Source organism: Mycobacterium paraense (genome assembly GCF_002101815.1).
In the GTDB taxonomy this organism is placed as follows: domain Bacteria; phylum Actinomycetota; class Actinomycetes; order Mycobacteriales; family Mycobacteriaceae; genus Mycobacterium; species Mycobacterium paraense.
In genome coordinates, this window is sequence record NZ_LQPM01000012.1 from 1 (window position 1) to 115,343 (window position 115,343).

The window sequence follows — 115,343 nt, forward strand, 5'->3', positions numbered from 1 at the left end:
GTCGGCAGCCAGGTTGGGCAGCGTGATCGACGGCAGCCCCGGCAACGGCGGCAACGTGAAGCTCGGCAACCCCGGCAGCGACAAGTTGATCGGCGGCAGAGTCAACGCCCCGGACAACACCGCGTTCAGTGCGGCGTTGATGTCCGCCCCGATGTTGGGCAGCGTGATCGACGGCAGACCCGGCAACGGCGGCAACGTGAAGCTGGGCAGGCCCGGCAGCGACAAGTTGATCGGCGGCAGACCCGGCAACGTCAAGTTCAGCATCGCGTTGAGTGCGGCGTTGATGTCCGCCCCAATGTTGGGCAGCGTGATCGACGGCAGACCCGGCAACGGCGGCAACGTGAAGCTCGGCAGGCCCGGCAGCGACAAGTTGATCGGCGGCAGACCCGGCAACGTCAAGTTGAGCGCACCGCTCAGTGCGGCGTTGATGTCGGCGGCCAGGTTGGGCAGCGTGATCGACGGCAGCCCCGGCAACGGCGGCAACGTGAAGCTCGGCAGACCCGGCAGCGACAAGTTGATCGGCGGCAGCGTCAACGCCCCGGACAACACCGCGTTCAGTGCGGCATTGATGTCCGCCCCGATGTTGGGCAGCGTGATCGACGGCAGACCCGGCAACGGCGGCAACGTGAAGCTGGGCAGGCCCGGCAGCGACAAGTTGATCGGCGGCAGACCCGGCAACGTCAAATTCAGCGCCCCGCTCAGTGCGGCGTTGATGTCGGCAGCCAGGTTGGGCAGCGTGATCGACGGCAGACCCGGCAACGGCGGCAACGTAAAGCTCGGCAACCCCGGCAACGACAAGTTGATCGGCGGCAGACCCGGCAACGTCAAATTCAGCGCCCCGCTCAGTGCGGCGTTGATGTCGGCAGCCAGGTTGGGCAGCGTGATCGACGGCAGACCCGGCAACGGCGGCAACGTAAAGCTCGGCAACCCCGGCAACGACAAGTTGATCGGCGGCAGACCCGGCAACGTCAAATTCAGCGCCCCGCTCAGTGCGGCGTTGATGTCGGCAGCCAGGTTGGGCAGCGTGATCGACGGCAGACCCGGCAACGGCGGCAACGTAAAGCTCGGCAGCCCCGGCAGCGACAAGTTGATCGGCGGCAGAGTCAACGCCCCCGACAACAACCCGCTCAGCGACGCATTCAGGTTGGCGCCCAAGCCATTCAGCGCCGCCGAGAGCTGCACACCCAGGGGGCCCAGGTTCGGGAATGTCAGCGCCGGCAGACCCGGCAACGCGGCCAGGAAGTTACCCGCCAGCGTCGCACCCGTCTGCAACGCCCCATTCAGGCCGGCGCCGAGGTTGCCGGCCAAACTACCCAAGCCGTTCAGCCCGGCCGCGAGGTTGGCCGCCAACCCTGTCAGGCTGCCGCCCAGGCTCGCGGACAACGCGGCGCTGAGGTCGAGACCGAAGTTGGCATTCAACAAGGCATTCAGCGCGGCGTTGGCCTGGGCGAGCAGCGGACCGCCCATGGCGGACAGCGCGGCACCGCTGTTTTCGAGGGCGAGGCCGGCCTGGACGATGGCGTTACCCGTCTGGACCATCCCGTTGCCGATGCCGGACAGGATGAAACCGCCGGTCTGGAAGACCAGCCCGCCGAGCCCGGCGCCGAGGAGCGTCTCCAGCGTGCCGCCGAGAGCCGCTCCGAGGCTGCTGTTCAACCCGGCCGACAGCGACCCACTGAGCGCGGCGCCGAACCCGGAAATCGCGGCGCCGAGTTCGGCCGCCAGGTTTCCGCCGCCCGAGAGCATCGCGGCGCTGTTGGCGATTTCCGCACCCGTGTACGCGGCGGCGCCGCCACTCAACGTGCCGACGAAGGCGTTGTGGAACGCCGCGACTTCCGCGTTGAGTGCTTGGTACTCCTGGCCGAAATTGCCGAAGAGCGCGGCGATTGCGGTCGACACCTCATCGCTCGCGGCGGGCGCCAGGCTGGTCGTCGGCGCGAGGATGGCTTCAGTGACCTCGTCTAGCGCTGAGCGGATACTTGCGAGATCTTGGGCGGCCACCTCGACAAGATCCGGAACTGCGACCACAAAAGACATGTTCATCTCCCCACGCGAATGAACGACATATATACGTTTATGAGCCCGAATAATCGAGGCAAGCTGAGCGTAAGGGCGTGCCATCCGGCACATTCGAAAACCATTGTTTTCATGAGAGTTCGGCGCGTCTGCGTACGATCCCGGCTCCCGCGCAACTGGACGGTGGTACCGAAAAACGGTCAGTACGAACGTGTTTCCGCAGTTCGACGCGCACCTACATCGTTAGCGCGGGGTGCCCGGTTGGCGTCGCGACATACGGTGTGACGTACGTAATACTTCGACGTCGCGGCCGGCGCATTTCCAATACTCTAGACCGCAAACCGCCTGCAGCATAGGCGTTTTGGTCGGTTATATGAGGTCCGTCAGTTCTTTCGGTACAACGACCGCGCCCTCTACAGGCCGGGGTTTTGCCGCCGCCGGCCGACCGTCTCCAGTAGACACGCCGCCATCTGCGGGGTCAATGGAAAGCGGTGTCTCGCAAACGCTTTCTGTATACGTGTCGAATAAGCGCCCGGCGCGCTAGAAGGTGATCAGAGGTAGCGAAATCAGCGGCGGCGCAGAGGCGGGTGCGCCGATGGCCTGGGCCAGCTGCTGGGGCACGTAGTTCACCAGGAACGGCAGCAATCCGCTGAACGGCGTGCTGCCGACGCCCAGGTCGATCGCGATCGGAGGCAGGACGTCCCCGCCCAACGCGGTGACCGTCGCGGTCACCGGGTAGTACCCGGGCGGGTGCAGCAGCCCATCGAGCGGGAAGTTCGCCACCACCGTGACATTCAGCAGATCCGCTACCGCAGGCCCCGTAATGCTCGAAAGGTTCAAGGCGTAAGGGAAAGTGGCCTGTCCGTTGAGGAAACCGTCGACGATATAGGCCGGAGCGTCGACGAGGGCGGCGAACGCCGCGGCGCCGTCTCCGGCTTGGACGGCAGACGTGAACAGAGACCCGGCATACCCGGCCGCCTCCATCGCGGCGGCCGGCGGGCCCAGCAGACTGGCACCGAACACCAGCGGCAACCCGACGACGTTGTCGAGGGCCAAAATGGGGGTCGGCAGCACCTGCTGCACCACCAAGGACGACGTGACGCTGGTATTCGTCAGCGTGCCAACGACATTGGCGAAATTCTGGACGATCTCGCCGGGTATGGCGGAGACCGGCTGGAAATTCCCCGTTTGGATGGCCGTCGCGATGGTCTGCCCGTAGACCATCTGGTTGGCGACGAACTGCCGCAGGAACGGGAAGGGGTCGGCCAACCAGCCGCCCGCAAGGCTGTTCAGGTTGGTCCAGGTGTTGTAGACGAGCGCCTCGTATGGGCCGGCGATGCCGGTGAAGAAGGGGCCGGCGCCGGCTTGCACGTTGAGTAGCCCGGGCAGAAGCGGGTTCACCGCGCCGGTCAACGTATCCGTAAGGCCGCCAAGGGTTGTGGGCAACCCAGGCAGCGCGGTCGTCAACAGTGAGCCGAGGTTACTGCCCAGTGAGCCCAGATTGCCCAGCGAGCCGAGGCCGCCAAGGAGACCGGTCCCGCCGGTCAAGCCGCCGAGCAGCCCACCCAATCCGCTTGTCCCACCGGTCAATCCGCCCAACAGCCCGGTGGCACCGCTGGTACCACCGGTGAGACCGCCGAGCAGGCCGCTGGCGCTGACACCCTGTGCGGCGCCCGCCACCACCCCGCCTGACAGCAATGGGGAACCCAGCATCGCGTCGGCGGGTGCGTTGATCGCGTTGGCGACGGTCTGTTCCGCGTTGGCGAGCTCGGTGCCGACGTAGGCCGCAGCACCGGCGTTGATCAAGCTGACGAACTCGGCGTGAAACGCCTGGGCTTGGGCGCTGGCCCACTGAAATTCCTGGCCGAAATTGCCGAACATCTCCGAGATGGCCGCCGAAACCTCGTCCGCGGCGGCCGGCAACACCGCCGTCGTGGAGACCGCGACGCTCGACGCCGCCTGGGCCAGCGACGAGCGGATACCTGCCAAATCCTCGGCCGCCTCCTGAGCCAGTTCCGGCGCCACGCTTACAAACGACATAGCCACTCCCGTCGAACCACCGACGGGGACTACCCGAGATAAATCCGAGTAAACACAAGTTGAATAAATGTCCCGGCTCGCGGCGAGCTCAGAGCCAGGCGCTATCTGCCCCGGCGCACGCACCCCGGCTCTCCGGGCGAGGGCGCGGGAACCTGGCCCCGCCGGATAGCGGCTAGCGTCACCGCGGTAGCCCAGACCTTTGGGGCACGGCGCCCCTCGACGCCGCGCCCCGCGACAGCTAGCCCGCGGGCGTGGCCGCTCCGACGGCTGAACCCGCACCGCCACCCGGGAGCGGGAGCCCGGCATGGAGCAAGTTCTGTTCGGCATTGGCGACGTCGGCGCCGAGGTAGGCGCGCGCGCCCGCGCTCAGCAAGTTAACGAACTGCTCGTGGAAGTCCTGCGCCTGGGCGCTGATGCCCTGATAGTCCTGTCCGAAGGCACTCAAAAGCGCCGCGACAGCGGCCGAGACCTGATCGTCGGCCGGAGCCACCATCTCGGCCGTCGGCGCGGCGGCCGACGCGCTGGACTCGGCGAGCAGGGAGCGGATGCCCGCCAGGTGCCGGGCTGCGGCCTGCACTTCTTGGGGAGCCGCGGTGACGAACGACATGTCCAGCCCCATCGCTTCATACGACGGTCGCCCGATGGTTATCGAGACACTACGAGCCTAGTCATACGTCGTTGCTCCCGGCGCAAAATGGACGGTCTTCACGCGGGTATCACCCCAGAGGCGTGATCGCCGCCGCGAGTTGAGATCCGAAGCTCAGCAACCCGGGAATGATGCCGCCGATCGGCGTGCCCGGGACCGTGCCAAGTCCACCAGCGAGGACGACCGGACTCAGCGGGGTGAGCAGCCCACCCAGGGGAAGCTCGGCCGTCGTGGTGATGCCCAACGGGAAGCCCGCGTCCGTGAAGTTGACCGTCACCGATGGCAGAGCCAGCAGCGTTTGACCGTTGAGGAAGCCGTTGGCGACGGAGGCGGGAGCATCGATCAGTGCCGCTGCGGCGCCCAGCGGGTCTCCGGTTTGGACCGCGGTCACGAACGCCAAGGCGCTGGAGTTAAGTGCGCTCAGCGCGTTGGCCGGCGCACCTATCCCGTCGAAAACCAACTGCAGCGGCAATCCGAAATTGATTGCGAGCGTGCCCAGGTTCAGCGTCGACCCAAAGTTGGTGACTGTCTCGACCAGGTTGGTGAAGTTCTGCGCCATCTGAGCGGGGATGGAGCCCGCCGGCAGGAGGTTGGTGAAGTTCTGCGCCATCTGTCCGGGAATGGCAAAGATCGGCGCCAGGTCGCCTAGCGGGCCCAGCGGGGTTATAGGCACTACGATCGGCTGCCCCAAATCAGCGAACGGCACGTTGATGTCCTGGAAACCGGGCAGGACGACATTCTCCAGGCCCTGCGCGACGGCGTTCACGGCGCCCTGGACGTTGCCCGCCGCCAACGCCTGGCCGGCGGCCTGGAAGCTCGCGGGCAGCCCGCTCAAGTCGGTGACGAGGTCGGTGCCGGCGCTCTGCAGCCCGGTGACGACGGTCTGCGCGTAGCCAATCTGGTTGTTGACGAACTGCTGCAACAACGCCCCCGGGTTGAACGTCGCAAGGCCCTGAATGCCGGTTTGGATCGTGACCGGCAGGTTGGCCAACTCGGCGGGCAGGTTCTGGATCCCGGTCGCGATCGACGAGCCGATCGTCTGGGCGTAGCCGATCTGGTTGTTGAGCAGCTGGTGCGCGAACGGGAACGGGTTGGACGAGAAGGTGGCCCCGATGGCCTGCAGGTTGGTGACGGTGTTCGAGACGAGCGCCTGGTACGGCGCCGCGACGGTGGCACCGAACGAGTTGAGTCCGCTGACCAACGCGGATGCCCCGCCCGTCGGAAGTGAGCCCAGCGCGACGGGAGAGCTGGCGATCGCGTTCGACATGGCCTGCGCGCCGGCCTGGATCTCGCCCCCGAGCGCGGTCTGGGCCGCGTTGGCGGCCTCGGCGCTGGTGTAGGCGCCCGCGCCCGCGTTCATGAAGCTGACGAACTGCTGATGGAACGTCTGAGCCTGGGCGCTGAGGGCCTGAAATTCCTGGCCGACGTTGCCGAACAGGGAAGCGATCGCGACCGACACCTCGTCCTGAGCCGCCGTCGCGATTCCGGTCGTTGGGCCGGCCGCGGATGCCGCCGCTTCGGCCAGCGACGAACGGATTCCCGCCAGATCCTGGGCCGCGCTCTCGACCAGTTCCGGCGTTGCGAACACAAACGACATCTGCCTTCTCTCCTTGGCTCATTACGAGGTGACCGGTGGTCATCCAACGTTCGATAGCGAGCCCCCGGCTCGATATCTTCGCGGGCGGTTACCCCCCAGTAACCAAGACGAAAATGAGCCTAACCAGCACCGATGTCACTACCAAAAGACAACAGGTGATTTCACAGCTTTCGTTACGCTGCGAGGAGCGGACCGCGCCGACGACTGAGGGCCGGGACGCCGGCTTACGCCGACGGCCCGACCCTCAATGGTTAACTCGTGCCGGCTAGGCGGCGATGTCCGCCGCCAACTGCGCGGGGAAACTGAGCAGCCCGGGAATCAGGCCACCGATCGGGGTGCCACCCGAGAGTTCGAGCGGCAATGTCATCCCGAACAGGTCGACGAGGACCTGCGGGGTTGCGAGCGGGGTGAGCAGCCCGCCGAGCGGCAAATAGGTCGTCGACGGCAGCGTGAGCCCGAGCAGCGAGACCATTGCCGGCGGCAATGTGACGACGGTCGTGCCGTTGAGGAACGCGTCGGCGACGACGGCCGGGGCATCCAGGAGGGTGGCGGCGGCCGCCGACGCGTTCCCGGCCTGCAGTGCGCTGACCAGCGCCTGCCCGGTGGAGTTGAGCGCACTCAATGCGTTCGCCGGCGCACCGATCCCGTCCAAAAGGAGCTGCAGCGGGATCCCGAAGTCCAGATTGGCGACATTGCTGATCGAGATCGTGGTGCCGAAATTGGTGAATGCGCTGATCAGGTTGGTCGCGTGTTGCGCCATCATCGCCGGGATGCTGCCGGCGGGCAACATGTTGGTGAAGTTCTGCGCGATCTGTCCCGGGATGGCCAGGATGGGCGCCAGGTCGCCCAGCGGCCCTATCGGCACGATGCTGGTGACCAGCGTCGACCCTCCGTCTCCCCCGACCTGGACGCCGTTGAAGCCGGGGAGGAAGGCGTTGGTGAGGGTCTGGTTGATGGCGGTGTATGCCGCGGCGTTGTCGCCGGTCAACAGATCCTGGGCTGCCGTCAGGAAGCCGGCCGGCAGGGTCTGCACCCCGGTGACGAAGTCGTTGGCGGCGCTCTGCAGCGACGTGACGACCGTCTGGGCGTTGGCGACCTGGCTGGTGATCAGCTGCTGCAGCACGGCGCCCGGGTTGATCGTCGAAAGACCTTGCAGCCCCGCTTGAATGGTTGCCGGCAGGTTCGCCAACGTGGCGGGAAGGTTCTGGATGCCGGTGGCGATCGACGAGGCGATGGTCTGCCCGTAGAAGATCTGGTTGTTGACGAGCTGGTGCAGGAAGGGGAACGGGTTGCTCACCACGGTGTTCCCGATGGCCTGCAGGTTGGTGACGGTGTTCGAGACCAGCGCCTGATAGGGCGCGGCGACGGTGGCACCGAACGAGCTGATGCCGCTGGCCAGCGCGGACGCGCTGCCCGTCTGAAGCGTCCCGAGTCCGATGGGCGAGCCGGCGATCGCATTCGAAATCGCTTGCGCGCCAGTCTGAATCTGGCCGCCGACGAACCCGCCGAGGCTACCGCTGCCCAGCGCGGCCACCGCGCCGTTCAGCTCCGCGCCGACGTTGCCGGCGAGCTGGCCGACACCGCCGACGACGCCCCCGTCCAGGGCACCGCCCAGCAGGGTCTGCGCCGCGTTGGCGGTCTCGGCACTGGCGTAGGCGCCCGCGCCCGCATTCATCAACGAGACGAACTGCTGGTGGAACGCCTGGGCCTGGGCGCTCACCGCCTGAAAGTGCTCGCCGAAGTTGCCGAACATCGATGCGATCGCAACCGATACCTCGTCCTGCGCCGCGATTGCGATCCCGGTCGTGGGACCGGCCGCGGTTGCCGCGGCCTCGGCCAGCGACGAACGAATGCCCGCCAGGCTCGTGGCCGCGCTTTCGACCAGATCCGGCGTTGCGATCACAAATGACATGTCCACCCTCTCCTTGGGCCACCACACGGTGACCAACGGTCACTCACTTCGGCACAAAGTCGACTAAGGCCCCGCGCACGACCGTGCGCGAGGCCCCCCTCGACTCTCATAGCTGCCGGTTACCGACCGGTAAACTTACCCGGCGGTAACCAAGACAAACGTGAGTCTAATAAGCAGTCCGCTTTTGTCAAAATGACAATTAGCGTTTTCACAGGGTTCGTTACGCTTGCGAAGAGAATTTCGGCTCGGCGCACCGAGAAACCGGCAGGTCAAAGGGCCGCCGGTGCGCAACTCGGGAGCGGCTCGCGGACAAGACGCCGGCCGGCGATGGCGCCTACATGGCCGGCGGGGCGCCGATCGCCTGCGCGAGGGTCTCGGGCAGGAAGGTCAGCAGGCCGGGCAGGATCCCGCCGAAGCCGGTGCCGGACAACAGCAGTGATCCCGGCCCGAGGATCGGGATCTGCAGAGAGGCGAACTGCAGCGGAGTGAGGATCCCGCCGAGCGGGATGACGGTGATGGTGTCGATGCCCGACAGCGAGGCCGGCAAACCCAACATCGCCTGGCCATTGAGGAAGCCGTTCGCGGCCACGGCGGGAGCATCGATCAACGCGGCAAGCGCACCGAGCCCGTCACCCGTTTGCACCGCGCCGAAAAACGCGGTGGCGCTGGACCCGATGGCTTCGAGCGTGGTGACCGGCGGACCGATCGCGTCAAGCGCGAGCGCCAGCGGCAAACCGATGTGCAGGTTGCCCGTGTTGAGGTCCAGGGTCTGTGACACGTCGGTCACCGTCGACAGCAGGTTGGTCGCGTTCTGCGCCACCATCGCGGGAACGGAGCCGGGCGGGAGCAGGTTCGTGAAGCTCTGCGCCATCTGAGCAGGGATGCCGAAGAGCGGCAAGAGATCTCCCAGTGCGCCGCCCGGGATGATGTCGAGTAGCCCGGTCACGGGGTCGACGGTGACGTTGAGGTTGGTGAGCACCGGCGCCAGGAAGGCACCGCCGACCTGCAGGAGACCGCCGGTGACATCGCCGGACATGATGGTCTGCATCCCGGTCTGCAGGTTGGCTGGAAACGCGCTCAGTCCGGCCACGAAGTCGTTGCCGGCGTTTTGCAGCGAGCTCGCGATCAGGTGGGCGTAGCCGATCTGCTGGTTGGCGAACTGCTGCAGGACCGGCACCGGGCTGAAGGCCGACAACCCCGCTTGGAGCGTGCCGGGCAGGTTGGCCAACCCGGTGGGCAGGTTCTGGACGGCGGTTTGGAATCCCGTCGTGATGGCCTGCGCGTATGCCGCCTGGTTGGTGAGCAATTGGCGCAGGAACGGCGCCGGATTGGCCGTGATGCCGCCGCCAAGGCTTTGCAGGTTGCTCACCGTGTTGAAGACCAGCGCCTGGTACGGGGCGGCGACGGTGGCGCCGAAGCCGGTAACGGTGCTGGCGGCCGCCGGCGCCGGGAGCTCGCCCATCAGGGTTTGCTCGGCGTTGGCGGCCTCGGCGCCCAGATACGCGTTCGCGCCGGCGTTGAGCAAGCCGACGAACTCCTGGTGAAACGCCTGAGCCTGGACACTCAGCGCCTGAAACTCCGAGCCGAAATTGCCGAACAGGGACGCCAGCGCGATCGAGATTTCGTCTTCGGCCGCCGCCGCGACGCCCGTCGTGGGACCGGTCGCTGCCGCGGTGGCCTCGGCCAGCGACGAACGAATGCCCGCCAGATCCCGGGCCGCCCCCTGGATTAAGTCCGGCATCGCCACCACAAACGACATCTCGATCTCCTTCGACTGATTCGCCGATGACCAACGGCCACTCATCGGTTCTTACTCGGAAGTAAGATCCTGTCCCGGTCGGCCGCGAAGACCATCGGCCAAAGGACGTAGAAAGCCGCGCGGGGGGTCGTAGATCAGCCGCGGGAGGGTCTGGCGAGTTCCCGATCGATGACTAGAAGGGGAACGCAGGAAGGACAGGCGGGGGCAACGCGATCGCCTGGGCCAGTTCCGATTCGATGTTCAGCATGCCCGGGATGAGGCCGCCGAACCCGGTGCCACCCGAGAGGGTGAGCTGCTGAGACACCCCGTCGGCGACCAGGAACAGGGGCGGCAGGGAAAGCGGGGTGAGGATCCCGCCGAAGGGAATTTCGACGAGGGAGAACACACCCGGCGCCCCGAGGCTGGCCAGGCTGACCAGCGGGAGCGGCAAGACGGTCGTCCCGTTGAGGAAGCCGTTCGCGACGACGGCCGGGGCATCGAGGACCGCCGCGACGGCCGCCCCGACATTCCCGGTCTGTAGCGCCGCACCGAAGGCCGCCGCGCTGGAATTGAGCGCGCTGAGCGCGTTGATGGGCGCACCGATCCCATCGAAGATGACCTCGAGCGGCATGCCGAACGTGAGCGTGCCCGCGATGATATCGAGCGTGTTTGCCGTGCTGGTGACCGTCTTGATCACGTTGGTGAAGTTCTGCGCGACCATCCCCGGAATGGACGACGCGGGCAGCAGGTTGGCGAAGTTCTGCGCCATCTGGCCCGGGATCGAAAGGATCGGCAGCAGGTCGCCCAGGGGGCCCGCCGGCGTGATCGTGACGACGCCGGGGGCCGGATTGGCGACGTTGAATCCCGGCAGGAAGACGCTCTCCACACCCTGCCCCAGCGCATTTGCCGCGGCGACGGGATCGCCCGCGAGCAATGCCTGGCCGGCCGCCTGAAAGCTCGCCGGCAGGGCCGTCAACCCGGTCGCGAAGTCCTGTGGAGCCGCTGTCAGCCCGGTGAAAACCGTTTGGGCGTAGCCGATTTGATTGTTCACGAACTGCTGCAGCAGCCCGCCCGGATTGAATGACGCAAGGCCCTGCAGGCCGGCCTGGACGGTCACCGGCAAGTTGGCCAACTCGGCGGGAAGGTTCTGGGTGCCGGTGCCGATCGTTGCAGCGATGGTCTCGCCGTAGAAGATCTGGTTGTTGACGAGCTGGTGCACGAAGGGGAACGGGTTGCTCACCACCGTGTTCCCAATCGCCTGCAGATTGGTGGCTGTGTTCGCCACGAGTGCCTGATAAGGGGCCGCGACGCTGGCCCCGAACGCGTTGACGCTGTTGATCAAGCCGGGCGCCCCACCCGCCGCCAGGGCCGCCAGCTGGCTCTCGAAGCCGGTGACGGCTTGCGAAATGATCTGTCCGCCGGTCGGTATCGCCGCGGGTGCGGCGGCGGCTGCGTTGGCGGCCTCCGTACCGAGGTACGCGTCCGCGCCAGCAGTCAACAACCGGACGAACTCCGCGTGAAAGGCCTGCGCTTGCGCGCTGAGAGCTTGGAACCGCCCGCCGAGATCGCCGAACAATGACGCCACCGCCATCGACACCTCGTCTTGGGCCGCGGCGACGACCCCGGTTGTTGGTGCGGCCGCGGCGGCGGCGGCCTCGCCCAGCGACGAGCGGATGCCCACCAGCTCCTGGGCCGCGCCCTGCACCAGATCCGGCATCGCGACGAGATACGACATGGCAAACACTCCTCGGCTCACTGGGGGGACAATGACCGGCGGTCGTCTACAAGACGGGAAGCCTACAACTTATTTTTTTAACGCGTAAATAACTTCCAGAAAACTCACAGGCAACCGAGGTGTCATTTCCCAGCCCGACGCGCTCGTCGGATGTGGTCAGGCGCGCAGTTCAGCGCCGACGGCCTCGGCGGCACGGCGCACCGCGGCATCGCGGGCCGCGCTGGCATCGTCCTCGGTGAGCGTGCGATCGGGAGCGCGGAAGCGCAGCGCGAAGGTCAGCGATTTGCGGTCCGCGCCGAGCTGCGGGCCGGTGAACACGTCGAACAACTGCAGGTCTTCCAGCAGTTCACCCGCCCCCTCCCGGACGGCGTCGGCCACCGCCTGCGCCGGTACGTCGGCGGCCACCACGAGGCTGACGTCCTGGAACACTGCCGGGAACGGCGACACCCGTGGCGCCGGCAGTGCCTCGACGATCGGGATCGCGTCGAGGTTCAGCTCCATCGCGCAGGTGCCCTTGGGCAACCCCGAGCGCTCGATGACGGCCGGATGCAGCTGGCCGGCGTGACCGACGCAGGTCTGTCCCACCAGCACCTCGGCGCACCGGCCCGGATGCCAGGGCAACAGCTGGGCCGCGCGCAGGCGAACCTCAATCCCGCTGGCGCGCGCCACGATTCGCACCGCCTCGAACGCGTCAGCGGCTTCGGCCCGACGTCCGGGACCCCAGGGGCCGCGGGGCTCGCGGAGCCCGGTCAGCACCGCGGCGACGTGCTGCGGTTGCCGCGGCAGGGAGGCGTCCAGCGTGGCGATCTCGGCCTCGGTCGGCCGGCGGTGAACGGGAATGAGCGCGACGCCGCGGGTCTGCTCGGTGGGCCGAACCACCTGCCCCTGGGCGAACAACGCGATGTCCACGAGCCCTCGGGAAACGTTGCGGCCCAACGCTTCCAGCAGCGCGGGCAGCAGCGTGGTGGCCAGCGCCGGACGCTCGGCTTCCAGCGGGTTGAGCACGTACGTCGCCGCGCGCCGCGGGTCGTCGGCGGGCAGGCCCCAGAGGTCGAAGACGCCGGCCGGCAAGAACGGCGTCGGCAGGATCTCGACGTAGCCGGACTGGGCGAGCGACTTGCCGATGGCGCGCCGGCGCTTTTGCACCGCCGTGAGGCCCCGGCCCGCCGGGGCCGCCGGCAACACCGACGGAATGGCCTCCAGTCCCTCGAGCCGCATGACCTCCTCGACGAGGTCCGCGGGCTGCAGCAGATCGGGGCGCCAGCTCGGGGGCGTCACGGTCAGGGTGTCGCCCTCGTCCGCGACCACGGCGCCGATCTGGGCCAGCCGCCGAGCCGTCGTGCCCGCGGGGTAGGTCACCCCGGCGAACCGGTCAGGCAGGTCGACGGCGATCCGGATCGGCGGAAGGGACCAGTCGTCGCGCGGCGGATCGCCGCGCCAGTCGGTCAGGGTCGGCGAGACCTCTCCCCCGGCGATCTCGGCGAGCAGCGCGGCGCAGCGGTCCAGCGCGGCCACCGAAATGGCCGGGTCCACCGCGCGCTCGTAGCGGCGGGCGGCCTCGCTGGGCAGGTGCAGCCTCCGCTGGGTGCGCGACACCCCGGGCGGGTCCCACACCGCGGCCTCCAGCAGCACGTCGGTGGAATCGTCGCGCACTTCGGTGGTGGCCGCGCCCATCACGCCACCGATCGCCGCGGTCGCCGTGTCGTCGACGATGAGCACGTCGGCCGGGTCGAGCCGGCGCTCGATGTCGTCCAGCGTGACGACGGTTTCGCCGGGCCGCGCGAACCGCACGGCGAGACCCCCGGTGATGCGGTTGCGGTCGTGGGCGTGCATGGGATGGCCGAGCTCGAGCATCACGTAGTTGGTGACGTCCACCGCCGGCGACGTCGCGCGGATGCCGGCCAGCAGCAGCCGCCGCTGCAGCCACCACGGCGACACCGCGGTCGGGTCGATCCCGGTGACCGGGCGCAGTGCGAAACGGCGCACGCCGGTCTCCGCGTCAACGGTCAGGGGCCAGGCCTCCCCCTCGACCGGCAACGGCTTGACGTCCGCCGGGTCGACGAAATTCAGGTCGTAGGCGCAGGCGATCTCGCGGGCCAGCCCGCGCACCGACATGCAGTAGCCGCGGTCGGGCGTGATGGCCAGATGGAAAACCACGTCGTCCAGCCCCAGCACCCCGGCCGCCTCGGCGCCGGGGGCCGCGGTGTCGGGCGGCAGCACCAGGATTCCGGAATGGTCTGCGCCCAAACCGAGTTCGGCCGCCGAGCAGATCATTCCGTCCGAGGTGCGGCCGTAGGTCTTGCGGGTTGCGATGGCGAAGCCGCCGGGCAGCGTGGTGCCCGGCAGCGCCACCACAACCAGATCGCCGACGACGAAGTTGGTTGCCCCGCAGACGATTTCGCGCGGCTTGTCCTCGCCGACGTCCACCAGGCAGGCCCGGATCGGCTTCTTGAATTCGGTCAGCTCCTCGATCGAGCTGACGCGCCCCACCGTCAGCGGTCCGTCGACCGGGCCCAGGGGGGCGACCTCTTCGACCTCGTGGCCGATGCGCACCAGGGTCTGCTCGAGGTCGCCGGGGGACGCGTCCCAGCCCGGGGCGCCCGCCGTGACGACCTCGCGAAGCCAGCTGTAGGGAACGCGCATCAGGCACCCACCCCGAACGGCAGGGAGAACCGGACGTCGCCCTCGACCATGTCGCGCATGTCCGGGATTCCGTTGCGGAACTGCAGCGTGCGTTCCAGGCCCATGCCGAACGCGAACCCGGAGTAGACCTCGGGGTCGATTCCCGCCGCGCGCAACACGTTTGGATGCACCATGCCGCAGCCGCCCCACTCCACCCAGTCGGCGCCGCCCTTCTTGTTGGCGAACCACACGTCCACCTCGGCGGAGGGTTCGGTGAACGGGAAGAAGTGCGGTCGGATCCGCGTGCGCGCGGTCGGCCCGAACTCGGCGCGCGCGAACGCGTCGAGGGTCCCCCGCAGGTGCGCCATCGACAGGCCCCGATCCACCGCCAGGCCCTCGACCTGATGAAAGACGGGCGTGTGGGTGGCGTCGAGTTCGTCGGTGCGGAACGTGCGGCCGATCGAGATGATGTAGACCGGCAGCTCGCGCTCGAGCAGGGTCCGCACCTGCACCGGCGAGGTGTGGGTGCGGAGCAGCTGGCGGGAGTCCTCGGGCGCGATGTAAAAGGTGTCCTGCTCGCTCCGGGCAGGATGGTCGGCGGGGAAGTTGAGTGCGTCGAAGTTGAACTGTTCGGTTTCGACCTCGGGCCCCTCGGCCAACTCCCATCCCATCGCGATGAAGGTGTCGGCGATGTGCTCGGCCAGGATCGTGATCGGGTGCCGGGCGCCGGGCGGCTGCCGGGTCGACGGCAACGTGACGTCGATGCCCTCGGCCACCAGGACCGCCGCGTCGCGCTCGGCGCGCAGCGTCACCAGCCGTTCGTCGTAGCTGGCCTGGGCCTCGCCGCGCGCGACGTTGACGCGCTTGCCGGCGTCGGCGCGCTCGTCCTTGGGGACGCTGCCCAGCGCCTGCCGCGCCAACGCCAGCGGCGAGCGGTCACCGAGGTGCTCGGTCTTGACCCGTGCCAGCGCGTCCAGGTCGCCGGCGGCCGCGATGGCCCGCCGGGCGGCGGCGACCGCCGTGGCCAAGGCTTCCGGCGACAGGTCGACGGGTTGATCGCCCACGCGGCGGCACTCTCCTTGCTGACGAGGCTGTTACGAACGGCTGGATGCGCCCAGCGCAAGTGCTGATCATAGGCGATTCGGCGCACGGCGCCGGGCGCGTGCTGCGCGGGGCAGCCGGACGGGTGGCTAGCCGGCCGCGACCGGCTGCGGAGCGGCCAGCGCGTCATCCGCCACCGGCAAAACCGGCAGGGCGCCGCGTCCGGTGACGAACTGAAAGATCTTGTGGGCCGCCAGGGCGCCGAGCACACCGAACACCGGCGCGGCGGCCATGGTGCCCCAGTGGTGCGCCAGCATCAGGAAGCCGAAGCCCGCGGACGCCGCCAGCATCATGACGCGCAGCGGAGTCCAGTGGACCGGCTGCTGGAACCGGGCCGACACCAGCACGCCCAGGACCACGGCGACGGTGTGACCCGCGTCGGTGAAATCGCCGCCGATGATCGCCGAGGCGATGCCCGCCGCCACCCACCAGCCGACCCAGGCGGCCCGCCAGCGTTGCGGGATCACCGCCGTCATCGCGCCGAGCACGGCCAGGGCGCCGTAGCTCATGCCGACGTCGCTGGCCCGGGTGATCGACACCGGCAGCCACCCGAACTCGACGGCGGCGGCGAGCGCGGCGGCCACCACCAGCGTCGCGCCGATGTGGCCGACCAGGAACGCCACCACCAGCCGGATGGTGCGCAAGTGCAGTTCCGCGAGCGCCAGCAGGCACGTCAGGAACGGCAGCCAGAAGTACAGCGGCCCGGCGTCGACGACCAGCGCGCTGCCCAGCAGGGTGCCGATGTGGCCGTGCGCCAGGTTGTGCAGGTTGGTGCTGGCGCGCTGCACCAGCACGTCATGCGCGTGCGGACCGAGGGCCAGGATGGCGCAGCTGATGGCAAGCAGCGCCGCCACATACCCCACGGTGAACCGGACCCGGGCGAGCCGGGAGAAGATGCCCCCAATCATTGGCATCCATTATGCGGGCTAATTTGTTTCGTCAGTGTGATCAAAGGCTGTTAACTCCTTAAGAGTCTTCAGGCGATATATCCCCAGGTCGGAGGGGATGCCAGCGGGCTTGCCCGCGAAGACGGGCCTGCGTGCACGCTTGGCGACGATGCCCAACGCGTCCAGCTCGGTTTGCGGTATGAGGTCCAACGTCGAGCTCGACACCATGATTCCACCTTTGGCGGCGCGTTCCATAACCCGCGCGGCGATGTTGACGTCCACACCGAGCCAGTCCGCGGCCATGCGCTGCGGCCGACCTGTGTGGATGCCGACCCGCATCCGCGGTGTGTAACCCGCCACCTCGACCGATTTCAGCGCCTCGTTGGCGGCCAGCACCGCCCGCAGGGCGACCGTCGGATCGCGGAACACGGCCATCAGGCCGTCGCCCATGCGTTTGACGATGTGCCCGCCGGCGTCCAGCAGCGGCGGCTCGATGGCGCGCGCCACCTGTCGCAACAGCACCAGGGCCGCGTCGTCGCCCGCGTGCAGCGACCAGGTCGAAAAGCCCACCAGGTCGGTGAACACGAGCGTCACCTCGGGGTTCGCCGGGCGCCGGGACACGGCCTCGGTCAGCGCCTGCCACACCTGCAGGACGCCGAGGCTGACTTCGCGCGACACCGCGTCGCGGTCCCCCAGCAGCCGGTCGGCGGCGCGTGCCGCGGCGCGCGGACCGCCCTCGCCCGCGGTCGACAGCGGGTCGCCGAACTCGGGATCGCCGGGCAGCAGCCGGCGCGCGCGCCGGACGAACGACACCACGCCCGGGCTGTGATTCGTGGTGCGCAGCCACCGCCCCGGCGAGCGCCTCCCCTCGTCGGACGCCAGCGTCGTGAGTGCCTCTTCGGACTCGCCGGACTCTGAATCCCGCTGTCCAACGTCCACGTGGCAAGGGTAGGCGGTGCGGGCGGGAGCGGGCAGCCCCGGTCGGGCTGTCCTGCGCAACTAGGGGTTGGGGTTCCAGGTCACATTCGGGACAAACGGGCCCAGCAGACCGGTCCCCGGAACGGAAAACTCCAACCCGTCGAAGTTATACGCCAGGCTGGTGAATCCGAGCGGGAAGAAGGTCCCGGTTCCGTCGACGGTTACCCACGCACCGAGCGGCCAGGTTTCGAGGATGTGCCCAAACCAGCCGCCCCCGGCCGTGAATCCCTCGCTGACGCTCGCGGACGCCAATACCCCGGAGGCCCATGGGAGGTTGTAGGTCACGGCGCCGGTTCCGGTCAGACCGCTGAGGACCAATCCGCCCATGCCGTCGCTGACGAAGACGGGGGTGGCGTTGAGCGATATCCCAAGGGGGCCGAAGGGATAGTTGAGGCTCATGGCGCCGAAAGCGTTGTCGACGGTGTCCGCCGCATTGGCGGCAGCGCCCGCAACCCCACCGGCGGGCGCGCTCACCGCGTTGGCCAGTGTTTGCTGAACATTGGCCGCCTCGGCGTTGAGGTACTGCGCGGCACCGCCGCTCAACAGGTTCACGAACTCGTCGTGGAAGGTCGCGGCCTGCGCGCTGATGGCTTGAAATTCCTGGCCGTGCGCGCCCAGGGCCGCCGAAATCGCCGACGAGACCTCGTCGGCGGCAGGCGCCGCGATGGCCGTCGTTTGGCTCGCCGCCGCCGCATTTGCGCTCCGCAACGCGGAGCCCAGATTCTGCAGATTCCCGCTCGCCGCGGACACCATTTCCGGCATCACATTCAACGACGACATTGACGTGCCTCCTTGGTCGAGACCGATGACGCAGAGCGCCGAGCCAGCGCGAGAGAGAAAGCCTAACAACGAAGGACCGATCTGAGAATGCATATTTTCTAAAGTGGATCGAGTCCGAATGGAACGGCGGTTTCACGCGACGTCGAATCGTTTCGGGAAATGCACCCGCGCCGATCACGCCGTCACGCATTGGCACACGTTCGGTAGCGCTTGAGGCACGCGGTGGCGAAATCGTAGACAACGCGTGTTGTCAGAGCTTATCGTGAGCGCAGTTAGGCTGCAGGAGGCCGAGATGACTGCCATGGCAAGGACATCCGCCGATCCGCTGGGACCCGACTCGCTCACCTGGAAGTACTTCGGTGACCTCCGCACCGGAATGATGGGCGTCTGGATCGGCGCGATTCAGAACATGTATCCGGAACTCGGCGCCGGTGTCGAGGAACACTCCATCCTGCTGCGCGAGCCCCTGCAGCGCGTGGCCCGCTCGGTGTACCCGATCATGGGCGTGGTCTACGACGGCGACCGGGCGGCCGAGACCGGCCAGCAGATCAAGGGCTACCACCGGACCATCAAGGGCGTCGACGGCGCGGGGCGTCGCTATCACGCGCTGAACCCGGAGACGTTCTACTGGGCGCACGCCACCTTCTTCATGCTCATCATCAAGGTCGCCGATTACTTCTGCGGGGGCCTGACCGAGGCCGAGAAGCGGCAGCTGTTCGACGAGCACGTGCAGTGGTACCGGATGTACGGCATGAGCATGCGGCCGGTGCCCGGGTCCTGGGAGGAATTCCAGGAGTACTGGGATCGGGTGTGCCGCGACGAGCTGGAGATCAACCAGGCGACGCTGGACATCTTCAAGATCCGGATTCCCAAACCGAAGTTCGTGCTGATGCCCACCCCGATCTGGGACCAGTTGTTCAAACCGCTGGTGGCCGGTCAACGCTGGATCGCGGCGGGATTGTTCGAGCCCGCGGTTCGCGAAAAGGCGGGAATGCACTGGACCGCGGGCGACGAGGTGCTGCTGCGCCTGTTCGGCAAGGCCGTCGAGCTGGCGTTCCTGGCGGTCCCCGACGAGATCCGGCTGCACCCCCGCGCGCTGGCGGCCTACCGCCGCGCCGAGGGGCGGCTGCCCAGCGACGCCCCCCTGGTCCAGGCTCCGGCGTTCATGGGGCCGCCGCGTGATCGCCGCGGGATGCCGATGCACTACTTCCCCCCGCGGCCGAAGTCCCCCCTCGACCCGGCCAAGGCGCTCATGGAGCGGGCCGGCTCGCTGGTGCACGGCACGCTTTCACTGGCGGGTCTGCGGCCGGCCCGGGGGCGCGTCAGGGCCGCTTGAGCAGACCGAGAGCCTGCGCGCTCTGGTAGAGGCAGATCGCCGCGGCGGCCGCGATGTTCAGGCTCTCGGCGCCGCCCGCCATCGGGATGCAGACGCGGTCGTCCGCCGCCGCCCCGAGCTCCGCCGGCAACCCGTGCGCCTCGGCGCCGAACAACCAGGCCGTCGGCGCGGTCAGATCCGCCTCGTCGAGCCGTGTCGCCCCGTCGATCGTGGTGGCCAGCACCCGCAGCCCGGCGGCGCGCAGGGCGGCGACCGCGGCGGTGGCATCGGGGGCGGCGACGACCGGGATGGAGAAGATGCTGCCCGCCGAGGCGCGCAGGCATTTGCCGTTGTACGGGTCGACGCTGTGCCCGCCGAGGATTACCGCCCCCGCGCCCATGGCATCGGCGATGCGGATCAGCGTCCCCGCATTGCCCGGCTCACCGATCGCGACCGGAACCGCGACCAACCGCGGCGGGGCGGCCAGCACGTCCTCGAGCCGGGTCGCCGGCACGTCGCACACCGCGACCAGGCCCGCGGGGGTGACGGTGTCCGACAGCGCCTTTGCGGCCCGCTCGGTGACGAGATGGACCGTGCAGCGCTGGACGTCCAGCAGCGCGGCGTGCCGCTGTGCGGCGGGTTCGGTGACGAAGACCTCGCGGATCAACCCGCGACGGGACGCGGCCTCGACCAGGTTGGGGCCTTCGGCCAGGAATCGTGCCGCCCGCCGGCGGCCGACGTGCCGGTGCAGTTTGACCGCCGCGGCCACCCGGGCCGAGCGTTCCGTGAGGGCCGCGGGCATCGTCGCGGGTTAAGCGGCTTCTCCCGAATCCGAGGGGGCGTTGACGTCGTCGGGCAGGGCCGTGCGGGCGACCTCGACCAGCGCGGTGAACGCGGCCGGATCGGTGATCGCGATGTCGGCCAGGTTTTTCCGGTCCACTTCGACGCCGGCGGCCTTGAGGCCCTGGATCAGCCGGTTGTAGGTGATGTCGTTGGCGCGGGCCGCCGCGTTGATCCGCGAGATCCACAGTTTGCGGAACTCGCCCTTGCGCGCGCGGCGGTCGCGGTAGGCGTAGTTCAGCGAATGCAGCTGCTGCTCTTTGGCTTTGCGGTAGAGCCGGGATCGCTGGCCGCGATAGCCTTTCGAGGCCTTCAGGACGCTGCGCCTCTTCTTGTGGGCGTTGACTGCCCGCTTCACGCGTGCCATTGGATGTTCCTACTCTCGTTCAGGCAGTAATGGGTTCGTCTGGGTTAGGTCGGCTGTCAGCCGTTGAGCAGCTTGTTGACGCGCTTGGTGTCGTTGGCTGCCACCACGGTGCGGCCGTCGAGCCGCCGGGTTCGCTTGGTGGGCTTGTGCTCGAGCAGGTGGCGCCGATTCGCCTTCTGGCGCACGATCTTTCCGCTACCGGTGCGCCGGAACCGCTTCGAAGCCCCGCTGTGGGTCTTTGCCTTGGGCATGTTTCCTCTACTTACTTTCTCGTACTGCTCGTACTTGCTCGAGCTGTCAGGTCAGTTGGCCGACGGGTTCGTTTCCGCCGCGTCGGCGTCCGTCGCCGCACTGCTCCCCGGTCCCTCGGGATGCCGCGCCCTGGCGCGGGTCTTCGCACCGCGGTGCGGCGCCAGCACCATCGTCATGTTGCGGCCGTCCTGCTTGGCGGACGTTTCGACGAATCCGTATTCGGCGACATCCGCGCCCAGCCGCTGCAGCAATCGGTAGCCCAACTCGGGCCTCGACTGCTCGCGTCCACGAAACATGATGGTGACCTTGACCTTCGATCCCGCCTCCAGGAAGCGGATTACGTGGCCCTTCTTGGTCTCGTAATCGTGATCGTCGATCTTGGGTCGCAGCTTTTGTTCTTTGACGACGGTCTGCTGCTGGTTCCGGCGGGATTCGCGCGCCTTTTGCGCCGCCTCGTATTTGAACTTGCCGTAATCCATGATCTTGCAGACCGGCGGCCTGGCGTTCGGGGCAACTTCAACGAGATCGAGATCGGCGTCCGCGGCGACGCGCAGTGCGTCTTCGATGCGCACTATGCCTACCTGCTCCCCTCCTGGGCCGATCAATCGGACTTCAGGTACGCGGATGCGCTCGTTGACGCGGGTCTCAGTGCTGATGGGGCCTCCCTTGTTGGGCTTCTGGTTCTCCGGTGGCGGCCAGTCCAAACGCCCGTCGGAGATTCAGCGGTGAAAACCCGCACCACCAGCAAAAAAGCCCTGCACAAGCAGGGCCCAATGCCGACCGATCGCGGCTCGTACGAGCCGCCCGCGCTACGCGGAACAGGCATCCACGATGCCTGTGACCGGACCGTGTCGCCTGGAACGAGGCTGGAAGCCTGTGTCGCGGCTAGCGGTGGGAGTGGGACTCCACTTACTGTTCCCCGGCGTGCACCGGGATGGTCGCAGCCCACAGTTTAGCAGCCGTGGGGCGTCTTCCAGCACGTCGGCGGCCGGGCGGGGGTGGCGCCCGGGTGCCGCCGCGCCGACGCCGCCCGCGACTGCCCGTCGCGGCTCTTGGCGCTTCGTCAGGATTTTCATGGGTTGAGGGCATATCCTCGCGGTCTGTGACTGTAGCTACGTCCCGCTTCGGCCCGCGTTCGGGCAGCCAGCCGAACTCCCGGTATCGGTGGGTACCGGCGGCGGCGGGCTGGACGGTCGGCGTCATCGCGACCCTGTCACTGGTCGCCAGCGTGTCGCCGCTGATCCGGTGGCTGATCAAGGTCCCGCGCGAATTCATCAACGACTACCTGTTCAACTTCCCGGACACCAGCATCGCGTGGTCGTTCGTGCTGGCCCTGCTGGCCGCCGCGCTCACGGCGCGCAAACGCATCGCCTGGGTGCTGCTGCTCGGCAACATGATCCTGGCCGCCGCGCTGAACGCCGCCGACATCGCCGCCGGGGACAACACCCCGGCCGAATCCTTCGGCGAGAACCTCGGTTTCGCGCTGCACATCGTCGCGATCGTGCTGCTGGTGCTGTCCTATCGCCAGTTCTGGGCCAAGGTCCGCAAGGCCGCCCTGTTCAAGGCGGCCGCGGTGCTGTTCACCGGGTGGGTGATCGGCATCCTGGCCTCCTGGGGCCTGGTCGAGATGTTCCCGGGCACCCTCGCGCCCGACTCCCGCTTCTGGTACGTGGTCAACCGGGTCGTCGGGTTCTCCCTGGTCGATCCCGACGCGTTCACCGGCCGCCCGCACGTCCTGCTCAACGCCGTCTTCGGGCTGTTCGGCGCGCTCGCGCTGATCGCGGCGACGATCGTGCTGTTCCAGTCCCAGCGCGCCGACAACGCGCTCACCGGCGAGGACGAGTCGGCCATCCGCGGGCTGCTGGAGCTGTACGGCAAGAACGACTCCCTCGGTTACTTCGCCACCCGCCGCGACAAGTCGGTGGTGTTCGCCCACAGCGGCCGGGCCGCCATCACCTACCGCGTCGAGGTCGGCGTCTGCCTGGCCAGCGGCGACCCGGTGGGCGATCCGCGGGCGTGGCCGCAGGCCATCGATGCGTGGTTGGGCCTGTGCCAGACCTACGGCTGGGCGCCCGGGGTGATGGGGGCCAGTTCGCAGGGCGCCCAGGCGTATCGGGAGGCCGGCCTCAACGCGCTGGAGCTCGGCGACGAGGCCATTTTGCGGGCGTCCGATTTCAAGCTGTCCGGCCCCGACATGCGCGGGGTGCGCCAGGCGGTGACGCGGGCCCGCCGGGCCGGGCTGACGGTGCGCATCCGCCGGCACCGCGACATCTCCGCCGACGAGATGGCCGACACGATTTCGCGCGCCGACGCCTGGCGCGACACCCAGACCGAACGCGGTTTCTCCATGGCACTGGGCCGGCTCGGCGATCCCGCCGACGGGGACTGCCTGCTGGTCGAGGCCCTGGACCGCGACGGCCGGGTGGTCGCGATGCTCTCGCTGGTCCCGTGGGGAAGCACGGGGGTGTCGCTGGACCTGATGCGCCGTTCCCCGCAATCCCCCAACGGCACGATCGAGCTCATGGTCAGCGAGCTGACGCTGAACGCGGAAACCCTTGGCATCATTCGCATTTCGCTGAACTTCGCCATGTTCCGTTCCGCGTTCGAGCAAGGCGCCCAGTTGGGCGCCGGCCCGGTTGCGCGGTTGTGGCGCGGCTTTTTGCTGTTCTTCTCCCGGTGGTGGCAGCTGGAAACGTTGTACCGCTCCAACATGAAGTACCAACCGGATTGGGTTCCCCGCTACGCCTGCTACGAGGACGCCCGCCTGATTCCCCGCGTCGGCGTGGCCTCCGCCCTGGCCGAGGGGTTCCTGGTGTTCCCGTTCAGCCGGCGCAAGACGCACACCGGGCATCACCCCGCCGTCCCGGCCAGGCTGGCCGAGTCGGGGTTGTTGCATCACGACGGGTCGGCGCCGGATGTGAGCGGGCTGCAGCGCGGCGCGAGCGCCGCCGAAGCGGAGGAGTCCCGGGCCCGCCTGCCCGAGCAGGTGCGGGTGCGCCTGGCGAAGCTGAAGATCTTGCAGCGCAACGGCGTTGACGCGTACCCGGTGGGAACCCCGCCCAGCCACACCATCGTCCGCGCGCTGGACGCCGACGACGCGGAAAGCGTGTCGGTGGCCGGCCGCATCCTGCGGATCCGCGACTACGGCGGCGTGCTGTTCGCCCAGGTGCGTGACTGGTCGGGCGAACTTCAGGTGCTGCTGGACAATTCGCACCTCGAGCGCAGCCGCACCGCCGATTTCACCGCGGCCATCGATCTCGGTGACCTGGTCGAGATGACCGGGCACATGGGCTACAGCAAGAACGGGACCCGCTCGTTGATCGTGCGCGACTGGCGGATGATCGGTAAGTGCCTGCGGCCGTTGCCGAACAAGTGGAAGGGGCTGACCGACCCCGAGGCGCGGGTGCGCACCCGCTACGTCGACCTGGCGGTCAATCCCGAATCGCGCGACCTGATCAAGGCCCGCAGCAGCGTGCTGCGGTCGGTGCGGGAAACGCTGTTCGCCAAAGGCTTCATCGAGGTTGAGACGCCCATCCTCCAGCAGATCCACGGTGGCGCCACCGCCCGGCCGTTCGTCACCCACATCAACACCTACGACATGGACCTGTTCTTGCGCATCGCGCCGGAGCTGTACCTGAAGCGGTTGTGCGTCGGCGGCGTGGAGCGGGTGTTCGAGCTGGGCCGGGCCTTCCGCAACGAGGGCGTCGACTTCAGCCACAATCCGGAATTCACCCTGCTCGAGGCCTACCAGGCGCACGCCGACTACAAGGTGTGGATCGATGGCTGCCGCGAGCTCATCCAGAACGCTGCGCAGGCCGCCAACGGCGAGCAGACGGTGCTGCGGCCCCGCGGCGGCGGCGACGGCACCGAGGGACGGCTAGAGCCGGTCGACATCTCCGGCATCTGGCCGGTGAAGACCGTGTACGACGCGGTGTCGGAAGCCCTCGGCGAGCGCGTCGACACCGAGACGTCGCTGGCGGCCCTGCGCAAGCTGTCCGACGCCGTGCACATTCCCTATCGCGCGCATTGGGACTCGGGCGCCGTCGTGCTCGAGTTGTACGAGCACCTGGTGGAGGACAAGACCGAGCAGCCCACGTTCTACATCGACTTCCCCACCTCGGTGTCGCCGTTGACCCGGCCGCACCGCAGCCAGCCCGGCGTCGCCGAGCGGTGGGACCTGGTGGCGTGGGGCGTCGAGCTGGGAACCGCGTACAGCGAGTTGACCGATCCGGTGGAGCAGCGGCGCCGGCTGCAGGAGCAGTCGCTGTTGGCCGCCGGCGGGGATCCCGAAGCGATGGAGCTCGACGAAGACTTCCTGCAAGCCATGGAATACGCGATGCCGCCCACGGGCGGGATGGGCATGGGCATCGATCGGCTCGTCATGCTCATAACCGGCCGCAGCATCCGCGAGACCCTGCCATTTCCGCTGGCCAAGCCGCACTGAACGAGCCCTGAACTCCTCCGGGCGTCGGGGCGGACATTCGGCGATTATGTTCCGGGCAGGTTAACGATCCATCACAATGAGTCCCGTGACCGCCCCGACGCCCCTGCCCACCGCGCAGTTGCTGGCGAGTAGTCACACCTCCCTGATGCACGGCTGGGTGCCCGCGACGGTCCAAGTCGGTGCCGCCGTCGTGCTGACGCTGGCCGTCGGCTGGAGGTCACGGCGGTGGCGGACGATCTGGCTGCCGCTGGCGGGCCTGCTCGGCGGCGCCGCGGCCTATGTGACGCACTGGTACATCGTCGATCGCGGCCTGTCCGACGAGCCGGCGCCGGCGGGACTGTGGGTGTGGATCGCGTTGACCGGGCTCGCCGCTGCCATACTCGTGCTGGGCTGGCGCAGCGCGCCGCCGTGGCGCCGCGGCGCGACCGCCCTCGCGGTTCCGCTGTGTTTGCTCTGCGCGGCGCTGACGCTCAACCTGTGGGTGGGCTACTTCCCGACCGTGCAGGCGGCGTGGAGCCAGCTCACCTCCGGGCCCCTGCCCGACCAGACGGACCCGGCCACCGTTACGGCGATGGTCGCAAAGCGGGCCCGCCCTTCGCACGGCAGCGTGGTGCCGGTGGTGATCCCTTCGGAGGCATCGCATTTCAAGCACCGCGGTGAACTGGTGTACCTGCCGCCCGAATGGTTCACCAGCAGCCCGCCACCGGCGCTGCCGACGGTGATGATGATCGGCGGGCAGTTCAACACGCCCGCGGATTGGACGCGGGCGGGCAACGCCGTCAAGACCATCGACGACTTCGCGGCCGCGCACGCCGGCAAGGCGCCGGTGTTGGTGTTCGTCGACTCTGGGGGCGCCTTCAACAACGACACCGAATGTGTCAACGGCGTTCGCGGCAACGCGGCCGACCACCTCACCAAGGACGTTGTCCCCTACATGATCTCGAAGTTCGGCGTCAGCCCCGACCGGTCCAACTGGGGCGTCGCCGGCTGGTCGATGGGCGGGACCTGCGCCGTCGACCTGACCGTCATGCACCCGGAGATGTTCAGCGCGTTCGTCGACGTCGCCGGCGACTTCTACCCCAACGCGGGCACCAAGGCCCAGACCATCGCCCGGCTGTTCGGCGGCAACGCCGAGGCCTGGGCGGCATTCGACCCGACCACGGTGATCAACCGGCACGGCCCGTACCGCGACGTGGCCGGCTGGTTCGCCATCTCCTCGGACGGCCCGCCCGCACCGCGGCGCGACCCGTCGGTAACCGACGCCGGCGCGCTGCGTCTCGTCAGTCGCGACGCCGCGGCCAACCCGAGCAACCAGACGGCGGCCGCCTATTCGCTGTGCGCGCTCGGCCGCGCCAACGGCATCGACTGCGCGGTACTCCCCCAGCCCGGCAAACACGACTGGCCCTTTGCGGACAGGGCTTTCGCGGCCGCGCTGCCGTGGCTGGCCGGCCGGCTCGGCACCCCCGGGGTCGCGCGGACCCCGCTGCCCACGGTGTCCGCCCCGTCCGCGCCGCCTAACCAGGTGGTGGTCCCGGCCGAGCGGTCGAGCACCGCCGGCAAGTAGCCGCCACCGTCGTTACTTCAGGTGCTCATCGAAGAAAGTGACCATCCGCCGCCAGGCGTCTTCCGCCTCGGGTTCGGAATAAGCCATCCCGGTCAGACCCGCGATGATCCGGATCGGCGCGGGCACGGCGTGGTCGTTCATGAAGCTGTGGCCGACGCCGGGGTATTCCTTGATGTCGCGCGGTACGTCGCCTTCCGCCAAAATTGCTTCCAGTCGGGCTGCCGTGCCCCGCCGGACGATGGGGTCTTTCCCGCCGAAACTTCCCACTAGAGGGCACGATTCGCGCAGCGCTTCGACGTCCTTGGGGAGCAGGCCGTAGTTCGGCGCCGTCGCATTGAAGAGGCCCCGGGCAGCGAGCTGCAAGACGAACCCAGCGCCCATGCAAAAGCCGGCCAGCCCAACCTTGCCGGTGCACCGCTCGTCGGCGATGAGGTGATCGCGGGCTGCGACGAGATCGTCGTGGGCGCGGCCGTGGCCGGCGAGATGCGCGCGGATCGTGCTGATCACGCACCCGATCTTGGGATCGCGGCCGTCGTAGAGCGCCGGGGCCAGCGTCAGGTAACCGTTGTGGGCGAATCGATCCGAGATTTGTCGCAGGTTCGCGGTCATGCCGAGAACGTCCTGGACCACCACCACGCCCGGCCACGGGCCCTGCCCGTCGGGGACGGCCAGATAGCCGGGCAGGTTGCCGTTGGCGCCCACATAGATGACTTCAACCACTGCGCGGATCCCCCCAGATATTGTCTCGGATGCCGCGGGCTCTGACAGAACGCAAGTGCGGGAACGATACGGGAATATGGTAATCCGATACCCCCATATCGTAACGCGATGTGGGTGTATTGTCCGGCCGTGGGACCAACCCGCCTTTTTCCTTACGACCCGCCCGAGCCGCGCGAGCCGTCGGCCAAGGAGCGGATTCGTGACGCCGCGCTGAGCTGCTTTGGTCTTCGCGGTATCGCTGCCACGTCGCTGCGCACGGTCGCCGAGACCGCCGAGGTTTCGATTGGGCTGGTGCAGCACCACTTCCGCACCAAGGCCGCGCTAAGCGCTGCCGTCGACCAGCACGTGTTGCAGGTGGTCGGTGAGGCACTGGAACCCAGCGCCCCGCCCGAGCCGCCCGCCGACGGGCTCAACGAAGCCGGGCGCCGGCTGACCGCGCTGATGCTGGAACGTCCGGACGTCATGACCTATCTCGGGCGCGCGCTCGCCGAGGGCGGCGCATTGGGTTCGGTCATCTTCAACGGGCTGGTTGGCATCAGCGCCGGCCAGGGCGACCAGTTCATGGAGCAGGGCACGCTCCGACCTGACCTGGATCCCGATTGGGGAGTACTCAACCCGCTCATCTTGCGCGTCGGCGCCATCATTCTGCATCCGTACATCGAGCTCTACCTAGGCGAGTCTTTCTTCACGGAGCAACAGCTGCGACGCTGGGACGCCGCCGTCACCAGCCTGATACGGCGAGGCCAGTTCCTCGAGCCGACCGACCCCCCTGATGACAACGTGATCGCTTGGTGAGCGGCCAAGCCCAGCCCGCGTCGTCGGTCAGGTGCTATACACGAAACACCATGGACGAGCCCGAGGTAACCGCGTACGGCGCACAAATTCTCGACCCCGGCGAGCCCGACGACGGTCTGGTGCTGCAGCGGCTACGAGACGATCCCGTCGTCGAGTTCATCGACCGGATCGACGCGCAGTTGGCCGATCTGCGCGGCCTTCGGCCGGCGCCGGATTCGGAGCTCCTCGGCGAACGGACCCGGTGGGCGTACTATCCGTGGCGCCGGGCCGCCGTTGCGGTGCTGGGCCCGAGGGGGTTTCGGGCGCTGCGACTTGATCGCAACAGAAACAACATCACCGCGCGCGAGCAGGCCCGGCTCGGCTCGCTGAGCATCGGCGTGGCGGGTCTCAGCGTCGGCCATGTCATCGCTCACACCCTGGCGGTGCAGGGATTGTGCGGCAGGATCCGGCTTGCGGATTTCGATCACTTGGAACTGTCGAATCTGAATCGGGTGCCCGCCACGGTCTTCGACCTTGGGCTGAACAAGGCGCATGTGGCGGCACGCAGGATCGCTGAGCTCGACCCCTACCTGGCGGTTGATGTGTTCGACGCCGGAGTCACCGCGGACAACGTTGACGCGTTCCTTGATGGCCTCGATATCGTCGTCGAGGAGTGTGATTCGCTCGACATGAAGGTCGCCCTGCGTATGGCGGCTCGTGACCGGCGGATCCCGGTGGTGATGGCGACGAGCGACCGCGGCAGGGTCGATGTCGAGCGCTTCGATCACGAACCGGAACGCCCTATCCTGCACGGGTTGCTGGGCGAGCTCAACGTCGACCTTCTCTCGGCGATGAGCACCCGGGAAAAGATCCCTTACATGCTGCGCTACGACGAAGCCGAACGCGTGTCCCCCCGCACAGCCGCATCACTGATCGAGATCGACCGATCGCTGTCGACCTGGCCTCAGTTGGCATCCGATGTCATCGTGGGCGCCTCAGCGATGGCCGAAGCCGTGCGCAGAATCGGGCTGGGCGAAGAGCTGAAATCCGGTCGGTGCCGCATCGACATGGGTTGGGCACTCGATCAACTCGACGAAGTCGAGACGGCCGAGCATCGCCCAGCGCCTGATATAGGGCAGGGCGGCCCGTCGGCCCCGGCCACGGTGGACGACACGATCGTCGCTGCCGCGCTGCGGGCCCCGTCGGGGGGAAACAGCCAGCCGTGGTACATCGACGCGGAGCCAACCAAAATCACCATAAGCGTTGCCACAGAACATTCTTCAACGATGGACGTCGGCTTCCGCGGCAGCGCCGTCTCAATGGGCGCCGCCCTGTATAACGTCAGAATCGCTGCCGCCGCCCGGGGAATGCTCGGACCTGTCAGCGTCTCCGAAGACATAGACGGGGTTCCACTGCGAGCGACGATGCACTTCGAAAACGGCGACGACCGCGCCCTCGCCGATCTCTATGAGCCGATGCTCGCACGCGAGACCAACCGCCACCGCGGAACGCCTCAACCGCTCGACGACCAGACGATCAAGCTACTCGCCGCCGCAGCCGAGCGTGAAGGCGCGCGTCTGCGCCTACTCACCGATCACGATGACCTTTCGCGGGCGGCAACGATTTTCGGTGCCGCCGACCGTATCCGGTACCTGACACCGCAGCTGCATAAGGAGATGGTTTCGGAACTGCGCTGGCCTCGAGACCCCGACCCCGACACCGGCATTGACGTGAAGAGCCTCGAACTCGATGCCAGCGACTTGGCATTGCTGGATGTCGTTCGCCGGCCCGACGTCATGGCTTACCTTGCCGAATGGAACGCCGGCAGCGCGCTGGGCGACGGCATGCGTGACGAGGTCAACGCCAGCTCCGCGCTGGCAGTCATCACGGTGACCGGAGAGCGTCTTACCGACTACGCGCGTGGCGGGTCAGCCGTTGAGGCGGTATGGATCCTTGCCCAGCGCGAAGGACTCGCCGTCCGGCCGTTATCACCGGTCTTCTTGCATGCCCGCAACGCTGCCGATCTCAACGAGTTGTCGCCTGGCTTTGCCGCCGAATTAGAGCGATTGCAAAGCGATTTCGTGCGCGTGGTGGGGACCGACCCCGAGGAATCTATCGTGCTGACCTTCAGGTTTACCACCGCACCGCCGACGTCGGTACCGAGTCGCCGCAGCCTGAGCCGGGTCCGTTCGCAGCGTCGGTGATGCGGAGTTGTCGGGCGACCGCCGGATCAAAACGGTTTCGCGGTGAATCCCCAGCGCAACAAAGCCGATTCGCGGCGGGCCGGCCCGCGCAACCGAGCGTCATCCGCACCGCTCAATGCGTTTGGTTTACCCCGGGCACCGAACATCCAGTACGCCTGCAGGTAGGGCAAGGGAGTCGAATGACCGCGGTGCATTCCGTGCAGTCCAGCGGCGGCGAGCTCTGTCGATAGCTCAGCGATGGTGAAAGCCGCCGCCTCGCTGGCAATTGCATCCTGGCGCAGGACGGCCGGTGACGCGGGATCGGCGATCTGCAGCATCCTAGGGGCGGCCGTCGAGTCGCGCAGCCGCTGAAAGTCCGAGATCCATACTGCGGCTCCGCTGCGGCGTTGAAGGTCGGCGATCTGGCTGAGGGCGCCGCGCAACGTGTCGAAATCAGGTAGCTGATGCAGTGTCCACATGCAGGAGATGGCGTCCCAACGACGCATTGCAATCGCCTCCGGCAGCGCTGTGATGTCAGCCCGCAGCAGTTCGACGCGCTCGCTTAGGCCTTCGGCGTCGAACAGCTCCTGCGCCGTGGACAGCATGTTGGGGGCCAGATCGACAGCGGTCGCCCGAACATCGGGCCGTCGGCGCAGGACTGCGCTCAACGCGCGTCCTGACCCGACCCCGAGATCCAGCAGATGACCGTCGGGTGGCAGGAGCGCATCAAGCGCGCGAGCGCACAAATCGTAGACCGCACGGATCCCCGGGTTGGCTGCGCCGCCGGTGTGAAACTGCGCCACCGACTCCGGATCATCCACCACCATCGGCTCAGGAATACGCTGGCGCCCCACTGGATGTGACAGCTCACGCAAAACGATCCCAGGCATCCTCCATAGCGGCCGAATTCTCTTCACCCTCAACCTCTCGTGGGATGGTCGGTACCAAGCCGAACTGACCTAAATGATTATTAACCCGACTCCAGCTTTCCCGTGGGTGCGCGCTGGTTTTCGAGGTTCCCAAAACGGATGCCGCGAAGTACTTGCCGGGTCAGCGGGCACCGGTAAGCTTTCGCCTGCGCGGTTCTTTAATCCGCATCGGCACCGGTATCCGCGGGAGGTAGGCGTGGTTCAGACGCTTGCGAGTGACCGAGTCAAGTCGTTGCCCCTCCCGCCGGTGAACCCGATGCCTTTTCGTCAGCGCCTCGCGGCGGTGCGGGAATTCAGCACGGGGACGGAGAGGCTGCGCGATGCCGGGGGGCGGGTGAGCTATTTCACGCTGGGGCCACGGTGGCTCATGCCCCCGATGGTGTTGGCAACGTCTCCGGAAGCGATTCGCGACATCCTCAGTACCAAGGACGATTCTGTAGACAAGACCACCCCGGTCTTCGAACAGGTGCGCCACATCATCGGCGCCAGCCTCACCGATCTTCCCTGGGAGCCGTGGAAGTCGCGTCGGCGCACCCTGCAGCCGGTGTTTACCAAGCAGCGCGTGAGTGAGTTCGGCGGTCACATGGAGCAGGCGGCTCAGGCGGTGAGCGAAGAGTGGCCCGAGGATGCCGTGATCGATTTGGACGCCGAATGCCGCACCATCACGTTGCGCGCGCTTGGCCGATCAGTGCTCGGGCTCGATCTGGAAGAGCGGGCCGACGAGGTTGTCGAGCCGTTGCGGATCGCGTTGGCCTACGCGGTCAGGCGCGCGACGAGCCCGCTGCGCGCCCCTCGCTGGTTGCCCACGCCCGCGCGTCGGCGGGCGCGGGCGGCAAGCGCCAAACTTCATGCCCTGACGCAGGAGATTTTGCGAGACTGTCGCGCCGATCCGACACGAGTCGCCCCACTGGTGCACGCGCTCCTCGCAGCCGAGGATCCAGAGACCGGAAAACGCCTAACCGACGATGAGATTTGCGACGAACTGGTCATGTTCCTCTTCGCCGGCCACGACACCACGACGACGGCGTTGACGTATGCACTGTGGGCCCTCGGGCACCACGCCGACTGCCAGGACCGCGTCGCCGCCGAAGTGGCGGCCCTGCCGGATCGGCCGCTGACGTCCGACGACATTCCACAACTGGGCTATACGGTCCAGGTGATACGGGAATCGCTTCGCCTGTGCCCCCCGGCGCCCACGGGGACGCGGATGGCCTGCCGGGATGTTGAGGTGGGCGGCTACCGGGTGCAGAAGGGCACCATGCTCATCGTGGGGCGAATGGCCGTACAACGCGACCCGCAGCTGTGGGACGACCCACTTCGATTCGACCCCGAGCGGTTCAGCCCGGCGAACTTCAAAGCTCTCGATCGCTGGCAATACGTGCCATTCGGCGGCGGGCCGCGGTCGTGCATCGGCGACCATTTCGCCATGCTTGAGGTCACACTCGCCTTGGCGACGCTTATCCGTAGAGTCGAAGTCCAATCTCTCGAGGACGAATTTCCGCTTGCATTGCACTTCACCATGATCGCCGGGGGTCCGATCCCTGCTCGCGTTCGACCTCGTCGCTAGCCGCCTGAAACGAGCGCTCGCTCGGCGGACTCGAGACCTGGCCGGCCGGATGTGACGTTGGCCTAATTTGCTAGAACCGCTATGCAATGCCGACGCGGCGGTGAAGTTACCGCTACGGTAATGGGGCAATGTCGGGCACACTGGACCACCTGGTCACCGCTGCCGCCGCCGAATTGATGGCGGCCACCGCGGCTGACTCGGCCGCGATCAGCCAACGCGTGCTGGGCAATCTGGTTCGCGACCTGGGCGTGGACTTCAGCTTCCTGCGCCATAACGATCACACCATCCGCGCGACGATACTCATCGCCGAATTCCCGCCGCGCAACGTCGACCCCGACCCGATCGGTTTGGTGTATTTCGCCGACGCCGACTCCATCTTCGCTCAGACGGAGCACCTCAAGGTGCCCGAAGTGGTGCGTCCCCAGCCGGAGAACGCTGACTATCAGCACCGCATCGAAGAGGGCACCGGGGCTCCGGCCGTCTCGCTGGCCGCCGTTCCGCTGTTGTCCGGCGACGTCACCACAGGCACGCTCGCCTTCGGCAAGCTCGGAGACCGTGAATGGCTACCAGAAGAGCTCAACGCGCTGCAGGCGATCGCCGCGCTGTTCGCTCAGCTGCAGGGCCGCACCGTCGCCGAACAGCAACTCCACTATCTCGCCGAACACGATGACCTGACCGGCCTGCTCAACCGCAGGGCGCTGATCGCGTACCTGGACCAGCGGCTCGCCCACGGGCAGCCCGGCCCGGTGTCGGTCGTGTTTCTCGCCCTGGACCGCTTCAAAGTCATCAACGATCACCTTGGTCAAAGCGCTGGCGACCGGTTCATCGAGGCCTTCGCGAGGCTACTGCGCGAGGCCACAGACATTCCCGCGGCCATTGGCCGCTTCGGCGGTGATGAGTTCGTTGTCGTTCCCGGGCAGTCATTGGATGTCGAGGCCGCCGAAGCTTTCGCCCAGTCGCTGCATGATCGCGTCCACAAGCAGGTGGTGATCGACGGCGAGATGCTCACCCGCACGGTCAGTATCGGGGTGACATCCGGTGAACCCGGAGAGGACAGCACCTCGGATCTACTGCGCCGGGTCGACCAGGCCCTCCGGTCGGCGAAAAGCTCAGGCGGCGACGCAGTCGCAACTTTCAGCCCGGAGATGTTGAGAACCAACATGATCCGCAATGACATCGAACTGTACCTGGAAGGGATGATCGACGGTAATGGCGGGGCCATGGTGCTCCATTACCTTCCTGAGTTCGACATGCGCACTGGTGAAATCCTCGGCACGGAAGCGCTAATCCGTTGGCAACATCCCACTCTCGGACTGTTGATGCCCGATTCGTTCATCCAAGTGGTCGAATCGATCAACCTCGGGGCCAAACTGGGTCGTCTCGTGATGCGGGCGGCATGTGCGCAATTCGGACTTTGGCGATCACGCAATATCGGACGCGGGGCCGTGTTGCGTATCAACGTGTCGCCTGTGCAGCTCGTCACCGATGGCATCATCGACACGGTCGCGACCACCATTGAAGAGTTCGGCCTCGACCCCAACACGGTGTGCCTGGAGATCACCGAAAGCGTGGTGGTGCAGGACATCGACGCCACACGCAAGACGCTGTTCGGATTGAAAGACATCGGAGTGCAGATCGCCATCGATGACTTCGGCACCGGTTACAGTGTTCTGACTTATCTGAAGTCTCTACCGGTCGACATACTCAAGATCGACAAGGGGTTCGTCCACCATCTGGACAGCAACGCCGGTGACCTGGCGATCGTGCGGTCGACACTGGCGCTGGCCGACGCCTTCGGGCTCGACGTTGTCGCCGAAGGCGTCGAAACGGTGGCGGCGGCCAAGACGCTGCTCGCCCTGGGTTGCTTTCGGGCGCAAGGCTTTCTGCTGTCACGGCCGCTCGACAGCGCGGCGATGGAGTCGCTGCTCGCCAAGCGCGTCATACCGATGGACTTCTCCGACGCGAGCGATGCGCTGCAGCCCGAAGGACCCAGAAAGGACGTTGTCTAGAACCGGGGGATGCGGGGCCTTTGGCGACCAATTCCTACCGCACCCATAAGGGATGGACGTTTAAGGGCGGCGTTGAAACAGGTAGTAGTACGTTGGCGTCTTGTCGTCGAGCTCCCGCTCGTCACCCTTGGCCAGCAGCGTCCAGCCGGCGGCCAATCGCCGTTCCATTTCGGTGCGGTCGACCCCCGGCACCCCGAACCTCCCGCCGGGAGGAAACGCGACGATGTACAGCCGCGCGTCGGGCGCCGCCACGGCGCTGACTTCCCGGGCGTACGCATCACGATCTGCGCTACTCATGTTGTGGATGCAGCCGTTGTCGACGATCAGCTGAAAACCAGTGCCGATCCCCTCGTGGCTCAACTGGGTGACATCGGCACGGGCGAAGTTGACCGAAGCACCGGCGGCGCGGGCCTTGGCACGCGCCTTCTCGAGCGGCTTCGCGACGTAGTCAACCCCGGTGACTTTCCACCCGTGTTGGGCAAGGTAGACGGCGCAATCCCCGGTTCCGCATCCGAGGTCAAGCGCCGAGCCCGTGGGCAGCGCAGGCGTATCGGCAGTTCCCTCGACCAGATCGCGCAAAGTCTGCCCGATCGCATGACCTTCCCAGGGCGTGAAGCCGATGCGGTAAAACAACCGAAATCGCGTGTGTCGAGAAGCCATAGCCGCAATCATGGCATTCCCACTCGCGTGCGCGCGCCGCGGCCGCTGGTGCGAGTTCGCAGAAAGGCTCGCTGAATGATGTCGCGGCTGAAGGCGTGGTGGAACGAGCGGGACCTGTACGACTGGACGACGAGGTATCTGCGCCAGCACGGGATGCTGCTCTCGGTCGAACCATCAAGGCTGTCATCGCCGGTTCGTCGGCCCTGGTGCCACTCACCGTGCTGCCCGGCCAACATCACCCCAGCGCCGCCGAGGTGATCACCGGCGGATTCGCCGGCACGTTCACCGCCGCCGTGACGTTGTGGTGCCTGACGCGCCGGCCCACCCGCCGGCAGCCCCTTTGGATTTGGGGCATCTCTCGGACCATGGAACGTATGCTCTTCGCTCCCAGGAGGATTCCCTCACCGGCCTGCTGAACCCGGGCGTTCACCGAGGCGGTCAGCAGCCGCTCGACGGATCCGCCGCGGGGCGACAGCCACCTGGCGGTGGTAATGATGGACCTCTACAACTTCAAACGCAGCAACGACACACTCGGTCATTCGGCTGGTGATCGCGCCAGCGCACCTTGTTCTAAGCCGAAGCACGACCAAGGATGACCGCGTCCTCGGCGCACATCAGCTTGAATTGATCGGGCTCGGCGTGCGTGGCAAGGGTGCGGCGATCCCACCACATCACTTTGGTTCGGTAGTTGTCGTTGGGGTAGGCGGCCGCCGGTATCCGCGAGGCCACCACGCCCCCGGACGATCGCCACTGCTCCAAGACATGGGCCGCCGCGGTGGCCATGACGAACTGGACACCCATCAGCGTCATCATCGGTAGCGCGGTGCGGGCCAACACCCTGGACAGCGCCCGGCTGCCGTACTCCTGGGAATTGGCCCAAGCGCTTTTTACCTCGACGACACCGAACGGGATGCGGTTGGCAATCATGTAGCGCAGCACGGCAGCGCCGGGGTTGCCGTCCCACTCATCGAGCGCGTGCGAATCCTCGGGCGTCTGCAGCGGCCCCACGACGCGGGTTCCTCCGACGACCCGCCCGCCCGGGTCGATCGCCGCGAAGAACAGCGCCGTGTCGGTGCCGTCCCGGACCGCGTCGACATCGAGCACCCATTCCAGTCCGTGCCGACGATAGCTCTGGAACGCGCCGTCCAGATATTGCTCCCACAGCTCGGGATCCGCTTCCGGGGTGGACGCGGCGACCCAACACCCTGTCGCCTGATCGCGCCAGCCCGCTCCCCCTTCCAACCACGAGCCCTTAATCGCCGCACTCGTGAGCTGTGCCGCTGCCATAGGTATCCCTTCAACTGTTAAGCGTGACTGCCGGACTATTTAGTCGGACGCGTCTTGAATTATTTCCCAAAATGTCCGCGCCACAAATAACCCGCGGTATTTATTTTCTTGATCGCTTTCCATCGCCAAACCGTTAGCGCTACCGATGAGTAATCGGCAACGCGCGGAAAGTTTGCGGCCGTGGATGCAGTATGGGCTGCTTGGTCGGCGACCGCTAGTCACTTCGCCGGCCGCGTCCGGGTCGGCCATCGCGTCACGCGCCGGCCTTGTTGCTCCGCGGGCGGCGATGACCATCGCATAAGGCAGCCCGGCCCCTTCTCACGCTGATGATTCAACAGCACGGCGATGATGGGTTCTACCTGTGGATTCCCTAAGTTGCGGCGTCGGGACGCCGCAGGTTTGCTGCCGCCGACCGACGGAATGGAGCGGGTTCTGCGCCGATTTTCGTGGGTCCCACGATTTTGGAACGCGCCGGTAGGTCGTCGGCCAAGACGCAGAATTGCGGAGCCGAGCGATTTTGCGGGTCGATGTTTGGCAACTGTTCCCTTTTGGTCGAGCGGCCGCCGGCGCTTCGCGAAAACCCGGCCCGCGAGGGCAGAATCGACGTTGTGACCAGGTGGCCAACCGTGGCGCGTGTCCGGCGGGCGATCTTCGCGCGGCACTGCAATCCGTGGAGCGCCTGGACGCGCTGGGCGAGCACGCCGCTGACCCTGGTGCCAGTGTGGACACGACGCTGGAGCCACGCGGCGTTGGTCGCGTTGTGGTTCGCCGCCAACCCGTTCGTCTTCGGCAAGCCGGCGCACGAACGCGCCTGGTCAACCAGGGCGATGCTGGGCGAGGAACTGTGGATCAGCCGTCGGCCCCGGGACGCGGCCGTGCTCGTCAGCGCGGTGACCTCCGTTGCCGCGCTGAGCGCCCTCGTCGCCGCCCTGCGTCACCGCCGGCTCCCGGCGGCGATCGCGGTCGCGGTGCAGATGGCGCTCACCCTGGTGTATTGGCAGCAGATGGTGCGCTATTTCGATCGCCACGCGCAGTAGCGTGACGGCATGCCCGACGAACCAACGACTCCCGACCCCGGGTACGACGCGGCCGGCGTGCCGACGTTCGAATCCGTCCGGGAGAAGATCGAGTCCCGCTATGCGACCGCCCAGGGCGCGGCCGAGCTCGACGCCGACACGGCGGAGGGCCGTTCGGTCGAAGAGCAGTACGAGGAGCGCGAGCGCGCGGCGGCGGAGCGGTTGAAGCAGATCCGGGAGTCGATGCGCCCCGACGAGCGTTGAGGTGCGCGCATTTTCCATCGACGAGCGGCGTAACCGCCTGGCGCGCAGGCATTTCCTTTCCACGGACGACCCAGCGCCGCTGACGCGGATGATCGGCGGGCTGGTGGGCCTGCACGCGACCGACCCCGCGACCCCGTACCTGTCGCTGTGGGCGCGCTCCCCCGGTTTCGTGACCGCCGACCTCGAGGCGCAGCTGTACCGGAAACGCTCCGCGCTCCGGCATCTGGCGATGCGCCGAACGCTGTGGCTGGTCAGCAGCGACGACCTGCCCATGATCCAGTCGGCCTCCAGCGCACGGGTCGCCGAGAACGAACGGCGCCGGCTGGCCGCCGACGTGCGCAAGGCGGGTGTGGCCGCCGACGGCGAGCGCTGGCTCGAGCGCGCCTGCGCGGCGGTGCTGCGCCATCTCGGCGACAGCGGGCCGGCGAGCAGCACCGAATTGCGGGCGGCGCTGCCCGAGCTGGCCGGGAGCTACGACCCGGCACCAGGAAAACCCTGGGGCGGCCGGGTTCCGCTCGCCCCGCGGGTGCTCACGGTGCTCTCCGCGCGCGGCGAGATCGTGCGGGGGCCGAACGACGGGCCGTGGACCACGTCGCGGCCGCGCTGGGCCAGGACCGGGGACTGGCTCGGCACGCCCGTGCAGGCCCCGCCCCCACACGCCGCGCAGGCCGACCTGACCCGCCGGTGGCTGGCAGCGTTCGGGCCCGCCACCACCGCCGACATCAAGTGGTGGCTCGGCACCACGCTGACCGCCGCCCGGCAGGCCCTGAGCGAGATCGGAGCGGTGGAAGTGGAGCTGCAGGGCGGCACCGGCTGGGCGTTGCCGGACGACCTCGATCCCGAGCCCGCGGCGCCCCCGTGGTGCGCCTTGCTGCCCGGGCTGGACGTCACCACCATGGGCTGGTTTCAGCGGGAGTGGTATCTCGGGGACCATCGCGACCGGGTGTTCGATCGCAACGGCAACGCCGGGCCGACGGCGTGGTGGAACGGACGCGTGGTGGGCGGCTGGTACCAGGACGACGGCGCCCGCGTGCGGGTGCAGCTCCTCGAGGATCCCGGTCGCGACGGACGGCGCGCCCTGCAGCGCCGCGCCGACGAGCTGACCTCGTGGCTGGACGGCGTGCGGATCAGCCCCCGCTTCCCGTCGCCGCTGTCGAAAGCCGGGCCGGTGTCCGGCTGATCGAGCCTGCGCACAGAGCGCGGAAATCGTCGAAAGTGAAGCGCTGGGCGCAGTCTCGACGCCCCGCGCGTTAGGCCGTCACTTTGCGGCGGCGGGTCGCGCGCCGCGGTGGCGCGGGTGTCCCGACGACGTCGGCCAGGAACTTGCCCGTGTAGCTTTCGGGCACCGCCGCGACGTCCTCGGGAGTGCCCTGGGCCACAACGGTTCCGCCCTCGGCGCCACCCTCCGGCCCCATGTCGACGATCCAGTCCGACGTCTTGATGACGTCCAGGTTGTGTTCGATGACGATGACCGTATTGCCTTTGTCGACAAGGCCGTTGATGACCTTGAGCAGCTTGCGGATATCGTCGAAATGCAGCCCGGTGGTGGGCTCGTCGAGGATGTAGATCGTGCGCCCGGTGGAGCGCTTCTGCAGTTCGGCGGCCAGCTTGACGCGCTGCGCCTCACCGCCGGACAGCGTCGGGGCGGGCTGGCCGAGGCGGACGTAGCCCAGCCCCACGTCGACGAGCGTGCGCAGGTAGCGGTGGATGCCGGTGATCGGCTCGAAGAACTCCGCCGCCTCCTCGATAGACATGTCCAGCACCTCGGAGATGGTCTTGCCCTTGTAGTGCACTTCCAAGGTTTCCCGGTTGTAGCGGGCGCCGTGGCAGACCTCGCACGGGACGTACACGTCGGGCAGGAAGTTCATCTCGATCTTGATGGTGCCGTCGCCCGTGCACGCCTCGCAGCGACCGCCCTTGACGTTGAACGAGAATCGGCCCGGCTGGTACCCGCGGACCTTGGCCTCGGTGGTGGCCGCGAACAGCGTGCGGATCTTGTCGAACACCCCGGTGTAGGTGGCCGGGTTGGACCGCGGCGTGCGGCCGATCGGCGACTGGTCGACCCGCACCAGCTTGTCCAAGTGGTCCAACCCGGTGACCCGGGTGTGCCGGCCGGGAACCTGCCGGGCGCCGTTGAGCCGGTTGGCCAGCACCGTGGCGAGGATGTCGTTGACCAGCGTCGACTTGCCGGAGCCCGACACCCCGGTCACCGAGGTGAGGACCCCGAGCGGGAACGACACGTCGATGCCGCGCAGGTTGTGCTCGCGCGCCCCGACGACGGTGAGCTGGCGGCGCCGGTCGACGGGCCGGCGGATCGCGGGGATCTCGATGCTCTCCTTGCCCGACAGGTAGGCGCCGGTGATCGAGTCCTTGTTCGCCAGCAGGTCGGCGTAGGTTCCGCTGTGCACGATCTCGCCGCCGTGCTCGCCGGCCCGGGGGCCGATGTCGACGATCCAGTCGGCGTGGGCGATGGTGTCCTCGTCGTGCTCGACGACGATCAGCGTGTTGCCCAAATCCCTTAAGCGGGTGAGGGTTTCGATGAGCCGACGGTTGTCGCGCTGATGCAGGCCGATGGACGGCTCGTCGAGCACGTAGAGCACGCCCACCAGGCCGGAGCCGATCTGCGTGGCCAGCCGGATGCGTTGGGCCTCGCCGCCGGACAGCGTGGCCGCCGCCCGCGACAGCGACAGGTAATCCAGCCCGACGTCGAGCAAAAAGCCCAGCCGCGACTGGATTTCCTTGAGCACCTGCCCCGCGATGGCCTGCTCACGCGTCCCCAGGGTGAGCGCGTTGAGGAAGTCCGAACAGTCCGAGATGGACAGCTCGCACACCTCGGCGATGGACTTCTTGCCGCGCCCGCCGGCGGACAGCGACACCGCCAGGATCTCCGGCTTGAGCCGGGTGCCCTCGCACACCGGGCAGGGCACGTCGCGCATGAAGCCCTCGTAGCGCTCCTTCATCTGCTCGGATTCGGTCTGCGCCATCTTGCGCTGCAGGAACGCCAGCACGCCCTCGAAATCGGCGTAGTACGACCGGGTGCGGCCGTACCGGTTGCGGTACCGCACGTGCACCTGGTGGTCGGAGCCCTCGAGAATCGCCTTGCGGGCCTTGGCCGGCAGCTTGCGCCACGGCGTGTCGACGTCGAAGCCCAGCTCGTCGCCGAGCCCGGCCATCATGCGGGTGAAGTACTCCGCGGTGTGGCCCGTCGACCACGGCGCCACCGCGCCCTCGGCCAGCGTGCGTTCGGGGTCGGGCACCACCAGGTCGGGGTCGACCTCCTTGCGGATGCCCAGGCCGGTGCACTCCGGGCAGGCGCCGTAGGGCGAGTTGAACGAAAAGGACCGCGGTTCCAGGTCGTCGACGGCCAGCGCGTGCCCGTTGGGGCAGGCCAGCTTCTCGGAGAACCGCTGCTCGCGGTTGTGGGCGTCGTGCTCGTGGTCGACGAACTCCAGCACCACGATGCCGTCGGCCAGGTTCAGCGCGGTCTCCACCGAGTCGGTGAGCCGCTGCTTGGCGCTGGCCTTGACGGTGAGCCGGTCGACCACCACCTCGATGTCGTGCTTCTCCTGCTTCTTCAGCTTCGGCGGATCGGTCAGCGAATGCACCACGCCGTCGACCCGCACCCGGCTGTAGCCCTGGGCGTTGAGCTTCTCGAACAGGTCCGCGAACTCGCCCTTGCGGGTGCGCACCACCGGGGCGAGCACCTGGAAGCGGGTGCCCTCCGGCATCGCCAGCACCTGGTCGACGATTTGCTGGGGCGTCTGGCGGGCGATCCGCTCGCCGCAGACCGGGCAGTGCGGGGTGCCCGCGCGGGCGTACAGCAGCCGCAGGTAGTCGTAGACCTCGGTGATGGTCCCGACGGTCGACCGCGGGTTGCGGTTGGTCGACTTCTGGTCGATGGACACCGCCGGGGACAGCCCCTCGATGAAGTCGACGTCCGGCTTGTCCATCTGCCCCAGGAACTGGCGGGCGTACGCCGACAGCGACTCGACGTAGCGGCGCTGGCCCTCGGCGAAGATCGTGTCGAACGCCAGCGACGACTTGCCCGACCCGGACAGCCCGGTGAACACGATCAACGCGTCGCGCGGCAGGTCGAGATCGACGCCCCGCAGGTTGTGCTCGCGGGCGCCCTTGATGATGAGGCGGTCAGCCACCGGTGCCTCTTTCAGTGAATGCTTTCGGTAGTGCAGCGGTTAATGCGCACGGCGCATTCCATGCTATGTGCCCGTACCGACAAGCAACGTTCGACCAGTAACGTGGCCGCTATGACGGCCGAGGATATGCCCGCTGGTGAGTTGGCCAACTACACCGGACACGTCGACCCCGGTACCGCGGCCCGCCGGACCCTACCCGGCGCCACGATTCTAAAGGCGTCGGTGGGCCCGATGGACAACAATGCCTATCTGGTCACGTGCGCCGAGACCGGCGAAACGCTGCTGATCGACGCGGCCAACGACGCCGACCTCCTGATCGACCTGATCCGGCGCTACGCGCCGAGGCTGTCGCTGATCGTGACCAGCCACCAGCACTTCGATCATTGGCAGGCGCTGGAGGCCGTCGCCGCCGCCACCGGTGCGCCGACCGCCGCCAACGCGATCGACGCCGAGCCGCTGCCGGTCAAACCCGAGCGTTTGCTCGCGGGCGGCGACACCCTGCACATCGGCAAGCTGAGGTTTGACGTCATCCACCTGCGCGGGCACACGCCGGGGTCGATCGCGCTGGCCCTCGATGGGCCGGCGACCGGCGGCGTCACGCAGCTGTTCACCGGCGACTGCCTGTTCCCCGGCGGGGTCGGCAAGACCTGGCAGCCCGGGGATTTCGCCCAGCTGCTCGACGACGTCACCACCCGGGTGTTCGACGTGTACGACGACTCCACCGTCATCTACCCCGGCCACGGCGACGACACCGTCTTGGGCGAAGAACGCCCCCACCTGGGCGAATGGCGCGAGCGGGGCTGGTAAGCGATCTAGTGGCGATCGCGAGCGCGGCCTGGCCGGGCGACGCGGATCGCCACATCGATCTAGTTCGTGGTGTGCACGATCAAGACGTCGACCTTGGCGCGACGCGAGACGTTGGCGGGCACCGACCCGAGAAGCCGGCCGGCGATCGTGCTCAGGCCGACGTTGCCGACGACCAGCAGGTCGGCCTTCTCGTCCTCGGCCAGCTTGACCAGCGCGTCGACCGGGGCGCCGACGACCGAGCGCTCCTCGACGTTCTTGGCTCCGGCTTTGTGCGCGCGCTCCTTGGCGTCCTGCAGGATCGCGTAGATCGGGGCCGTGCCCGACACCTTGTAGCTCTCGTCCCTCAGAGCGTCGGCGGCCCGGGTGTCCTCGTGCTGCGGCAGGTAGGCCGACGCAATGATCAGCTTGGCGTCGTCTCCGGCAATCTGCGCTGCCTTGTCCACCGCACGAAACGATGAATCCGAGCCGTCCGTCCCGACCACCACGGTCCGATAGGCACTCATTTACCCTCCCAGTTTCGGTTGGTCCGCCAACCCAAGACAGTATCGTGTTTGCCGGACAAAGAGGGATCAGATTCGTGGGTCAGCGCGGCGTGGCGCGACCGTCAATTGCGGGGCCACGCTGGGGCAACGAAAAGTTTGCCCGGCTGCGAAATGGCCGCCTGACCACCGCAAAACGGAAAGCCTTGCATTCCCGACGTTTTCGCGAAATGCGGCGCCGGAGTCCGAATACGCCGCCCCCGCACGGCGGACTAATGGTGAGACGGTTCATCCGGTGCGCCCTACAGTGACAAGCATCATGGCCATGTCCACCGCTGAGCAGCGGGCCTTCGACGCCCCCGGGGTCGCTGACCAGGCCGGGCCCGCGCGCGGGCGCGGCAGGTTGCTCGATCCGTGGGCGATCGCGGTGTTCGCCGCGGTCGTGAGCGCCGCATGGGCCTGCCGGCCGTCGTTGTGGTTCGACGAGGGCGCCACGATTTCGGCCGCGGCCAGCCGGACCCTGCCCGAGCTGTGGAAGCTGCTCGGCTACATCGACGCCGTTCACGGGCTGTATTACCTGCTCATGCACGGTTGGTTCGCGATCTTTCCGCCGACCGAATTCTGGTCGCGGGCGCCCAGCGCCCTGGCGGTCGGGGCCGCCGCCGCCGGCGTCACCGTGTTCACCAAGCAGTTCGTCCCCGGGCGCGCCACGGCGGTGTGCGCGGGTGTCGTGTTCGCGATCCTGCCGCGCACCACCTGGGCGGGCATGGAAGCGCGCTCCTATGCCTTCGCGGCCGCCGCGACCATCTGGCTGACGGTGCTGCTGGTCACCGCCGTCCGGCGCAACCGGGCGCGCCTGTGGGTGTCCTACGCGGCGGCGCTGGCGGTCTCGATCGTGCTGAGCCTCAACCTGATCCTGTTGGTGCCGGTGTACGCCGCGGCGCTGCCGGCGCTGGCGCCCAAGGGATCCCGCAAGTCCCCGGTCATCCGGTGGGCCATCAGCTCGGCCGTCGCCGTCGGCGCGGTGACGCCGTTCATCGTCTTCGCCCACGGCCAGGTGTACCAGGTCAACTGGCTCTTCCCGGTCAGCTGGCACTACGCGTTCGACATCATCCTGCGGCAGTACTTCGACCACAGCGTTCCGTTCGCCATCCTCACGGGCGTCCTCATCCTCGCCGCGGTGGCCGCCCGGCTCCGGGGCGCCCGGGGTCCGGCCGGCGACACCCGCGCCCTGTTGACCGTGTGCGTGGTCTGGATCGTCCTGCCCACCGCCCTGGTCGTCGTCTACTCGGCGGCCATCGAACCGATCTACTTTCCGCGTTACCTGATCCTCACCGCGCCCGCGGCGGCCGTCGTCATGGCCCTCTGCATCGTGACGATCGCGCGCAAACCGTGGCCGATCGCGGCCGCGGTGCTGGTGTTCGCCGGGGCCGCGCTGCCCAACTACCTGTTCATTCAGCGCTGGCCCTACGCCAAGGAGGGCTGGGATTACAGCCAGGTGGCCGACCTGATCAGCTCCCACGCGTCGCCCGGGGACTGCCTGATGGTGGACAACACCGTGCCCTGGCGGCCGGGCCCGATCCGCGCCCTGTTGGCCACCCGACCGGCCGCCTTCAAGTCGCTGATCGACGTCGAGCGCGGCGCCTACGGACCCAAGGTCGGCTGGCTGTGGGACGGGCACGTCGCGGTGTGGCTGACCACGGCCAAGATCAACAAGTGCACGACCATCTGGACCATCACCAACCGGGACACGTCGCTGCCCGATCACCAAGCCGGACCGGCACTGCCGCCCGGGACGGCCTTCGGGCGCGCCCCGGCGTATCGATTCCCCAGCTACCTCGGGTTCCGCATCGTGGAGCGCTGGCAATTCCATTACTCGCAGGTGCTCAAGTCGACGCGATGACGGGGGCATAGAAGCGCCGGCTCTGGGTAGTTGACGGTCATGCAGATTTGGCTGGCCGGCCCGCTGCTGGGTGGCGACGTGCAGGACGTGCGGCACTTCGTCGAACTGTTGGCCGCGTTCGGTTTGACGGCGCTGATCGGCATGGAGCGGACGGTGCAGGGTAAGAGCGCCGGGCTGCGGACCCAGACCATCGTCGGCACGTCGGCGGCGTTGATCATGCTGGTCAGCAAGTGCGGCTTCGGCGATGTGCTGCACCCCGGGTCGATCGTGCTCGACCCGTCCCGCGTCGCGGCCCAAATCGTCTCGGGCGTGGGCTTTTTGGGCGCCGGCATCATCATCACCCGGCGCGGCGCCGTGCACGGGCTCACCACGGCCGCGGCGGTGTGGGAATCGGCCGCGGTGGGCATGGCGGCCGGCGCGGGCCTGCTGCTGCTCGCCATCGCCGTGGTGGTGCTGCACTTCGTCAGCGCCCTGGCCTTCAGCGCGGTGGAGCGCCAGCTCGCGGCCAGGCTGCGCGGGACCACCCGGCTGCACATCATCTACGAGAACGGCCGCGGCGTGCTGCGCGAGGTGCTACGCATAGCCGGGCAGCACGATTGGCAGCTCACCGAACTCGACGCCGACGCCCATGACATCGACGACGGCGAGGTCAGGGTGACCATGACCCTGTCGGGCGCCAGGATGGGGAACGCGCGCGACGTGTTCGCCGAACTCGACGGGGTCGTCGCGGTCATACGCGCCGACGAGGAACCGGACTGAGCTCAGCGGCCGCCGCGGGTGGCGCGATAGGAAGCGACCACGCCCGCCGCGGTCAACGCCGTGAACACGGCGAACAGCCAGCGGGCCGCCATCGCGTCGCCGCCCTGGGTCGTGTTGACCACCACGCCGGCCACTCCCGCGCCGAACGCGCCGGAGACCAGCTGCACCGTGTTGATGGCCGCGGCCGCCGCGACGCCCTCGGTCGGGTCGTCGACGGAATCCATTGCGCGCACGGACAAATGGGGCCAGGCCATCCCGATCCCGATCCCGGCCACGAGCAACGCGAGCGTCCAGGCCGCGACCACCCCGGCCGACGCGTTGTCGCGCTGCGTGAGGGCGCCCAGCGCCAGGCCCGACGCCACCACCACCGGTGCGACCGCGATGACCCGGCCGATGGCCCGCGGGCTCACCAGGGACGCGCTGACGATCTCCGAGACGGTCCAGCCGACGGCCAGCGCCGCACCCAGAAACCCGGCGGCCACCGGCGTCAGGTGTGCCAAGCGCTGACCGAACAGCGGCACGTACGTGTCGACCATCGCGCCGACCATCAGCAGGCCCATGGTCAGGTAGATCCACTTCAAGGGTCCCGGCCCGAAGACGCTGGGCGGCAGCACCGCGGCGCGCGTCCGCCGGTCGACGACCGCGAACAGCCCGGCCAGCGCGACACCGGCCGCGAGCAGCCCGGCCGTCGCGACGATGTTGTGCGGGATCTGGGCGACGCTGACCGCCAGCGCCGCGGCGCCGATCAGCGCCAGCGACCACACCGGCACCCTCAGCACCGGCGTCTCGGCGCCCGCGCCGACGCGGCCGGCGGGCAGCGCGACCGGGACCAGCGCCGCCATCAGCGCCGTCAGGATCGCCATCGCGACGAACGCCCACCGCCACAGCCCGAACTGGGCGAACAGGCCGCCCATCGCGGGCCCGACCACCGTCGCGACGCCCCACATCGCCGACACCAGCGCGGAGGCCCGGGTCCACAGCGACCGCGGCAGCGCCGCGTTGATCACCGCGTAGCCGAGGCCGGCCAGCAGCCCGCCGGCCACGCCCTGCAGGGCGCGCGCGGCGATCAGCACCTCCATGTTGGGGGCGGCCCCGCACGCCAGGCTGGAGACACCGAACACGGCCAGCCCCATCAGGTACGACGGCCGCGCCCCGACGCGCACCAGCATCGGGTTGACCATGGTCGCCGCCACCACCGACCCGACCAGGTACAGCGTGGTCACCCACGCGTAGAGGCGGCTGCCGCCGATCTCGGCGACGGTGTTGGGCAGCAGGCTGATGGTCAGGAACTCGTTGGTGGCGTACAGCCCGACGCCGCCGGCCAGCACGACGGACGTGCCCAGGTACCGGGCGCCCAGCAGCTCACGCCAGCTGCCGGTGACATTCGCGGTGCGGGTCACTTCAGGCCGGCGGCGTCCATCCCGCGCAGTTCCTTCTTGAGGTCGGCGATCTCGTCGCGGAACCGCGCCGCGAGCTCGAACTGCAGGTCACGGGCGGCGGCCATCATCTGTGCGGTGAGGTCCTTGATCAGGTCGGCCAGTTCGGCGCGGGGCATGTTCGACGTGTCGCGGCCCTCGAACACGCCGGCGCTGACCGCGCGGCCCGGCTCGCCCTGGGCGCGGCGGCCGCGGGACATGCTGCGCCCGGACCCAATTTCGACGGTCTCGGTGTCGTCGGCCTCGCGGTAGACCTGGTCGAGGATGTCGGCGATCTTCTTGCGCAGCGGCTGCGGGTCGATGCCGTTGGCCTCGTTGTAGGCGATCTGCTTGGCCCGGCGCCGTTCGGTCTCGTCGATGGCCTCCTTCATCGAGTCGGTCATCGAGTCGGCGTACATGTGCACCTCGCCGGACACGTTGCGGGCGGCGCGGCCGATGGTCTGGATCAGGCTGCGCGTCGACCGCAGGAAGCCCTCCTTGTCGGCGTCGAGGATCGCCACCAGCGACACCTCCGGCAGGTCCAGGCCCTCGCGCAGCAGATTGATGCCGACCAGCACGTCGTATTCGCCCAGCCGCAGCTGGCGCAGCAGCTCCACCCGGCGCAGCGTGTCGACCTCGGAATGCAGGTAGCGCACCCGGATGCCCATCTCGAGCAGGTAGTCGGTGAGGTCCTCGGCCATCTTCTTGGTCAGCGTCGTCACCAGGACCCGCTGGTCGGCGTCGGCGCGCTTGCGGATCTCGCCGATGAGGTCGTCGATCTGGCCCTTGGTGGGCTTGACCACCACCTTCGGATCCACCAGCCCGGTCGGCCGGATCACCTGCTCGACGAACTCGCCGCCGGACTGGCTGAGCTCGTACGGGCCCGGCGTCGCCGACAGGTACACCGTCTGGCCGATCCGGTCGGCGAACTCCTCCCACGTCAGCGGGCGGTTGTCGCACGCGGACGGCAACCGGAAACCGTATTCGACCAGGTTGCGCTTGCGCGACATGTCGCCCTCGTACATCCCGCCGATCTGCGGCACCGTGACGTGCGACTCGTCGATGACCATCAGGAAGTCTTCCGGGAAGTAGTCCAGCAGCGTGGCCGGCGGCGAGCCGGGCCCCCGGCCGTCGATGTGGCGCGAATAGTTCTCGATGCCCGAGCAGAATCCGACCTGGCGCATCATCTCGATGTCGTAGTTGGTGCGCATCCGCAGCCGCTGGGCCTCCAAAAGCTTGCCCTGGCTTTCGAATTCGGCGAGCCGCTCGGCGAGCTCCTCCTCGATGGTCGAGATCGCGTGGGCCATCCGCTCCGGGCCGGCCACGTAGTGGGTGGCCGGGAAGATCCGCAGCGAGTCGACCTGGCGGATCACCTCGCCGGTCAGCGGGTGCAGGTAGTACAGCGCCTCGACCTCGTCGCCGAAGAACTCGATGCGGACCGCCAGCTCCTCGTAGGACGGGATGATCTCCACGGTGTCGCCGCGCACCCGGAACGAGCCGCGGGTGAAGGACAGGTCGTTGCGGGTGTACTGCACGTCGACCAGCAGCCGCAGCAACCCGTCCCGCGGCACCTCGCTGCCGACCCGCACCTCGACGGAGCGGTCCAGGTAGGACTGCGGGGTGCCCAGGCCGTAGATGCACGACACCGAGGCCACCACCACCACATCGCGGCGCGACAGCAGCGACGACGTCGCGGAGTGCCGCAGCCGCTCCACGTCGTCGTTGATCGAGCTGTCCTTCTCGATGTAGGTGTCGGTCTGCGCGATGTACGCCTCCGGCTGGTAGTAGTCGTAGTACGACACGAAGTACTCAACGGCGTTGTGCGGCAACATCTCCCGCAGCTCGTTGGCCAGCTGGGCGGCCAGCGTCTTGTTCGGCGCCATCACCAGGGTGGGGCGCTGCAGCCGCTCGATGAGCCACGCCGTGGTGGCCGACTTCCCGGTGCCGGTGGCACCGAGCAGCACCACGTCGCGCTCCCCCGCCCGGATCCGCCGCTCCAGCTCGTCGATGGCCGCGGGCTGGTCGCCGGCCGGTGCGTGCGGGCTGACGACCTCGAAGCGGCCGCCGGCGCGCACCAGCCCCGCCACCTCTTCTGCGGCGGGGCGGTATTCCGAATGCGCGACTACGGGATGTTCAGTGGCAAAGGCCATGCCACCAGGGTAGAGGCGGGCACCGACAAGTGTCCGGCCGTCGACCCCGCGAGCGGGAGGTGTGACCCCAACTCCGGGGAGCCCGGCCTACGCCGACGGGCGCGTCCAGGTTCGCGTCACCGGATCGCACTGCAGCAGGTGGCCGTCGTTGGACGTGGTCATGGCGAACACCGACGTGCTCGGCCGGTCGCAGGAGCTGCCGGAGGCGTGCACGCCCATCGTGATGGGCGCCTTGGACCACGTGTTGCCCTCGCAGACGACCTGCTCGTTGTTGGTGGGGTCGTAGGCGAGCTTGTCGACGTCGCTGCACGCCCCGCCGAGCACAGGCGCCGCGGGGTGCGAGGGTGCGGTCGAGGAGCTGATCACCTGGGTGGGATCGGCCAACGGCACGGTCGGCGGCGCGTCACCGACGCGGGTGGCGATGACGGGGACGCGCACCACGGCGCCCTGCGCGCCGCACTCGTTGGACAGGGCCGTTTGGGTCACCGTGCCGCGCAGCGTGCCGTCGGACTGCGGCGCCAGCGACCCCGCGACGGTTTCCTGCTGGGTGGCCCGCACTTGCCCGTTGGGCTGGGTGCAGCCCGCGCGCTCCTGCTGAAACCCGCCCTGCCAATAGCCGCCGACGAAGCGCAGCGCGTACGTGTGACCGCCGTCGACGGTGCTGGCGACCTGGTGGTTGGTGTCGTCGAGCTGGGTCCCGGTCGCCGCGCATCCGTTGGTGGTGCACACCGAGCGGAACGCCCACCAGCTGGTGGTCGGGCCGTCGTGGCGGATCGGGATGCCGTTGGTGGTCTGCTTGCTGCGGTCGTAGGTCAGCTGGTAGGTGCCGTTGAGCGTCGGCCCTCCGGCCCGGGCGGGCGCGGCGCTCGGCGCCGGCACGGACGGTTTCGACGCGAGGGCCGGGACGTTGGCCGGGGGGCTGTCCGGCTGAAACGAGTACAGGGTGGACCAGGTGGCGGCGATCGCGATCAGCACCGCGCAGAGCAGCGCGGTCGCCCACCGCGCCCGCGACGAAAACCGCTGGGTCAGCGCCGCCACCGACCCGCGGCGGCGCGGCGGCTCGACCGAGGTGCTGTCGTCGGCCGGCTCGACCGCGTCGTCGGAGAGCGACTCGCTGAGGGCGGCGGCGAACGCGCGGCACCGGTCGAACCGGTCGGCGGGCTGCTTGGCGAGGGCCTTGAAGAAGACGTCGTCGAGGTGCGCCAGCTCGGGGCGGTAATCGCTGAGCCGGGGCGGATCCTCGTGCAAATGCTGGCTGATCACCGCGACCGGGTTGGAGTGCTGGAAGGGCGGCGCGCCGGTCAGCAGGTGAAAAGCCGTGGCGGCCAACGCGTACTGGTCGGCCCGGCCGTCGATGTTGGAGCCCGTCAGCTGTTCGGGGGCGGCGTAGGCCACGGTCCCCACCGCGACGTTCGTCTCGGTGATACCGCTGATGTTGGCCAGGTGGCGCGCGACGCCGAAGTCCGCCAACAGGATTCGGCGTTCCCCGTACTCGGGGTGGGTGAGCAGGATGTTGGCGGGTTTGACGTCGCGGTGCAGCAGGCCGCGATCGTGCGCGTAGTCCAGCGCGCCCGCCACGGCGTGCACGATCGCGCAGACCTCGTCGATCGGCATCCCGTCCTGGTAGCGCTCCTTGACCAGCCGAGCGGCGTCGGTGCCCTCGACGTAGTCCATGGAAATCCAGAGCTGGCCGTCGAATTCGCCGCGGTCGTGGACGCCGACGATGTGCGGGTGCCACAGCGTCGCCGCCAGGTCGGCCTCCCGGTTGAACCGTTCCCGGAATTCCTGGTCCGCGGTGACCGCCTCGGCGAGGACCTTGATCACGTCGCGGCGCGGCAACCGCGGGTGCAGCGCCAGATAGACCTCGGCCATCCCGCCGGCGCCCAGCTGGCGCAGGATCGTGTAGCCGGCGAACGGCGCGCCGCTGCTCAGCGCCAGGCGCGACCCGCTGACCTCGGCGGGGGGCACCGACGCCGGCTCGGCGTTGGGCGTGGAGCTGACGGGCGGGATGCGGCGGAACAGGTGCGCGACGGTCGCCGAGGGTATCGACTCGAAGCCCGCGCGCAGGGCCTCGCGGGCCATGCGCGGATTGCTCAGCAGCCGCCGCCCGACGTCGATGCGCCGGGTCGTCCCCTTATGTCCGTCCGTCAAAGCTTGTCCCCTCCTTTAACTCCCCTCACGCTGGAATCATGCCGGATGCCGGTGGGCGACGGGTCTCAGCAGGCTATGAATGAGCTATGAGTGGCCGAACCGAAATAAAGACAAATCACAGGCGAGTCCCATGGAGACCACTCGAACCGCGGACCGATACTTGAGTATGTGACCCGACCCGCCCCGCCTGTCCTGACAATTCGGCACGACGGGTCCCAACGCTCGTTCGCGGCCGGCCACGAGGTCGTCGTCGGGCGTGACGCCAACGCCGACATGCGCATCCCGGATCCGCGGATCTCCCGCGCGCACCTCATCGTGCGGTTCGACCAGGGCCGGTGGCTGGCGATCGACAACGGCTCGCTCAACGGCACGTATGTCAACGGCTACCGGATGCCGGTGATCGACATCCACGACGGCCAGAGCATCAACGTCGGCAACCCGCAGGGACCGCGGCTGACCTTCGCGGTCGGGCCGCAGCAGGGCCAGACCAACCGGCCGCCCCAGCCCAGGCCGGCGCGGGACTCCGGGCCGCCCACGCTGGCGTGGTCCGCGCTGCCCGAGACGACCAATCCGACCGCCCCGCCGCGCGGCCAGACCGGAAGCCAGCCGCGCAGCCGGCCCGTGCCCCCCGTCCGCGGCGGTCCCCCACCGGCGCCGCCGCGCCCGATGCCGCCCAGGCAGCCGGCCAGGCCGCCGGGTCCGCCGCCGCCGCCGCGACCGCCCGGGGCGCCGCCCCGCCAGGCGCCGCCGGCCGCCCGGATCCAGACGTCGGGGATGGCGCCGGCGCAGGGGCCGCTGCGCGCCGCGGCGCCGGACCCGCTGACCGTGGTCAACGCCGAGGCGGCGGAACGGCCCGACGCGGCGCCGCCCGCGGAGTCCACCGTGATCGACGCCAAGACGGCCGACGTGTCGAACCTGGCCACCCGCTTCGTCAAGCTGCTCTCGCCGCGCATGTCGGCCGCCGCCGGCACGGCCGGCGCGATGACGATCGGCCGCGCCGCCGAAAGCGACATCGTCGTCTACGACGTCCTGGCGTCGCGGCACCATGCGACGCTGCTGCAGACGCCGCTGGGGACCGAGATCCGGGACAACAGCATCAACGGGACGTTCGTCAACGGCACGCGGGTCGGGTCGGCGATCCTGACCGACGACGACATCGTCACCATCGGCAATGTCGACCTGGTGTTCCGGGACGGCACCCTGGTCCAGCGCAGCGAGGCCGCGACGCGCACCGGCGGGCTCGAGGTGCGCAACGTCAAGTACGTCGTCGACAACGGCAAGCAGCTGCTCGACGACATCTCGCTGACCGCCCGCCCCGGGACGCTGACCGCCGTGATCGGCGGCTCCGGCGCCGGCAAGAGCACGCTGGCCAGGCTGATCGCCGGCTACACCACCCCGACGTCGGGCTCGGTGACCTTCGAGGGCCACAACATCCACACCGAGTACGCGTCGTTGCGCAGCCGGATCGGCATGGTGCCCCAGGACGACGTGGTACACCGCCAGCTCACGGTCAACCAGGCGCTGGGCTACGCCGCCGAGCTGCGGCTGCCGCCGGACACCAGCAAGGCCGACCGCGCCAAGGTGGTCGCCCAGGTCCTGGAAGAGCTCGACCTGACCAAGCACGCCGACACCCGCGTCGACAAGCTGTCCGGCGGCCAGCGCAAGCGGGCCTCGGTGGCGCTCGAGCTGCTCACCGGGCCGTCGCTGCTGATCCTCGACGAGCCCACCTCCGGCCTGGACCCGGCGCTGGACCACCAGGTCATGACGATGCTGCGCCAGCTCGCCGACGCCGGCCGCGTGGTGATCGTGGTGACGCACATGCTGTCCTACCTCGACGTGTGCGACCAGCTGCTCCTGGTGGCGCCCGGCGGCAAGACCGCCTACTTCGGGCCGCCGGACCAGATCGGCGACGCGATGGGCACCACCAACTGGGCCAAGATCTTCACCAAGGTGGGAGCCGACCCCGAGGAGGCCAACCGGCGGTTCCTGGAGCAGCGCGACGCGCAAAAGCGGCAGCAGAAGCTGGTGCCGGACAAGACCGACGAGCCGGGCGCCCTGGGCGAACCGGTGCACACGAGCGTGCGGCGCCAGATCTCGACCGTCGCCCGCCGGCAGGTCCGCCTGGTCGTCGCCGACCGCGCCTATTTCGTCTTCCTGGCGCTGCTGCCGTTCATCCTGGGCTCACTGTCGCTGACCGTTCCCGGCGGCAACGGGTTCCACGCGCCCGGCCCCAACGCCGGGACGCCCGATGAAGCCGCCCAGATCCTGGCCCTGCTGCTGCCCGCCGCCGCGTTCATGGGGACCGCGCTGACGATCCGCGACCTGGTCGGCGAGCGCGCCATCTTCCAGCGCGAGCAGGCGGTCGGGCTGTCGACCACCGCCTACCTGCTCGCCAAGACCGCGGTGTTCTGCGGGTTCGCGGTCCTGCAGTCGGCGATCATCACCGCGATCGTGGTGATCGGGAAGAGCGCCCCGACCCGCGGCGGCGTCCTGTTCGGCCATTCGACCTTCGGCGCCACCGCCGAACTTTTCGTCACCGTCGCGGCGACGTGCGTCGCCTCGGCCATTCTCGGGTTGGCCATCTCGTCGCTGGTCCGCTCCAGCGAGCAGATCATGCCGCTGTTCGTGGTGACGGTGATGGCGCAGCTGGTGCTGTGCGGCGGAATGGTCCCGGTGACCGGCCGGCTCGGGCTCGACCAGCTGTCCTTCGCGATGCCCGCGCGCTGGGGCTACGCCGCGGCCGCGTCGACGGTCGACCTGCGCAACCTGGTGCCGGGTTCGCTGGTGTCCCAGGACCGGTTCTGGGAGCACACGTCGAGGATCTGGCTCTTCGACATCGGCATGCTGGCCGCGCTGTCGCTGTTCTACGCCGGCTTCGTGCGGTGGAAGATCCGACTGAGGCGCTGAGCGCCGTTAGGGTGGGACCATCCATCCGCCGAAGCACGAGACGTTCCACCTGGTCGACCGCACCAACACCGATCCGAAGGGCATTGTGCGGGCCGTCGACGAGTACGTCGTGCGGCCGTGGGGCCTCTACCTGGCCCGCCCCACCCCCGGCCGCGCCCAATTCCACTACCTCGAGTCGTGGCTGTTGCCGCGGCTGGGCTTGCGCGCCACCGTCTTTCACTTCAATCCCGGCCATGAACGCGACCACGACTACTACCTCGATGTGGGCGAATACACACCGGGCCCCGAGGTGTGGCGTTCGGAGGACCACTACCTGGACATTGAGGTCCGCACCGGCGCCGGGGCGACGCTGGCCGATGTCGACGAACTGCTGGACGCGCTGCGCCACGGCCTGCTGACGGCGCAGGTCGCGGAGCGGGCGGTGCGGCGCGCCGTGACGGCCGTCGAGGGCTTGGCCTGCAACGACTATGACCTCTGCCGGTGGCTCGCCACCCAGGGCATGGAGCTGACCTGGCATGGGAGATAGCCGTTTCCACACCGTTTCCGGATCGTTTCCGCAAATTACCGACGGGTATCCCCATGGCATGCGCTTGAGCTTGACCGACTACCGGCGCAGACGCCGGTCCGGCGGCCGGCCGTGTTTCGTTCTCGAGCACGACGCGGCCGGCGGCGACCACTACGACCTTCGCCTCGAGATCGACGGCGTGCTGGTGTCGTGGACGATCCCCAAGGACGGGCGGATGGCCCGCCGCACCGACGACCAGCCGCTGGACGACGCCGCGGATGACGTCGCCGTCGCCGACAGCGGCACCTACGCCAATGTGACGCAGTACGAGATGGCCGAATGCCTTGAGTGTGGACATCTTTCGTTTCGGCTGAGCGGCGAGCGGCTGCACTGCTGCTACTCGCTGACCCGGGTCCGCGAGGGCGAGGAAGAGACGTGGCTGCTGATCAAGCGCAAGGAAGAGGAGGACGCCTGGTCATGACCGACCTCGCCGCGCTGCCCGCGTCCGTGCGCGCGGTGCTGCGCGACGAGCCGGTGCCCGACTGGCGGGCCCCGACGCTGGCCACCCTGACCGAGAAGCGGTTCTCCGATCGGGACTGGATCTTCGAGCGCAAATTCGACGGGATGCGCTGCCTGGCGTTCCGCGACGGCGACCGGGTGCGGCTGCTGTCGCGAAACCGCCAGCCGCTCAACGGCACCTACCCGGAACTGGTCGACGCGCTGGGCGCCCAGCACACGACACGGTTCGTCGTGGACGGCGAGGTGGTGGCGTTCGAGGGGCGGCGCACCAGCTTCGCCCGGTTGCAGGGCCGCCTGGGCATCACCGACCCCGAGGTGGCCCGTGCGTCCCCGGTCCGCGTCTTTTACTACCTGTTCGACCTGATGCACCTCGACGGCAAGTCGACCACTGACGTGCCGCTGCTGTGGCGAAAACGGCTGCTGCGCAAGGCCATTGACTTCGATGATCCGCTGCGCTGCACGGCCCACCGCGTCGGCGACGGCATCACCGCCTACCGGCAAGCCTGCGAGCGCGGTGACGAGGGGGTCATCGCGAAGCTGGCCGACTCCACGTATGACGGGCGGCGATCCCCGAACTGGTTGAAGTTCAAGTGCGTTCGCGATCAGGAGTTCGTGGTAGGCGGCTACACCGCCCCGAAGGGCAGCCGCATCGAGTTGGGAGCGCTGCTGCTCGGCTACCACGACGGCCGCGACCTGGTGTACGCCGGCAAGGTGGGAACCGGTTTCGACGAAGCCACGCTGCGCCGCCTGCACGGGCGGCTGTCGCCGATCGAGCAGGACGCCGCCCCCTTCACCCGGGGGCTGGTGCGGGAAAACGGGGCCCGCTGGGTGCGTCCGGAGCTGGTGGTCCAGATCGGCTTCAGCGAGTGGACGCGCGACGGCAAGCTGCGCCACCCGCGCTACCTCGGCCTGCGCACCGACAAGGAGCCCGCCGACGTGGTGCGGGAAACACGCTGATGGCCCGCATCGCCGTCGAGGTCACCCACCCGGAGCGGGTGGTGTTTCCCGATCCCGGGATCACCAAGCGCGAACTGGTCGACTATTACGGCGAGGTGGCCGGCGCGATGCTGCCGCACCTCAAGGGCAGGGCGCTCACCGTGCAGCGGTTCCCGCGCGGCATCCGCGAGCAGGGCTGGGTGCAGCAGGATTTCGCCGATTCGCTGCCCGACTGGATGGGCCGGGTCGAGGTCGCCAAGGAGGGCGGCACGGTGGTGCATCCCGTGGCCGAACGCCCGGAAGCGTTGCGCTGGCTGGCCAACCAGAACTGCGTCACGCTGCACGTGTGGCAGTCGCGGCGGCAGCGGCTGGACAACCCCGATCGCCTGGTCTTCGACCTCGACCCGTCCGACGGCGACTTCGGCGTGGTGCGCGCGACGGCACACGCGGTGTCCGGGGTCCTGGCCGACCTCGGGCTGGCGTGCTACGTGCAGACCACCGGGTCACGGGGTTTGCACGTCGTGACGCCCCTGCGCCCCGACGCCGACTTCGACACCGCCCGGGAATTCGCCCGCGGGGTGGCCGAGGTGGTGGCCGCCGACGACCCCGCGCACCGTACCGTGGAAGCGCGCAAGAACAAGCGCGGCGACCGAGTGTACCTCGACATCATGCGAAACGCTTACGCGCAGACCGCGGTTGCGCCGTATTCGGTCCGGGCCCGGCGGGGCGCTCCGGTGGCGACGCCGCTGGAGTGGGACGAGCTCGACGCCCGCGACCTGCGGGCGGACCGGTTCACGATCCGCGATATTCCCAAGCGGCTTGCGGGGCAACCGGATCCGTGGGCCGGCATGTACCGGCGGGCCCGCGCGTTGACGGGTCCCGCGCGGCGCCTGGCGAAGCTTCGTGCCTGAGCTGCCCGACGTGGAGGGGTTTCGCCGCCAGCTGTCCGACACGCTGCCGGGGCGGCGGATCCGGCGCGTGCAGGTCCACGATCCCGGCGTGCTGCGCAACATCGGCGCCGCGGCGCTGGGCCGGCGCCTGGACGGCCGGCGTTTCGATTCCCCACGGCGGCACGGCAAGTGGCTGATGCTGCCGACGGATGGCCCCACCCTGCTGGTGCACAGCGGGATGACGGGGCACCCGTACTACGCCGCCGGCGGTGCCGCCCGCGAGCCCTACGAACGGCTGGTGATCACGCTGAATCGAGGGGAACTGCGCTACGCCGACCTGCGCAAGCTGCGCGGGGTATGGCTGGCCGACACCGACCGGGACGTCGCGCTGGTGACGGGCCCGCAGGGCCCCGACGGCCTGGGCATCGGCCTGCCGGCGTTTCGCGATCTGCTGTCGGGCCGGCGCGGTCGCGTGAAGCCCACGCTGATGGACCAGTCGGTGATCGCCGGGCTGGGCAACCTGCTGACCGACGAGATCTGCTGGCGGGCCCGGATCGCGCCGAACCGCCCGGTCGCCGGTTTGGACGACGAGGACGTCAAGCGGCTGCACGCCGCCATGGCGTCGGTCCTGCGTACCTCGGTGCGGCACGGCCGGGTCCCGGGGTTGCCGCGGTGGCTCACCGGGGTGCGTGACGAGCCGGATCCGTCCTGTCCGCGCTGTGGCGCGCGGCTCGCGCACGGCCGGCTGGGCGGCCGGACGTCGGTGTGGTGTCCGCGGTGCCAGTCGGCGTAATGTCGGCTGTTATGGGCCCCAGCAAGCGCAGATGGATGACGATCGCCGCCCTGACCGTGGCCGCGGCCGGCTCCCAGCTAAGCCCGGCAACCGCGCGGGCGGACCTGCACAACATCACGTACCGCGCCCGTATCGACGCGTTGACTACTGGTAGTCAGGCCGCCTTCATCATCAACGGCGGTCAGACGAACACCACGAACCTTCCGTCCATGCCCGGCAACGCATTCGAGGCCAATACCGTGCTGCCGGACCCGGCGCAGGCCGGCATGCGGATTGTGCTGCATTTCCCGTACTCGGCGAACGTGCACTGCGAGATCGACGTGGACGACAACGTTTTCGCGCAGGTCGACCAGCTCGTCAAAACCTCGCCCGGAAATCCGGGCCCCAACAACGGCGTGCTGCAATGCGGAGCGCCATTGCCCGGCTAGGGCCGCCATCCGGTTGAGTCGGCCCACTCCCACGCCCGCCGGTAGGCCTCGGGGTACCACGGCTCCTTGGCGGCGACATAGGGCGAGATGTCACCGCCCCCCGCCTGTTCGGCCTTGAGCTTGACGGCCAGGTAGTCGGCGCGCGCGCCGACGTCGGCCCGCAGCCAGGAGACGAACAGCAGGGCGAATTGCTGGTTGGGCCAGCCGTCGACCCGAAGGTGCACGTTGGTCGGCCGGCCGGGGTCGGCGGAGGCGTGAATCCGCTTGTGCCACAGGGCCGGATCGTCGCTGTGATCGTAGCGCTCCACGGTGCTGCGCGCATCGTCCTTCGCGACGTCCTCGGTCAGATGCTCGATGCGTGGGTAACCGGCGGCCAGCAGCGGTTCTACGAGTTCGTCGGCGACCGCGAGCGATTCGACGGTGATCTGCATGTCGATGACGTCCTTGGCGTCCAACGCGGGCAACGCGGTGGAGCCGATGTGATCGACGCGAATCGCCCGGTGGCCGCACGCCGTTTGCAGCCGGTTGGCGATCCGCCGCGCCTGCTCGGGCCAACTCGGGTCGGCCGGCACCAGCCGCGCCGGCGCCCTGGCGATCTGGCGCGCACTCAGGTTGTGGGCGAACGGCACGATCCGGTTGTCCCACACCTCGTGCGCCCGCTGCACCAGGTCCTCGGGGCTGCCCGAGTTGTCCAGCCAGATGTCGGCGACGGCGCGGCGCTGCTCGTCGCTGGCCTGGGCGGCGATCCTCGCGCGGGCGTCCTCCTCGGGCATCCCGCGCTGGTCGACCAGCCGCCGCACCCGCACCTCGACGTCGGCGTGCACCACCACCACGAGCGGAAACAGCGGCGCCATCCCGGATTCCACCAGCAGCGGAATGTCTTCGACGACCACCGAATCGTCGGGCACCGACGCGATGATCTCCGATCGCCGCTTGCCGACCAGCGGGTGCACGATGCCGTTGAGCCGCTGGCGCGCCTCGTCGTCGCGAAAAGCCTCGGCGGCCAAGGCCGGGCGATCCAGCGACCCGTCGGGCAGCAGGATGTCGTCACCGAACGCCTCGACGAGCGCCTTGAGGCCCTCGGTGCCCGGCTGGACCACCTCGCGCGCGATGACGTCGCCGTCGACGATGACCGCGCCGCGCTTCGCGAAGGTGGACGACAGCGCCGACTTGCCGGCGCCGATGCCACCGGTCAACCCGATGCGCAGCATCAGTGAACTGGATTAGGCGTTGCCGGCGAGCTTTTCCCGCAGAGCCGCCAACTGGGCGTCGCTGGCCAGCGACCCACCGGCCGCCTTCTCCGGCGGAGCGCCGTTGCCGGGCGACTGCTCGCCACCGCCGTGGCCGGCCGCCTCGGCCGCCGCGAACTTCTCCATCTGCGCGGTGTGCATCTTGTGCCGGCGCTCGGCCTCGGCGTAGCGGGCCTCCCATTCGGCGCGCTGCTTGTCGAAGCCTTCCATCCACTCGTTGGTTTCGGCGTCGAAGCCCTCGGGGAAGATGTAGTTGCCCTGCTCGTCGTAGCTGTCGGCCATGCCGTACTTCGCCGGGTCGAATTCCTCGGTGTAGTCCTCGTTGGCCTGCTTGAGCGACAACGAGATTCGGCGGCGCTCCAGGTCGATGTCGATGACCTTGACCATCGCGTCGTCGCCGACGGCGACCACCTGGTCGGGCACCTCGACGTGGCGCTCGGCCAGCTCGGAGATGTGCACCAGGCCTTCGATGCCCTCCTCGACGCGCACGAACGCGCCGAAGGGAACCAGCTTGGTGACCTTGCCCGGCACGATCTGGCCGATGGCGTGCGTGCGGGCGAAGTGCCGCCACGGGTCTTCCTGGGTCGCCTTGAGCGACAACGAAACCCGCTCGCGGTCCATGTCGACGTCGAGCACCTCGACGGTGACCTCGTCGCCCACCTGCACCACCTCGGACGGGTGGTCGATGTGCTTCCAGGACAGCTCGGAGACGTGCACCAGACCGTCGACACCGCCGAGGTCGACGAACGCCCCGAAGTTGACGATGGAGGAGACCACACCCTTGCGGATGCTGCCCTTCTGCAGCTGGTTGAGGAACTCGCTGCGCACCTCGGACTGGGTCTGCTCCAGCCAGGCCCGGCGCGACAGCACCACGTTGTTGCGGTTCTTGTCCAGCTCGATGATCTTGGCCTCGATCTCCTTGCCGATGTACGGCTGCAGATCGCGGACGCGGCGCATCTCGACCAGCGAGGCGGGCAGGAAGCCGCGCAACCCGATGTCGAGGATCAGGCCACCCTTGACCACCTCGATGACCGTGCCCTTGACGGCCTCGTCCTTCTCCTTGAGCGCCTCGATGGTGCCCCAGGCGCGCTCGTACTGCGCGCGCTTCTTGGAGAGGATCAGCCGGCCCTCTTTGTCCTCCTTGGTGAGGACCAGGGCCTCGACCTCATCGCCGACGGAAACGACCTCGTTGGGGTCGACGTCGTGCTTGATGGAGAGCTCGCGGGCGGGGATGACCCCTTCGGTCTTGTAGCCGATGTCGAGGAGCACCTCGTCCCGGTCCACTTTGACGATCGTGCCCTCGACGATGTCGCCATCGTTGAAGTACTTGATCGTTTTGTCTATTGCGGCGAGAAAATCCTCGCTCGAGCCAATGTCGTTGACGGCTACTTGCGGCGAGGTGACGGTGGGACTCGGCATGTTGTTGGGTTGCTCCGGACAGGTTAGGTCGTAGGGATAAAACGGGATTTACCTGTCGAGGCTACTCGACAGGGCACTAGCTGGACAAACTCGGCCGCTACATGCTGACGGGAATGTAACGCCACGGCGAATTTCCGGCCGATTTTTCGCCCTCACGTTACACCGGCGGCGTTAATGCGCCGCGGCGTCCCAGGAGCGCCCGTAACCCACCGACACCTCGAGGGGCACGTCGAGCGGGTACGCCCCGCCCATCTTCTCCCGCACCAGCGCCTCGAGGGGTTCGCGCTCGCCGGGCGCGATTTCGAACAACAGTTCGTCGTGCACCTGCAACAGCATGCGCGACGCCAGCCCGGCCTCCTTGATCGCCTTGTCCACCTCGATCATCGCCACCTTGATGATGTCGGCCGCGCTGCCCTGGATGGGCGCGTTCAGCGCCGCCCGCTCGGCGGCCTCGCGCACGTTGCGGTTGCTGCTGTCCAGTTCGGGCAGGTAGCGGCGGCGGCCGAACACCGTCGAGGTGTAGCCGTCCTTGCGGGCCTGCTCGACCACGTCGTGCAGGTAGTCGCGGATGCCGCCGAATCGGGCGAAGTAGGCGTCCATCTGCTCTTTGGCCTCTTCGGTGGAGATCTTCAGCTGCGCGGCCAGCCCGTAGGCGCTCAACCCGTAGGCCAGCCCGTACGACATCGCCTTGACCCGGCGGCGCAGCTCGGCGGTGACCTCCTCGATGGGCACCCCGAACGCCCGCGAGGCGACGAACGAGTGCAGGTCCTCCCCCGTGTTGAACGCCTCGATGAGGCCCTCGTCGCGGGACAGGTGCGCCATGATCCGCATCTCGATCTGGCTGTAGTCGGCCGTCATCAGCTCTTCGTAGCCCTTGCCGACGACGAACGCGTCCCGGATCTGGCGGCCTTCCTCCGTGCGGATCGGGATGTTTTGCAGGTTGGGTTCGGTCGACGACAGCCGGCCGGTGGCCGCGATCGTCTGGTTGAACGTGGTGTGGATCCGGCCGTCGGCGGCCACCGAGTTCAGCAGCCCGTCGACGGTGATCTTGAGCCGGGTGACGTCGCGGTGGGCCAGCAGGTGTTGCAGGAACGGGTGCCCGGTCTTGTCGAACAGCGACTGCAGGGCGTCCGCGTCGGTGGTGTAGCCGGTCTTGGTGCGCTTGGTCTTGGGCATCCCGAGCTCGTCGAACAGCACCACCTGCAGCTGCTTGGGCGAGCCCAGGTTGATCTGCTTGCCGATCACGGCGTAGGCCGCCTCGGCGGCGTCGCGGATCTGGTCGCCGAACTGGCTTTGCAGCTCGCCCAGCAGCTGCAGATCGACGGCGATGCCGGCGCCTTCCATGCCGGCCAGCACCTGCTGGACCGGCAGCTCCATCTCGCCCAGCAGCGCGGTGGAGTCGATGCGCTCCAGCTCGGCGTCCAGCGCGTCGGCCAGGTCCACCACGGCACGCGCCCGCAGGATCAGGGTTTGCACGGCCTGTTCGTCGGTGCCCTCGATGTCGTCGAGCAGCGAAAGCTGTTGCTGCTCAGGGGATTCCGCGCGCAGCTCGCGGCGCAGGTAGCGCAACGACAGGTCGTCGAGGGTGAAACTGCGCTGGCCCGGCCGCACCACGTAGGCGGCGAGCGCCGTGTCGGAGGTGACGCCGTTCAGCGTCCACCCGCGGCCGGCCAGGTCGTGGATGGCCAGCTTGGCCTCGTGCAGCGCCTTGGGTTTGGCGGGATCGGCCAGCCAGGCCGCCAGCGCGGCGTCGTCCTCGGGGGTCAGCGTCGCGGTTTCGACGTAGCCACCCTCGCCGTCGGCCGCCGCGATGCCCAGGCCCGTGGCGTCGCCGCCGTGCGGCAGGTGGGTCCCTGCCACGGCCAGCCCGGCGCGGCGCCCGTTGCCGGCGTGCGCGGCCAGCCACTGCCCGACCGTGCCGGGCTCCAGCGCGCCGCCGCGCACGTCGAAGCCCTCGTCGACCTCGGGCTCGACGGCGACCAGGGTCTCGAACAGCCGGTCGCGCAGCACCCGGAACTCCAGGTCGTCGAACAACCGGTGGATCTGGTCGCGGTCCCAGGGCTGCAGCCGCAGCGTGTCCGGGGTTTGGGCCAGCGGCACGTCCTTGACCAGGTCGGTGAGCTCGCGGTTGCGGATGACGCTGGCCAGGTTCGCCCGCAGCGCGTCGCCGACCTTGCCGCGCACCGAGTCGACGTTGTCGACCAGCGCCTGCAGCGAGCCGTATTCGGCGATCCACTTGGAGGCGGTCTTCTCCCCCACCCCGGGGATGCCGGGCAGGTTGTCGCTGGGGTCGCCGCGCAGCGCGGCGAAGTCGGGGTACTGGCGGGGGGTCAGCCCGTATTTTTCGACGACCGCCTCGGGGGTGAAGCGGGTCAGCTCGCTGACGCCCTTGCGGGGATACAGCACGGTCACGTCGTCGCTGACCAGCTGCAGGGAGTCGCGGTCACCGCTGACCACCAGCACCCGGTAGCCCTCGTTTTCGGCCTGGGTGGCCAGCGTGGCGATCAGGTCGTCCGCCTCGAAGCCCTGCTCGGAGAGGACCGTGATGCCCAGCGCGTTGAGCACTTCCTTGGTGATGTCGATCTGCCCGTGGAACTCGTCGGGGGTCGACGACCGGTTGGCCTTGTATTCGGGGTACCGCTCGGAGCGGAAGGTCTGCCGCGACACGTCGAACGCCGCCGCGATGTGCGTCGGGGCCTCGTCGCGCAGCAGGTTGATCAGCATGGCGGTGAAGCCGTACACCGCGTTGGTGGTCAGGCCGCCGCGGGTCTTGAAGTTCTCGGCGGGCAGCGCGTAGAACGCCCGGAACGCCAGCGAATTGCCGTCCAGCAGCATGAGTGTCGGTTTGGTCTGTTCCTCGGTCTTTTGCGGGGTGGCGGCGGGCACGGCATTCACTCTAGGCACTTGGTGTGACGAGACCTGGCGTGCCCAAACAAGCGCTTGGTAGTGTTGTCCGGTGCCCGAGGTCACCAGCCAACAACCCGCCATCGAAGGATGGTTCGCCACCGACGAGGCCGGCAGCCCCCATCTGATCGGCAGCAAATGCCCCGAGTGCGGCACCTACGTCTTCCCGCCGCGGGAGAACAACTGCCCCAACCCGGGCTGCGCCAACGACGCACTCGAGTCGGTCGCGCTGTCGACCCGCGGAACGCTGTGGAGCTACACCGAAAACCGTTACGCCCCACCGCCGCCGTACCCGTCGCCGGATCCCTTCGAACCGTTCGCGGTCGCCGCGGTGCAGCTGGCCGACGAGGGGCTGATCGTGCTGGGCAAGGTCGTCGAGGGCACGCTGGCGGCCGACCTGAAGGTCGGCATGGAGATGGAGCTGACCACCATGCCGCTGTTCACCGACGACGACGGCGTGCAGCGCCTCGTGCACGCGTGGAGGATCGCCTCATGAGCACGCCTGAGCCCGTCTACATCCTCGGCGCCGGGATGCACCCCTGGGGCAAATGGGGCCGGGACTTCACCGAGTACGGGGTCGTCGCCGCGCGCGCCGCGCTGACCGAGGCCGGCCTGGACTGGAACCAGATCCAGTTGGTCGCCGGGGCGGACACCATCCGCAACGGCTACCCGGGGTTCGTCGCGGGCGCGACGTTCGCGCAGAAGCTGGGCTGGAACGGCATTCCCGTCAGCTCGAGCTACGCGGCGTGCGCCAGCGGCTCGCAGGCGCTGCAGAGCGCCCGGGCCCAGATCCTCGCCGGGTTCTGCGACGTCGCGCTGGTGATCGGCGCCGACACCACGCCGAAGGGCTTCTTCGCGCCCGTCGGCGGCGAGCGCAAGAACGACCCCGACTGGCAGCGTTTCCACCTCATCGGCGCCACCAACACGGTGTACTTCGCGCTGCTGGCGCGGCGGCGGATGGACCTCTACGGCGCCACGCTCGAGGACTTCGCCCAGGTGAAGGTCAAGAACTCCAGGCATGGGCTCAACAACCCGAATGCCCGCTACCGCAAGGAGAACTCGATCGAGGACGTGCTGGCCAGCCCGGTGGTCTCCGACCCGCTGCGGCTGCTGGACATCTGTGCCACCTCCGACGGCGCGGCGGCGCTGATCGTGGCGAGCAAGTCGTTCGCCGAGAAGCACCTCGGCTCGGTCGCGGGCGTGCCGTCGGTGCGCGCGGTCAGCACCGTGACGCCGCGCTACCCCCAGCACCTACCCGAATTGCCGGACATCGCAACGGATTCCACCGCGGCGGTGCCCGCACCCGAGCGGGTGTTCAAGGATCAGATCCTCGATGCGGCCTACGCCGAGGCGGGCATCGGGCCCGAGGACCTGAGCCTGGCCGAGGTCTACGACCTGTCCACCGCGCTGGAGCTCGACTGGTACGAGCACCTGGGGTTGTGCGCCAAGGGCGAGGCCGAGGCGCTGCTGCGCAGCGGTGCCACCGCGATCGGCGGCAAGGTCCCGGTCAACCCGTCGGGCGGGCTGGCCTGCTTCGGCGAGGCCATCCCGGCCCAGGCCATCGCGCAGGTCTGCGAGCTGACCTGGCAGCTGCGCGGACAGGCCACCGGTCGGCAGGTGGAAAACGCCACGGTGGGCGTCACCGCGAACCAGGGCCTGTTCGGGCACGGCTCGTCGGTGATCGTCGCGCGCTAGTCGGTCCCCCCGGTTCCAGTCAGTGTGAAGCCACGGCGGACCCGCTCGGCGTGTCGTGTGCCTGGGCGCACACTCAAAAGCCGTCAGCGCACAGCCCATCGAGACTGAAACCAGCGCGTCGATTCGCCCGGATTCGCGATCTGAGCGCAGTTTCGGCGCTACTCGGAAGCGGCGTCCTTCGGCGCGTCGCCGAGGGTTTCCAGGACGACCTCGGCCACCCGCTTCATGGTGGTCCGCCGGTCCATGGCCGCGCGCTGAATCCACTTGAAGGCCTCGGGCTCGGTCATGCCCTGCTTGGTCTGCAGCAGGCCCTTGGCGCGTTCGACGACCTTGCGGGTCTCCAGCCGGTCGGACAGCGTCGCCACTTCCCGTTCCAGCTCGGTGATCTCGGCGAACCGGCTGACGGCCAGCTCGATGGCCGGGATCAGGTCGCTGATGGTGAACGGCTTCACCAGGTAGGCCATGGCGCCGGCGTCCCGGGCGCGTTCGACCAGGTCGCGCTGGCTGAACGCGGTCAGCACCACGATCGGCGCGATGCGCTTGCTGGCGATCTCCGAGGCCGCGTCGATGCCGTCGCGGCGGGGCATCTTCACGTCCATGATCACCAGGTCGGGCTTGTGACGCTCGGCCAGCTCGACGGCTTCCTGGCCGTCGCCGGCCTCGCCGACGATCTCGTACCCCTCCTCTCGGAGCATCTCCGCCAGGTCCAGCCGGATGAGCGCTTCGTCTTCCGCGATCAGGACCCGGCGCGGCGCAGCGGCGTCGGTGTCGGTCGTGGGGCCTGTCATGACGGACATTGTGTCGTGCACGCCCGCGACCAGCGAACTCGGGGGCGGTGAGAATCGATCGCGGCGGCAATCCTCTATGGTGGGAGGCTGCCCAGCCCTCGTATCCCAACTGGCAGAGGAAACGGACTCAAAACCCGTCCAGTGTGGGTTCGAATCCCACCGAGGGCACTCCCCATCCATGCTGTACACCATCGGACACGGCGCTAAGACCGCCGACGAACTCACCGCCGCGCTGCGCCAACACGGCATCACGCTGCTGGTGGACGTGCGCAGTTTCCCGGGCTCGCGGCGCAATCCCGACGTGTCGAAGGAGGCCATGCCGGAGTGGCTGAACGCCGCCGGGATCGCCTACCGGCACGAACCGGACCTCGGTGGGCGACGGAAACCGCCGACCGATCCGATCCCGTGGGACCAGTGGTGGGAGAACCCGGCGTTCGCCAACTACGCGGCGCACACCCGCACACAAGGCTTCCAGGCGGCCTACCGGCGCCTGCTGCGCGACGCCGAGGCGCACGACGTCGCGGTGATGTGCGGGGAACCAGTCTGGTGGCGTTGCCACCGGCGGATGATCGCCGACCTGGCCGCCCGGGACGGCCACCCGGTGCAGCACATCATGCCCAACGGCTCGCTCGCGCCGCACCGCCCGTCGGAGTGGCTCACCAGCGATCTCGATTAGTTGCGATCGCAAGCGCGGCTCAGCCGGGCGCCGCGGGTCGCAACCATTTGATTTGGCAGCCGACAAACAGCGAGGTCAACGGTTACGCTTTGAACGTGGTGGCCAAGAAGTGCGGGGCCCCACCCCGGAAAGACGGCTCGTCGAATCGCCCGGACTGCGTGGCCGCGGTGCGGGAGCAGACGCGCGACCGCAATCAGCACTACGCCGCCAGCGCCGCGCGTCGGGGCCGGATCCTCATGATCACCTCGTGGCTGGCCGTGATGGTCAGCGTGAGTTTCGTGGTCGTGCAGATCGCCACCGATTCCTGGACGTGGCAGGTCAGCTCGATCAACGTCATCGGCGCCATGGTCTTCGCGATGGTGCCGTGGCTGCAGCGATTCGGGGAATTGGTTGCGCCGCTTTCCTTTATCGGTGCGGCCTACGTCTCGGTATTCGCCAGCTGTCTGGACGTGGGCACCGGTTCGGGGGGTGAATTCTTCTTCCTGGTCGGCGCCTGCATCGTCGTGCTGCTGCTGGGGATCGAACACATCGTGTTGGCGTCGGCGCTGGCGGCCGTCGCCGCCGGCCTGATGATCGCCGTGGAGTTCTCCGTCCCGCGCAACACCGGGCTGCAGCCGGCCTGGGTGCAGTCGACGGGCTTTGTGGTCACCGCGGTCTCGAGCGTGGTGATGGTCGTCGTGACGGTGTGGTTCGCCCTGCGTGACACCGCGCGGGCGGAGGCCGTGATGGAGGCCCAGTACGACCGCTCGGAGACGCTGCTGGAAAACATGTTGCCCGCCAGCATCGCCGAGCGGCTCAAGGAGCCGGGCCGCGGCGTCATCGCCGACAAGTACGACGACGCAACGGTCTTGTTCGCCGACATCGTCGGGTTCACCGAACGCGCCAGCGGCACACCGCCGGCCGATCTGGTGCGTTTCCTCGACCGCCTCTACGGCGCCTTCGACGCGCTCGTGGACAAGCACCAACTGGAAAAGATCAAGGTGAGCGGCGATTCGTACATGGTGGTCAGCGGCGTCCCGCGCCCACGGCCCGATCATTCCCAGGCGCTGGCGGATTTCGCGCTCGACATGGCCAACGTCGCTGCGGGACTGAAGGATCCGCACGGCGAACCGGTGCCGTTGCGGGTGGGCATGGCATGTGGCCCCGTGGTCGCGGGTGTGGTGGGTTCTCGCCGGTTCTTCTACGACGTGTGGGGCGACGCGGTCAATGTCGCCTCCCGGATGGAGGCCACCGACTCGGTGGGCCGGATCCAGGTGCCCGACGCCATGTATGAGCGCCTCAAGGACGACTTCGTGCTGCAAGAGCGCGGCAGCATCGACATCAAGGGCAAGGGTCCGATGCGCACTTGGTATCTGATCGGACGCAAGGCAACCGAGCAGTCCACGGACGTGGATTCGGAGGAACCGCGCACCGCGCGCGTCTGAGCCGAAAGTCCCTATCCCCCGCACCGACGGTTGTGTCAGACTGCGGCCATGCAAACCACTCCGGTTCCAAGCTTGTTGCCGCACTTATGGAAATCGACGCTGGTATCGGGAATCCTGTCGCTGATCGTCGGCGCCGTGATCCTCGCGTGGCCGGGAATCACCATTCTCGCGGCCGCCGTCGCGTTCGGCGTCTACCTGCTGATCACCGGCGTCGCGCAGGTGGTGTTCGCGTTCAGCCTGCACGTCTCGGCGGGCAGCCGGGTCCTGCTGTTCATCAGCGGGGCGGCGTCACTCATCCTGGCGGTCTTGGCGTTTCGCCATTTCGGCCAGGGCTACGCCGTCTTGCTGCTGGCCATCTGGATCGGCATCGGGTTCATCTTTCGCGGGGTCGGTACGACGGTCTCGGCCATCAGCGATCCGGCGCTGCCCGGGCGCGGCTGGTCGATCTTCGTCGGCGTGATCAGCCTGCTCGCCGGGATCGTCGTTTTGGCGTCGCCGTTCGCGTCGATCGTCACCCTGGCGCTCGTGGTCGGTGTGTGGTTCGTGGTGATCGGCGTCTTCGAGGTCGTGTCGTCGTTCGGTATCCGCAAGGCGTCCAAACAACTCGGCGGGCAGGGCGTAGCGCCGGCCTGAGTGAACTACTACACTGTGTCGTAGCTGGCTCGTCGTCAGGAGAGATGACAATGAATGTCGTCGACATTTCGCGGTGGCAGTTCGGTATTACGACCGTCTACCACTTCATCTTCGTGCCGCTCACCATCGGGCTGGCTCCCCTGCTCGCCATCATGCAGACGGTGTGGGTGGCCACGGGGAACGCGGCGTGGTACCGCCTCACCAAGTTCTTCGGCAAGCTGTTCCTGATCAACTTCGCCATCGGCGTGGCGACGGGGATCGTTCAGGAATTCCAGTTCGGGATGAATTGGTCGGAGTACTCCCGGTTCGTCGGCGACATCTTCGGCGCCCCGCTGGCGATGGAGGGCCTGTTCGCCTTTTTCTTTGAGTCCACCTTCATCGGCCTGTGGATCTTCGGCTGGAGCCGGCTGCCTCGGCTGGTGCACCTGGCGTGCATCTGGATCGTCGCGATCGGCGTGAACGTGTCGGCTTTCTTCATCATCGTGGCGAACTCGTTCATGCAGCACCCGGTCGGCGCCCACTACAACCCGGTGACGCATCGCGCCGAGCTGGACAGCATCTCCGCGTTGTTGAGCAATAACACTGCGCGAGCGGCTTTTTCGCACACCGTGACCGGCGCGCTGCTGACCGCGGGGACGTTCGTCGCCGCCGTCAGCGCGTGGTGGCTGGTCCGCTCCGGCAAACCCGGGTCCACCCTCGCCGCGGCGGACGCCCGCGCCGTGTTTCGTCCCGCCGCCATCCTGGGCTGTTGGGTGGTGCTGCTCGCCGCGGTGGGCCTGTTCTTCACCGGGGACCGCCAGGGCAAGCTGATGTTCGTCCAGCAGCCGATGAAGATGGCGTCGGCGGAATCGTTGTGCAACACCGAATCCGATCCCGACTTCTCCATCCTGACGGTCGGCAAGCACAACAATTGCGACAGCATCACCCGCGTGATCGAGGTGCCCTACGTGCTGCCGTTCCTGGCCGAGGGCAAGACCAGCGGCGTGACGCTGCAGGGGGTGCGCAACATCCAGCAGGACTTCGAGCACCGATTCGGGCCCAACGATTACCGGCCCAACCTGTTCGTCACCTACTGGTCGTTCCGCGCGATGATCGGCTTCCTGGCGATCCCGGTGTTGTTCGCGCTGGCGACCCTGTGGTTCACCCGGGGTGGCCGGGCGCCCAACCAGCGCTGGTTCTCCTGGGTGGCGCTGCTCACCATTCCCACACCGTTCCTGGCGAACATCTCGGGTTGGGTGTTCACCGAAATGGGCCGCCAGCCATGGATCGTCGTGCCGAACCCGACCGGCGATCAACAGGTTCGGTTCACCGTTCACGAGGCCGTCTCCCACCTCGCCCCCGGCATGGTCGTCACCTCCCTGGTGACCTTCACGCTCGTCTACGCGGTGCTGGCGGTCATCTGGTTCTGGTTGCTCAAGCGCTACGTCGTCGAAGGGCCGCAGGAACACGACGCGGAACCGGCGCCGCCTCGCGCACCCAGCGACGACGAGGTGGCCCCCCTTTCGTTCGCGTATTAAGGAGCTGACCGGTGGCATTGCAACAGTTGTGGTTCGGCATCATCGGATTGCTGTTCCTCGGTTTTTTCATCCTGGAGGGCTTCGACTTCGGCGTCGGCATGCTGATGGAGCCGTTCGCCCGCCTAGGTCTTTCAGGCATCGGTGAGCCGGAACTGCAGCGGCGCACGGTGCTCAACACCATCGGCCCGGTGTGGGACGGCAACGAGGTCTGGCTGATCACCGGCGGCGCGGCGATGTTCGCCGCGTTCCCCGGCTGGTACGCCACGGTGTTCTCCACGCTGTATCTTCCGCTGCTGGCGATCCTGTTCGGCATGATCCTGCGAGCGGTGGCCATCGAATGGCGCGGCAAGGTCGACGACACGAAGTGGCGCGGCTGGGCCGATTTCGGGATCGCCGCCGGGTCGTGGCTGCCCGCTGTGCTGTGGGGCGTGGCGTTCGCCATCCTGGTCCGCGGTCTGCCGGTGGACGCCTCCGGGCGCATTCACCTGTCGATCACCGACGTACTCAACGTCTATACGCTGCTGGGCGGGCTGGCCACCGCGGGCCTGTTCCTGTTCTACGGCGCGGTGTTCGTCGCCTTGAAGACCTCGGGCGCCATCCGTGACGACGCCCACCGATTCGCGGTGTGGCTGTCACTTCCGGTGACGGGACTGGTTGCGGTGTTTGGGCTTTGGACGCAGCTGGCGCACGGCAAGGGCTGGACGTGGCTGGTGCTGGGCGTCGCGGTCGTCGCGCAGCTGGTGGCCGTGCTGCTGGTGTGGCGCCGCGCGTCGGACGGGTGGGCCTTCGCGTGCACGGCGCTGGTGGTCGCCGCCGTGGTCATCCTGCTGTTCGGCTCGCTGTATCCCAACCTGGTGCCCTCGACGCTGAACAGCCAGTGGAACGTGACGATCTACAACGCCTCGTCGACGCCCTACACCCTCAAGATCATGACCTGGGTGACCGCGATCATGGCGCCGCTGACGGTGATCTACCAGGCGTGGACGTATTGGGTGTTCCGGCAACGGATCTCGTCCGAGCGGATACCGCCGCCCATCGGCCTGGCGAGGCGTCCGTCCTGAGCAGCCGGGCACCGCTGGACCCGCGGCTGTGGCGCGCATCGACCGCGCTGCGGCGCTACCTGGTCGCCAGCGTGGTCTGCGGGATCGTGATCTCGGGCTGCGCGATCGGTTCGGCGATCGTGCTGGCCAGCACGGTCGCGCGGATCGTCGGCGACCCCTCCGCGCGCGGCCTGCGACCCTGGCTCACGCCGCTGTCGATCCTGTTGGCACTGTGGATCATTCGCACGGTGACGCAGTGGCTGCAGGCCCGCCTGGGCCAGCGGGGCGCCAGCGCCGTCATCGCCGACCTCAACGGCCAGGTGCTGGCGGCGGTGACCGCGCGGCAGCCACGCGAGCTGGCCGCGCAGCGCGACGCCGCGGCGGTCGTGGTCACCCGTGGACTCGACGGGTTGCGCCCCTACTTCGCCGGATACCTGCCGACCCTGCTGCTCGCCGCGATCCTGACCCCGGCGACCGTCGCCGTGATCGCCGCCTATGACCTGAAATCGACGGTGATCGTGGCGATCACCCTGCCCCTGATACCGATTTTCATGGTGTTGATCGGGATCGCGACGGCCGACCGCTCGGCGGCGGCGCTGGAGGCCATGACGACCCTGCAGGCCCGATTGCTGGACCTGATCGCCGGCATCCCGACGCTGCGAGCGCTGGGACGCGGACGGGGCCCCGAGCGGCGGATCGCCGAACTTGCCGCCGCCCATCGCCGCTCGGCGATGGCGACCCTGCGGATCGCTTTCCTGTCGGCGCTGGTGCTCGAATTGCTGGCGACCCTGGGCGTCGCGCTGATCGCGGTCGGCATCGGCCTGCGCCTGGTGTTCGGCGAGATGACCCTGACCACCGGGCTGACGGTGCTGCTGCTGGCGCCGGACGTCTACTGGCCGCTGCGGCGGATCGGCGTGGAATTCCATGCGGCCCAGGACGGTAGGACGGCCGCCGACAAGGCGTTCGCCCTCATCGGCGAGCCGGCCGCGCAGACGGTGCGCAACCGGACGGTGGACGCGCGCGGCAGCGAGATCCGCGTCGAACACCTCAGCGTGGCGGGCCGGGACGGGCGTGCGCCCCGCGAGGTGGACGCCGTCATCGAACCCGGTCGGGTGACGGTGCTGACCGGGCCCAACGGCGCCGGCAAGAGCACCACTTTGCAGGCCATCGCCGGGATCACCGTGCCGTCCGCGGGCCGGGTCACCGTAGGCGGGGCCGACGTCGCCGGCCTGGACCCTGCGGCGTGGTGGCGGCAGCTGTCCTGGCTGCCGCAGCGCCCGGTGCTGGTGCCCGGCACCGTGCGCGACAACCTGCTCCTGCTGGGACCGGTGGCCGACCTCGACGGCGCCTGTGCCGCAGCCGGTTTCGACGCCGTGCTGGCCGATTTGCCCGACGGGATGGACACCCGGCTCGGGCGCGGGGGCGTCGGGCTGTCGCTGGGACAGCGGCAACGGCTCGGCCTCGCGCGTGCGCTGGGCTCGGCGGCCCCGGTGCTGCTGCTCGACGAGCCCACCGCGCACCTGGACGCGCGCACCGAGGAACGGGTCCTGCGCGCGATCGTCGAGCGGGCGCACGCCGGGGCGACCGTGGTGGTGGTGGGCCACCGCGAGCCCGTCGTGGCGATCGGTGACCGGGTCGTCGCGGTCACCGCCGAGGCCGGGGTGGATCATGCCGCGGTCTGATCCCCTTTCGGCGGAGATCGCAAGCGCGGCGAAGCCGGGCGCCGCGGGTCGCCGCGAGATCACCGTAGCCGCCGCCGGCCTGCTGCGCCCGCGCGTGCCGCGGATCCTGGCGGCCGTCGCGCTGGGCGTCCTGTCGCTCGGCAGCGCCCTTGCGCTGGCCGGGTTTTCGGCCTGGCTGATCACGCGGGCCTGGCAGATGCCGCCCGTGCTGGACCTGTCGGTCGCGGTCGTCGCGGTGCGCACGTTCGCGATTTCGCGTGGCGTGCTGCACTACTGCGAGCGGCTGGCCACCCACGACGCCGCGCTGCGCGCGGCCGGCACGGCCCGGGCGCAGATCTATCGGCGGCTCGCCAACGGGCCCGCCGCGTCCGCCGTCCGGTTGCACAGCGGCGAGCTGGTGGCCCGGGTGGGCGCCGACGTCGACGAGCTGGCCAACGTCCTCGTGCGGGCCGTGGTGCCGGCCGCCGTCGCGGTGGTGCTCGGGTTGGCGGCGACGGCGGCAGTCGCCGTGATTTCCCCGCCGGCCGCGGCGGTGCTGGCGATGTGCCTGGTCGTCGCCGGCTTGGTTGGCCCCCGGCTCGCGGCGAGGGCCGCCGCCGCCCAGGAAGAGCTTGCCCGCCGGCACCACTCCGATCGCGACACCTCGGCGATGATCGCCCTCGAGCACGCCCCGGAGCTGCGCGTCGCCGGCGCCCTGCCCGGCGTCATCGCCGATGCGCAGCGCCGCCAACGCGATTGGGCCGATGCCCTGGACGCCGCCGCGCGACCGGCCGCCATCGCCGAGGCGATGCCCACCGCGGCGATCGGCGCCAGCGTGCTGGGCGCGGTGGTGGCCGGCATCGCGCTGGCCCACACCGTCGCGCCCACCACCCTGGCCGTGTTGATGTTGTTGCCGCTGTCCGCATTCGAGGCGACGACGGCGTTGCCCGCCGCCGCGGTCCAGCTGACGCGGTCGCGCATCGCCGCGCGCCGCCTGCTCGAGCTGGCTCCCCCCGAGCGCCCCACCGAGCCGAAACAGGCGGTGCCCGCGCGCGGGACACTTTCCGCCGATGTGCGCTCCGGACACGACGGTGCGTCGCGCGCGGTCCCGGTGCGGCTCGACCTGTCGCCGGGCGCCCGGCTGGCCGTCACGGGCGCCAGCGGCTCGGGCAAGACCACGCTGCTGATGACCCTCGCCGGGCTGATCCCCCCGCTCGCCGGGCGCGTGACGCTGGACGGAACCGACGTCGGCCGCTTCGACGAGGACGAACTGCACAGGGCCGTCAGCTTTTTCGCCGAGGACGCGCATGTCTTCGCCACCACCGTCCGGGACAACCTCCTGGTCGCCCGCGGCGACTGCGGCGACGACGAACTGGCGGCGGCGCTGGGCGCGGTCGGCCTCGGCGGGTGGCTGGCGGGTCTGCCGGAGGGCTTGTCGACGGTGTTAACCGGTGGCGCGCAGGCGCTGTCGGCGGGCCAGCGCCGGCGGTTGCTACTCGCTCGCGCCGTGATCGCACCGGCCCGCATCGTGCTGCTCGACGAGCCGACCGAGCACCTCGACGCGGTCGACGGCGAACGGATCCTGTGCGCACTGTTGGGCCCGGACTCGGCGCTGATGTCGGCGGAGCGGACCGTCGTGGTGGCCACCCACCACCTGCCCGAGGGCGTTCCCTGCCGCGAATTGCGCGTCGGTCAGCCGTGACCACACAGACGCCGCAGCACGTCGTCGAGCGTCTCGGCGCCGGCGTGCGGATCGCGCAGCCGCGGCGGGCAACGTCCCCACAGCACGAGAGGCAGCTCGTGCGGCCGTAGCTCTACCACCACGCCGTCGCGCGGCGCGGTCGCCGACAGGCCCTTGCCCGGAGCCACAGCCAGATCGGCGCGGCCAGCGCTCCGCAAGATCACCGGCCGCGGCGCCACGTCGGGCCGACGCCAGCGCCGGGCTTCCGCCAGGGCGGGCAGCGCCTCGAAGGCGGCCAGCGCATGCGCGACCATCGCCGGGTCGGACAGCAACCGGACACCGACGTCGTCGTCCCCCACCAGATCCCATCGATGTAGCACCGCCTCGCTGTGGCTGTGCATGCGCAGCCGGTCGGGAGTCATCGCCCATCCCGTGTAGACGACAGTGTCGGATTCGTCGAGGGCCGCCACCTTCGACTCGAAGCGAGCGGCGTGTTCCACCAGTCGTTGTCGCAGTTCAGGGTCGGGCATCGCGCGAAACGGCGGCTCGCGCACTTCCCATGACCGTGTCGGCCTGGCCGGCCGACCCGCCAGGCGATCGTCGATCAGGTTGGCACGCTCCTCGGCGGCGGCGGTCACATGCGCGGCGAGCTCGTGGGCGCTCCAGCCCGCACACCACGTCGGCGCCGTCGGCAGTAGCCGTGACAGGCTCGCGACGAACGCGCGCATGGCCTCGTCGCGCAAGCCGAAGGTCTCTCTCACCAGTTCAGCCAACAGGCCCGCCGCGGCTGGAGGCTAGCGGTTTTTCGACATCACAGCCGGTGTTGGGGCGCTTCAGTTTTCGGCGGCCAGCACGTCACGGACCGCGGCGTCGACCGTGCTCAGCACATCGGGGTCGATGCCGACGCGGCCGCGCACCAAGATCGACGCGCTGTTGACCGGCGGCAGGCCCTCGGCCAGGCAGAGGCCATCGGGCAGCTTTCCGATCATCGGTAGCAGCGCGACCCCGAGCCCGGACCGCACCGCCGCGTAAAGACCGGACAGATCACCGCACTCGGCGGCGATCTCGTAGGCGATGTCGCGCTGGTCCAGCGCCGAAAAGGCGGGCTCGCGCAACGTGCAGGGTTCGGAGAAGATCACCAGCGGCAGCGGATCCCGGGTCGAGGCAGCGAACGTCCGCGCCGAAATCCATTGCAGCCGAACCAGACCGGACGCGTTGGCACGATCGAGGCCCGACCCGTCGAGCATGATCGCCAAGTCCACCAGCCCCCGCTCGATCGAGTCGGCCAGCGACACGTTGCGGTCAAGCCGGAAGCGCACCCGCCGGTCGGGAAGTCGCTCACGCAACGCGCCGGTCAGGCCGGCCAGCATCACGTCGGCGCCGTGTTCGGTGGCGCCGATCGTCAACAGCGCCGGTTCGGTGGCGCCCAGGTCGTCAAGCGCCGCATCATGCGCGGCCAGAATCGCGCGGGCGTGCCGCAGCAGCTTGTGGCCCGCTTCGGTGAACACGACGCCGCGACCCGAGCGTTCGACCACCGTCTGGCCGATCACCGCCTCGATTCTGCGCAGGTGCTGACTGACCGCCGACTGGCTGAGGTGCAGCGCCGCGGCCGCGCGGTGGAACCCGCCGCAATCGGCGACGGCGACGAGGCTGCGCAGCGGCGCGATGTCGAGGGCCTGGGCCACCCCCGCACCATAGTTCGATTCACATCAATGATCAATAGACCGCCGCTGGGCTCGAAATTCGCCCATTGCCCTACCGACCGATAAGCGGTTGCGATCGTTTGCGACCGCCAATAATCGTTGGACTGAATGGGTCGAGCACGCGAGCATGGTGGCATGGACTTGCCGCGCATGCCGCTGTCCACCGCCTCGGCGGTGACGTTCCTCTACGCGATCGGATATCCCATCGGCGTCCTTGCGGTGACCGCAATGACCCCGATGGCCACCCTGGTGCTGCGGTTCGGGTTGGCCGGGTCGATCCTGGCCGTCTGGACGATTGCGGCGAAGGCGCCCTGGCCGCGCGGGGCGCGGCTCGTTCACGTCCTGGTGGCCGGCCTGCTGATCCAGGGCGTGCAGTTCTGCAGCATTTACGAAGCCGTCGAGCTCGGGGCGCCGGCCGTGCTGTGCGCGGTGGTCATTGCGATGAACCCGGTGACCACGGCGATCCTCGCCACCGTGTTCCTGCGCGAACCGCTGGGCTTGCAGCGGCTGGCGGCGCTGGCCCTCGGCGTCGCGGCCGTGCTCGCCGCGTGCGCCCGCCGGCTGATGACCACCCACGGCGTCGACCCCGTCTTTGTGCTGCTTATCGTTGGCCTGCTCGGCCTTTCGGCCGGCGGCGTCTACCAGCAGCGCTTCTGCGCCGGAGTCGACTTCCGGGCGATGAGCGCGGTGCAGAACGCCGTCGGCCTCGTTCCTGCCGCGGCGCTGGCCGCCTTGACGCCCTTCGCCGTGCACGACGCGACCAGGGCCGCCGTCGCGGTCGCCGCCATGGTGCTGTTGAACGCGACGCTGGCGGTCAGCCTGTACGTGCGCGCCATCAGCACGCACGGCGCGGCGGCCGTTGCGATGCTCTTTGCCGTCATTCCGGCGGTCGCCGGGTTGCTGTCCTGGGTGATGCTGGGCCAGCGCCCGGATGTCGGCGTGGCGGTCGGCCTGCTCGTCGGCGGGCTGGCCTGCTGGCTCAACAGCCGCGCCTCCGCCCCGCCCCGCCCGGCGAAAGCCGCCGAGCCCCAAACGATTCCCGAAACCTGCGTCGTCGGCTAGAGGTGGCGCCGGCGCGGCATGAACTCCAGCGTCAGCAACACCACCACGAGCGGGAGCAACTGGGTCATCGAGATCAGCGCGTAGCGACGGGCGTCCATGGCATGGAACTTGCGCACGTACCGGAACAACGATTCCAGCGCGATCAGCGGGTCGAGGATGTGGATCAACCGGTAGAAGACGCGCTGCAGCCGGCCGCGATCCTTGTCCTCGAAGATCTCCGGGAACGCCGCGAACGACAGCGATACCCGCTGCGCGCCAGCGTGTTTGGCGGCCATGATCATGTCGACGCTGAGCCGCTCGTCGATGCCGTTCGGGGATCCGCGGCGACGCCACGGGACGTCGAGGCTGACATCGCTGCCCCCGCCGGCGGTCGCATAGCGGTGGAAGCCCTGCACGCGCCCGTCGGCGTCGCGGGCGATGATGAGCTTGATTCCGGGGAAGCGGCCCTCCAGCACGCCGTCGAGGTTCATGTAGAAGCCGCGGTCATAATGGGTGCCGCTTGGGGACGCGCGCACCACGTCGGTCAGCTCCGCGAGCAGCTTGTCGTCGAGTTGCTGCTCGTCGACGATTTCCGTGGTGATGCCGAAGTTGTGGGTGCGCTTCACGGCCTGACGCAGGTTGCGGAACTTGCGGCCCACCATTTCGAAACCGGCCACGTCGACGACGACGTCGCGGCCGATCGGGATGGCCCGCAGCGATTGCCCGATGACCGCGGGGTCCCGCCACAACTCGAGTCGCCGCTCGCTGCAGCCCACGACCGCGATCCGCCAGCCGTGGGTGTGACACATGGCGGCGAAGTCGGCGACCAGTTCGGGGAATTTCGTTTCGTCTCCGACGGGATCGCCGCCGACCGCGGCGTATCCCAGCCGGGTCCGGTATGCCAGCGCGGCCGTCCCGTCGGCGGTGAAGTGGTAACACTTGCCCGTCTGCATCGCGAAGGGCGCCAGCGGGTCATCGGCGGTGACGTCGATCAACGACCACACCCGCAGCAGGTCCGCGGCTCGCGGATGCGCCGACGTCGGCCACATCAACACGATCCCGGACCCGACGATCAGCACGTCGCCCAGCAGGTCGAAGGACAGCACGTGCGCGCCCAGCCCCGCCACGACGAACAGCGCGGCGGCGGTGGCGTGCATGGTCGTCACCGGGCGGCCCAGGAAGATGCCGCGGGCGATGAACGCCACGGCGCCCAGCACCGTCAGCGACCAGCCCAGCCGGTCGCTGTAGTGCCAATCCGGCTGCTGGTGGTGTCGGGCGAGGATGACGACCAGCCAGGCCGCCGCGCAGAGCAGGGCCAGCGCCCCGACCCAGCGGGCTGCCAGTGAATCGACATGGACGACAACGCGTTCTCGGGCGCGGGGCTTTGCAGCGACGTCGACCGGTCCGTTCACCTTCACCTCCCGATGCGATCACTCACGTCGGCAGTTTGTTCCCGCCACTCGCACCGAATACCCGGCTGACTGGAACTTACGCCCGTGGCGGCCCCGATAGGCCAAAAATCAGGCGGTTTTCCAGCGGGTATGCCGTACTGTGACCTTTCTATCGCTGGGCGGGCGGGAAATATAACAACAGGCCTTCCTGCGCCACGGTGGCGATGGCCCGGCCGGCGGCGTCGAAGAAGTGTCCGGTGCCCAGCCCGCGCGAATCCGCGGCCACCGGCGACGACGTGGAGTACAGCAACCAGTCGTTGAAGTTGACCGGCCGGTGAAACCACACGGAGTGGTTGGCGGACGCGGCGAAGATGCGGTCGAACCCCCACGACAGCCCGTGGGTGGTGATGACCGAGTCCAGCACCGTGGTGTCCGAGGAGAACAGCAGGGCCGCGGTGTGCAGAACCGGGTCCTCGGGCAACGCACCCAGCGCCTTCATCCAGACCCTGTTGTGCGGCAGCCGCTCGCCCTTGTCGCGCATGATCCAGGAGGGATCGTTGGTGAAGCGCCATTCGATCGGCTGCAGGGCGTTGACGAAGTGCGGCACGACCTTTTCGTAGCCACGCAACAGGTCGCCGAGCGGCGGTTGCGTATGGGGCTGCGGCACCTGCGGCGGGTCGACGGCGTGCTCGAGGCCGGGACCGCCCGACATGTACGAGATCAGCGCGGACGACAACACGACGCCGTCCTGCACCGCGTCGACGCGCCGGTTGGCGAAGCGCCGCTCGTCGCGCAGCCGCGTCACCTGGAACTCGATGTCCTTGGCGGTGTCCCCGCCGTTGATGAAGTGCACGGACAGCGCGCTGGGCGGCAGCTCGTCGGACTTCAGCGTGCGGCTGCTGGCGACGAACGACTGCGCCATGAGCTGCCCGCCGAAGGTGCGCATCGGGTTCTTGCTGGGGTGGGATCCGACGAACCGGTCCTCGGCGACCCGTCGGAGGTCGAGTATCGCCAGCAGTTCCTCGAAATCAGAATTGGTGCTGATCGCGGCCTCTCCTCTTGGGGTCCTATGGGTCCCTGCGCTAGACGTCGTCCTCCCCGATCCGGTGCACATGGATCAGATTTGTCGACCCTACTGTGCCGGGTGGCGCGCCTGCGACGATGACCACCAGATCGCCGCGCTTGTAGCGGCCGAGCTCGAGCAGCGACTTGTCGACCTGGCGGATCATGCCGTCGGTCGACGTCATCATCGGGACGATGAAGGTCTCGGTGCCCCAGGTCATGGCGAGCTGGCTGCGCACCTCGGGCCACGCGGTGAAGGCGAGCAGCGGCAGCGGGGTGTGCAGGCGCGCCAGCCGCTTGACGGTGTCACCGGACTGGGTGAAGGCGACCAACGCCTTCGCGTCGAGCCGCTCGCCGATGTCGCGGGCGGCGTAGGAGATCACGCCGCGTTTGGTGCGGGGCACGTGCGTCAGCGGCGGCGCGGCCGTGGAGTTCTCCTCGACCGCGCACACGATGCGCGACATCGTCCGAACCGCCGCCAGCGGATACTTGCCCACCGACGTCTCCCCCGACAACATCAACGCGTCGGCGCCGTCGAGCACGGCGTTGGCGACGTCGGAGGCCTCGGCTCGGGTGGGTCGCGAGTTTTCGATCATCGAGTCGAGCATCTGGGTCGCAACGATGACGGGTTTCGCGTTCTCCCTGGCGATTTGGATCGCCCGCTTCTGCACCAGCGGCACCTCTTCGAGGGGCAGCTCGACGCCCAGGTCGCCACGGGCCACCATGATGCCGTCGAACGCCAGCACGATGGCTTCCAGGTTGTCGACGGCTTCCGGCTTTTCCAGCTTGGCGATCACCGGCACCCGCCGCCCGATGCGGTCCATCACCTCGTGCACGAGTTCGACGTCGGACGGCGAACGCACGAATGAGAGCGCGACCAGGTCGACCCCCAGGTTCAGCGCGAACGTCAGGTCGTCGATGTCCTTGTCCGACAACGCGGGGGCGGACACGTTCACGCCGGGCAGCGAGAGGCCCTTGTTGTTGCTGACCGGGCCGCCCTCGACGACGGTGCAGACGACGTCGTCGCCGTCGATGGCGTCCACCACCAGGCAGACCTTGCCGTCGTCGACCAGGATGCGGTCACCGACCACGGCGTCCTGGGCCAGCTTTTTGTAGGTGGTGGACACGCGGTCGTGGCTGCCTTCGCATTCGGCGACGGTGATGCGGACCGTCTCCCCGTCGGCCCAGAACGTGGGGCCGCTGGCGAAGCGTCCCAGCCTGATCTTGGGGCCCTGTAGGTCCGCGAGCACGCCGACCGCGCGGCCGGTGGTGTCGGACGCGGCCCGCACGCGGTCGTAGGCGGCCTTGTGATCGGCGTAGTCCCCGTGGCTGAAGTTCATTCGAGCGACGTCCATTCCGGCCTCTACCAGCGCCAGGATCAGTTCGTCGGAGCTTGTTGCCGGGCCCAGGGTGCAGACGATCTTCCCGCGTCTACTCACGGCGAACCAGCATAGTCGCGCGGCGCGGGGGCAGCCCGAGTTAACCGATTGGACGCAGCGCGGCTACCCGCTGAGGACGGTCGGAACCAGCGGGAAGCCTGGCAGGTTGCGCAGCACGGTCCACGCGATCGCCACGGCTGTGACCGTCACCACCGCCGGCGTCGACAACACCGGCTCGCCGCGCCGGCGCCGCAGCAGGATCCAGCCCGCCAGCGCCGGGAGGGCAAACAGCAGGAAGAGGTTGTCGTTGATGGTGGCCATCAGGTCACCGTGCAGCAGATCATGCGTCATGCGAAGGCCGCCGCACAGGGGGCAATTCCAACCCGTAAGCCACTTGAACGGGCACAGCGGATACACCGAATGCGTGTTGTGCGGATCGACCAGCGCGACGTAGCCGACCGCGCCCGCCAACAGCGCGCCGGTGCCCGCCGCGGCGTACGTCCGGTTCACGTCCTCACTTTAATGCGCCGAACGTCGGGTTGTTGCGGGGAAACCCGCGTATTTCCCGCAACAACCCGACGTTCGACAGTTGTCGCGGCGAGTGTGGATCCTGGGCGACGACACGCCGACGAACTTCACCACCAGCTCACACCGAAACGCCCCGAGTTCACACTCGACCCGGCGGATGACGTTCGCGGGCCGGTCCTTTCCGCCGCGAGCCGGGCGCTAGCGGCCGCGTCGGTTCCGCAGCCGGAAGCTCAATCGCCTCCGTGTTGCGGCCGGGGCATCCACTACGGCCTCTTCCGCCTCGGCGTCGGACTCGGGTTCCGAGTCAGCTTCGGGCTCTTGATCTTTGGGCTCGGTCGTCTCGGGCTCGTTCTCAAGGTCTTCGGCTTCGGGTTCGGCGACCTCGGCCTGCTCGGCCTCCGTCGCGACGGCCTCGGCCTCCGCGGCCTCGGACTCCTCGCCCTCCGGCTCCACGGGTTCGCTCTCGGTCTCCGCGACCGCGGCCTCGGCCTCCGCGACTTCAGGTTCCGACGCCTCGGCCGCGTCGGCCTCCAGTTCTTCGGCTTCGGCCTCTTCGGCTTCCGGCTCCTCGGCCTCCGCCTCTTGTGCTACGGGTTCCTGCTCTTCGGCTTCCGGCTCCGCGGCCTCCGCCTCGTCGGCCTTTTCGGCCTCCGGCTCCTCGGCCTCTTCAGCTTCGGCTTCCGGCTCCTCCGGCTCAGCCTCTTCGGCTTCCGGTTCCGGCACCTCGGCTTCTTCGGCTTCCGGCGCCTCCGCCTCGGCCTCTTCCGCTTCGGGTTCCGCCACCTCGACTGCTTCGGTCTCGGACTCCGCGACCTCCGCCTCGTCGGCCACGGGTTCCGCGACCTCCGCCTCGGCGGTTGCAGGCTCCGCCGCCTCCAGCTCGGCCGTCTCCGGGACCTCGGCCTCCGCTTTCACGGTCTCGGCGTCGGCTTCGGGCGCGACGGGCTCCACAGGTTTCGGCCGCCGGCGCGGAATCAGCCTCTTCGCCGTCTTGCCCGCCGCCATCACGCCCGCGACCGTGGCCGCCGCCATCACCGAAGCGCCGGTGATCGCCTCGGGTTCCGGTTCGGCTTGCGGCTTGGGCGCCGGCGCGTCCTCGGGCACTGGATACCCGGTGTGCAGGCTCGCGGGGTCCTCGCGGCCCTTCGGCGCCAGGATGATGTACACGATCGCACCGATGAACACGAAAGTCGATGTGAAGACGTTGATTCGGATTCCGGCGATGAGCGTGGCCGTGTCGTTGCGCAGCAGCTCCACACCGAAGCGCCCGACGCAGTAGCAGGCGACATACAACGCGAACAGCCGTCCGTGACCGAACTTGAACCGCCGGTCCACGTAGATCAACGCGACGAAAACCAGGACGTTCCAGATCAATTCGTACAAGAACGTCGGCTGCACCACGAGCGCGACCTGCCCGGTCGACACGCCGTCGAGCGAATGCGGGTCCACGTAACCGGAGGGGTCGCGCCGGTAGAAGATCTCCAAACCCCACGGCACCGTGGTTTCCCGGCCGTAGAGCTCCTGGTTGAAGTAGTTGCCGAGCCGACCGATGGCCTGCGCCAAGATGATTCCCGGCGCGATCGCGTCGCCGAAGGCGGGCAGCGGAATTCCGCGACGCCGGCAGGCGATCCACGCGCCGACGCCGCCGAGCGCCACCGCGCCCCAGATGCCCAGGCCGCCGTCCCAGATTCGCAGCGCCGCGCCGAACCCGGCGCCGCCCGGGCCCCAATAGGTCCGCCAGTCGGTGGCGAGGTGATAGAGCCGGCCGCCGATCAATCCGAACGGCACCGCCCACAGCGCGATGTCGTAGATGACGCCCCGTTGGCCGCCGCGGGCCTCCCAGCGCCGGTCCCCGATCATCAGCGCAACCACGATGCCGGTGATGATGAACAGCGCGTAGGCGCGGATCGGCAACGGCCCGAGGTGCCACACACCCCGCGGGGGGCTGGGGAAATACGCGAGCAGGTGCGTCACGATGCGGCCGCCCGCTGCCGCACACCGATGGCGAGTTCCTCGGTCAGCGCGCGCAGCGCGGGCAGACCGCCGCCGCCCAGCGCCGACACCAACGCGGACCCGACGATGACCCCGTCGGCGTAGCCGCCGATCTGCGCGGCCTGCTCCCTTGAGCGCACACCGAGGCCGACGCCGACGGGTATGTCGGACACCGTCCTGACCCGGCGCACCAATTCCGGTGCGGCGTGCGACACCGCGTCACGCGCCCCGGTGACCCCCATCGTCGAGGCCGCGTAGACGAAGCCGCGCGACGCCTCGACCGTGGTCGCCAGCCGCTCCGGCGTCGACGAGGGCGCGACCAGGAAGATGCGATCCAGCCGATGCGCGTCGGAGGCCGCCAACCACTGCCCGGCCTCGTCGGGGATGAGGTCGGGGGTGATCAGGCCGTGCCCGCCGGCCGCCGCCAGGTCCCGGGCGAAGGCGTCAACGCCGTAGCGCAGCACCGGATTCCAATACGTCATCACCACCGCCCGGCCGCCGGCCGCGCTGATCGCGTCGACCGCGGCCAGCGTGTCCCGGACCCGCACTCCCCCGTGCAACGCGGCCTCGGTAGCCCGCGCGATCGTCGGGCCGTCCATGCCCGGATCCGAGTACGGCACGCCGACTTCGATGATGTCGCAACCGGATTCGACGAGCGCGATCATCGCGTCGATCGAGGTGGCCACGTCGGGGTAGCCCGTCGGCAGGTAACCGATCAGCGCCGCCCGGCCGTCGGCGCGGCACGACTCGAAAGCCGGGCCCAGCCGGCTCGCCTCGCTCTGTTGCACGGTCATTGCTCGTCGGTCTCCATCAGGCCGAACCACTTCGCGGCCGTCGCGACGTCCTTGTCGCCGCGGCCCGACAGGTTCACCACGATGACCGCGCCGCCGCCCAACTCGGTTCCGAGCTGCAGCGCGCCGGCCACCGCGTGCGCCGATTCGATGGCCGGGATGATGCCCTCGGTGCGGCACAGCAGGCCGAACGCGTCCATCGCCTCGGCGTCGGTGATGGGCCGGTACTCGGCGCGTCCCGTCTGCCTGAGCCAGGCGTGTTCGGGGCCCACGCCGGGATAGTCCAGACCCGCTGAGATGGAATGGGATTCGATGGTCTGGCCGTCCTCGTCCTGCAGCAGGTAGGAGAACGATCCCTGGAAGGCCCCGGGCGAACCGCCGCTGAACGTCGCCGCATGCCTGCCGGTCTCGACGCCGTCGCCGGCCGCCTCGAATCCGACCAGCCGCACACCCGGATCGTCGATGAAGGCGTGGAAGATCCCGATCGCGTTGGATCCCCCGCCGATGCAGGCGGTGACCGCATCGGGCAGCCGGCCCGCCTGCGCCTGGATCTGCACGCGCGTCTCCAGCCCGATGACGCGCTGAAAGTCACGGACCATGGTGGGGAACGGGTGCGGTCCGGCCGCGGTGCCGAAGCAGTAGTAGGTGCTGTCGGCGTTGGTAACCCAGTCGCGGAACGCCTCGTTGATGGCGTCCTTGAGCGTGCGGGAGCCGGTTTCCACCGAGACGACCTCGGCGCCCAGCAGCCGCATCCGGGCCACGTTGAGCGCCTGCCGGGCGGTGTCGACGGCGCCCATGTAGACCACGCAATCGAGTCCGAGCAACGCGCACGCGGTGGCCGTGGCCACGCCGTGCTGCCCGGCCCCGGTCTCGGCGATCACCCGGTTCTTGCCCATCCGCTTGGCCAGCAGCGCCTGGCCGAGCACGTTGTTGATCTTGTGAGAACCGGTGTGGTTCAAGTCTTCTCGCTTGAGGAAGATCCGCGCCGAGCCGGCGTGCTCGGACAGGCGGGTGGCCTCGTACAGCGGCGACGGCCGGCCGGTGTAGTTGGCCTGCAGCGCGTCGAGGGTGTCGAGGAAGTCGGGGTTGACGCGTTCCTTCTCGTAGGCGGCGGTGACCTCTTCGATCACGGCCATCAGCGCCTCGGCGACGTAGCGGCCGCCGTAGCCACCGGGGCCGCCGAAATGACCACCCGGGTCGGGATCGTGGCGGGTGGGTTCGGCGATGGCCGCACTCGAAAGCGGAAGCTCCGGGCGGGACAGATCCACCATCACCAATTCTCGACGCGGGGACAGCTCATCGGCGGCTAGCGCGACGGTTTGGGGCAGGACGGATGGGTGCCCGCGGTGACGAGATCGGCGACCGCCGCGCGCGGGTCGCCGCTTTTGACCAGACCCTCGCCGACCAGAACCGCGTCGGCGCCGGCACCGGCGTAGGCCAGCAGGTCACCGGTGCCGCGCACGCCGGATTCGGCGATCCGGATCACGTTGCTGGGCAGCCCCGGCGCGATGCGCGCGAAGCAATCCCGGTCCACTTCCAGGGTCGCGAGGTCGCGGGCGTTGACGCCGATCACGTTGGCCCCGGCCTTCAGCGCCCGGTCGGCCTCTTGCTCGGTGTGCACTTCGACGAGTGCGGTCATGCCGAGCGATTCCGTGCGGTCCAGCATCGACACCAACGCCGACTGCTCCAGCGCGGCGACGATCAGCAACAGCATGTCGGCGCCGTGCGCGCGCGCCTCGTGGATCTGGTAGGGCTGCACCACAAAGTCTTTGCGCAGCACCGGGATTGACACCGCGGCCCGCACCGCGTCCAGGTCGTCGAGCGAGCCGCGGAAGCGCCGCTCCTCGGTCAGCACGCTGATGATGCGGGCGCCGCCGTCCTCGTAGGCCTGGGCCAGCTTCGCCGGATCGGCAATGGGCGCTAGCGAACCCGCCGACGGGCTGGCGCGCTTGACCTCCGCGATGACGCCGATACCGGGCTCGCGCAGGGCGGCCATCACGTCCAGCGGTGGTGGCGCCGCCGCGGCGGCCGCCTTGATTTCGGTCAGGCTGACAACGGCTTCGCGCGCGGCAACGTCGGCCCGGACTCCCTCGAGGATGGAGTCAAGCACGGATGCCGGACTCATGCCTGTCGTTCCCTTCCCACTGCCATCACACTGTCGCCACGATTACTTAGCCGATTTCGATGACGTGAAAGAAGGGTAGCGACCGTCACAGCGCGGCCCGTCACCGACCCTCGGTGTCGGACTCGCGGGCCCGATCGGTCGGGTCGCGTCCCTCGTCAAGCGCATCCCAGATCATCCGCTCCGACATATCCGACATCTCCGGCTTTTCACCCGCCTCCAGCATCGCCCCGCCGGCGTCGTCGCGTCGCGCATTCGATCGGCGGGTCGCGGGCGCGGCGTACTTCGCTGCGCCGTCGCGGGCCTTCGAGGCCGACCGCATCAACAGGACGGCCGCGGCCAGCGTGCACACCGCGGCGCCGACCGCGATCCCGGCCCCCCAGTAGCGCCGCTCGCTCCCCACCAGGAACATCACCGGGATATGCGCCAGCTCGGCGCCGCGCACCCCCACGTCGGGAACCACCCACAAGCTGACGCCGAGATAGCCGACCGCGAGGCTGGCCACCGCCAGCAGCGCCGCCAGCACCCGCAGCGGCCAGCCGCGCACGGCGAGCGCCGCCACGGCGGTGGCCAGCATGAGCAGCGCCAACGGCAGCAGCGCCGACGACCACGTCGCGCCGGACAGCGTCACCTGCTTCGGCTGGCCCAGCCCGTCGAAGGAGCGGACCACCACCCACGGCAGCCGCGACGCCACCCACAGCGCCGCCGCGGCCGCCATCAGCAGCAGCTGGGCGACGACGATGGTGATCCGGCCGGCCCGGGCCGGGCGCCCATCAGCCATTGCGGGCCGGCGGTGGCGCCGTCAGGGTCTCGGCGGCCGCGATCGCGTTGAGCACCGCCCGCGCCTTGTTGGAGGCCTCGGTGTACTCGTAGGGGCCGTTGGAATCGGCCACCACGCCGCCGCCCGCCTGGACGAACGCGGTGCCGTCGCGCATCAACGCGGTGCGGATCGCGATCGCGAAGTCGGCGTTGCCGGCGAAGTCGAGATAACCGACCACGCCGCCATACAGGCCGCGGCGCGTCTTCTCCACCTCTTCGATCAGCTCCATGGCCCGCACCTTGGGCGCGCCCGACAGCGTGCCGGCCGGGAAGCACGCCGTCACCGCGTCCAGCGCGGTCCGGCCCTCGCCGAGCATCCCGGTCACCGTCGACACCAGGTGCATCACGTGGCTATAGCGTTCGATGTGGCTGTAGTCGTCGACGCGCACGGTGCCCGGCGTGCAGACGCGGCCGAGGTCGTTGCGGCCCAGGTCCACGAGCATCAGATGCTCGGCCCGTTCCTTGTCGTCGGCCAGCAGTTCCTTTTCCAGCAGCTGATCCTCTTCGTCGGTTTGCCCGCGCCACCGCGTTCCGGCGATCGGGTGCGTGGTGGCCCAGCCGTCGGCGACGGTGACCAGCGCCTCGGGGCTGGATCCGACGATCGAAAAGTCCGTTGCCCCAGCGTCATCGGGCACATGCAGCAGATACATGTAGGGGCTGGGGTTGGTGGCGCGCAGCATCCGGTAGACGTCGATGGGGTCGACGTGGGTGTCCATCTCGAAGCGCTGCGAGGGCACCACCTGAAAGGCCTCGCCGGCGGCGATCTGCTCGACGAGGTAGTCGACGATCTTGCCGTACTCCTCGACGGTGCGCTGCGCACGGAACCGGGGCTCCGGCTTGCCGAACGTGGCCACCGTCGACGGCAGCGGCTGACCCAGCGCGCTGGTCATCACGTCCAGCCGGGCGACCGCGTCGTGGTAGGCCTCCTCGACCCGCTCGTCGGTGCCGTTCCAGTTCACGGCGTTGGCGATCAGCGTGATGGTGCCCTCGTGGTGGTCGACGGCCGCAAGGTCGGTGGCCAGCAGCAGCAGCATGTCGGGCAGCCGCAGGTCGTCGACGGCCAGCTCGGGCAGCCGTTCCAGGCGGCGCACCAGGTCGTAGGCGAAGAACCCGACCATGCCGCCCGACAGCGGCGGCAGCCCGGGCATGGCGGCCGTGGCCAGCAGCTCGAGGGTGTCGCGCAGCGCGCGCAGCGGGTCGCCGCCCGTCGGCGCGTCCTGCGGCACGGCGCCCAGCCACACGGCTTGGCCGTCGCGCACGGTCAGGGCCGACGGCGCTCCCGCGCCCACGAACGACCATCGCGACCACGACCGGCCGTTCTCGGCGGATTCGAGCAAAAACGTGCCGGGCCGGTTCGCGGCGAGTTTGCGGTAGGCCGAGAGCGGAGTTTCGCTGTCGGCCAAGACCTTGCGGGTCACCGGAACCACACGGTGCTCCGCCGCGAGATGGCGGAACTCCTCCCGTGACGTGGTGGCGGCGAGATGGGCGTGCACCGATCCATCCTCCCAGATGGGGTGCGGCGGCCATCGGGCGTAGCGTGACGCCCATGAAAACTGGTGACACCGTGGCCGACTTCGAGCTTCCCGACCAGACCGGGACGCCCCGCAAGCTCAGCGCCCTGCTCGCCGACGGGCCGGTGGTCCTGTTCTTTTATCCCGCCGCGATGACGCCCGGCTGCACCAAGGAGGCGTGCCACTTCCGCGACCTGGCCGCGGAGTTCGCGGCCGTCGGGGCCGGCCGGGTCGGCATCAGCGCCGATCCCGTGGAAAAGCAGGCCAAGTTCGCCGACCTGCGCAAGTTCGACTACCCGCTGCTCTCGGACACCGAGGGCACCGTCGCTACGCAGTTCGGCGTCAAGCGCGGCCTGCTGGGCAAGCTGATGCCGGTCAAGCGCACCACATTCGTCATCGACACCGATCGCAAAGTGCTCGACGTGATCGCCAGCGAATTCAGCATGGACACCCACGCCGACAAGGCGCTTCAGACGCTGCGGGCGCGCTCGTCGGCCTAGCGCGTCAGGGGATCACCGCCAAGAACAGATACGCGGCGAACAACACCAGGTGCACCTCGCCCTGCAGCCGGGTGGCCCGGCCGGGCACCACGGTCAACATGCTGATCACCACGGTCAGCGCGAGCAGAACCAGCTGGGTGGGCGCCAGGCCGAGCACCAGCGGGCCCTTGAGCCAGATGCTGGCCAGCGCGATCGCCGGGATGGTCAGCCCGATGCTGGCCATCGCCGAGCCGTAGGCCAGGTTCAGGCTGGTCTGGATGCGGCCGCGCCGCGCCGCGCGCACAGCGGCGAGCGTCTCGGGCAGCAGCACCAGCAACGCGATCACCACGCCGACGAAGGTCTGCGGGAATCCGGCGGCGGTGACCAGGCGTTCCACGGCCGGCGATTCCTGTTCGGCCAGGCCCACCACCGCGACGAGCGCGACCAGCAGCAGCACGAGGCTGATCAGCGCCGCGCGGGCGGTCGGCGGGTCGGCGTGGTTCTCGTCCTCCTCGAAGAGCCGCTTTTGACCCCGTTGCGCGACGGGCAGGAAAAAGTCGCGATGCCGCACGGTCTGGGTGAAGACGAACAGCAAATACAGCAGCAGCGACGCGACCGCGGCGAAGATGAGCTGCCCGGGCGAGAACTCCTTGCCGGGGTGGCTGATGGTGAACGCGGGCAGGGCCAGGCTGAGCGTGGCCAGCGTGGTGAGCGTGGCCAGCGCGGCCCCGCTGCCCTCGGCGTTGAACAGCGTCACGCCGTAGCGGCGGGAGCCCCACGACAGCGACAGACCGGCGATCCCGTTGGTGGTGATCATGAAGGCGGCGAACGCGGTGTCGCGGGCCAGCGTGGCCGCCTCGTTGCCGCCCGATGCCATCAGCTCGACGATGAGGGCCACCTCGATGATCGTGACCGCGCCCGCCAGCACCAGGGAGCCGAACGGCTCGCCGACGCGCGCGGCGACCACCTCCGCGTGCTGGACGGCGGCCAGCACCGCACCGATCAACAGCACGGCCTGCAGCGCGACCAGCACCGGCCCGAGCTGCTCGTCCCAGGTGGCCGTCAGCACGACGACGGCGATCAGCGGCACCACCGCGGTCCAGGACGTCCAGGGCAGCCGTTTCAACATCGCCCGCCATTGTCACCGAATACGCGTCCCGATGCGCGACGGCCGGCCGCGGAGTCAGGCCGCCGTCAGGGCGTCAGCAAGATTTGGTCGCCACCACGAAGTAGCCGCGCGGCACGCCGGGCACGTCCAGCGGAACGACCGGGTGCTCCCAGCGGTGCCACCTGCTGCCGGGTTCGGCCACGTCGGTGACCGCGGCGCTCCAGCCGTGCCGCTCGACGAGGGCGGCGGGCGCGTCGGTGCCGAACGTCCAGGGCGCGCCGAGCCGACGCATGAATTCCTGGGTGGACTGCAGGAACGGCGCCTCCAGCAGAAGCCGGCCGATCACGTTGTACAGCAGCACATCCCCCGGTGCGGACAGCGCGTCGACCCGCGCGAACAGGGCGTCGACGGCCGATGCGTCGAGGTACTGCAACAATCCCTCGACCAACCACGCCGTCTTCGACGACGACCTAAATCCTTGCGCCAGAAGGGCTTTGGGCCAGTCGTCGGACAGGTCGATGCCCACCGCGACGCGCCGGCACCGGGGCGGCGCGCCGGCCAGTCGCTGCTCCTTGGCCGCCATCACTTCCGGCTGGTCCACCTCGTAGACGGTGGTGCCCTGGCGCCACGGCAGGCGATACGCCCGGGCGTCCATGCCCGCGGCCAGGATCACCACCTGCGACGCCCCGGCGCGCTGCGCGTCGAGCAGCGCCTCGTCGAAAAACCGCGTGCGGATGGCGATCTCGGCGGGCGACTGCCCGGTCGCGGCGACGGCGTCGGCGAGCAGCCGTCGGCCGTCGTCGCCGGCCAGCCGTTCCGCGAACGGGTCGGCGAAAAGCGGGTCGTCGCGCCGGGATTCCTCGGCGCGCACCGCCGCCGCGAGGAGTCCGGTGGCCGCTACCGCGTGTTTGGTGCTGTCCATCCGCCGATCATGACGGCCCGGGCACCGCCGGTATTGCATATTTGTGCCGCGCGACCGGGACATGGCTGGGCAGCACGAGCCGCTGCCGGCCGTATTGCGTCGGCGTCATCGCGGTGAACGAGCGGAAGTCGCGAACGAAATGCGCCTGGTCGAAATAGCCGGCGTCCGCGGCGAGGCGCGCCCCGCCCGTCGTCCCCTCCCCGAGCCGGCGCAGCGCCGCCTGCAGGCGCCGCACCCGCGCATAGGTCTTGGGCGCCAGGCCCACCTCTGCCCGGAACTGCGCGATCATCCGCTTGGTCGACCACCCCGTCAGGCGCCGGACCTCCGCCATCCGCACCGACGGATCGGCCTCGATCGCCGCCAGCGCGGCCGCGACGCCGGGATCCCGGCGCACCGCGAACCGCGCCCGCGACAGCAGAAACTCCTCGAGGATGCCGAAGCGGGCGGCGACCGACGGGGCGGCGATCAGCCGCTCGTGCACCTCGCGACCGCCCCGCCCCCAGATCTCCTCCAGGCCGACGGCCTGGTCCTCCACATCGCCGAGCGGAACGCCGAGAAACGGAAAGGCGCCGCCGGGCCGGAAGTGGATCGCCATGGCGGGCTCGTCGGACGCGATGTCGGTGATGTACGACGCCCGGTGCGGCCCGGCCACGACGGCGGGCGGAACCGGCAACCGGGTGCGCCCGTCGGCGGTGTAGAAGTCCAATTGCTGGCGCCGCCCGACGTCGAACACGATGGTCACCGCCCCACGCGGCAGCGCCCGGCTTCGGTAGCTGGGGCCGCGGTGTCGCCAATGCCCGAAGAACTCGACGTATTCGGCCAGGGGCGGCGCCGGCCGGTACAGCGCGGGTCGGTACACCACGGCCGGTCCTTTCTGCCATCTTCGGGCGGGTGGCCTCAGTAACATGCTCACATGCCGAACAGCGACGCGGGCGCCGAAGGGCGCAGCGACGGCCTGACCGAGGGACAGGTGTTCGCCGGATACACGATCGTTCGCCGGCTCGGGACCGGCGGCATGGGCCAGGTGTATTTGGCGCAGCACCCGCGGCTGCCTCGCCGCGACGCCCTCAAGATCCTGCCGCGTGGGCTGACGGCGAACGACGAATTCCGCCAGCGCTTCAACCGGGAGGCCGACCTGGCGGCCAGCCTGTACAACGAGCACATCGTCGGCATCCACGACCGCGGCGAGTTCGACGGGCAGCTGTGGATCTCGATGGACTACGTGCAGGGAACCGACGCCGCGAAACTGCTGCGCACCGAGTACCCGTCCGGTATGCCGAAAGCCGATGTGGTCGAAATCATTTCGGCCGTCGCCGACGCTCTCGACTACGCACACGAGCGCAAGCTGCTGCACCGCGACGTCAAACCCGCCAACATCCTGCTGACCGACGCCAGCCCGCGGCGGCGGATCCTGCTCGCCGACTTCGGCATCGCCCGCGAACTGGGTGACATCAGCGGCCTGACCGCGACCAACATGCTGGTGGGCACGACCGCGTACTGCGCGCCCGAGCAGCTGCAGGGCGCGGACCTGGACGGGCGGGCCGATCAATACGCGCTCGGCTGCACCGCGTTCGATCTGCTGTCCGGGTCGGCGCCGTTCCGCCACTCGAATCCGGCGGTGGTCATCACCCAGCACCTGTCCGCGCCACCGCCGAACATCAGCGAACGCCGCCCCGAGCTGGCCGACCTCGACGGCCCGATCGCCAAAGCGCTCGCCAAGAAGCCCGACGACCGCTACGCGACGTGCGCCGACTTCGCGGCGGCTTTGGGTAACCAGCTCAACACCGCGGCGTCGGAGGTGGCGGCCGGCGCCACCGAGGTCATCCCGGCGCCGACCGCGGTCATCGCCAAGCCCAGCGGCGCGCCGGCGCCCCCGCCGAAAGCGCGCGGCGGGTCCCGGGGACCGGCGGTGGCGATCGGCGTGCTGGTCGCCGTCGCGGTGGTGGCGGTGGGCGCCTACTTCGGCGTCCGCGCGCTCGGCACCCGAAATCACCAGCACCACAACACCGCCATCGCGCCCGCGCAGTCGGCGCCGCCGGCGCCCGGAGCCGCCGCGCCCCCCGGCAACGCCGCGCCGTCGGCGGTCAAGCTGTCCGGCCAGATCACCGATCAGGTGGGGGTGCTCGGCCCCCTGGAGTACGACGCCGTGAACCGGGCCCTCACCAGGCTCTACAACGGGCGCGGCACCCGGCTCTGGGTGGTGTACGTCCCCAACTTCGGCGGGCTCAAGCCGCTCAAGTGGGCCGAAAATGCCATGGCCGCCAACAATTTCACCGACAGCGACGCGATCCTGGCCATCGCGACCGAAGGGCCGGCCTTCTCCTTCCGGGTGCCCAACGCGGTGATCACCGGCAAGGCCATCGATCTCGAGATGATCCGCCGTGACCGCATCGCGCCGGCCGTGTTCCGCCACGAATGGGCCCGCGCCGCCATCGCCGCGGCCCAGGGGTTGGACGTCGCGCCCAGTTAGCCTTCGGGTGTGAGCAGCACGTCGGCGTCGAAGCAGCTGTGATCGCCGGTGTGGCAGGCGGCGCCGACCTGATCGACGGTCAGCAGCACGGTGTCGCCGTCGCAGTCCAGGCGTACCGAGTGCACGCGCTGGGTGTGGCCGGACGTCGCGCCCTTGACCCATTGCTCGCCGCGGGAGCGCGAATAGTACGTGGCCTCACGGGTTTCCAGGGTGCGGGCCAGCGCCTCGTCGTCCATCCACGCGACCATCAGCACGTCGCCGCTGCCGCGCTCCTGCACGACCGCGGCGATCAGCCCGTCGGCGTTGCGCTTGAGCCGCGCGGCGATGTTCGGGTCGAGCGTCATCGGACCGGGATCTTCTCGGCGGCCATGGCGGCCTTCACCTGACCGATCGTCAGCTCGCGGAAGTGAAAGACGCTGGCGGCCAACACCGCATCCGCCCCGGCGGCGACCGCGGGCGCGAAGTGTTCGGCCGCCCCGGCGCCGCCGCTGGCGATCACCGGCACCGAGACCGCCGCGCGCACCGCGCGCAGCATCGGCAGGTCGAACCCCGCCTTGGTGCCGTCGGCGTCCATCGAGTTGAGCAGGATCTCCCCCACCCCCAGATCGGCGCCGCGGGCCGCCCACTCCACGGCATCGATGCCGGTGCCGCGGCGCCCCCCGTGGGTGGTGACCTCCCAGCCCGACGGCGTCGGCGCCGACCCCGCGGGAACCGTGCGGGCGTCGACGGACAACACGATGCATTGCGAGCCGAATTGCGTTGCCAGTTCGGCCAACAGGTCGGGGCGGGCGATCGCGGCGGTGTTGACCGAGACCTTGTCGGCCCCGGCGCGCAGCAGCGTGTCGACGTCGGCGACCGTGCGCACCCCCCCGCCGACCGTGAGCGGGATGAATACCTGCTCGGCGGTACGGCGCACCACCTCCAGCATCGTCGCCCTGCCCGACGAGGACGCGGTCACGTCGAGGAAGGTCAGCTCGTCGGCGCCCTCCGCGTCATAGGCCGCCGCCAGTTCCACGGGATCGCCGGCGTCGCGCAGGTTTTCGAAGTTGACGCCCTTGACCACCCGCCCGGCGTCGACGTCCAGGCACGGGATCACGCGCACGGCAAGTCCGGTGTCGGAGTACATCTCAGTAGTCCCCCGGGTCGCCGACGGCGCTGAGGATGTCGAGGATCTCGCCGTGCGCGCCGGGCGCGGCGGCCAGCACCGAGTCCGACGTCGGGGTCCACGGTTTGCCGGCCAGGTCGGTGACGATGCCGCCGGCGGCCCGCACCTGCGCCACCCCGGCGGCGTGGTCCCAGACGTGGCCACCGAAGCTTATTGCGGCACCGACGATCCCGTCGGCGACGTAGACGAGGTCGATCCCGGTCGACCCGTGCATGCGCAACCGCGAGGACACCCGGCTCAGGTTCTCCAGCAGCGCCATCCGGTAGCGCCCCGGGAAACGGCCCCGCGAGTCGGCGCTGAACGTCCCGACCGCGAGGAGGCTCTCACCGAGCTCCGTGGTTTCCAGCGGCGGCTGCGGCGCACCGTTTTTGATTAGCGGGCCCCCCGCGACGGCGGTGTAGCGCTCGTCGGTGAACGGCAACCAGGTCAGGCCCGCCACCGGATCGCCGTCGTGCAAAAGGGCCAGCAGGATCGCGGCCATCGGCGAGCCGGCAGCGTAGTTGAAGGTTCCGTCCACGGGATCCAGCACCCACACCCACGGCGAGTCCACGTCGGTGCCGCCGAACTCCTCGCCGTGCACGCCGATCCCGGTGGTCGCCTGCAGGGCGGTGACGACCTGCCGCTCGATCTCCAGGTCGATCTCGGTGGCAAAGTCGTTGCCCTTCTTGGCAACCGCGGAATCGGCGCGATGCCCCTCCAGGAAGCGCGGCACCGCGGCGTCGAGGATCTTCGAGGCCACCGACACCAGCGCGTTGAGGTCCATGCGCTTACGCCCTCACCGCGTCGAGGGCCTGCGGCAGGGTGAACCGCCCGGCGTAGAGCGCCTTTCCCACGATGGCCCCCTCGACCCCGCGGTCGGTGAGCGTGGCGATCGCGCGCAGGTCATCCAGGCTGGACACGCCGCCGGACGCGATCACCGGCGCCTCGGTGCGGTCGGCCACGGCACCCAGCAGCTCGAGGTTGGGGCCGCCGAGCGTGCCGTCCTTGGTCACGTCGGTGACGACGAACCGCGAACACCCTTGAGCGTCAAGGCGTTCCAGCACCTCCCACAGGTCGCCGCCGTCGGTCTCCCAGCCGCGCCCGCGCAACCGATGCTCGCCGTCCACGATCTGCACGTCGAGCCCGACGGCGACCTGGTCGCCGTGCTCGGCGATCGCCCGGGCGCACCACTGCGGATTTTCCAGCGCGGCGGTGCCCAGGTTGACCCGCGCGCAGCCGGTGGCCAGCGCGGCGGCCAGGGAGTCGTCGTCGCGGATGCCGCCCGACAGCTCCACCTTGACGTCGAGCTTGCCGACCACCTCGGCGAGCAGCTCGCGGTTGGAGCCGCGCCCGAACGCGGCGTCCAGGTCGACCAGATGGATCCACTCGGCCCCGTCCCGCTGCCAGCCCAGCGCGGCGTCCAGCGCCGAGCCGTACTCGGTTTCGCTGCCCGCCTTGCCTTGTACGAGGCGCACGGCGCGGCCGTCGACGACGTCGACCGCCGGTAACAGAATCAACACAGCCCCTCCCGCGCGCCGAAAGTGCAACTGGCGACACCCCTTCTCGGCGGTTGTGTCGCTAGCTGCACTCTCGCCACGTCGTTCACAGTCCCTCCACCCAATTGCTCAACACGGCCGCGCCGGCGTCGCCGCTCTTTTCCGGGTGGAATTGGGTGGCGGAGAGCGGCCCGTCCTCGACGGCGGCCAAGAACGGAACCTGGTGGGTGGCCCACGTCAGCACCGCCTCGGGAGCGCCCTCCCAACGCTGCGCGGCGTAGGAGTGCACGAAATAGAACCGGGCGTCGGCGGCCAGCCCCTTGAACAGGACGCTGCCCGGACCGGAATCCACCACGTTCCAGCCCATGTGCGGGATCACCGGGGCGTCGAGGCGGGTGACCGCACCCGGCCACTGACCGCAGCCCTTTGTCTCCACCCCGAATTCGACGCCGCGGGCGAACAGGATCTGCATGCCGACGCACACGCCCAGCACCGGGCGCCCTGCGGCGACCCGCTCGGCGATGATCTGCTCCCCCGCGATCTTGCGGAGCCCCGTCATGCACGCCTCGAATGCGCCGACGCCCGGCACCACCAGCCCGTCGGCGGCCGCCGCCGCGCCGGCGTCGGCGGTCACCTCGACCGACGCGCCGACGCGCTGCAGCGCGCGCTGGGCCGACCGCAGGTTGCCCGAGCCATAGTCCAGGACCACAACCGATTTCGTCACAGAACACCTTTGGTGGACGGCACGCCCGACGCCCGGGGATCGGGCTCGACGGCCTGGCGCAGCGCGCGGGCCACCGCCTTGTATTCCGCCTCGGTGATGTGGTGCGGGTCGCGACCGTGCAGGACGCGCACGTGCAGCGCGATGCGGGCGTTGGACGCCAGCGTTTCGAACACGTGCCGGTTGACGACGGTGTGATAGGGCACCGAACCGCCGGCAATCGTGGTGTGTTGCAGGTGATCCGGCTCCCCGGTGTGTACGCAGTAGGGCCGCCCGGACACGTCGACAGCGGCGTGCGCCAGCGCCTCGTCCATCGGGATGAAGGCGTCCCCGAAGCGCCGGATCCCCTTCTTGTCGCCCAGCGCCTGCCCGATCGCCTGGCCCAGCACGATCGCGGTGTCCTCGATGGTGTGGTGGCCTTCGATCTCGACGTCGCCCTTGGTCCGCACGGTCAGGTCGAAGCTGGCGTGGCTGCCCAACGCCGTCAGCATGTGGTCGTAGAACGGCACGCCGGTGTCGACGTCGACCTGGCCGGTGCCGTCGAGGTCGAGCTCCACGACGATGTCGGATTCCTTGGTTCGCCGCTCGATACGAGCGCGTCGGGCTTCGGTGCTCACTGGGCTCCTACTGGTGTGGCGGGGGCCAATTCGGTGGCCGCGATCTGGGCGCTGACGCGCAGGAACGCGTCGTTCTCCTCGGCCAGCCCCGTGGTGGCGCGCAGGTAACCCGGGATCCCGACGTCACGGATCAACACGCCGGCCTCCAGGTAGCGCTGCCAGGTGGCCGGGGCGTCGGCGAACTGCCCGAACAGCACGAAGTTGGCGTCGCTCGGGATGACCCGAAAACCCATGCCGCTCAAGGCCTTGCTGACGCGCTCCCGTTCGGCGATCAGGGTGGCGACGCTGCCGAGCGTGTCGTCGGCGTGCCGCAGCGCCGCCCGGGCCGCGGCCTGGGTGACCGACGACAGGTGGTAGGGCAGCCGCACCAGCAGCATCGCGTCGATCATCGCCGGCGTGGCGATCAGGTAGCCGAGCCGCCCGCCGGCGAACGCGAACGCCTTGCTCATGGTGCGGGTGACGACGAGCTTGGTCGGATACTCCTCGATCAGCGCCACGGCGCTGGGCCGCGAGGAGAATTCGCCGTAGGCCTCGTCGACGATCAGGATGCCCGCAACCACGTCGAGCAGCCGGCGCAGGTCCGGCAGTGAAACGCTCTGTCCCGACGGGTTGTTGGGGCTGGCGACGAACACGACGTCGGGTTCGCGGTCGGCCACGGCGGCGACCGCCGCTTCGACGTCGAGGCCGAAGTCGTCGGCGCGGGCGGCTTCCAGCCACTCGGTGCGGGTGCCGTCGGCGATGATCGGGTGCATCGAGTAGGACGGGACGAACCCGATCGCCGTGCGCCCCGGCCCGCCGAACGCCTGCAGCAGCTGCTGCAGGATCTCGTTGGAACCGTTAGCGGCCCAGAGGTTTTCGACAGTGAGCGGGGTTCCGGTCTGCGCGGTGAGATAGGCCGCCAGGTCGCGGCGCAGGGCCACCGCGTCGCGGTCGGGATACCGGTGCAGCTCCGCGGCGGCCTCACCGACCGACCGCACCACGTCGTCGACCAGCGCCCGGGTCGGCGGGTGCGGGTTCTCGTTGGTGTTCAGCCGGACCGGAACCGCCAATTGCGGTGCCCCGTAGGGCGATTTGCCCCGCAGGTCCTCGCGCAGGGGCAGGTCGTCCAGCGTCGGCTGGTGGGGTTGGGTCATCGCTCGAACCTCCGCCGTACCGCCTCGCCGTGCGCCGGCAGGTCCTCGGCCTTGGCCAGCGTGACCACGTGGCCGGAAACGTCCTTGAGGGCCGCCTCGGTGTAGTCCACGACGTGGATGCCGCGCAGGAACGTCTGCACCGACAGGCCGCTGGAGTGCCGGGCCGAGCCGCCGGTCGGCAGCACGTGGTTGGACCCGGCGCAGTAGTCGCCGAGGCTGACCGGCGCGTAGGGGCCGACGAAAATCGCTCCGGCCGAACGGATTCGCCCGGCGACGCGGGGCGCGTCGACGGTCTGGATCTCCAGGTGCTCGGCGGCGTAGGCGTTGACGACCTCGACGCCGGCGTCGACGTCGTCGACCAGGATGATCGCCGACTGGGGTCCGCCGAGCGCGGTCGTCACGCGTTCGCGGTGCACCGTCGTCTGCAGCTGGGCGCTCAGCTCGGTCTCGGTGGCCGCGGCCAGCCGCTCGCTGGGGGTCACCAGCACGCTGCCGGCCATCTCGTCGTGCTCGGCCTGGCTGATCAGGTCGGCGGCCACGTGCGCGGGATCGGCGGTGTGGTCGGCCAGGATGGCGATCTCCGTCGGCCCGGCCTCGGCGTCGATGCCCACCCGCGCGCGGCACAGCCGCTTGGCCGCGGTGACGTAGATGTTGCCGGGCCCGGTGATCATGTCGACGGGCACCAGCTCAGAGCCGTCGGTGTCGGTGCCGCCATAGGCCAGCAGCGCGACGGCCTGCGCCCCGCCGACGGCCCACACCTCCTGGACGCCCAGCAGCCGGGCCGCGGCCAGGATCGTCGGGTGCGGCAGCCCGTCGAAGCGGGCCTGCGGCGGGCTGGCCACCACCAGCGAGCCGACGCCGGCGGCCTGCGCCGGCACCACATTCATCACCACGCTCGACGGGTACACCGCGTTGCCGCCCGGCACGTACAGGCCGACGCGCTCGACGGGAACCCAGCGCTCGGTCACCGTCGCGCCGGGACCCAGGGTGGTCGTCACGTCGGCGCGCCGCTGGTCGGCGTGCACCGCGCGGGCGCGGTCGATCATCACCTGCAGCGCCTCGGCCACGTCGGCGTGCAGATCGCCCAACGCCCTGTCGAGGGCCTCGCCGGGCACCCGCACGGCCGGGGGCCGCACCCCGTCGAACGACGCCCCGTAGTCCAGCGCCGCCTCGGCCCCCCGCTCGGCGACGGCCTGCACGATCGGGCGCACGGTGGGCAGCACGCTGTCCACGTCGGCGCCGCCGCGGGGCAGCGCGGCCCGCAGGCGGGCGGCCGTCAGCTCCGCGCCGCGCAGGTCAATGCGGGCGATCGGCGACGGTTGGGTGGGGGTCACGTTGTTCATTGTCCCAGAGCAGCTCAAGTTGTTATCCCAGCGGTAGTGTGGCCACATGTCCGCGAAGGATCATCCGAATAACGCCCCGGGCGTCCCGATGGTATTTCCGCCCTGGTTCGAGCGCTTTCAGATCAAGTACTTCAACCCGGCGCTCAAGCCGTTCGCCCGTTTCATGCCCGGGACCGCGACCATCAAGCACCGCGGCCGCACGTCGGGCACGCCGTACGAGACCATCATCACGCCCTACCGCAAGGGCAACGTGCTGGCGATCGCGCTGGGCCACGGCAAGACGAACTGGGTGAAGAACGTGCTGGCGGCCGGCGAGGCCGACGTGCAGTACAGCGGCAAGCGCGTCGTGCACGTGACCAACCCGCGGATCCTGCCCGCGGGCTACGACGGGCCCGAGGCCGAATCCCTGCCGCGGATGGCCCGCATGCAGCTGCGCCGGATCGGTGTTTTCGTCGGCGATATCGCCTGACGCCGCCGCGCCGGGGATATTGGCTGGGCGCGAGGGTGCAACTAGCGACACGTTGGCCGAGAAGGGCCGTCGGTACTTGCACTTTCGCGGCTGACCGAAGCCCCTACATGTCCAGGCCGATGTCGAGCACGCGCACCGAGTGCGTGAGCGCGCCGACGGCCAGGTAATCGACGCCGGTCGCGGCGTACGTCGCGGCGTTGTCCAGGCTGAGCCCGCCGGACGACTCGAGCAGCACGGCGGGCGCCCGGGCATCGCGGCGCTGCACGGCCATCTGCGTCTGCCACACCGGGAAGTTGTCCAGCAGGATCAGCTCGGGCTTTTCGCCCAGCACCTCGTCGAGCTGCTCGAGCGAGTCCACCTCGACCTCGCACGGCAGGTCGGGGGCGGCCTCGCGCACCGCCCGCAGCGCCTCGACCACCGAGCCGGCGGCCGCCACGTGGTTGTCCTTGATCAGCGCCGCGTCGCCGAGCCCCAGGCGGTGGTTGACGCCCCCGCCGACGCGCACCGCGTACTTCTGCAACGCCCGCAGGCCGGGCAGGGTCTTGCGGGTGTCGCGGACCTTGGCCTTAGTGCCGTGCACCGCGTCGACCCACGCGGCGGTCTCGGTGGCGATCCCCGACAGGTGGCAGATCAGGTTGAGCGCGGTGCGCTCCGCGGTCAGCAGACCGCGGGTGGGCGCGCGCACCGTCAGCGCCGGCTCCCCCGGCCGCAGCCGGGCCCCGTCCTCGACGCGAGCCAGCACCTGGTAACCGCCTTCGCCGAGGACCTCGTCGAGGACCAGCAGCGCGACGTCCACGCCGGCGATCACCCCCGGCTCGCGGGGCACCATGGACGCCGTGGCCTGCGCGCCGGCGGGCACCGTGGCCTGCGTGGTGACGTCGGGCCCGTAGCGCAGATCCTCGTGCAGGGCGCGGCGGATGGCGTCCCCAGCGGCCTCGAGTTCGCAGTCGGACAGCATCGTCAGCCCACCGCCGCCAGCGCCTCCACCAACACGGCGTTGCCGTCGTCGGCCAGCCGGAGCACGCTGCTGCGTGCCTGTTCCGGCGCGGCATGCGGGTACTCGGCGCGGTGGTGGCAACCGCGGCTTTCGTTGCGCGCCAGGGCCCCCGCGGTCAGGGCCCGGGCGGTCAGCGTCAACGCGATGTCCTCGAAATCGCGGCGGCCGCCCACGTTGCGCACCGGTGCCCCGGAAAGCTTGTCGGACAGGCGATTCAGCCCGGCTGCGTCCCGCACCACCGAGGCGTGCCGGCTCATCGCGCGGTGCAGGTCGCCCCGCTGCAGGGCGGTGTGGGCGACGGGCTCGGGGGCCTCCGCCCGGACGCGCCCGGCCGCCGCCGCGTGCGCTGCCGCCGCGCGGCCGGCGCGGCCGCCGATCACCAGGCCCTCGAGCAGGCTGTTGGACGCCAGGCGGTTGGCGCCGTGCATTCCGGTGCGCGCCACCTCGCCGGCGGCGAAGAGCCCGGGCAGGTCGGTCTGGCCGCACACGTCGGTGACCACGCCGCCGCAGCTGTAGTGCGCGCCGGGAACCACCGGGATGGGCTGGCGGACGGGGTCGATCCCGGCCTCCCGGCAGGCGGCGGTGACGGTGGGGAATCGGGCCTCGAAGCCGGCGATGCCGCGCGCGTCGAGGTAGACGCACGGGTCGCCGGTGGCCTTCAGGCGCGCGTCGATGGCCGCCGCGACGACGTCGCGCGGGGCCAGGTCGCCCATCGGGTGGACGCCGGCCGTCACCGAATTGCCTTGTCGGTCAAGCAACATGGCGCCCTCGCCGCGGATGGCCTCCGTGACCAACGGCCGGCGGCCGCCACTCTTGCCGCCAAAGAGCATCGTCGGGTGGAACTGGATGAACTCGAGGTCGCTGACCGGCACGCCGGCCCACAGCGCCAGCGCGATGCCGTCGCCGGTGGAGCCGTCGGGGTTGGTGGTCGCGCCGTAGAGGTGCCCGAGCCCGCCGGAGGCCAGGATCACCGACGGCGCGTTGATGATTCCGTAGCCGTCCACGCTGCCGAGCAGGACCCCGGTGACGGCGTCGTCGTTGTGCAGCACCCGCAGGGCCACGTGGCCGGGGCGGATGTCCAGCATGGCCGCGGCGCGGTCGAGCGCCCGCTGCACCTCGGCGCCGGTCGCGTCCCCCCCGGCGTGCACGATGCGCCGCCGGGAGTGGCCGCCCTCGCGCGTCACGTCCCAGCGGCCGGGGACGGCTTCGTCGAATCGCGCTCCGTCGCCGACCAATTCGGACACCGCCCGGTATCCATCGGCGACGATCGAGTACACCGCGTCGGGATCGCACAGGCCGGCGCCGGCCGCCAGGGTATCGGCGACGTGCGCCTCGACGGAGTCATCGTTGTCGGGCAGGACCACCGCGATCCCGCCCTGCGCGTAGTGGGTCGCGGTCCCCCCCTTCGCCTGGTCGGCCTTGCTGAGCACGACGACGCTGCGGCCTGCGCGATGTGCGGCCAGCGCGGCGGCCAGCCCGCCGACGCCGGTGCCGATCACGACGACGTCGGCGGTGTGGGTCCAGTCGGGGCGGGCGATCATTCGCCGCCGCCCGGCTGCCCGATCGCGATCATTCGCTGCACGCTGCGCCGGCCCGCCGCCGCGATGTCCGGGTCGACGTCGACCTCGTCGGCGCCCTCGACCAGGCAACGCAGCAGGGCCGCCGGGGTGATCATCTTCATGTACTTGCAGGAGGCGCGGTCGTTGACCGCGCGGAAGTCGACTTGCGGTGCGGCCCTGCGCAACTGGTGCAGCATGCCGACCTCGGTGGCGACCAGCACCTTGCGGGCGCGGGTCTCGTGCGCGGCGTCGAGCATGCCGCCGGTGGACAGGATCTTCACCCGCTCGGCCGGGAAGGCGCCCTCGCCGGCGAGGTACAACGCCGAAGTGGCGCAACCGCATTCGGGGTGGACATACAGTTCGGCGTCGGGGTTGGCGCGCGCCTGCTCGGAGAGCTCGTCGCCGTTGATCCCGGCGTGCACGTGGCATTCACCGGCCCACACGTGCAGGTTCTGCCGGCCCGTCACCCGGCGCACGTGGGCGCCGAGGAATTGGTCGGGGCAGAACAGCACCTCGCGGTCGGGGTCGATGGACTCGACCACGTCGACGGCGTTGGACGAGGTGCAGCAGATGTCGGTGAGGGCCTTCACGGCGGCCGTGGTGTTGACGTAGGAGACGACGACGGCGCCGGGGTGCTCGTCCTTCCAGGCGCGCAGTTCGTCGGCGGTGATGGAATCGGCCAGCGAGCAGCCGGCCCGTTGGTCCGGGATGAGCACGGTCTTGTCGGGGCTGAGGATCTTGGCGGTCTCGGCCATGAAGTGCACGCCGCAGAACACGATGGTGTCCTCGGGTGCGTCTGCGGCGATCCGCGACAGCGCCAGCGAATCGCCCACGTGGTCGGCGACGTCCTGGATGGCGGGCAGCTGGTAGTTGTGCGCGAGCACGGTGGCGCCGCGCAGTTTCGCCAGCCGCCGGACCTCGGCCGCCCACTGTTCGTCGCCCTCGAGGCCGGCGTAGCCGGCGGGCGTGTCCGTGATGTCGGCCATCATGTCTTCGGCGAGCGTGTCCATGCGATTCATAACCGTCACGGCGGCTCCTTTCAGCCCAGGAGGTTTTCGACTTATAATCGAAAACATGGGCCATACTAGCACTGAACACGAGGTGCTCGCGGTCGTGTTTCAGGTTCGCCAGGTGACCGCCGCGCCGCGCCGAGAGAAACCCCAGTTGAACGTGCTGTTATGGCAGCGCGCCAAGGATCCGCAGCAGGGCGCCTGGTCGCTGCCCGGCGGCCGGCTGCGCAACGACGAGGACATGACCACCTCGGTGCGCCGCCAACTGGCCGAGAAGGTCGACCTGCGAGAGCTGGCTCACTTGGAGCAGCTCGCTGTGTTTTCCGACCCACACCGGGTGCCCGGCGCCCGGGTGATCGCCTCGACATTCCTGGGTCTGGTGCCCTCCCCCGCCATCCCCGAACTGCCGCCGGACACCCGCTGGCATCCGGTGAATTCGCTGCCGCCGATGGCGTTCGACCACGGCCCGATGGTGGAGCACGCCCGGACCCGGCTGGTCGCCAAGATGTCCTACACCAACATCGGATTCGCCTTGGCGCCAAGGGAATTCGCGCTTTCCACGCTGCGCGACATCTACGGCGCGGCGCTGGGCTACCAGGTCGACGCGACGAACCTGCAACGCGTGCTGGCCCGGCGCGGTGTCATCAGCCAGACCGGCACCTTCGCGCAGTCCGGCCGCAGCGGCGGGCGCCCGGCGGCGCTCTACCACTTCACCGACTCGCAGCTGCGGGTCACCGACGAATTCGCCGCGTTCCGGCCGCCCGGCCAGTTTTGAGGGGCTTTTCCTCGACACGCCGGTAGATTGGGCGCCGACACCTCCGCCGCCGAGCTGCAGAGACCGACGAGAACTGGCTCACAACGCGGCGATTACGTTTTGGCCACCACCCGTTCATGCGCGAGAATGCCGGGTGGCCAAGAAGGGATCGACGAATGGTTGAGCTCGGCAATCTGGCGGGCACGCACGGCGCGCAGTGGATCGCGAAGCCGCCGCACGAGGAACTGCGGCGCAAGGTGCGGCCACTGCTGCCCTCGGACGACCCGTTCTACCAGCCCCCGCCGGGCTTCCAGCACGCCGAGCCCGGCACCGTGCTGCGCTCGCGCGAGGTCGAGCTGGCGTTTTTGGGCCTGATCCCGCAGCCCGTCACCGCCGTGCAGCTGCTCTACCGCACGATGGACATGAACGGCCAGCCCGAGGCGACCGTGACCACGGTGATCGTCCCGGCGAAGCGGGCTCCGGGGCAGGCCTGCCCGCTGCTGTCCTATCAGTGCGCGATCGACGCGATGACCTCGCGCTGCTTCCCCTCCTACGCGCTGCGGCGCAGGGCCAAGGCGCTGGGATCGTTGAGCCAGCTGGAGTTCCTGCTGATCAACGCCGCCGTCGCCGAGGGCTGGGCCGTCTCGGTTCCCGACCACGAAGGCATCCACGGTTCGTGGGGCGCGCCGTATGAGCCCGGCTACCGCGTCCTGGACGGCATCCGGGCGGCGCTGAGTTTCGAGCGGCTCGCGTTGTCCCCGTCGGCCCCGATCGGGCTGTGGGGATACTCCGGCGGTGGCCTGGCCAGCGCCTGGGCCGCCGAGGTGTGCGCCGACTACGCGCCGGACCTGAACATCGTCGGGGCGGTGCTCGGATCGCCGGTCGGCGACCTCGGCCACACGTTCCGCAGGCTCAACGGGGGCTTCCTCGCCGGCCTGCCCGCGTTGGTCGTGGCCGCGCTCGCCCACATCTACCCCGACCTGGAGCGCGTCATCTCCGAGCACACCAACGAGGAGGGCCGCGCCCTGCTGGACTCGCTGGAGAAGATGACCACCGTGGAAGCGGTGCTGCGGATGGCCGGCAAGAACATGGGCGACTACCTGGACGAGCCGCTGGAAGACATCCTCAACACCCCCGAGATCACGCACGTGTTCGAGAGCATCAAGCTGGGCGCGGCCGTGCCGACGCCGCCGGTGCTGATCGTGCAGGCCGTCCACGACTACCTGATCGACGTTCACGACATCGACGCGCTCGCCGACGCCTACTCGGCCGGCGGCGCGCGGGTCACCTATCACCGGGACGCGTTCAACGAGCACCTGTGCCTGCACCCGCTGTCCGCCCCGATGACGCTGCGCTGGCTCACCGACCGGTTCGACGGCCGGCCACTGACCGAGCACCTGATCCGGACCACGTGGCCGACGATGTTCAACCCGATGACCTACGTCGGCATGGCGCGGCTGGTCAAGATCGCGGCCAAGGTCATCACCGGCCGGAAGGTGCCGCACCGTCCGCTATGAGACGGCGGCCTCCGGGGCCTCCGGCTTGATCGGCAGCGCGGTAGCCGGCCGGGCGACGGGCAGCCCGCCGAGGTCGTCGCGGGCGTCGGCGGCCGCCATCAGCGCGTAGACCAGCGCGGCGATGCCGGCGGGCCACATCAGGGTCAGCGCGACCTGCAGCGCCCGCTGGGCGAAGAACACCGGCGGGGCCTCGATGACGTAGGCCACCGACGGCTTTCCCGCCAGCGGCACCGCGTCGAAGTTCACCGCGCCGTAGCGCAACCGGACCAGCAACACGCCCGTCGCGGCCGCGACGGCGGCGGCGGCCACCATGCCCAGCACCAGCGCCAGCACCATGGCGGGCCCGCGGTGCTTGCGCCACTGCCACACCAGCGCCGTGCCCACCACCGCCAGCACCGTCAGCAGGCCCAGCATCAGGCAGGGCGCGTTGAAGAAGTGCTCGGATTCGTTCCCCAGGTAGTCGTGCACCCGCTCGCCCGCGCGGGTGATCGCCACCACCGCGTGGATCGGCGGCGCGATCCACGCCCACAGCGCGCCGATCACGACGCCGCTCGCCGTCACTCCCACCGCCGCGGTGACGATCGCGCGCCTCCGCACCGCGCGGGGGACGCCCGTGCGCGCGGGGGTGTTCTCGGTGGCGGTCTGCTCGGTCACCGCTGCGCCTCCAGGTCCGCGGAGTCGACCTGCCCGTGCCGCGAGCACTGGGCGCGCCAGCCGTCGGGCCTGACCTGGACGATCATCCGGCGCCCGCATTCCGCGCAGAACCGGGGCGGCTCCAGGCCCAGCTGGGCGGCCGTCGGGACGGCGGTGCCGCCCAATTCCCCGGTGTAGACGTTGTAGACGCCGGCGCTGACCGGGGCGCCCAGATCGCGAACCACAGTCTCCAAGTCTCTTACAGAGTGGCGTTCAGCGCCTTGATCGGCATCTGCAGGTCGTCGAGGAGCTCCAGGTCCGCCTCGGCGGGGCGGCCGAGCGTGGTCAGGTAGTTCCCGACGATCACCGCGTTGATGCCGCCGAGGATGCCCTGCTTGGCGCCGAGGTCACCCAGGGTGATCTCGCGGCCCCCGGCGAAGCGCAGCATGGTGCGCGGCAGTGCCAGCCGGAAGGCGGCCACCGACTTCAGCGCCTCGGCGACGGGCATGACCTCCAGGTCGCCGAACGGGGTGCCCGGCCGCGGGTTGAGGAAGTTCAGCGGCACCTCGTCGGGGCCGAGTTCGGCCAGGTCGGCGGCGAACTCGGCGCGTTGCTCCAGGGTCTCGCCCATGCCGAGGATGCCGCCGCAGCACACCTCCATGCCGGCGTCGCGCACCATCGACAGCGTCTGCCAGCGCTCCTCCCACGTGTGGGTGGTCACGACGTTGGTGAAGAACGAGCGGGCGGTTTCGAGGTTGTGGTTGTAGCGGTGCACGCCCATCGCCGCGAGCTGATCCACCTGCTCGGCCGTCAGCATGCCCAGCGAGCAGGCGATGTTGATCTCCACCTCGTTGCGGATGGCCTCGATGCCGGCGGCGACCTGCGCCATCAGCCGCTCGTCGGGCCCGCGCACCGCGGCCACGATGCAGAACTCGGTGGCGCCCGACTTGGCGGTCTGTTTGGCCGCCTCGACCAGGCTGGGGATGTCCAGCCGCGCGCTGCGCACCGGCGAGGAGAACAGCCCCGACTGCGAGCAGAAGTGGCAGTCCTCGGGGCACCCGCCGGTCTTCAGGCTGATGATGCCCTCGACCTCGACCTCCGGGCCGCACCAGCGCATCCGCACCTCGTGGGCGAGCGCCAGCAGGTCGTCGAGCCGCTCGTCGGCCAGCTGCAGCACCTGTAGCACCTGGTCGCGGCCGAGTCCCTCGCCGCGTTCCAGCACCTGCTGGCGGGCCACCGCGAGAATGTCGTCGTTCCCGTCGCCGGCGTCGGTCGTCGGCCGAGTTGCCGCTTGAGTCACCAGGTACTCCCCTGCATCCTTTTCGTGCGCGCGCAGCCGCACCTGCCGTCGCCGGCAGCCTGAATAAATTCGGTGTTCAAAGTAGGGTAACGGCCGCTGAAGATGGGGGCCGCCGGGGTATGCCTGCACCATGACCGTTTGGGAGAGCGCTCCGCACGTCGAATACCTGGCCCACCACATGCTGCTGCTGGCCATCCCGGCGTTCCTGCCGGCCGTCCTCGTCGTCGCGGTGATCCTGTACGTCGCGCTGAAAGACCGGCGCAACGGTGGCAAATCCCAGCCGGCCGCGCCGCGGGGCGACGACGCCGACCAAAAGGGTGATTGACGGGCCCTCGATCGGGGCATTCCGGTTCCTGCGAGTTGGATCACACCTCAGGTCGGGCGTGTTGGGAGGGTTGGACGATGAAATCGGCGGATCTGACTTTTGTTGCCGAGGCACCGGCGCGCGGCGCGGGCCTCAACCAGGTGATCGGCCTGTCGATCGCCGCGGTGGTGATAGCCGCGGTCATGCTGTGGGTCGGGTATGCCCACCGCACCCATCGCATCGGGTGGCTGACCCGGATCGCGGACAAGATGGGCGAGAAGTTCCACCGCCCCAACTGGGTGGCCCTCCCGGTCCTGGTGTTCACCACCTCGATCATCTGCGCGCTGTTCGGGTTCATCTGGGACGTCAGCTGGCACATCGGAAACGGCCGCGACCCCGGCCCGCTGGCCAACCCGGCGCACTACTTCATCATCATCGGCCTGTTCGGGATCTTCGTGGCGGGCATGTTGTCGGTGGTGCTGCCGTTCGACCAGCCCGGCCCGGCGGCGGTGCGCATCACGAGTAACTGGCATGCGCCGGTCGGCGGCGTGCTGATGGCCGGTTGCGGGCTGTACGCGATGATCGGTTTCCCGCTCGACGACATCTGGCACCGGATCTTCGGCCAAGACGTAACCCTCTGGGGCCCAACACATCTGATGATGATCGGCGGCGCGTGCTTTTCTCTGTTCGCGGTGCTGATGCTGGAACGCGAGGGCGAGGCGCACGAGGCCGGGGAGGTCTACCACGGCGTCTTCATCACGTTCCTGCGCTACCTGTCGTTCGGCGGCCTGTTCATCGGCCTGTCGGTCTACCAGATCGAATTCGACTTCGGCGTCCCGCAATTCCGCCTGGTGTTCCAGCCGATGTTGATCGCCGCGGCGGCCGCGCTGGCGTCGGTCGCCGCCCGCTACACGATGGGACGCGGAGCCGCGATCATCGCGGCGGTGTTCGCCATCGCGCTGCGCGGCCTGGTCGCGCTGCTGGTGGGCCCCATCCTGGGCGCGCCGATCAATTGGTTCCCGCTGTATCTGGGCCCCGCGCTGGTCGTCGAGCTGGTGGCGCTGACCCCCTTGATCAAGCGCCCCATCGCGTTTGGCGCCGTTTCGGGCCTCGCCGTGGCGACCGTCGGGCTGTGGCTGGAGTCGCTGTGGATCGGGGCGGTGTACCACTACCCGTGGCCGACCAGGATGTGGGGCGAGGCGCTCGCGATGGCGGTGCCGGTGGCCGTGCTGACCGGCGTCTGTGGGGCGCTGTTCGGCCTGGTGCTGACGGGGCAGCGGCTGCCCGGCCGCAAGGTCGGCATCGCGGCGGTGGCCCTGACGGTCCTGGTGATCGGCGGCGCGGTGGCCAACGGGCTGCACATCACCGTGCCGCGGCAGAACACCGCCACCGTCACCCTGACGGATCTGCCCAGCCCGCCCGGGCAGCGCATGGTGTCGGCCGACGTCCAGCTGACGCCGCCGTTCGTCAGCGACAACCCGGACTGGCTGACCATCCTGTCGTGGCAGGGGCGGATGCAGAACGACCGCGGCCTGATGATCGACCGGCTCGCCAAGGTGGGACCCGGGCACTACCGGTCCACCCAGCCGGTCCCGGTGTGGGGGGAATGGAAGACGCTGCTGCGGGTCCAGGACGGCCGCACCATGACGGCCGTGCCCATCTGGGAGCCGGCGGACGCCGCCATCCCGGCACCCGAGGTTCCGGCGCTGGCGTCGAGCACGCGGCCGTTCGTGCTGGAGGTGACGATCCTGCAGCGCGAACGCGACCAGGGCGCGCCGACCTGGTTGTTCACCGCCGGCGGGATCGTGGTGCTGATCCTGACGCTGATGGTGATCTCCGCGCTGACGTGGGGTGCGGGTCGGCTCGGCTACGCCGAGGGCGCGCCGGAGCCGGTCGAGGAGAAGCAGCCGCTGCCCGGCGCTCCCCGAGCGGCCTGATTCCATGACGGTCCGGAGCACCCTCGTCTGGGTGGCGGCGCTGGTGTGGGCCCTGGCCGCCTGTGGCGGTTCGCAAAACCAGTCCCCCGGCGCCGCCCCGGTCGTCGACGTCACCATCGCCAAGGGGCAGGTCACCCCGACGAACGCCACCCTGCTCGCCAAGGTGCACCAGCAGATCACCATCCGGGTCAGCAGCGACACCACCGACGAGCTGCACGTGCACTCCACCCCCGACCACAAGTTCCAGATTGCGGCCGCGCCCAACCAGACCTTCCAGTTCAGCGTCGACGTGCCCGGCAACGTCGAGGTCGAGCTGCATCACCTGGACCGCACGATCGCGACCATCCAAGTGCAGCCGTGAGCGGCCGTGGCGCGACGGTGGTGCTCGCGCACGGTCTGGGCGGTTCCGGCGACCTTCCGGTGCCGTACCTGTACGCGATGGTCGGCGCGGCATGGGCGTTGACGTTCACGTTCGCACTGGTCGCGTTCGCCTGGCGGCGCCCGCGGTTTGACCCCCGCAAGCCCGGCCGCCCGTTGCCGGCGGCGCTGGCCTCTTTTGTCGACGCCCCCGCCACCCGCTGGGCGGCCGCCGGGCTGGCGCTGCTGTTCGCGGCGTGGGTGGTGCTGGCCGGCGTGTGCGGGCCGCAGTCGGATTCCAACGCCCTGCTCGGCGCGTTCTACGTGCTGCTGTGGGTCGGGCTGGTGGCGCTGTCGCTGGCGTTCGGGCCGGTCTGGCGGGTGCTCTCCCCGATGCGCACCGTGTATTTACTGTTGCGGCGCATCACGCCCGAGCGCCTGGGACGTCCGCGTCGGTCCTATCCCGAGGGCTGGGGATACCGGCCCGCGGCGGTGGGCCTGTTCGCGTTCGTGTGGATGGAGCTGGCCAGCCCCAACTCGGCGTCGCTGCCGCTGGTCAAGGCGTGGCTGCTGACCTACGCGGTGCTCATGCTGGGCGGCGCGTGGCTGTGCGGACAGCGCTGGCTGGCGCGGGCCGACCCGTTCGGCGTGTACAGCATGGCCGTGTCGCGGCTGTGCCCGTTTCGCCGCAACCCGGACACCGGTCGAATCGTCGTCGGCAATCCGCTCGACCACCTGCCGTCGCTGCCGGTGCGCCCGGGCGTGGTCGTGCTGCTGGCGGTGCTGCTCGGGTCGACCGCCTTCGACAGTTTCTCGTCGTCGCCGACGTGGCGCGGGTTCGCCGACGGGATTTCCCGCGGCTTCGGCCTGCCGCCGACGCTGTCGGCGCTGTCTTCTGCGGTGCTGCGAACGCTCGGGCTGATCGTGTTCATTTCCGTTGTGGCGCTGACGTTTTCGCTGGCCGCGCGCGCCACCGGCGGCGTCGACCGCGAACAGCGCCGTGCGCTGCCCGGCGAGATGGCGCACTCGCTGATCCCGATCGTGGTGGGCTACATCTTCGCGCACTATTTGAGCTACCTCGTCGAACGCGGTCAGCAGGCGATCTTCGCGCTGGCCGATCCGCTCGGCCGCGGCTGGAACCCGTTGGGGCTGGCGCACTTTCACGTCGCGTACGTGCTGTCCAGCCATCCGCCGGTGCTCGCCGGCATCAAGGTGGCGTGCGTGGTCACCGGGCACATCGTGGCGGTGATCGCCGCCCACGACAAGGCGCTGCGGTTGCTGCCGGCGGGCCATCAGCTCACCGGGCAGCTCACCATGATGCTGGTCATGGTGGGCTACACGTTCACCGGCCTGTACCTGTTGTTCGGCGGCTAAATCGGGTGCTCGGCCTTCGCCTTGCCGTCCCAGCGGCGCAGGCCGGCGAATCGGCCGTCGAGCTGCGACGGACGGCCCGCGATGCGCAGTGCCCGCCCGAGTTGATGGCCGCCGACCCGGCGGGCCAGCGTCACGTGCGGGGTCCACTGGCCGGGCAGGCTGTTGGGCATCGGCGTGGGCTCCAGGTGCGCGTGGCAGAGCCGGTGCACCTCGGCGTGCAGGGCCAGCAGCTCGCCCGTCGGCACAATCAATCGCGCGAACACCACGTTCGCCCGCCCGAACAGCACGGGTGCGCCGATCGCCGCGGTCAGCGGCAGGCGCCGGGCGACCGGGGCCAGCAGCGCGTCGACTTGCGCGTCGATGTGCTCGGCGACGGCCAGGGTCACGTGCGGCCGGCCGGCCGGGGCCTGGCTGGGGATGCCGGCGCCGGCCAGGTCGGCCCAGATGTGGCGTATGGCCGCCTCGGTGTCCGGGTCGAAGGTCAGCTCGATCGAATGGACCATCAGCGCACCAGCGCGGTCACCCAGTCTCGGTCGAACGCCGCGGCGCTCATGGCCGCGAAGCCGTCGGCGTGCAGTGACCCGGCGCCGGCGGGCAGCGCCGCCCGGACCGGCGCCAGCTTTCCCAGCGCGGCCCGATTCGACGTCTCCACCACGCCGGGCCGCGCCGGCCAGCTGCCGATCACCAGACCGGCACACGAAACACTGTGTGCCGCAAGGGCTTCCAACGTCAGGGCGGTGTGGTTGAGGGTGCCCAGTTCCGCGGTGACCGCGACGAGCGCGGCGGCGCCCAGCTCGACCGCCAGATCGCGGAGCGTGACGCCCGCGCCGGCGAGTTCGACGAGCAGGCCGCCGGCCCCTTCCACCAGCGTCAGCCGCCCCGGCCGGTCCAGGCCACGGACCAGGCGCACCACGTCCTCGCCGGTGGGCAACGGGATTCCCGCCCGCTCGGCGGCCGCGGCGGGCGCCAGGGGCAGCGGGTACCGCGCCAGCCCGGCGAGCTCGGCGATCCCGGACAGCCGCGCCACCTCGGCCACATCGTCGTCGCCGCAGTCGGTCCCGGTCTGGACCGGTTTGCACACCGCCACATCGATGCCCGCCTGGCGGGCGTGGCAGGCCAGCGCCGCGGTGACGACGGTCTTGCCGACCCCCGTGCCGGTGCCGGTGACGACCAGGACGGTCAACGGCGGGCCGCGACGAGCACGTCCGTCAGCACCCGGCGGGCGATCTCCAGGTCCGCGGCGTCCAGCGACGCGCGCGCGGACAGGCGCAGCCGCGACGTTCCGGCGGGCACGGTCGGTGGCCGGAAACAGCCCACGCGCACCCCGGCGTCCAGGCAGGCGGTGGCGGCGGCCAGCGCCACTTCCGGATCGCCCAGGATCACCGACACCACCGCCGATGCCGGGTCGTCGGGCACGCCGCAGGTCTCGGCCAGGAAGCGCGCATGCGTCAGCACCGCGTGCGGGCGCCACGGCTCGGCCTGCAGGACGCGCAGCGCGGCCAGCGCGGCGCCCACCGCCGCGGGGGCCAGGCCGGTGTCGAAGATGAACGGCCGGGCCGCGTCGATCAGGTGCGCGCGCACCTGCGCCGGCCCCAGGACCACGCCGCCCTGACTGCCGAGCGCCTTGGACAGC

At 69.4% G+C, this 115,343-nt stretch carries 100 protein-coding genes, 1 tRNA gene and 1 pseudogene (1 of these 102 running past the window's edge); 41 read left to right on the top strand and 61 right to left on the bottom strand.

The genetic code is table 11. The annotated features are described in order from the left end of the window. From AWB89_RS11440 to AWB89_RS11495, 12 genes are all read right to left on the bottom strand, one after another. Positions 1 to 2,037 (bottom strand): PE family protein (locus tag AWB89_RS11440; protein WP_158089819.1); only part of this gene is annotated, 2,037 nt, incomplete at its 3' end. A 519-nt stretch (positions 2,038 to 2,556) separates the two neighbouring features. Further along, complete coding sequence (locus AWB89_RS11445; RefSeq protein ID WP_158089820.1) at positions 2,557 to 4,056, bottom strand: PE family protein; 1,500 nt, start codon at positions 4,054 to 4,056, stop codon at positions 2,557 to 2,559. Positions 4,057 to 4,294: 238 nt separating this feature from the next. Then, positions 4,295 to 4,663 (bottom strand): PE family protein, encoded by a 369-nt coding sequence (locus tag AWB89_RS11450; RefSeq protein ID WP_142282517.1) that lies wholly within the window; start codon positions 4,661 to 4,663, stop codon positions 4,295 to 4,297. A 109-nt stretch (positions 4,664 to 4,772) separates the two neighbouring features. Next, entirely contained in the window at positions 4,773 to 6,299 is a 1,527-nt protein-coding gene (locus AWB89_RS11455; protein WP_085173680.1) for a PE family protein, read from the bottom strand. A gap of 265 nt (positions 6,300 to 6,564) precedes the next feature. Then, positions 6,565 to 8,211, bottom strand: coding sequence for a PE family protein (locus AWB89_RS11460; RefSeq protein ID WP_139830533.1), 1,647 nt, complete (start codon positions 8,209 to 8,211; stop codon positions 6,565 to 6,567). A 334-nt stretch (positions 8,212 to 8,545) separates the two neighbouring features. Next, a complete protein-coding gene (locus tag AWB89_RS11465; RefSeq protein WP_085173682.1) occupies positions 8,546 to 9,970 on the bottom strand; it encodes a PE family protein in 1,425 nt (474 codons plus the stop codon). Between the two features lie 172 nt (positions 9,971 to 10,142). Further along, positions 10,143 to 11,684 carry a PE family protein gene (locus AWB89_RS11470; RefSeq protein ID WP_085173684.1) on the bottom strand — a complete coding sequence of 514 codons (1,542 nt, stop codon included), beginning with the start codon at positions 11,682 to 11,684 and terminating at the stop codon, positions 10,143 to 10,145. Between the two features lie 156 nt (positions 11,685 to 11,840). Then, on the bottom strand, positions 11,841 to 14,327 hold the full coding sequence (gene pheT, locus AWB89_RS11475) for a phenylalanine--tRNA ligase subunit beta (protein ID WP_085173686.1): 2,487 nt from the start codon (positions 14,325 to 14,327) through the stop codon (positions 11,841 to 11,843). After that, the gene (gene pheS, locus AWB89_RS11480) at positions 14,327 to 15,370 is read right to left on the bottom strand and encodes a phenylalanine--tRNA ligase subunit alpha (RefSeq protein WP_085094806.1); all 1,044 of its coding nucleotides are present in this window, start codon (positions 15,368 to 15,370) and stop codon (positions 14,327 to 14,329) included. The genes pheT and pheS overlap by 1 nt, the downstream gene beginning before the upstream one ends. A gap of 126 nt (positions 15,371 to 15,496) precedes the next feature. After that, on the bottom strand, positions 15,497 to 16,315 hold the full coding sequence (locus AWB89_RS11485; protein ID WP_085094804.1) for a rhomboid-like protein: 819 nt from the start codon (positions 16,313 to 16,315) through the stop codon (positions 15,497 to 15,499). Between the two features lie 18 nt (positions 16,316 to 16,333). Beyond that, positions 16,334 to 17,233, bottom strand: a complete 900-nt coding sequence (locus tag AWB89_RS11490; RefSeq protein WP_206601247.1) for an adenylate/guanylate cyclase domain-containing protein — start codon at positions 17,231 to 17,233, stop codon at positions 16,334 to 16,336. Between the two features lie 60 nt (positions 17,234 to 17,293). Next, entirely contained in the window at positions 17,294 to 18,052 is a 759-nt protein-coding gene (locus AWB89_RS11495) for a PE family protein (RefSeq protein WP_142282512.1), read from the bottom strand. 292 nt (positions 18,053 to 18,344) lie between these two features. On the opposite strand from AWB89_RS11495, the gene AWB89_RS11500 reads away from it, so the two are divergent. Then, on the top strand, positions 18,345 to 19,388 hold the full coding sequence (locus AWB89_RS11500) for an oxygenase MpaB family protein (protein ID WP_085094800.1): 1,044 nt from the start codon (positions 18,345 to 18,347) through the stop codon (positions 19,386 to 19,388). Here the strand turns inward: AWB89_RS11500 and AWB89_RS11505 are convergent. Genes AWB89_RS11505 through infC form a run of 4 tightly spaced genes read right to left on the bottom strand, consistent with a single transcriptional unit; the run spans position 19,375 to position 21,482 of the window. Continuing rightward, positions 19,375 to 20,169 (bottom strand): TrmH family RNA methyltransferase, encoded by a 795-nt coding sequence (locus tag AWB89_RS11505; protein ID WP_085173690.1) that lies wholly within the window; start codon positions 20,167 to 20,169, stop codon positions 19,375 to 19,377. The two genes, AWB89_RS11500 and AWB89_RS11505, sit on opposite strands and share 14 nt — an antisense overlap. Before the next feature lie 9 nt (positions 20,170 to 20,178). After that, positions 20,179 to 20,574, bottom strand: coding sequence for a 50S ribosomal protein L20 (gene rplT, locus AWB89_RS11510; RefSeq protein ID WP_085094796.1), 396 nt, complete (start codon positions 20,572 to 20,574; stop codon positions 20,179 to 20,181). Positions 20,575 to 20,630: 56 nt separating this feature from the next. Further along, on the bottom strand, positions 20,631 to 20,825 hold the full coding sequence (gene rpmI / locus AWB89_RS11515; protein ID WP_066911302.1) for a 50S ribosomal protein L35: 195 nt from the start codon (positions 20,823 to 20,825) through the stop codon (positions 20,631 to 20,633). 51 nt (positions 20,826 to 20,876) lie between these two features. Beyond that, complete coding sequence (infC, locus tag AWB89_RS11520; RefSeq protein WP_085094856.1) at positions 20,877 to 21,482, bottom strand: translation initiation factor IF-3; 606 nt, start codon at positions 21,480 to 21,482, stop codon at positions 20,877 to 20,879. Positions 21,483 to 21,928: 446 nt separating this feature from the next. Between infC and lysX the strand changes: the two genes are divergently transcribed. Continuing rightward, a complete protein-coding gene (lysX, locus tag AWB89_RS11525) occupies positions 21,929 to 25,270 on the top strand; it encodes a bifunctional lysylphosphatidylglycerol synthetase/lysine--tRNA ligase LysX (RefSeq protein ID WP_085173692.1) in 3,342 nt (1,113 codons plus the stop codon). 76 nt (positions 25,271 to 25,346) lie between these two features. Then, a complete protein-coding gene (locus AWB89_RS11530) occupies positions 25,347 to 26,834 on the top strand; it encodes an alpha/beta hydrolase (RefSeq protein WP_193791360.1) in 1,488 nt (495 codons plus the stop codon). A gap of 12 nt (positions 26,835 to 26,846) precedes the next feature. On the opposite strand, the gene AWB89_RS11535 is transcribed toward AWB89_RS11530, so the two are convergent. Then, positions 26,847 to 27,554, bottom strand: a complete 708-nt coding sequence (locus tag AWB89_RS11535; protein ID WP_241520472.1) for a dienelactone hydrolase family protein — start codon at positions 27,552 to 27,554, stop codon at positions 26,847 to 26,849. Between the two features lie 129 nt (positions 27,555 to 27,683). Here AWB89_RS11535 and AWB89_RS11540 point away from each other — a divergent pair, with 129 nt between their 5' ends. Together AWB89_RS11540 and AWB89_RS11545 are read left to right on the top strand one after the other, a co-directional pair. Continuing rightward, on the top strand, positions 27,684 to 28,349 hold the full coding sequence (locus AWB89_RS11540) for a TetR/AcrR family transcriptional regulator (RefSeq protein ID WP_085173794.1): 666 nt from the start codon (positions 27,684 to 27,686) through the stop codon (positions 28,347 to 28,349). 50 nt (positions 28,350 to 28,399) lie between these two features. After that, entirely contained in the window at positions 28,400 to 30,532 is a 2,133-nt protein-coding gene (locus tag AWB89_RS11545) for an Rv1355c family protein (RefSeq protein ID WP_085173696.1), read from the top strand. Positions 30,533 to 30,558: 26 nt separating this feature from the next. On the opposite strand, the gene AWB89_RS11550 is transcribed toward AWB89_RS11545, so the two are convergent. Further along, positions 30,559 to 31,338 carry a class I SAM-dependent methyltransferase gene (locus AWB89_RS11550; RefSeq protein ID WP_085173796.1) on the bottom strand — a complete coding sequence of 260 codons (780 nt, stop codon included), beginning with the start codon at positions 31,336 to 31,338 and terminating at the stop codon, positions 30,559 to 30,561. Between the two features lie 298 nt (positions 31,339 to 31,636). Here AWB89_RS11550 and AWB89_RS11555 point away from each other — a divergent pair, with 298 nt between their 5' ends. Then, positions 31,637 to 33,007: a cytochrome P450 gene (locus tag AWB89_RS11555; protein WP_085094788.1), complete on the top strand. Its 1,371-nt coding sequence runs from the start codon at positions 31,637 to 31,639 to the stop codon at positions 33,005 to 33,007. Between the two features lie 128 nt (positions 33,008 to 33,135). Then, positions 33,136 to 35,016: a putative bifunctional diguanylate cyclase/phosphodiesterase gene (locus AWB89_RS11560; RefSeq protein WP_085173698.1), complete on the top strand. Its 1,881-nt coding sequence runs from the start codon at positions 33,136 to 33,138 to the stop codon at positions 35,014 to 35,016. A gap of 60 nt (positions 35,017 to 35,076) precedes the next feature. On the opposite strand, the gene AWB89_RS11565 is transcribed toward AWB89_RS11560, so the two are convergent. After that, positions 35,077 to 35,676, bottom strand: coding sequence for a class I SAM-dependent methyltransferase (locus AWB89_RS11565; RefSeq protein ID WP_085094784.1), 600 nt, complete (start codon positions 35,674 to 35,676; stop codon positions 35,077 to 35,079). Between the two features lie 431 nt (positions 35,677 to 36,107). On the opposite strand from AWB89_RS11565, the pseudogene AWB89_RS27755 reads away from it, so the two are divergent. Then, positions 36,108 to 36,272 (top strand): annotated as a pseudogene (locus tag AWB89_RS27755) (diguanylate cyclase domain-containing protein); the annotation flags it as partial. Here the strand turns inward: AWB89_RS27755 and AWB89_RS11580 are convergent. Further along, positions 36,247 to 36,963, bottom strand: coding sequence for a hypothetical protein (locus tag AWB89_RS11580; RefSeq protein WP_085094782.1), 717 nt, complete (start codon positions 36,961 to 36,963; stop codon positions 36,247 to 36,249). The pseudogene AWB89_RS27755 and the gene AWB89_RS11580 overlap by 26 nt on opposite strands. A gap of 608 nt (positions 36,964 to 37,571) precedes the next feature. On the opposite strand from AWB89_RS11580, the gene AWB89_RS11585 reads away from it, so the two are divergent. Genes AWB89_RS11585 through AWB89_RS11595 form a run of 3 tightly spaced genes read left to right on the top strand, consistent with a single transcriptional unit; the run spans position 37,572 to position 39,423 of the window. Further along, positions 37,572 to 38,000 (top strand): DUF6653 family protein, encoded by a 429-nt coding sequence (locus AWB89_RS11585; RefSeq protein ID WP_241520473.1) that lies wholly within the window; start codon positions 37,572 to 37,574, stop codon positions 37,998 to 38,000. Between the two features lie 9 nt (positions 38,001 to 38,009). Next, positions 38,010 to 38,243, top strand: coding sequence for a hypothetical protein (locus tag AWB89_RS11590; protein ID WP_085173703.1), 234 nt, complete (start codon positions 38,010 to 38,012; stop codon positions 38,241 to 38,243). 1 nt (position 38,244) lies between these two features. Continuing rightward, complete coding sequence (locus AWB89_RS11595) at positions 38,245 to 39,423, top strand: winged helix DNA-binding domain-containing protein (protein WP_085173705.1); 1,179 nt, start codon at positions 38,245 to 38,247, stop codon at positions 39,421 to 39,423. 70 nt (positions 39,424 to 39,493) lie between these two features. Here AWB89_RS11595 and uvrA read toward each other — a convergent pair whose 3' ends face one another. Then, entirely contained in the window at positions 39,494 to 42,397 is a 2,904-nt protein-coding gene (uvrA, locus tag AWB89_RS11600) for an excinuclease ABC subunit UvrA (RefSeq protein WP_085173707.1), read from the bottom strand. Between the two features lie 111 nt (positions 42,398 to 42,508). Here uvrA and AWB89_RS11605 point away from each other — a divergent pair, with 111 nt between their 5' ends. Further along, entirely contained in the window at positions 42,509 to 43,204 is a 696-nt protein-coding gene (locus tag AWB89_RS11605; RefSeq protein ID WP_085173709.1) for an MBL fold metallo-hydrolase, read from the top strand. A gap of 59 nt (positions 43,205 to 43,263) precedes the next feature. Here the strand turns inward: AWB89_RS11605 and AWB89_RS11610 are convergent, their stop codons facing one another. Then, positions 43,264 to 43,707, bottom strand: a complete 444-nt coding sequence (locus AWB89_RS11610; protein WP_066911252.1) for a universal stress protein — start codon at positions 43,705 to 43,707, stop codon at positions 43,264 to 43,266. A gap of 301 nt (positions 43,708 to 44,008) precedes the next feature. Between AWB89_RS11610 and AWB89_RS11620 the strand changes: the two genes are divergently transcribed. Next, positions 44,009 to 45,586, top strand: coding sequence for a mannosyltransferase (locus tag AWB89_RS11620; RefSeq protein WP_372515210.1), 1,578 nt, complete (start codon positions 44,009 to 44,011; stop codon positions 45,584 to 45,586). Positions 45,587 to 45,625: 39 nt separating this feature from the next. Beyond that, on the top strand, positions 45,626 to 46,345 hold the full coding sequence (locus AWB89_RS11625; protein WP_085173713.1) for an MgtC/SapB family protein: 720 nt from the start codon (positions 45,626 to 45,628) through the stop codon (positions 46,343 to 46,345). Positions 46,346 to 46,347: 2 nt separating this feature from the next. Here AWB89_RS11625 and AWB89_RS11630 read toward each other — a convergent pair whose 3' ends face one another. From AWB89_RS11630 to AWB89_RS11640, 3 genes are all read right to left on the bottom strand, one after another. Further along, a complete protein-coding gene (locus tag AWB89_RS11630; protein WP_085173715.1) occupies positions 46,348 to 47,745 on the bottom strand; it encodes an MFS transporter in 1,398 nt (465 codons plus the stop codon). Beyond that, positions 47,742 to 49,910, bottom strand: a complete 2,169-nt coding sequence (uvrB, locus tag AWB89_RS11635; protein WP_085094766.1) for an excinuclease ABC subunit UvrB — start codon at positions 49,908 to 49,910, stop codon at positions 47,742 to 47,744. Before uvrB ends, AWB89_RS11630 begins: the two co-directional genes overlap by 4 nt. A gap of 87 nt (positions 49,911 to 49,997) precedes the next feature. Continuing rightward, on the bottom strand, positions 49,998 to 51,992 hold the full coding sequence (locus AWB89_RS11640; RefSeq protein ID WP_085094764.1) for a serine/threonine-protein kinase: 1,995 nt from the start codon (positions 51,990 to 51,992) through the stop codon (positions 49,998 to 50,000). A gap of 237 nt (positions 51,993 to 52,229) precedes the next feature. On the opposite strand from AWB89_RS11640, the gene AWB89_RS11645 reads away from it, so the two are divergent. The 7 genes from AWB89_RS11645 to AWB89_RS11675 all read left to right on the top strand — a co-directional run bounded on the left by AWB89_RS11645 (position 52,230) and on the right by AWB89_RS11675 (position 59,039). Beyond that, positions 52,230 to 54,968, top strand: a complete 2,739-nt coding sequence (locus tag AWB89_RS11645; protein ID WP_085173717.1) for an ATP-binding cassette domain-containing protein — start codon at positions 52,230 to 52,232, stop codon at positions 54,966 to 54,968. An 85-nt stretch (positions 54,969 to 55,053) separates the two neighbouring features. Next, on the top strand, positions 55,054 to 55,494 hold the full coding sequence (locus AWB89_RS11650; RefSeq protein ID WP_085173719.1) for a ribonuclease FAU-1 family protein: 441 nt from the start codon (positions 55,054 to 55,056) through the stop codon (positions 55,492 to 55,494). A gap of 58 nt (positions 55,495 to 55,552) precedes the next feature. Continuing rightward, positions 55,553 to 55,954, top strand: a complete 402-nt coding sequence (locus AWB89_RS11655; protein ID WP_142282515.1) for a DNA polymerase ligase N-terminal domain-containing protein — start codon at positions 55,553 to 55,555, stop codon at positions 55,952 to 55,954. Further along, a complete protein-coding gene (gene ligD, locus AWB89_RS11660) occupies positions 55,951 to 56,949 on the top strand; it encodes a non-homologous end-joining DNA ligase (RefSeq protein WP_085173721.1) in 999 nt (332 codons plus the stop codon). The genes AWB89_RS11655 and ligD (AWB89_RS11660) overlap by 4 nt, the downstream gene beginning before the upstream one ends. Continuing rightward, positions 56,949 to 57,839: a non-homologous end-joining DNA ligase gene (gene ligD / locus AWB89_RS11665; protein WP_085173723.1), complete on the top strand. Its 891-nt coding sequence runs from the start codon at positions 56,949 to 56,951 to the stop codon at positions 57,837 to 57,839. The genes ligD (AWB89_RS11660) and ligD (AWB89_RS11665) overlap by 1 nt, the downstream gene beginning before the upstream one ends. Further along, the gene (locus AWB89_RS11670) at positions 57,832 to 58,611 is read left to right on the top strand and encodes an Fpg/Nei family DNA glycosylase (protein WP_085173725.1); all 780 of its coding nucleotides are present in this window, start codon (positions 57,832 to 57,834) and stop codon (positions 58,609 to 58,611) included. Before ligD (AWB89_RS11665) ends, AWB89_RS11670 begins: the two co-directional genes overlap by 8 nt. Before the next feature lie 11 nt (positions 58,612 to 58,622). Next, complete coding sequence (locus AWB89_RS11675) at positions 58,623 to 59,039, top strand: hypothetical protein (RefSeq protein ID WP_085173727.1); 417 nt, start codon at positions 58,623 to 58,625, stop codon at positions 59,037 to 59,039. Here AWB89_RS11675 and coaE read toward each other — a convergent pair. From coaE to polA, 3 genes are all read right to left on the bottom strand, one after another. Next, a complete protein-coding gene (gene coaE, locus AWB89_RS11680; protein ID WP_085173729.1) occupies positions 59,036 to 60,250 on the bottom strand; it encodes a dephospho-CoA kinase in 1,215 nt (404 codons plus the stop codon). The two genes, AWB89_RS11675 and coaE, sit on opposite strands and share 4 nt — an antisense overlap. Positions 60,251 to 60,262: 12 nt before the next feature. After that, on the bottom strand, positions 60,263 to 61,708 hold the full coding sequence (rpsA, locus tag AWB89_RS11685; protein ID WP_085094748.1) for a 30S ribosomal protein S1: 1,446 nt from the start codon (positions 61,706 to 61,708) through the stop codon (positions 60,263 to 60,265). Between the two features lie 171 nt (positions 61,709 to 61,879). Next, the gene (polA, locus tag AWB89_RS11690) at positions 61,880 to 64,543 is read right to left on the bottom strand and encodes a DNA polymerase I (RefSeq protein WP_142282519.1); all 2,664 of its coding nucleotides are present in this window, start codon (positions 64,541 to 64,543) and stop codon (positions 61,880 to 61,882) included. Positions 64,544 to 64,664: 121 nt separating this feature from the next. On the opposite strand from polA, the gene AWB89_RS11695 reads away from it, so the two are divergent. Both AWB89_RS11695 and AWB89_RS11700 read left to right on the top strand, forming a co-directional pair. Continuing rightward, positions 64,665 to 65,108 (top strand): Zn-ribbon domain-containing OB-fold protein, encoded by a 444-nt coding sequence (locus AWB89_RS11695; RefSeq protein ID WP_085173733.1) that lies wholly within the window; start codon positions 64,665 to 64,667, stop codon positions 65,106 to 65,108. Further along, on the top strand, positions 65,105 to 66,307 hold the full coding sequence (locus AWB89_RS11700; protein WP_085173736.1) for a lipid-transfer protein: 1,203 nt from the start codon (positions 65,105 to 65,107) through the stop codon (positions 66,305 to 66,307). The genes AWB89_RS11695 and AWB89_RS11700 overlap by 4 nt, the downstream gene beginning before the upstream one ends. A gap of 158 nt (positions 66,308 to 66,465) precedes the next feature. On the opposite strand, the gene AWB89_RS11705 is transcribed toward AWB89_RS11700, so the two are convergent. Continuing rightward, positions 66,466 to 67,095: an ANTAR domain-containing response regulator gene (locus tag AWB89_RS11705; RefSeq protein WP_085094844.1), complete on the bottom strand. Its 630-nt coding sequence runs from the start codon at positions 67,093 to 67,095 to the stop codon at positions 66,466 to 66,468. 94 nt (positions 67,096 to 67,189) lie between these two features. Here AWB89_RS11705 and AWB89_RS11710 point away from each other — a divergent pair. From AWB89_RS11710 to cydC, 8 genes are all read left to right on the top strand, one after another. Further along, positions 67,190 to 67,263: transfer RNA gene (locus AWB89_RS11710), tRNA-Leu, on the top strand. A 10-nt stretch (positions 67,264 to 67,273) separates the two neighbouring features. Further along, on the top strand, positions 67,274 to 67,771 hold the full coding sequence (locus tag AWB89_RS11715; RefSeq protein WP_085173738.1) for a DUF488 domain-containing protein: 498 nt from the start codon (positions 67,274 to 67,276) through the stop codon (positions 67,769 to 67,771). A 95-nt stretch (positions 67,772 to 67,866) separates the two neighbouring features. Beyond that, positions 67,867 to 69,195: an adenylate/guanylate cyclase domain-containing protein gene (locus AWB89_RS11720; protein ID WP_085173802.1), complete on the top strand. Its 1,329-nt coding sequence runs from the start codon at positions 67,867 to 67,869 to the stop codon at positions 69,193 to 69,195. Between the two features lie 30 nt (positions 69,196 to 69,225). Then, on the top strand, positions 69,226 to 69,828 hold the full coding sequence (locus tag AWB89_RS11725) for an HdeD family acid-resistance protein (RefSeq protein WP_142280145.1): 603 nt from the start codon (positions 69,226 to 69,228) through the stop codon (positions 69,826 to 69,828). Between the two features lie 50 nt (positions 69,829 to 69,878). Continuing rightward, the gene (locus AWB89_RS11730; RefSeq protein WP_085173740.1) at positions 69,879 to 71,345 is read left to right on the top strand and encodes a cytochrome ubiquinol oxidase subunit I; all 1,467 of its coding nucleotides are present in this window, start codon (positions 69,879 to 69,881) and stop codon (positions 71,343 to 71,345) included. 11 nt (positions 71,346 to 71,356) lie between these two features. Then, complete coding sequence (gene cydB, locus AWB89_RS11735) at positions 71,357 to 72,406, top strand: cytochrome d ubiquinol oxidase subunit II (protein ID WP_085173742.1); 1,050 nt, start codon at positions 71,357 to 71,359, stop codon at positions 72,404 to 72,406. Positions 72,407 to 72,477: 71 nt separating this feature from the next. Continuing rightward, complete coding sequence (cydD, locus tag AWB89_RS11740; RefSeq protein ID WP_241520476.1) at positions 72,478 to 74,067, top strand: thiol reductant ABC exporter subunit CydD; 1,590 nt, start codon at positions 72,478 to 72,480, stop codon at positions 74,065 to 74,067. Continuing rightward, positions 74,054 to 75,748, top strand: coding sequence for a thiol reductant ABC exporter subunit CydC (gene cydC, locus AWB89_RS11745; protein ID WP_085173744.1), 1,695 nt, complete (start codon positions 74,054 to 74,056; stop codon positions 75,746 to 75,748). The genes cydD and cydC overlap by 14 nt, the downstream gene beginning before the upstream one ends. Here the strand turns inward: cydC and AWB89_RS11750 are convergent. Next, positions 75,739 to 76,500 (bottom strand): maleylpyruvate isomerase N-terminal domain-containing protein, encoded by a 762-nt coding sequence (locus tag AWB89_RS11750; protein ID WP_085173746.1) that lies wholly within the window; start codon positions 76,498 to 76,500, stop codon positions 75,739 to 75,741. The genes cydC and AWB89_RS11750 overlap by 10 nt on opposite strands. 60 nt (positions 76,501 to 76,560) lie before the next feature. Continuing rightward, the gene (locus tag AWB89_RS11755) at positions 76,561 to 77,412 is read right to left on the bottom strand and encodes a LysR family transcriptional regulator (protein ID WP_085173748.1); all 852 of its coding nucleotides are present in this window, start codon (positions 77,410 to 77,412) and stop codon (positions 76,561 to 76,563) included. 168 nt (positions 77,413 to 77,580) lie between these two features. Between AWB89_RS11755 and AWB89_RS11760 the strand changes: the two genes are divergently transcribed. After that, complete coding sequence (locus AWB89_RS11760) at positions 77,581 to 78,492, top strand: DMT family transporter (protein WP_085094836.1); 912 nt, start codon at positions 77,581 to 77,583, stop codon at positions 78,490 to 78,492. Here AWB89_RS11760 and AWB89_RS11765 read toward each other — a convergent pair. The 10 genes from AWB89_RS11765 to AWB89_RS11810 all read right to left on the bottom strand — a co-directional run bounded on the left by AWB89_RS11765 (position 78,489) and on the right by AWB89_RS11810 (position 90,048). Further along, positions 78,489 to 79,883: a bifunctional lysylphosphatidylglycerol flippase/synthetase MprF gene (locus AWB89_RS11765; RefSeq protein WP_085173808.1), complete on the bottom strand. Its 1,395-nt coding sequence runs from the start codon at positions 79,881 to 79,883 to the stop codon at positions 78,489 to 78,491. The genes AWB89_RS11760 and AWB89_RS11765 overlap by 4 nt on opposite strands. A gap of 148 nt (positions 79,884 to 80,031) precedes the next feature. After that, positions 80,032 to 80,976: an acyl-CoA thioesterase II gene (locus AWB89_RS11770; protein ID WP_085173751.1), complete on the bottom strand. Its 945-nt coding sequence runs from the start codon at positions 80,974 to 80,976 to the stop codon at positions 80,032 to 80,034. After that, the gene (gene pyk, locus AWB89_RS11775) at positions 80,945 to 82,363 is read right to left on the bottom strand and encodes a pyruvate kinase (RefSeq protein WP_085094726.1); all 1,419 of its coding nucleotides are present in this window, start codon (positions 82,361 to 82,363) and stop codon (positions 80,945 to 80,947) included. The genes AWB89_RS11770 and pyk overlap by 32 nt, the downstream gene beginning before the upstream one ends. 63 nt (positions 82,364 to 82,426) lie before the next feature. Next, positions 82,427 to 82,813 carry a DUF2752 domain-containing protein gene (locus AWB89_RS11780; RefSeq protein WP_085094724.1) on the bottom strand — a complete coding sequence of 129 codons (387 nt, stop codon included), beginning with the start codon at positions 82,811 to 82,813 and terminating at the stop codon, positions 82,427 to 82,429. A 216-nt stretch (positions 82,814 to 83,029) separates the two neighbouring features. Continuing rightward, positions 83,030 to 84,805: a prolipoprotein diacylglyceryl transferase gene (locus AWB89_RS11785; protein WP_085173753.1), complete on the bottom strand. Its 1,776-nt coding sequence runs from the start codon at positions 84,803 to 84,805 to the stop codon at positions 83,030 to 83,032. Continuing rightward, positions 84,802 to 85,617 carry a tryptophan synthase subunit alpha gene (gene trpA / locus AWB89_RS11790; protein ID WP_085173755.1) on the bottom strand — a complete coding sequence of 272 codons (816 nt, stop codon included), beginning with the start codon at positions 85,615 to 85,617 and terminating at the stop codon, positions 84,802 to 84,804. Before trpA ends, AWB89_RS11785 begins: the two co-directional genes overlap by 4 nt. Continuing rightward, positions 85,614 to 86,885 carry a tryptophan synthase subunit beta gene (gene trpB, locus AWB89_RS11795; RefSeq protein WP_085094719.1) on the bottom strand — a complete coding sequence of 424 codons (1,272 nt, stop codon included), beginning with the start codon at positions 86,883 to 86,885 and terminating at the stop codon, positions 85,614 to 85,616. Before trpB ends, trpA begins: the two co-directional genes overlap by 4 nt. Before the next feature lie 35 nt (positions 86,886 to 86,920). Next, on the bottom strand, positions 86,921 to 87,739 hold the full coding sequence (gene trpC / locus AWB89_RS11800) for an indole-3-glycerol phosphate synthase TrpC (protein ID WP_085094717.1): 819 nt from the start codon (positions 87,737 to 87,739) through the stop codon (positions 86,921 to 86,923). Between the two features lie 100 nt (positions 87,740 to 87,839). Beyond that, positions 87,840 to 88,517: a TIGR02234 family membrane protein gene (locus tag AWB89_RS11805; protein WP_085173756.1), complete on the bottom strand. Its 678-nt coding sequence runs from the start codon at positions 88,515 to 88,517 to the stop codon at positions 87,840 to 87,842. Then, entirely contained in the window at positions 88,510 to 90,048 is a 1,539-nt protein-coding gene (locus AWB89_RS11810) for an anthranilate synthase component I (RefSeq protein WP_085173758.1), read from the bottom strand. Before AWB89_RS11810 ends, AWB89_RS11805 begins: the two co-directional genes overlap by 8 nt. A 53-nt stretch (positions 90,049 to 90,101) precedes the next feature. On the opposite strand from AWB89_RS11810, the gene AWB89_RS11815 reads away from it, so the two are divergent. Then, positions 90,102 to 90,566: a peroxiredoxin gene (locus AWB89_RS11815; protein ID WP_085094711.1), complete on the top strand. Its 465-nt coding sequence runs from the start codon at positions 90,102 to 90,104 to the stop codon at positions 90,564 to 90,566. A gap of 4 nt (positions 90,567 to 90,570) precedes the next feature. Here AWB89_RS11815 and AWB89_RS11820 read toward each other — a convergent pair whose 3' ends face one another. From AWB89_RS11820 to AWB89_RS11830, 3 genes are all read right to left on the bottom strand, one after another. Beyond that, positions 90,571 to 91,674 carry a calcium:cation antiporter gene (locus tag AWB89_RS11820; protein WP_085173760.1) on the bottom strand — a complete coding sequence of 368 codons (1,104 nt, stop codon included), beginning with the start codon at positions 91,672 to 91,674 and terminating at the stop codon, positions 90,571 to 90,573. A gap of 73 nt (positions 91,675 to 91,747) precedes the next feature. Continuing rightward, a complete protein-coding gene (locus AWB89_RS11825) occupies positions 91,748 to 92,575 on the bottom strand; it encodes an SAM-dependent methyltransferase (protein ID WP_085173762.1) in 828 nt (275 codons plus the stop codon). 7 nt (positions 92,576 to 92,582) lie between these two features. After that, complete coding sequence (locus AWB89_RS11830) at positions 92,583 to 93,434, bottom strand: helix-turn-helix domain-containing protein (RefSeq protein ID WP_372515253.1); 852 nt, start codon at positions 93,432 to 93,434, stop codon at positions 92,583 to 92,585. Between the two features lie 54 nt (positions 93,435 to 93,488). Between AWB89_RS11830 and AWB89_RS11835 the strand changes: the two genes are divergently transcribed. Continuing rightward, a complete protein-coding gene (locus AWB89_RS11835; RefSeq protein ID WP_085173764.1) occupies positions 93,489 to 95,045 on the top strand; it encodes a serine/threonine-protein kinase in 1,557 nt (518 codons plus the stop codon). Here AWB89_RS11835 and hisI read toward each other — a convergent pair. From hisI to hisD, 8 genes are all read right to left on the bottom strand, one after another. Beyond that, the gene (gene hisI, locus AWB89_RS11840) at positions 95,042 to 95,389 is read right to left on the bottom strand and encodes a phosphoribosyl-AMP cyclohydrolase (protein WP_085094704.1); all 348 of its coding nucleotides are present in this window, start codon (positions 95,387 to 95,389) and stop codon (positions 95,042 to 95,044) included. The two genes, AWB89_RS11835 and hisI, sit on opposite strands and share 4 nt — an antisense overlap. Continuing rightward, entirely contained in the window at positions 95,386 to 96,171 is a 786-nt protein-coding gene (gene hisF, locus AWB89_RS11845; protein WP_085094702.1) for an imidazole glycerol phosphate synthase subunit HisF, read from the bottom strand. The genes hisI and hisF overlap by 4 nt, the downstream gene beginning before the upstream one ends. Before the next feature lies 1 nt (position 96,172). Continuing rightward, a complete protein-coding gene (locus AWB89_RS11850; protein WP_085173765.1) occupies positions 96,173 to 96,973 on the bottom strand; it encodes an inositol monophosphatase family protein in 801 nt (266 codons plus the stop codon). A 4-nt stretch (positions 96,974 to 96,977) separates the two neighbouring features. Then, positions 96,978 to 97,709 carry a bifunctional 1-(5-phosphoribosyl)-5-((5-phosphoribosylamino)methylideneamino)imidazole-4-carboxamide isomerase/phosphoribosylanthranilate isomerase PriA gene (gene priA, locus AWB89_RS11855; protein ID WP_085173767.1) on the bottom strand — a complete coding sequence of 244 codons (732 nt, stop codon included), beginning with the start codon at positions 97,707 to 97,709 and terminating at the stop codon, positions 96,978 to 96,980. 82 nt (positions 97,710 to 97,791) lie between these two features. Further along, positions 97,792 to 98,409, bottom strand: a complete 618-nt coding sequence (hisH, locus tag AWB89_RS11860; protein ID WP_085173768.1) for an imidazole glycerol phosphate synthase subunit HisH — start codon at positions 98,407 to 98,409, stop codon at positions 97,792 to 97,794. Further along, positions 98,406 to 99,023: an imidazoleglycerol-phosphate dehydratase HisB gene (gene hisB / locus AWB89_RS11865; protein WP_085173770.1), complete on the bottom strand. Its 618-nt coding sequence runs from the start codon at positions 99,021 to 99,023 to the stop codon at positions 98,406 to 98,408. The genes hisH and hisB overlap by 4 nt, the downstream gene beginning before the upstream one ends. Then, entirely contained in the window at positions 99,020 to 100,156 is a 1,137-nt protein-coding gene (locus AWB89_RS11870) for a histidinol-phosphate transaminase (protein WP_085173772.1), read from the bottom strand. The genes hisB and AWB89_RS11870 overlap by 4 nt, the downstream gene beginning before the upstream one ends. Next, complete coding sequence (hisD, locus tag AWB89_RS11875) at positions 100,153 to 101,499, bottom strand: histidinol dehydrogenase (RefSeq protein ID WP_085173774.1); 1,347 nt, start codon at positions 101,497 to 101,499, stop codon at positions 100,153 to 100,155. The genes AWB89_RS11870 and hisD overlap by 4 nt, the downstream gene beginning before the upstream one ends. Positions 101,500 to 101,545: 46 nt before the next feature. On the opposite strand from hisD, the gene AWB89_RS11880 reads away from it, so the two are divergent. Next, positions 101,546 to 101,968, top strand: a complete 423-nt coding sequence (locus AWB89_RS11880) for a nitroreductase family deazaflavin-dependent oxidoreductase (RefSeq protein WP_085094830.1) — start codon at positions 101,546 to 101,548, stop codon at positions 101,966 to 101,968. A 103-nt stretch (positions 101,969 to 102,071) separates the two neighbouring features. Here the strand turns inward: AWB89_RS11880 and nadC are convergent, their stop codons facing one another. Genes nadC through nadA form a run of 3 tightly spaced genes read right to left on the bottom strand, consistent with a single transcriptional unit; the run spans position 102,072 to position 105,552 of the window. Then, on the bottom strand, positions 102,072 to 102,926 hold the full coding sequence (nadC, locus tag AWB89_RS11885; protein WP_162293309.1) for a carboxylating nicotinate-nucleotide diphosphorylase: 855 nt from the start codon (positions 102,924 to 102,926) through the stop codon (positions 102,072 to 102,074). 2 nt (positions 102,927 to 102,928) lie between these two features. Beyond that, a complete protein-coding gene (locus AWB89_RS11890) occupies positions 102,929 to 104,506 on the bottom strand; it encodes an L-aspartate oxidase (RefSeq protein WP_085173776.1) in 1,578 nt (525 codons plus the stop codon). Next, positions 104,503 to 105,552 (bottom strand): quinolinate synthase NadA, encoded by a 1,050-nt coding sequence (gene nadA, locus AWB89_RS11895; RefSeq protein ID WP_085173778.1) that lies wholly within the window; start codon positions 105,550 to 105,552, stop codon positions 104,503 to 104,505. Before nadA ends, AWB89_RS11890 begins: the two co-directional genes overlap by 4 nt. A 46-nt stretch (positions 105,553 to 105,598) precedes the next feature. Between nadA and AWB89_RS11900 the strand changes: the two genes are divergently transcribed. Both AWB89_RS11900 and AWB89_RS11905 read left to right on the top strand, forming a co-directional pair. Then, on the top strand, positions 105,599 to 106,309 hold the full coding sequence (locus AWB89_RS11900; RefSeq protein WP_085173780.1) for an NUDIX hydrolase: 711 nt from the start codon (positions 105,599 to 105,601) through the stop codon (positions 106,307 to 106,309). Positions 106,310 to 106,464: 155 nt separating this feature from the next. Continuing rightward, positions 106,465 to 107,805 (top strand): lipase family protein, encoded by a 1,341-nt coding sequence (locus AWB89_RS11905; protein ID WP_085094681.1) that lies wholly within the window; start codon positions 106,465 to 106,467, stop codon positions 107,803 to 107,805. On the opposite strand, the gene AWB89_RS11910 is transcribed toward AWB89_RS11905, so the two are convergent. The 3 genes from AWB89_RS11910 to bioB are packed head-to-tail and all read right to left on the bottom strand — an operon-like array spanning position 107,800 to position 109,738. Further along, on the bottom strand, positions 107,800 to 108,459 hold the full coding sequence (locus AWB89_RS11910) for a DUF2567 domain-containing protein (protein ID WP_372515209.1): 660 nt from the start codon (positions 108,457 to 108,459) through the stop codon (positions 107,800 to 107,802). The genes AWB89_RS11905 and AWB89_RS11910 overlap by 6 nt on opposite strands. Further along, positions 108,456 to 108,683, bottom strand: coding sequence for a biotin synthase auxiliary protein BsaP (gene bsaP, locus AWB89_RS11915; RefSeq protein ID WP_085094677.1), 228 nt, complete (start codon positions 108,681 to 108,683; stop codon positions 108,456 to 108,458). The genes AWB89_RS11910 and bsaP overlap by 4 nt, the downstream gene beginning before the upstream one ends. Before the next feature lie 14 nt (positions 108,684 to 108,697). Then, positions 108,698 to 109,738: a biotin synthase BioB gene (gene bioB, locus AWB89_RS11920; RefSeq protein ID WP_085173814.1), complete on the bottom strand. Its 1,041-nt coding sequence runs from the start codon at positions 109,736 to 109,738 to the stop codon at positions 108,698 to 108,700. 130 nt (positions 109,739 to 109,868) lie between these two features. Here bioB and AWB89_RS11925 point away from each other — a divergent pair, with 130 nt between their 5' ends. The 4 genes from AWB89_RS11925 (at position 109,869) to AWB89_RS11940 (ending at position 113,710) form a co-directional block, all read left to right on the top strand. Then, positions 109,869 to 110,063 carry a hypothetical protein gene (locus tag AWB89_RS11925; protein WP_085094675.1) on the top strand — a complete coding sequence of 65 codons (195 nt, stop codon included), beginning with the start codon at positions 109,869 to 109,871 and terminating at the stop codon, positions 110,061 to 110,063. A gap of 77 nt (positions 110,064 to 110,140) precedes the next feature. Next, positions 110,141 to 111,979 carry a hypothetical protein gene (locus AWB89_RS11930; RefSeq protein WP_085173784.1) on the top strand — a complete coding sequence of 613 codons (1,839 nt, stop codon included), beginning with the start codon at positions 110,141 to 110,143 and terminating at the stop codon, positions 111,977 to 111,979. 4 nt (positions 111,980 to 111,983) lie between these two features. Next, positions 111,984 to 112,340: a hypothetical protein gene (locus AWB89_RS11935; RefSeq protein ID WP_085173786.1), complete on the top strand. Its 357-nt coding sequence runs from the start codon at positions 111,984 to 111,986 to the stop codon at positions 112,338 to 112,340. After that, positions 112,337 to 113,710: a hypothetical protein gene (locus tag AWB89_RS11940; protein WP_085173788.1), complete on the top strand. Its 1,374-nt coding sequence runs from the start codon at positions 112,337 to 112,339 to the stop codon at positions 113,708 to 113,710. The genes AWB89_RS11935 and AWB89_RS11940 overlap by 4 nt, the downstream gene beginning before the upstream one ends. On the opposite strand, the gene AWB89_RS11945 is transcribed toward AWB89_RS11940, so the two are convergent. The 3 genes in view from AWB89_RS11945 to AWB89_RS11955 are tightly spaced (each overlapping or abutting the next) and all read right to left on the bottom strand, a layout consistent with a single transcriptional unit that may run on beyond the window. Then, a complete protein-coding gene (locus AWB89_RS11945; RefSeq protein ID WP_085094667.1) occupies positions 113,707 to 114,213 on the bottom strand; it encodes a 2'-5' RNA ligase family protein in 507 nt (168 codons plus the stop codon). The genes AWB89_RS11940 and AWB89_RS11945 overlap by 4 nt on opposite strands. Further along, the gene (gene bioD, locus AWB89_RS11950; protein WP_085094665.1) at positions 114,213 to 114,893 is read right to left on the bottom strand and encodes a dethiobiotin synthase; all 681 of its coding nucleotides are present in this window, start codon (positions 114,891 to 114,893) and stop codon (positions 114,213 to 114,215) included. The genes AWB89_RS11945 and bioD overlap by 1 nt, the downstream gene beginning before the upstream one ends. Beyond that, a protein-coding gene (locus AWB89_RS11955) for an 8-amino-7-oxononanoate synthase (RefSeq protein WP_085173790.1) crosses the window boundary here: on the bottom strand, positions 114,890 to 115,343 show its final stretch. Its footprint extends 695 nt past the window's final position; the window shows 454 of its 1,149 coding nt (coding positions 696-1,149); the start codon falls outside the window, past its right edge — the gene reads right to left on this strand; its stop codon occupies positions 114,890 to 114,892. Before AWB89_RS11955 ends, bioD begins: the two co-directional genes overlap by 4 nt.

Bases quoted from the DNA above. Each gene is read 5' to 3' on its own strand.
- AWB89_RS11445 (WP_158089820.1), bottom strand. From the start codon at position 4,056: ATGTCGTTTGTAAGCGTGGCGCCGGAACTGGCTCAGGAGGCGGCCGAG.
- AWB89_RS11450 (WP_142282517.1), bottom strand. From the start codon at position 4,663: ATGTCGTTCGTCACCGCGGCTCCCCAAGAAGTGCAGGCCGCAGCCCGG.
- AWB89_RS11455 (WP_085173680.1), bottom strand. From the start codon at position 6,299: ATGTCGTTTGTGTTCGCAACGCCGGAACTGGTCGAGAGCGCGGCCCAG.
- AWB89_RS11460 (WP_139830533.1), bottom strand. From the start codon at position 8,211: ATGTCATTTGTGATCGCAACGCCGGATCTGGTCGAAAGCGCGGCCACG.
- AWB89_RS11465 (WP_085173682.1), bottom strand. From the start codon at position 9,970: ATGTCGTTTGTGGTGGCGATGCCGGACTTAATCCAGGGGGCGGCCCGG.
- AWB89_RS11470 (WP_085173684.1), bottom strand. From the start codon at position 11,684: ATGTCGTATCTCGTCGCGATGCCGGATCTGGTGCAGGGCGCGGCCCAG.
- pheT (WP_085173686.1), bottom strand. From the start codon at position 14,327: ATGCGCGTTCCCTACAGCTGGCTTCGCGAGGTCGTCACGGCGGGCGCC.
- AWB89_RS11485 (WP_085094804.1), bottom strand. From the start codon at position 16,315: ATGATTGGGGGCATCTTCTCCCGGCTCGCCCGGGTCCGGTTCACCGTG.
- AWB89_RS11495 (WP_142282512.1), bottom strand. From the start codon at position 18,052: ATGTCGTCGTTGAATGTGATGCCGGAAATGGTGTCCGCGGCGAGCGGG.
- AWB89_RS11500 (WP_085094800.1), top strand. From the start codon at position 18,345: ATGACTGCCATGGCAAGGACATCCGCCGATCCGCTGGGACCCGACTCG.
- AWB89_RS11505 (WP_085173690.1), bottom strand. From the start codon at position 20,169: ATGCCCGCGGCCCTCACGGAACGCTCGGCCCGGGTGGCCGCGGCGGTC.
- rplT (WP_085094796.1), bottom strand. From the start codon at position 20,574: ATGGCACGCGTGAAGCGGGCAGTCAACGCCCACAAGAAGAGGCGCAGC.
- rpmI (WP_066911302.1), bottom strand. From the start codon at position 20,825: ATGCCCAAGGCAAAGACCCACAGCGGGGCTTCGAAGCGGTTCCGGCGC.
- AWB89_RS11530 (WP_193791360.1), top strand. From the start codon at position 25,347: ATGAGTCCCGTGACCGCCCCGACGCCCCTGCCCACCGCGCAGTTGCTG.
- AWB89_RS11545 (WP_085173696.1), top strand. From the start codon at position 28,400: ATGGACGAGCCCGAGGTAACCGCGTACGGCGCACAAATTCTCGACCCC.
- AWB89_RS11550 (WP_085173796.1), bottom strand. From the start codon at position 31,338: ATGGTGGTGGATGATCCGGAGTCGGTGGCGCAGTTTCACACCGGCGGC.
- AWB89_RS11560 (WP_085173698.1), top strand. From the start codon at position 33,136: ATGTCGGGCACACTGGACCACCTGGTCACCGCTGCCGCCGCCGAATTG.
- AWB89_RS11565 (WP_085094784.1), bottom strand. From the start codon at position 35,676: ATGGCTTCTCGACACACGCGATTTCGGTTGTTTTACCGCATCGGCTTC.
- AWB89_RS11580 (WP_085094782.1), bottom strand. From the start codon at position 36,963: ATGGCAGCGGCACAGCTCACGAGTGCGGCGATTAAGGGCTCGTGGTTG.
- AWB89_RS11590 (WP_085173703.1), top strand. From the start codon at position 38,010: ATGCCCGACGAACCAACGACTCCCGACCCCGGGTACGACGCGGCCGGC.
- AWB89_RS11605 (WP_085173709.1), top strand. From the start codon at position 42,509: ATGACGGCCGAGGATATGCCCGCTGGTGAGTTGGCCAACTACACCGGA.
- AWB89_RS11610 (WP_066911252.1), bottom strand. From the start codon at position 43,707: ATGAGTGCCTATCGGACCGTGGTGGTCGGGACGGACGGCTCGGATTCA.
- AWB89_RS11620 (WP_372515210.1), top strand. From the start codon at position 44,009: ATGTCCACCGCTGAGCAGCGGGCCTTCGACGCCCCCGGGGTCGCTGAC.
- AWB89_RS11625 (WP_085173713.1), top strand. From the start codon at position 45,626: ATGCAGATTTGGCTGGCCGGCCCGCTGCTGGGTGGCGACGTGCAGGAC.
- uvrB (WP_085094766.1), bottom strand. From the start codon at position 49,910: ATGGCCTTTGCCACTGAACATCCCGTAGTCGCGCATTCGGAATACCGC.
- AWB89_RS11640 (WP_085094764.1), bottom strand. From the start codon at position 51,992: ATGGCCCGCGAGGCCCTGCGCGCGGGCTTCGAGTCGATACCCTCGGCG.
- AWB89_RS11655 (WP_142282515.1), top strand. From the start codon at position 55,553: ATGCGCTTGAGCTTGACCGACTACCGGCGCAGACGCCGGTCCGGCGGC.
- ligD (WP_085173721.1), top strand. From the start codon at position 55,951: ATGACCGACCTCGCCGCGCTGCCCGCGTCCGTGCGCGCGGTGCTGCGC.
- ligD (WP_085173723.1), top strand. From the start codon at position 56,949: ATGGCCCGCATCGCCGTCGAGGTCACCCACCCGGAGCGGGTGGTGTTT.
- AWB89_RS11675 (WP_085173727.1), top strand. From the start codon at position 58,623: ATGGGCCCCAGCAAGCGCAGATGGATGACGATCGCCGCCCTGACCGTG.
- coaE (WP_085173729.1), bottom strand. From the start codon at position 60,250: ATGCTGCGCATCGGGTTGACCGGTGGCATCGGCGCCGGCAAGTCGGCG.
- rpsA (WP_085094748.1), bottom strand. From the start codon at position 61,708: ATGCCGAGTCCCACCGTCACCTCGCCGCAAGTAGCCGTCAACGACATT.
- polA (WP_142282519.1), bottom strand. From the start codon at position 64,543: ATGCTGCTGGACGGCAATTCGCTGGCGTTCCGGGCGTTCTACGCGCTG.
- AWB89_RS11700 (WP_085173736.1), top strand. From the start codon at position 65,105: ATGAGCACGCCTGAGCCCGTCTACATCCTCGGCGCCGGGATGCACCCC.
- AWB89_RS11705 (WP_085094844.1), bottom strand. From the start codon at position 67,095: ATGACAGGCCCCACGACCGACACCGACGCCGCTGCGCCGCGCCGGGTC.
- AWB89_RS11715 (WP_085173738.1), top strand. From the start codon at position 67,274: ATGCTGTACACCATCGGACACGGCGCTAAGACCGCCGACGAACTCACC.
- AWB89_RS11730 (WP_085173740.1), top strand. From the start codon at position 69,879: ATGAATGTCGTCGACATTTCGCGGTGGCAGTTCGGTATTACGACCGTC.
- cydC (WP_085173744.1), top strand. From the start codon at position 74,054: ATGCCGCGGTCTGATCCCCTTTCGGCGGAGATCGCAAGCGCGGCGAAG.
- AWB89_RS11760 (WP_085094836.1), top strand. From the start codon at position 77,581: ATGCCGCTGTCCACCGCCTCGGCGGTGACGTTCCTCTACGCGATCGGA.
- AWB89_RS11770 (WP_085173751.1), bottom strand. From the start codon at position 80,976: ATGTGCACCGGATCGGGGAGGACGACGTCTAGCGCAGGGACCCATAGG.
- trpA (WP_085173755.1), bottom strand. From the start codon at position 85,617: ATGACCGTGCAACAGAGCGAGGCGAGCCGGCTGGGCCCGGCTTTCGAG.
- trpB (WP_085094719.1), bottom strand. From the start codon at position 86,885: ATGGTGGATCTGTCCCGCCCGGAGCTTCCGCTTTCGAGTGCGGCCATC.
- trpC (WP_085094717.1), bottom strand. From the start codon at position 87,739: ATGAGTCCGGCATCCGTGCTTGACTCCATCCTCGAGGGAGTCCGGGCC.
- AWB89_RS11805 (WP_085173756.1), bottom strand. From the start codon at position 88,517: ATGGCTGATGGGCGCCCGGCCCGGGCCGGCCGGATCACCATCGTCGTC.
- AWB89_RS11815 (WP_085094711.1), top strand. From the start codon at position 90,102: ATGAAAACTGGTGACACCGTGGCCGACTTCGAGCTTCCCGACCAGACC.
- AWB89_RS11820 (WP_085173760.1), bottom strand. From the start codon at position 91,674: ATGTTGAAACGGCTGCCCTGGACGTCCTGGACCGCGGTGGTGCCGCTG.
- AWB89_RS11825 (WP_085173762.1), bottom strand. From the start codon at position 92,575: ATGGACAGCACCAAACACGCGGTAGCGGCCACCGGACTCCTCGCGGCG.
- AWB89_RS11835 (WP_085173764.1), top strand. From the start codon at position 93,489: ATGCCGAACAGCGACGCGGGCGCCGAAGGGCGCAGCGACGGCCTGACC.
- hisI (WP_085094704.1), bottom strand. From the start codon at position 95,389: ATGACGCTCGACCCGAACATCGCCGCGCGGCTCAAGCGCAACGCCGAC.
- hisF (WP_085094702.1), bottom strand. From the start codon at position 96,171: ATGTACTCCGACACCGGACTTGCCGTGCGCGTGATCCCGTGCCTGGAC.
- AWB89_RS11850 (WP_085173765.1), bottom strand. From the start codon at position 96,973: ATGGACCTCAACGCGCTGGTGTCGGTGGCCTCGAAGATCCTCGACGCC.
- AWB89_RS11870 (WP_085173772.1), bottom strand. From the start codon at position 100,156: ATGACCCAACCCCACCAGCCGACGCTGGACGACCTGCCCCTGCGCGAG.
- hisD (WP_085173774.1), bottom strand. From the start codon at position 101,499: ATGAACAACGTGACCCCCACCCAACCGTCGCCGATCGCCCGCATTGAC.
- AWB89_RS11880 (WP_085094830.1), top strand. From the start codon at position 101,546: ATGTCCGCGAAGGATCATCCGAATAACGCCCCGGGCGTCCCGATGGTA.
- nadC (WP_162293309.1), bottom strand. From the start codon at position 102,926: ATGCTGTCCGACTGCGAACTCGAGGCCGCTGGGGACGCCATCCGCCGC.
- AWB89_RS11890 (WP_085173776.1), bottom strand. From the start codon at position 104,506: ATGATCGCCCGCCCCGACTGGACCCACACCGCCGACGTCGTCGTGATC.
- AWB89_RS11900 (WP_085173780.1), top strand. From the start codon at position 105,599: ATGGGCCATACTAGCACTGAACACGAGGTGCTCGCGGTCGTGTTTCAG.
- AWB89_RS11905 (WP_085094681.1), top strand. From the start codon at position 106,465: ATGGTTGAGCTCGGCAATCTGGCGGGCACGCACGGCGCGCAGTGGATC.
- AWB89_RS11925 (WP_085094675.1), top strand. From the start codon at position 109,869: ATGACCGTTTGGGAGAGCGCTCCGCACGTCGAATACCTGGCCCACCAC.
- AWB89_RS11930 (WP_085173784.1), top strand. From the start codon at position 110,141: ATGAAATCGGCGGATCTGACTTTTGTTGCCGAGGCACCGGCGCGCGGC.
- AWB89_RS11935 (WP_085173786.1), top strand. From the start codon at position 111,984: ATGACGGTCCGGAGCACCCTCGTCTGGGTGGCGGCGCTGGTGTGGGCC.
- AWB89_RS11945 (WP_085094667.1), bottom strand. From the start codon at position 114,213: ATGGTCCATTCGATCGAGCTGACCTTCGACCCGGACACCGAGGCGGCC.